We start from the raw sequence: 115,343 nt of genomic DNA, 5'->3' as shown, positions 1-115,343 counted from the left end.
GATTTCTTACAGCCAAGAAAAAAGCCACCTGATAAAAGGTGGCTTTTTATATTTGAATTGCTCCCCAGAGGGCCGACCTGTCGGTGTAGCCCTTGAACCGTAGGTTCAAGGCGGGTAAACGATTAAATCCTAAGGCTTCTCGGTTCAAGCCGAGCTTGCACAATGTCAATAAAGCATTCACCCTGAGTTTGTAAATATCGGCACAGGGACATAACCAACTGACGCACACCCCAGGGAGCAAAGACGTTTCATCGATACCTTTTTGGGTACCTCGCCAGCCATGCTGACTACTGTATTGCTACAGTTTAATCTGCTTTTGAAGAGCGCTCAACCAGTGCATCTTCAAGAGTCGATTGTAACAGACCGATTTTATCATCCATCTGCTTGATATAATCTTGGTTTTTCTGCTGTTCTTCTAAAAGCTCATAGCCAATATTTAATGCGGCCATGATAGCTATTTCTTCACGGCTCAAATTATTGGTACGTGATTTAAGCGAACTTAGCTGTTTTTCAAGCTTGTCTGCCACCTGCCGCAATGCACTCTCTTGTCCGGTTGGACAAGCGATGGAGTAGGTTCGGCCTAATAAGCTAATCTCAATAGCATGGCTACTCATTGCAAAAAGGGCATCCGTTAATGTGGCTCTTGTGCGGACTATATCGGTCTGCTAGGTAAAGTGCAATAAGCAGGCCCTGCTAATAAGATATAGTTAGATTAAATGTTGTTTAGATAACCAAAATGACGTTTTTCTGGGTATATGTCGGGCTATTTATCAGCAAATTTAACCCGGAGAGTGACACTGTGGTTGACCAACATGTTAGCAATTGGGACGAGCATTGGGCTGGGGACAGTTCACAGAGTTATATAAAACCCTTGAGCTTGCAGGTTATTTGCCCAGTTTTACACCGATGCGACCTCGGCTTTTCCTTGGTGGCGCACAGCAGATCTGCTAGCATGGCGCAAGAATATTTAGATTTGGACAATGGTTATGGCAACTCCCCCTTCACTTGGTATCGACAGTTTACTTGCAGAACTCAATGCCGCTGAAATTGGTCAGCATCCCGTTGAAGTGCATGGCGCGTTAGTTGGATTAATTTGTGGCGGAGTCAAACCGGCTAAACATGCTTGGGTCAAACCGTTACTCGAATTGATTAATGACGGTCAGTTATTACCAGAAAAGCTACAGCAACTGATTGATGAACTGTTTCAAGACACCTTAGCGCGCATTAGCGACCCTGATTTTGGTTTTAGTCCTATGCTACCCGAAGAGGAAGAGCCGCTAAGTCAGCGTGTGGAGGCCTTGTCATTGTGGGTACAAAGCTTCCTGACCGGGATTGCTATGGTGCAACCTAAACTCAATAAAGCCTCTGCCGATGTACGTGAAGTGATTGGCGACTTAGCCGAAATCGCACAAGTCGAATTTGATGTAGCAGAAGATGATGAGTCTGAAGCAGCCTATATCGAACTGATGGAGTTTGCCCGTATGGCGGCGCTGCTTTGTTATTCAGAGTTTGGTCCAGAGCCAAGTGATGAAGCCCAAGGCGACGAGCCTGTTATCCATTAATCGCAATACTTTTGCAGAGAAACACTATGAGTCATGACACGCCCGAAGCCGCTGTCAGCGAGCAAGCCGTGGCACAGGTCGATATTGCCATTGTGGGTGGCGCAATGGCTGGCAGCACCTTAGCGCTGGGGTTGCAACAACTGAGTCAATCGCTAGGCAAACCGTTAAAGGTGGCACTGGTTGAAGCCAGCGCTCCTAATCAGCACCATCCTGGGTTTGATGCCCGCTCAATTGCTATCTCTCACGGGTCTATTTTTGAACTTAAGCGATTAGGTGTATGGCCGCATATTGCACATTTGGGCACCGGAATTGAGCATATCCATGTTTCCGATCGTGGCCACTTTGGCATGACAAGCCTTGATGTTGAAGACTTTCATGTGGATTGCTTTGGTGAAGTGGTTGAGCTAGCCCCGGTGGGGTCAGCCTTGTTTGAGCAGATTAGTAAAGCCGAAATTGAACTGCATTGTCCGGCAAAGTTAAGCCAGTTAGACACCCACAGCGATAAACAGGTCCTCACTTTAGATAATGGCAGCGTCATCCATGCCAAATTAGTGGTTGCAGCCGATGGGGTCCAATCCCAAGTGCGCCAAAGCGTACAGCAGCCCATCACTAAAGTGGAATTTGACCAAGTAGCGATAGTGGCCAATGTCTGTGTAGACACGCCCCACCATGGCCGCGCTTATGAGCGCTTTACCGAGTCTGGCCCTATTGCTGTATTGCCGATGAGCAACAGCGAAGGCCGATGGCGTATTTCACTGGTATGGGCTTTAAAAAGCGCAGAGGCAGAGCGGGTACTGTCCCTTGACGACAGCGGGTTTTTAGCCGAGTTACAGCAAGCCTTTGGTCATCGTGCAGGCCGGTTTACCGCCGTGGGTAAACGCGTGAGCTACCCGCTAGCACTGTCTTATATGCCTAGGCCGATATACCACCGTACTGTGTTTGTCGGCAATGCTGCTCAAACCCTACACCCGATTGCAGGGCAAGGATTTAATCTAGGGCTGCGCGATATCGCCACCTTACTGGCCGAAATGCAGGATTATTTGCAGCAAGACAATGACGATGTTGGCTGCACTGAACTGCTGCATCGTTACTTGAGCGCGCGCGAGTCAGATCGCAACAGTACCATCAACAATGTCGAGTTTTTGGTGCGCGGGTTCTCCAATAATCATTGGCCATTAGTGGCTGGGCGCAGCTTAGGTTTACGCCTATTGTCCTGGTTACCGCCGTTAAAAACACCGGTAGCAAGAAAGGCGATGGGCTGGAAAGCGCCACGTAAGTTAACCGTAAATTAATTGCTAGGGCAGGGCCCAAATAGTAACTCAATTGGCTAGAGGAATGTTTCATGTTTAGTGCACAAACCTATGATGTCGCCATTGTTGGCGGTGGTATGGTGGGCTTAGCCACCGCAATCGGCTTGGCGATGGCAGATTTGCGAGTGGTCGTGATTGATGCCGGTGAAACACAAACGCTATCGGGTGAGGCACGCTTGCGCGTCAGCGCCATTAACAAAGCCAGTGAGCGTTTGCTCAACTACCTGGGCGCTTGGCAGTATTTAGATGAAAGCCGTGCGGCGCCGTATTCAAAAATGGCGGTGTGGGATAAAGACAGCTTAGGCAAAATTGGCTTTGATGCTGATTCTATGAGTGAAAGCCACTTAGGCAGCATTATTGAAAATGACAACATTTGCCAAGCACTGGCCAAACGTGCCGGTGAGTTTAGCAATATCAATCATATTGAGAACCAACGCTTAGCCAATATCGCCTTTGGTGAACGTGAATCATGGTTGAGTTTAGAAAACGGTGACAATCTTAGCGCCGCATTAGTCATCGGCGCCGACGGCGCGAACTCTTGGGTTCGTAGCCAGTGCAATATTCCACTGACTTTCTGGGATTATGGCCACCATGCGGTGGTTGCGACTATTCGCACCGAGATCCCCCATGGCGATACCGCCCGTCAGGTGTTTTTAAATTCTGGGCCATTAGCCTTTTTACCTTTATTTGAAACTAATCTATGTTCGATAGTGTGGTCACTCCCACCCGAGCAAGCTAAAGCGCTACAAAATGGCGAAACTCAAGCATTTGAACGTCAATTAACCGCGGCTTTTGATGGTCGATTGGGTTATTGCCACTTAGCCAGTGAGCTGCAGGCCTTCCCGTTAAAAATGCGTTATGCACGTCACTTTGCTCGCCACCGTTTAGTGCTCTCTGGCGATGCGGCGCACACTATTCATCCATTAGCTGGGCAAGGGGTAAACTTAGGCTTTTTAGATGCTGGCGCCATTATTGAAACCATTACCGAGTTACACGCTAAAGGTAAAGATATTGGGGATTATGCACATTTACGCAGCCTAGAGCGCTGGCGTAAAGCGGATGCTTTAGAGATGATTGCGGCAATGGAAGGCTTTAAACGCCTATTCGATGGCAGTAATCCGATTAAGAAAGCGGTGCGAGATATCGGCCTCAATTTGGTTGATAACCTTTCTCCTGTGAAAACACTGTTCATGCAACAAGCCATGGGCAATAAAGGTAAGTTACCCACCCCCTGCCAACCTCAGTAGAGTTTTGCGATAAAAACGCAGAATAAGCTAAATAAAACAGTGAGTTGTTTTAGTTTATTCTGCTTTACTTTTTTTCATGTAAAAAAACTACAAAAGTAACATGAGAAAAAGTAATGACAAAACCGTTCGGATTAGAAAATTCTCTTGTATACAAAACTGTGACGCGAGGTATAATTTCGCCGCATTTTGATACCATTGATGGATCTATACCATAAACGTATTACAGATTATCGATGCATCTTTATTTCACCTAAATCGATAGCAAGGCTATCGTTAGGCTCACACCTTGACCTGCGTACCCTACAGTAGGCGAGGCCCCGAAAGGGCATAAAGAAGAGATAATAATGGCTAATAAAACTGTACTCTTTAACAAGCACTTAGAAGCTGGCGCCAAAATGGTTGATTTCCACGGTTGGGATATGCCAATTAACTATGGCTCTCAAATCGAAGAACACCATGCAGTGCGCCAAGACGCCGGTATGTTTGACGTGTCACACATGACAGTAGTAGACGTAACGGGTGCACAAGCTTGTGATTTCCTTCGCAAGCTGCTTGCTAACGACGTTGCCAAACTGAAAGTACCGGGTAAGGCGCTTTACGGTGGCATGTTAGACCACAATGCAGGCGTCATTGACGACCTCATCACCTATTATCTTAGCGACACCCATTACCGTATCGTAGTTAACTCTGCTACCCGCGAAAAAGACTTAGCTTGGATTGCCGAGCAAGTTAAAGGCTTTGATGTCACCATCACTGAGCGTCCTGAGCTGGCAATGATTGCTGTTCAAGGCCCAAATGCCAAAGCAAAAGCGGCTAGCGTATTTAACGATGCACAAAACCAAGCGGTTGAAGGCATGAAGCCATTCTTTGGTGTACAAGCTGACTCATTGTTTATTGCAACCACAGGTTATACCGGTGAAGCAGGTTACGAAATTATCGTACCCGATGCAGAAGCCGAAGCACTATGGCAAGCACTGTTAGACAATGGCGTGCGTCCATGTGGTCTTGGTGCGCGTGACACGCTACGTTTAGAAGCAGGCATGAACCTTTATGGTCTAGACATGGACGAAAGCGTTAACCCGCTAGCGGCCAACATGGGCTGGACTGTTGCGTGGGAACCGACTGACCGTGACTTTATTGGTCGTGAAGCGTTAACGGCTATTAAAGCGGCGGGTACCGATAAACTCGTTGGTTTAGTGATGGAAGCCAAAGGCGTGATTCGCCCAGGTATGGCGGTATTTTTCACCGACAGCGACGGTGTTGAACAGCAAGGCGCGATCACCAGTGGTACTTTCTCGCCAACCTTAGGCTATTCTATTGCCATGGCACGCGTACCTAATTCTGTTGGCGAAGTCGCAGAAGTAGAGATGCGAAAGAAGCGCGTCCCTGTTAAAGTTATCGCACCATCGTTTGTACGCAATGGTAAACAAGCATTCTAGTTTTTGCTGGTTGAGTGGAGACGCTCAACCAATCAAGAACAGCATTATGTGATGAGCGGCTTTGTTAGCCAAATGGCTAATTGAGTTAATCGCGTTCAACAAGTAAACCTTTGGCTAACTTGTTGCGTATAAGCCACAAGCTCATCAACCTAGATACAGTTTTGCCTAATAGACTTTATAAAAAGCATTAGAACATCAGATAAAGGATCGAAAAAATGAGCAATATCCCTGCTGAACTTAAATATGCCTCTTCACACGAATGGATCCGTAAAGAAGAAGACGGTTCTTACACTGTGGGTATCAGTGAGCACGCCCAAGAGCTATTGGGTGACATGGTATTCGTTGAACTACCAGAAGTGGGCGACACAGTAAGCGCTGGTGAAGATTGTGCTGTTGCAGAGTCTGTTAAAGCGGCTTCTGACATCTACTCACCACTGTCTGGTGAAGTACTTGCTATCAACGAATCTTTAGAAGATTCGCCAGAGCTAGTGAACAGCGATGCATACGGTGACGGTTGGTTCTTCCGCGTTATGCCATCAGATGTGGCTGAAATTGAAAACTTGCTTGATGCTGAAGGCTATCAAGCAGTGGTCGACGACGAGTAAAACGTTGTTGATGGCAAAGCCCCAACGCGACAAGCTTGGGGCTTTGTTCGTTATACTCGCTTTTAATCCTATAGCTAAGTGACTTTATCACGGCAAGGTTAATTAAGGCCCAAGCAAAATGGGTTTGCTGAAGTTATTTAGCTATTGCGTACAAGGGTTTGTATTTGGTTTATACCAAGCAAACGCGACTTAACAACGAGACCGGTAACTCTGCACCCTACAGGCAAGATACTGGCAAATATGGAACTAGGTTAATCATGACCAAAGAAACACTCACTCAGTTAGAGCAGCATGATCGCTTTATCGGTCGTCACATTGGCCCAGATAGCGAGCAACAACAAGAGATGTTGAACTTTGTTGGTGCTGAATCTTTAGAAGATTTAACCGCTCAGATCGTCCCAGAAGCGATCCGCTTAAACCGTGACCTTTTGGTTGGTGATAGCGTTGGCGAAGCTGAAGGCTTAGCTTATCTGCGCACCGTTGCCGATAAGAACAAGGTCAACAAAAGCTATATTGGTATGGGCTATTATGGTACTGAAGTGCCATCGGTTATCCTACGTAACGTATTTGAAAACCCAGGTTGGTACACGGCTTACACGCCATACCAGCCAGAGATTGCCCAAGGCCGTCTTGAAGCTATTTTGAACTTCCAGCAACTGTCTATGGACCTAACCGGCCTAGACCTAGCATCAGCTTCACTGCTTGATGAAGCCACCGCTGCTGCCGAAGCCATGGCCTTAGCTAAGCGTGTATCAAAAGCCAAAAAAGCCAATATCTTCTTTGTGGCAGACGATGTGTTCCCACAAACCCTTGATGTTATTCAAACCCGCGCAGAATGCTTTGGTTTTGAAGTCGTGGTTGGCCCAGCAAGCGAAGCGGTTAACTACGAGCTATTTGGTGCGTTATTCCAGTACACCAACAAGCACGGTCAAATCACCGATTTCACTGAGCTATTCGCCGAGCTAAAAGCGAAAAAAGCCGTCGTAACAGTAGCTGCTGACATCATGTCGCTAGTGATGTTGAAATCACCGGGTTCTATGGGCGCTGACGTAGTCTTTGGTAGCGCGCAACGCTTTGGTGTGCCAATGGGCTTTGGTGGTCCACACGCCGCGTTCTTCGTCTCGCGTGATGCCCACAAGCGTTCACTGCCTGGCCGTATTATCGGTGTATCACAAGATACCCGTGGTAATCGTGCACTGCGTATGGCAATGCAAACCCGTGAGCAACATATCCGCCGCGAAAAAGCGAACTCAAACATCTGTACCGCACAGGTACTACTTGCCAACATGGCGTCGTTCTATGCGGTTTTCCATGGTCCACAAGGCCTGAAAACCATTGCCGAGCGTATCCACCGCCTAACTGACATTCTAGCCACTGGCCTAAGCCAAAAAGGCGTGCAGCTAGTTAACGATACTTGGTTTGATACCGTATCGTTTAGCGGCCTAGAGGTTGCAGCCGTTAAGCAACGCGCTGAAGCTGCTGGTGTTAACCTGCGTATAGATGCCGACGGCATTGTTGGCGTCAGCTTGGCCGAAACCACACTGCGCAGCGATATTGCTGAGTTGTTCGATGTGATTTTAGGTGCAGGTCATGGCCTAGATGTTGATGCACTAGATGCAGAGGTAATGGCGAATAGCGCATCAGTCCCGGCAGAACTGGTACGTAATGATGCTATCTTGACTCACCCAACCTTTAACCGTTATCACAGTGAAACTGAGATGATGCGTTACATCAAGCGTCTAGAGAACAAAGATTTAGCCCTTAACCACTCAATGATCTCACTTGGCTCGTGCACCATGAAGCTAAATGCGGCCACTGAAATGCTACCGGTGAGCTGGCCTGAATTTGCCAACATGCACCCGTTTGCACCGCTAGATCAAACCGAAGGTTATGCGCAGCTAGTTCAAGAGCTATCTGATTGGTTAGTGGATATCACCGGTTATGATGCGGTTTGCATGCAACCTAACTCAGGTGCACAAGGTGAGTACGCAGGTCTACTCGCTATTCAAAAATACCACGAGTCTCGTGGCGATGCGCACCGTAACATCTGCTTGATCCCACAGTCTGCCCACGGTACTAACCCAGCATCAGCTCAGCTTGCGGGTATGAAAGTGGTAGTGACTGCTTGTGATAAAGACGGTAACGTCGACATGGAAGACTTGAAAGCTAAAGCTGCAGAAGTGGCTGAGAACTTGTCTTGCATCATGATCACTTACCCTTCAACTCACGGTGTATATGAAGAAACCGTGCGTGAGATTTGCGAAGTGATCCACAGCCATGGCGGTCAAGTTTACCTTGATGGTGCCAACATGAACGCACAGGTAGGCCTAACATCACCTGGCTTTATCGGCGCCGACGTATCACACCTTAACCTGCATAAAACCTTTGCAATCCCACACGGTGGCGGTGGACCAGGTATGGGCCCAATTGGTGTTAAATCTCACCTAGCGCCATTTGTTGCTGGTCACGCAGTCGTCAAGCACGGTCGTGATTCTGACAACAATGGTGCGGTATCAGCAGCGCCATACGGAAGTGCAGGTATCCTACCTATCACTTGGATGTACATTAAGCTGTTAGGCAAGCAAGGCCTTAAGCAGTCAACGCAGATGGCACTATTAAATGCCAACTACATGACTAAGCGCCTAAGCGAGCATTACCCAGTACTTTATACCGGTCGTAACGGACGTATCGCTCACGAGTGCATTATCGACCTACGCCCGCTTAAAGAAGCCTCTGGTGTAACCGAAATGGATATCGCTAAGCGTCTTAACGACTATGGCTTCCACGCGCCAACCATGAGCTTCCCTGTTGCAGGTACGCTAATGATTGAGCCAACTGAGTCTGAGTCGAAAGTTGAGCTAGACCGTTTTGTTGACGCAATGATTGCCATCCGTGGTGAGATTGCCCGTGTTGAAGCAGGTGAGTGGCCAGCGGACAACAACCCGCTACATAACGCACCACACACCATGGCCGACATCATGGAGCCAGCGTTTGATTCACGCCCTTACACCCGTGAAGAAGCCGTGTTCCCAACCGAAGCGGTTAAGAGCAACAAGTTCTGGCCAACGGTTAATCGTATTGATGATGTGTATGGGGATCGGAATCTTTTCTGTGCCTGTGTGCCAATGTCTGACTACGAGTAAATAGCTACTTAACCTCAGTAATACGGCATCAGCCGCTACTTTTTGCTACTCATTGACAACAGTCAACTCCGTGGCAAAAAGCAGCGGCTTTTTTGTCTTACTATCGGCAGTAACGCTATTTGGTGGCGATTGGTGGGCTAGCATCGTTTGAGTGCTCATTGATATTATTCAACTCCGCGCGAAAGCTTTCAACCCGCCTATCGCGTAGCGTCTTTAGGTATAGAGCGGCGTCGGCAGTTACGTCATTTGTTACTGCTTAGGCTTGCCAGCGACGCAATGATGGTGGTAGTTGGCTTCGTTGAAGTTAGTTACTTATAAAGAGAAAAAGCGACCTTAGGGTCGCTTTTTTGTTGGTGACTTAACCTCAGTAGCGGCTTTTTTGTCTTACTATCGGCAGTAACGCTATTTGGTGTTCGAATGGCGTTGTTAAAATTGTTTGAGTGCTCATTGAGACTGGGTAACTGAGCCTCGAGAAGACCAAACTTCATTGTCTTAGCATCGCTAGTGACATAATGATGGCTGTTAGATTGGAGATAAAAAAAGCGACCTTTTGGTCGCCTTTTTGTTGATTAAAATTCTCATAAATTACTACTGTGAATCTATTAAAGCTGAATTTTTTCTTAGTACATATGTTATCGAATGCTCTTTAACTTCTTGTATTTCTACGGTCACCCCTTCTAACTGTAATATTTTATCATTTGGATTAAAGAGAAAGTCTAATGTGTTGGTTGGCAGCCTATTGATTGTTGCCTTAGGTTTTTCATAGTGTGTAATGGTGGCGTTGGTATTTGCTGAGCTATGGACGTTGCCACCGTGCGCGGATGACATTCCTGTAGTACTGGAGTTTACTACAGTGGTACTTGTTCCATATCTCGTAAATACCGATTCGTTAGACTGAACATCATTATCAGTTAAACGAAATATGATTTTTCCGCTAGGGTCCAATCCCATAAACCTTAGCTCAGAATACCCTTCGTCTATTTTTCCTCCCCAAACGTCAGCTCTGCCAAACGCATTAGGCAGATCTCTAGTTTTTTTAATTCGATATAGTTCACTACCTAAAGTGGCTTTTTGAGGTACTTCTAACGTCCTAGATATAGTCTCATATTGTTCGATTTGAGCACATCCAGAAATAAGTAGAGTGAATAGTGCAATAAGTGTTTTTTTCATGTGGATTCTGCTTTCTATTTAGTTTGTTAAAAAATTTGTGGATGTTAGCTATCTCTGAAATTTTTATAGCTGTTCGTCTGTTATATTTCTGAAAGATATTTCAAACAGATGACGGTTGCAAAATAGGTTCTATTCGATTTTTTAAAGCATCCTCATTATATTTCAATTAATTTGCACACTAATTAAGTGTGAATGAGCTTTCTGCTGACTTATGCCAGACATCGTCAGTTGAGCTGAAATGATAAATTTTATGTTTTTCAATGTGTTGTGGTGATGTTTGGCGGTAATGTAGTGCTGAGCTGCGAACAGTGTTAATGAGTTAAACGTAAGTGGAGTATTAGAAATAAATATTGAAGGATTGGCAGTTGAGAAGTTGAAAAGTTGAAAAGTTGAAAAGTTGAAAAGTTGAAAAGTTGAAAAGTTGAAAAGTTGAAAAGTTGAAAAGTTGAAAAGTTGAAAAGAGTTTACCTGTCATCAAAGGCGGGAAACAAAATACTAGGCAGCCATTGTTAATAGCGATTGTTAATAGCGTGGATGACTACCTCCTTCTATGCTTGATTTGCGCATATAACAAGGAGGTTGCATGCCAAGACCTAGACGATCCCTCATTAGTCTCGAACTCTTACAATAAGCTGATCCTACTATCACTGTAGTAGTCGTGTTGTACGGCGTGCCATCTTTTAAAATAAAGAGTATGTGGTGATGATAAATACACCGGCAAAAATTATGACCACCGCCGTGGTTGGGTAGAAACTCAAATCTTGAAGCTCACCGAAGTGTTTGCTATCGATGTTGCTGCATACGCACTTTTAGTAATAGAGAGGGAGCAGCCACCTTCATGTCGTTCTACATATTGATGTTGAACAAGTTAATGCCTGGTCAGACAGGGATGTGGTTTTGCAATAGCACAATTTGTTTAGTGATTAAAAAAGGCTGGCTATAGATTCGGGCTATAAATTCGCTTCATTCCCTATTTATGATGTCTAAACCTTAGCTACTCCTTCGAAATAGTGCTTCCCTGAATTCCTGTGGGTTTCTATGCAGCGCTTCAAAATAGGCTACATAAGCCGCATATTTTTGTGTTTGCATAAGTACCCTAGCTAAAACAGGTAGTGATATGAGCATCATGAAGAACCACTTGTACTCATGTTCAAGCACCATGGCGATAAATAAGTAGCTAACTAGATTAAAGAAAATGCTAGCCTTGTTAACTATTACCGCATTGGCTTTTCCCCTGATAACGAGTAAGTTAGCGATGATGAGTGGCAAAGCTATCACTAACTCTATAGACAACAAAAGAATTCCAAAAGTTTGGTTAGAAAACTCACCAACTATGGATTGCAGCGATAGCAATAATAATGGTGCGATAACGCCAGTGCTAATGATTAGCAGCATGATTACTGTTATACCAACCGCAAAAATCCACAGCGAGAAGTCGTATTCTTCGAAGAAATTATCGGTCATTTTCACTCAGATCCTCATAGATGCCGATGGCAATAGTTTTTATCGTGCCATCGAATGTGCTTCCTGTAACACTTAAGCTTGCACTGACAGCATTTTTTAGATTTAAAGATACCGCGTTAATGATTGCTTGACTGCCGTAACGCTTTGTTAGCTTTCCTGAGTTTGTTAAAGCTTTGAATGTTTGAGTACTAATTCCAGGATGATTTAGTCTTTGAATCTCAAGCGTTAGCCTACGCATTTTTGGTCGAGTAAGGCCTTTTAGTATTGTTGGTAGGGGTTTAGAAGTCGTGACTCTAAGTGTTTGTACTATCTTTTTGGCTGAAAAAGATTCTACGACGAAACCTTTCTATTTTATAGCCGCTAGCTGTTCGAAAACCGATAGTTTCTATTATTTAATACTTACAGTTTATTTAGCATGTATAAAGGAGGGGCATACTAGATTGTTGTCAGACAAGGTAGTCGGGGAAGTGGGTAAAAGCAAACATGTTGCCGATTGCTTATTTCTCCCACGATGACACCCATAGAAATATTTAGGTTGCTTTGTGAACACCTATCTTTAGCAATCTAAGTATGGTTTTTGCAAAGTCGGTGTTAGCTTACTCATAAAATAATCCGTGAAATTACTTTAGTAAACATACCGTTTTGATCAAGAAGGGTAACACTGGAAATTCAATATTTTCAAATTCATAGACTTGTTCTTCGTTGGTTAACTCAGCATCTAGGCTCTTCATTAGTTCGATAAATGTATCGTGTGTGTCAGTGACTCTTTGGTATGCGAGCCAAATAAATAACTCTTGAGATTGAAATTCAGTGAATAAAATTTGTCTTATGGAAATCTCATGAAATATGTTACTCGGCAATCTAGATTTAATTGATTTTCTTGGAAATTGAAACGTGCCATCTAGATCCGTTATACACTTGTCAACAATTTCGTTGTCATTGTATGTAAGGCTTCTAACAACGGTTTGATTTGGAAGTGGTAGACCGTTGTGCGTCAATCTTCCATTAACCTCTGGACATAACTCGACGGTATATTTCTTAAGCATTCCTAGCATGATGATTGCTCCTTGCAATTTAGTTATTAATAAATAAGGATATTTTGTTTTGATAGTGCTTCTAGGTGTCAGGAAGGTGCTAATCTTCAACTGAGAAAATATCAATATCAGTGGATCTGTACCCAAGTTAAAGTACGTTTTTGCCGTCGTTGAAAGTGCTGATGAACAATGGCTGGCAGGTTTAACAGGCCTGGTTTATTTAAGCTTTTTTAACAGCTGTTTCCGAAAAGCCTCTGGGTTTTTATGCATTTCCTCAAAGTAAACAAGGCATGCCGCATATTTATTAGATTTCATTAGGCTATTGGTTAAAACGGGGAGTGATATTAAACAAACGGTTAGCCATTTGTGGGTGTGTTCAAAAGTCACGATTACGACGAGATATATTAACAACTGAAGCCAGATATTGTATTGATTGACCTTTGCTGCCTTTGGTTTTCCCCGCGTGATCATTATATTAGGGATGATGGTGATAACGGCTAAAAATGTGGCCGCGGCAGTTAAAAAGGTTAGGTAGTTATCATCTGAGAATTGGCTGAAGTTCTGTTTTATTGAAAGCCCTAATAAAGATAATGCTGCACTCCCACTGATGATCAGTAGCATGATGACAGCAATACCTGTAGCAAAAGTCCCTATACCAAATTTGTACCTATCGAAAATGCTATCTTTCATAAGAAGAAATTTCCTCATAAATACCCACTGCAATATTTTTAAAACTACAATTAAATGAACTGCCTGTGACGCTTAGGCTCGCGCTAATAGCATTTTTCAAGTTTAGTGAAATGGCATTGACTAATGCTTGGCTACTGTAACGACCTGTTAGTTTACTTTTACGAGAGTATGTTTTTAGAACACCAGCATAGCCCTCCGGTGAGAGCTGTTTTGTCGGTTCTCTTAAAATCAGCAGTATCAGATCTTTGTGGCATAACGTCTTCATAATCATATCCAAGTGTTACCAATTGCAAATTGAATATATCTTATAGCTTTTACCGTCTATTGTTTGGCTAGGGATCCTAAATTCCTTTTCTGGGGTAGTTAGTTCAGCAACTATTCTCTCTAGCATTTGCTCAAACTCTACAGCAGGCTCCGTACCATCTTGATAGGCATGCCATAGTAAATAGTTGTCATCTTTATAGTCGACGTAAATGGCTTGGCGAACTATGGGTTCATGCAAGATGTTCCCGGGAAAGTGAGACTGTAGCTGCTTATTATTAAAAGAGAAATGACCATTGCTATCGGTAATGGCGCTATCTGTGTACTCTTCATCACCATAGGTTAAACTTCTTTCGACAACTTGGTTTTTGACCGGTAATCCATTAATCGTTAATTGACCTTTTACCTCTGGGCATAACTCGACCGTATATTTCTTTCGTAGCATTCCTAGCATGATGATTGCTCCTTGCAATGTAGTTAATGGCTACAGGCTTCTCTATGATTTTATTACCATCTGCAAATAGAGTGAATTTGATAGGACTTATCCGATGCTCTATCATCACTTGTCCAAAAGCTTTGCTCATTTTCCACGATATCGCCATTGAGGCTATTAAGGTAAGCGGAGTACTGTTCGTTCAGTAACGTACCATCTTGATTAGAAAACCAAATTAAGTAAACGTTCTCGTCGAACTTAGTTGTTATATATAACTGAACATTAGGTTCATGAAATATGCTATTGGGTAGGCTTGATTTAATTGCTCGTTCAGTAAAAGAGAAATAACCATTCACATCGGTCAATGCTTCATCTACATACTTCTCACCACCATAAATAGCACATCGCATTATTTTGCGGCTTGAAATTGGCACTTTGTTATTGAATAGGCGTCCTTGAACTGTCGGGCTTAAGTCGACAACTTTTTGGCTTCGTAGCATTCCTAGCATGGTGATTGCTCCTTTAATTATAAAAGTAGTGCCGAACTAACTTTAAGATCGCTAATTTAGACGCTTTTAGAAACGCTTCATAGGACTATATCGTATCGTTTCTGTAACTGCTGTTGTTGTGAGGCAGCTTGGCTTGGTGTCGGACTAACTCCTGTTTGGTATTGAGTTTCAAACCACTCCAGAAGTTCTGTTCTTACTTGGTAGCCGTCAGGTATGCATAGTTGAGTATTGTTAACCATGATAGTCGCGGCTCCAAATGAAGTGCCGGAATACCAATGACATTGCGTATATCCCTTTGTTGTCAGCCAACCCGTGATCTGCAAATTATAAATAGTGGCTGTGAGTATATAGAGTGGTAGGCAGAGGCCTATTAACAGTATTTGGCGTTTTTGTTTGCACGCAGAGTGCGTGTTGTTGATTCGCTGAATCAATCCCCATATTAGGATGATTAACGCGGGCATCATGGAAAATAGTGGCGGCAACAACGGCCTAATTCTCAGCAGAGCTGCTTGTTCTTTGGCTCTAGCTAGCATAGCAATTTCATCATTTAGTGCATAACAGTAACCAAAGATGAACAGTGTCAGCAGGAGTATCGCGAATAATGCGTGAGCTTTTTTGTTGTTCAATAGTTTCATAATTCATAGTTCTCTTGTGCTCACAAGTAAGCGTTATTCGTTAAAGTCGTTGTTGATTGACGCATCAGTATTTGTACGATCAGCTTTGTGTTAGTACTTCGGTATTGTTGATTGACCTGCTCTGCTAACTCCAATGCATTAAGCTCAGTTGATTTTGCTCTAAGTGATATATCTGCGCCATGTGCTATTAGAAATTTCACTGAAGAAAAATCCTGATTTAAGATTGCCGCATGCAGTGGTGTTAGACCTAGTCCATCAATATGGTTAATACCGTCGATATTTAGGCCTTTGTTTATAAAATGCTCAGCTAAGGCGAGTTTTTTGTGCTGATTATTACCTGTCAATATGAAGCTAAGTCCCGTTGTTTTCGATAACTCATCAGCATAGGTTTCGCCCCCTAGCTTGGTAAGTTGAAACTCACATATGAAGGGTGGCAAGTAATATCCGCTGGTCTCATCACTACAGACGATAAGCTCTTCTACTGACATATTGTATAGATTGTAAGAGGTTGCTATAGCTGTAGAACACAATATGAGCGACATTAAAACTGCTATTTTTTTCATGTGCGTATTTGCCCTAAGCCGAGTTGTTTTTCGATAGCCGGCATTAATACGATAGCAATTTGCTGGTTTTGCTTGTCATTGATGTTACTGAGACCTGTCGCTAAAAGTTGAAATTTGGTTTTAAATCGCCTTGCGAGTTCATTACAAACAGCTACGTAGACCTTCACATTCTTTAGATCGTTTATCGTGGCATATTTAAACCAATGTTTAGCAGCATTTTTGGTGAAATCTTGAATTACTTTTTGTGTCGATGTGGTTGGGTTGGCAGTAGCTCTAAACAGTGATTCTACGTAACCTATTGAGTAGCTTGCATCAATAGCACTGACCAGCAATGCTTGGGTAAACTCTTTGATTGTTAGGTTGTCTATCAGATTGACTGGCATGCGATTAAAGATGAATTTAAGTACTAATTTAGTTTCTTCGTTAGTTAAAGTGAGCTCTTCTTGTGTAAAGGTTCTTAAGTAGATAGGTCTAGTCATGGTTCATTCTTGATATGACTCTAATAAACAGAGCGACCTAACTCTAAATTGTGAGGCTGAAAACTCCTTGTTTTCAAACTCGTAAACTTGCTCTTCAGCAGTCAATTCAGCGTTTAACTTACTCATTAATCGAATAAATACTTTGGGGGTATCAATTTCTCGCTGATTGGCAAACCAAATTAGGGGTTCTTGCTCTTGAAACTCAACAAATATGATCTGCCTTATGACAGGCTCATGGAAAATGTTGCCTGGAAGCTTAGATTTTATGGATTTAGCGGGGAAGTAAAATACGCCATCTGAATCAGTAACACATTCATCAACCTCTTCTTCATCATTATAAGTAAGACTTCTAGTAACGGTTTGATTTTGAATAGGCAGATTGTTGTGGGTCAATCGCCCTTGAACTTCTGGGCATAACTCGACAGTATATGTCTTTCGTAGCAGTCCTAGCATGATGATTGCTCCTTGCCGTTAATTTAATACACAGAGAGCTCTAACAATTAGTGGATAGGCTGGCGCTTCAATATTGGCTAATTCATACACTTGTTCTTCATTCGATATATCTGAAACGAGATTACTTAAGTGCAGTTTGCAAACTTCTGGGCAAGAAATATCATGTTGGTTTGTTGCCCAAATATAAGTTTCTTCTTTGTGATTAGTTAGAGTAAATTCAATCACCTGCCTCACTATCGGTTCATGGCATATATTTCCTGGAAGGCGAGATTTGATAGACTTTTTTTCAAAACGAAACTCGCCATTGGCATTAGTTAAGCAATCATCTGAATACTCTTCGCCAGCGTAGGTTAAGCTGCGTTCTATAAGGAGGTTTTCTATTGGGGTGCCATTACTAGAGATTCTTCCATTAACCTCTGGGCATAACTCGACGGTATATTTCTTAAGCATTCCTAGCATGATGATTGCTCCTTGCAATTTAGTTGATGATTATATGTACCGCGTATTACCATGTAAACTTATTTCTTAAATATGCGTAAACCCTGTTTAGTCACTAATAAATAAAGATAATTTTATGATTAAAGTAATACTAGTAGGCGTAAAGCAAAGGTCCTATTGATGAACATTGAAGACATCAGCGTCAGTGAATTTGTCCCCAAGTTAAAGTATGTATTTACTGTCGTTAGCGGCATTATGGCAGCGATTTTTTGCTATACTGCTTTGGCTATTCTGCTGAGTTTTGTTTTATTCCCATACGAGAATATTGAAGAGATTGGCCCACGGTACGTTGCAATAATGTCAGGAGTATTACCCATTATTGGTATTGGAGTGGGGTTATCTTTTGGACGACTTTGGGCAAGAACAGTTATACGTGGATTGGCCATTGTGGCGTTGTTAGTGAGCTTAGCGAGTGTTGTCGTGGTAGTTCAATCATCCACTAATAGTACTAGTCATTCTCAATGGTTGTTTATTACTGTTTGCGGTTTTTTCGCGCTAATGGCTTTGATACTTAGTTTCTCAAAGCTATTTTCAACTAGCCTGCATGTAATGCGCAGGCACAGGAGGCGACGCAAAAAAGCGGCGGCTTATTTAAAAAACGCTCACAGCTAATATCATGTGTTGGTCGCCTGATTTTCTCAGGGGAAAGTGGGGCGGATCTGCTTTACTTCCGTTGTTAAACTGTGCCATTTTCTGTATCCCCTGCTTGGGACACTTTAAAGTAGCCCGCATTTACTAAGAGTAATTAATCGCCAATTTATATTTTGGTTATTCGCTACTTATAGTCATGACATACTGCTGCAGGTTCTGAACTTAGCAGTTTTATACATTTCGCCTGTTCTGTCTGTCACTCTAGTAAATACTTTTCTATCATTCCCCAGTTCTGAGCGGACGATCGCTCAGCCGTCTTTGTCCTTAAACTCACCTTGCCAACAAGAGCTGTCGAAATTATGGGTTATAAATATTACTTGAAGATTGGGTTACTGCTGTCTATTCCACTCGGGGTGCTGCTGTTTCTTTTTCTAGAAGCGGATTCTTGGCAAACATTTGTGCTCTACTTTGTTATTGGTCTTGTGATGATGGGGGTTGGCCGCGCCTTTGGTATGATTTGCGATGGCATCAGCTGGTTATTTAAAAAGGTTCAAAGCTTATTTGCTAAAGAGGCAAAGTAAGCCTTTAGTTAGGGCGAAAACTCGTTTGTGTGCAAAGCTAAACGGCAGCGCATTAGCCCGAATAGATAGTCGAGTGACTCTTATTACACAGAGGAGTCGCTCCGCCTGCTAGCCACAATTTCTTATTGCTATTTCAAGCTGTTAAGTTGATCAATTATTGCATTTCTGCTCGTAAATCATTGTTTATCTACGACTAATGTCTGAGTCCAATTCCGCTTTTATTGTTCGCTATGGCTGCGCCCTTCAGTTAAGGTGCCCCTAATCTATTTTGTAGTCCACTCGGTTGCGGGTGAGTAATAGGGTTGATATGAGCAGTAATTCAAAGTCAGTGCATGCGTCAGCAGATGCAGAGCACGGGGCGGGTGACGGTCAAAGTTATCAGCAGCAACACCGAGCCAGTTCAACGTTTGAGTCACGCGAAGCGTATCTAGAACATGAACTGACCATCATGAACCCCAAGCGTTGGCGGGCCAATTTACCGGGGCGAGATTATCGCTTTGAGGCAGAAGATTCGATTGCCGCAATGGCCGCTACCATCGGTAAGGTAGTGATGGTGGGTGCCATTGCCACAACCTTTGCCACCTCTCTTGGCTTGCAAGAAAGCTTTATTCTAGAAAATGTTCGTTACGAGCTGATCATTGCCGCGTTTTTCATTGTGGTCTTTTCCGGTTTTCTTCTACCTACAGCTAATTTGGCGGGTACCCATGGTCCGTTGATTCCTATCATTCCCATTGTGGTAGCAGCGGGTGGCCACCCGATGGCATTTGGCTTACTAATTGGTGCGCTAGGCTTAATATTGGCCATCAGCAAAGGTGGCAGTATGTTGGCCAACCTGACCAGTAAAGGTGTGTGCGGCGGGTTACTGCTGTACCTCGGCTTTGTTGGCACCGCCTCGCAGGTGAAAAAACTGTATGCGTGGGCTGAAGGCATTGGCATGGCGCATATCGCGTTTGTGGTGATATTTTGTACCATTATCTTATACGCGTTGCTTGAGCATTGGCGCAAGCGTTGGCTGGCTGTGCCCTTAAGTTGTTTACTTGGTGGTACGTTAGCGTTTGCTATGGGCGCGCCTTTTGAGTTTCAAACCGCGCCTGGTTTGCCAAACATGAACCCCATGTATTGGTGGGGGGATGATTCTGGCTGGATGTTAGGTTTGCCCACTATTGAAAGCTTTATGGTGGTGCTACCGTTTGCCATTTTAGCGGTTGCTATGTGGTCGCCTGACTTTTTAGGTCATCAAGTTTTTCAAAAGATTAACTACCCACCACGTACTGAAAAAGTGCATATGAACATTGACGACACCATGACCAGCGCATCGATTCGTCAAACTGTAGGCTCTTTGCTTGGTGGGGCCAACTTTACCTCATCTTGGGGCACGTACATTGTACCGGCGGCAATTGCCAAGCGGCCTATTCCCGCTGGTGCACTGCTTACAGCGCTGTTTTGTGTGGTTGCTGCGTTATGGGGTTACCCAATGGATCTGGCCATCTGGGAGCCAGTTCTGTGTGTGGCATTAGTTGTTGGGGTGTTTATTCCGCTGCTTGAAGCGGGCATGGAGATGACCCGTGAGGGTAAAACCACTCAATCTGCGGCTATCGTGGTGTTCTCGTCAGTATTGGTTAACCCGGCCTTTGGCTGGTCATTGACCATGTTGCTGGATAACTTAGGTTTAATTGGCTGCAAAGACAGAAGCGCTAAACTCACCAAAATGAATCGCTGGATAGCACCGAGTATTATGTTTGTTATCCTTACCGGGGTGATGGCGATGGTTGGTTTGCTACCTGGTATTCCACCGCTAATTTCGGGGCTTAAATAACCTAAGTCTATAGGTTAGGGAGCACAGGTTCGGGAGCACAGCTCAGGGCTGAAATGCTCGTACTCCCAATGCAAAACAGGGCATTGGGAGGCAACGGGTTGTTTCTCCCGTTGCACCAGCATGCAATATCAGCGCGCTTTGATTAGTTTGCTGCGATTTATTGCCGCAGCGGGCTAATAGTAACGTATCTATCTAGCCGTTATTTTTCGGCACAGGCTTGTTTACGGCAAAGGCCAAGGTTTCGCCAATGTGCCAGTGCAATAATGATTGCACCAATCATGGTGGCTGCTTTTTCTCCTGTCTCACCCAGAAAATCATGGCCAAAAATGGCTGAGCCTGCGAGTGTCAGTAAGCCGATAACTGCCAACACCAATACTCGCATGTCTTTGTGCTTATTACAGCCGAGCAATACCGCTAACATACTGGTCGGTAAGACAATCAATACCATCATTTCATGATATAGGTGATCGGCTAATCCTAAGGCGGATAACGACGGCATAAGGGCCAATAAGACTGGGGTGAGGGCACAATGGATTGCACACAGCGCCGAAATGCTAATGGCGAATTTATCGAGTACAGCTTGCGTTGTATAGTTCATAAGGTTTGGCGTAAACATCCTGTTGTTCAGTGTTAGCGCTATTAGACATTAAAATAAATTGAAATGCTATAACATATCATTATCACTTGTAATCGATGTGTTCAGTTGTCTTTTGCTGCGTTTACTCGTCGCAGGCAAGCATGGTGCCGCAGCGTAGGCATTAGGGCTCACGTTCAATTAAAGGTGTCAGCTACATAGCCATATAGGGATTAATAGGGAATGGCTTTTGTCTATTGAACATTCAACACTGGATGATTAAAGGCCAGCTTGAATAATTGTTAACTGACTTGGTGTACTAGCAAGGCGTAGCAGCGACTTTGATAATTTGTCACATATCTGTCTTTGACGGTTAAAATGTTATGTTATAACATTGCGCTTTTATTTTGTCGTCCATTTAGAGCAGAGCACGTGAACAAGTATTTTCTATATTCAGCCATTATCGTATCCAATGGCGCGTTAGCCCAAGATAGTAACCAAACCATAGAAACTTCAGATGATATAGAACGTATTGAGGTGAAGCGCTTATGGCAGCCTTATCGAGGCAATGTCCCGCTGATACAAACACCGCAAGCAGTAGACAGAATTACCGGCGACACGTTGGACAAAGAGGGGATAACCCGCTTCATGGATGCCTTGGACTTTTCTCCAAGCGTGGTAAGACAAAATAACTCTGGCGGTATGTTTGACAGCTTTGCAATTCGTGGATTTTCAGGGGACGAGAATAATCCAACGGGCTACTTAGTTAACGGCTTTAACTCTCGCGGCTATAACGGCAACCGAAATACCGCCAACATTGAAACTATTGAGGTGATGAAAGGGCCAGGTTCAGCGCTGTACGGTCAAGGTGAACCCGGTGGCACCGTTAATATCATCACCAAAAAACCACAATTTTACGAGCAAGGTTACATCAAGGGAACGTTAGGTAACTTTAATCAAAAGCAGGTCGAATTTGATCATACTAAAGGTTTGACAGATGATGTGGCCTACCGCATCAATGGCTTCTATGAGGATTCTGAAACACACCGTGATCATGTTGATGTTCAAAGCTTTAATTTGAGCCCATCATTGCTTTGGAATATCTCAGATGCCACCAGTATTAGCTATGAAATGGAGATTCTTGATCAGCGCAAACCATTAGAGCGTGGTGTCTATGTGCTTGATAATGATTTCGACTCTGTTGATAAATCTGCTTTCTATGGTGATACTCGCGATGGTGATCATACAGTAAAGGCATTAGGTCATCAGTTAGTGTTAAATCATCAACTTAGCAATAGTTGGCATATCCTTACTGGTTTAGCGTATCGTGATTCATCTTTTAAAGGTCAATCGTCAGATACAGAGCTCTCTGATGGTCGACAACTGGTGTACGAAGACCCGAATACGCTTTCAAGACAAAGACGTGAACGTGACTATCAAGCGCAAGATTTCTCAGCGCGTTTTGAAGTTAGTGGCGATGTTGAACTCGCTGGCTTTACAAATAACCTATTGATTGGTTTAGACTATTATAACTTTCAATTAGATACTGATTATCGAGTGTGGCGTACCGCTTGGGGCTCTGGCGATCCGACTTATTCAATCGATCCCAATAACCCAGACTACACGATGGATCGACCTGAAACCACACCGACAACTTTGACAGAGGAAGAGCAAAATGGCGTAGGCTTTTACGCTCAAGATCTGATTGAACTGACCGACAAGGCCAAGTTATTGCTCGGCTTTAGGGTCGATAAGTTCAACCAAGAAATTCTCAATAAATTAGATGATGAGTTTCAAGAGCAAGACCAAACAGAGGTTTCGTCGCGCTTCGGTTTTGTTTATGAACTGACTGACAGCATCAATGCATACACCAGTTATGCAGAAGGCTTTAGACCCAACCCTGGACTAGATTCCGACAGAAATCCGTTTGAGCCAGAGCAAACTAAATCGTTTGAAATCGGCCTCAAATGGCAAAATGTAGCCAACCGCTTCTCGGGTAGTCTAGCGCTGTATGATGCCAGCAAGACCAACATGTTGACCGCAGAGCCGGATACTGGCCTGTCAGCGACCTTAGGTGAAGTAGAGAGTCAGGGGGTTGAGTTTCAAATGACCACCTATCTGACATCTCATACCAGTATTGATGTGGCTTATGCTTATACAGATGCAAGAACAGCCAAAGATCTTATTGATAATGACTGGGGCGTGCCTATCCCTAAAGGTTCACGTCTTATCAACGTAGCCAAGCATGCAGGTCATGTTTCACTGAGGCATTTCACTGACATTATGGGCAAAGAAACCTACTTTGGTGCCACAGTGAACTATGTTGGTGATCGTCTAGGTGAAACAACCGATCCTGACTACATCCTGCCCGCTTATACCTTAGTCAACTTGTCAGCGACAATGGACTTAACCAGTAGATTTAGCGTGATGCTGGACGTAAATAACCTGTTTAATGAGAAGTACTTTGAAAGCTCATACCATAAGCTTTGGACTATGCCGGGTGAGCCTTTGAATTTTACGGCGAGTGTTAAGTATCAATTCTAACTTTTAGGTTAATAGCTACTTAGCCTCAGTAATACTGCATCAGCCGCAGTTTTTCACTTCTCGAAATAAGGAGATTGACAACAGTCAACTCCGTGTCGAAAAACAGCGGCTTTTTTGTCTTACTTTCGGCAGTAACGCTATTTAGGAGGTTAGGCTCGCTACCTTGTTGTTGAAACTCGGTTTGCCTAGCAGCATCGCCAGCGACGCAATGAGCTTTGTTAATTAGAAAGCGACCATTGAGTCGCTTTTTTTATTAGCTAACATTGTCTTAGCGCTTGATGAGGTTTGGGTCTCGGTGATCGCTTTAGCGAGTATCTTGCTGACACAGTGGGATGCTAATGGTGACGGCTAAGCCGCCGAGCTCACTTTGTGATGCGAAGATATTGCCATCGTGGGCTTGGATAATATTCTGGCTAATAGATAGCCCTAGGCCTGAGCCGCCAGTGCGTCTATTGCGAGACTTTTCGACACGGTAGAGTCGTTCAAATATCTTTTCCAATTCTTGCTCTGGTACCCCGGGTGAGCTGTCTTCTAAAACCAGTACCAAATTGTTTGCATGAATTGCTAGGCGCCATGAAATTTGCCCTGGGGCATCGGTGTATTTAATGCTGTTAGTGAGCAGGTTTGAGAGTACTTGCTTGATGCGGTCGCTGTCGATATTCACCAGTGCGCTGTTGGCATTGATTGTTAGCTGCCACTCAAACCCTTTGGCGCGCGCATAGTGCTCAAATTCTTCGCCCCAATTTATTAAGATAGGGACAAAGTCAACTTGGCTCGCTTCAAACGATAAGCCATTGACGTCTGACAGGGCTAGCTCGTATATGTCGCTAATGAGATGGTTTAGGTCATCAATTTTAGTGCCGAGCTTTTGGTAACTTAAATCAACATCATCAACCAGCTGATACTTAAGCGCATCGACTTGCAATTTAAGTGCGGTCAGCGGAGTACGCAGTTCGTGAGAAACGTCTGCCAAAATCTGGTTTTTTTGGTTGAGTGCATCCTGATAAAGATTGGCTTTTAAGATTGCAAGTTTACGGCGTTGATAGAAAAAATAGATGAGAATACTAAACAAAAAAAGTAATACTAAGCCGACCATTATGATCCCTTGAGAGATCGTTTTATGGGTTTGTGCCTCTGCTTCTACTGCTTTATTTTCTTCCTGCAATTTGGCGACTTGGATCTGTTGTTCAAGGAGGTCAATATCCCGCTTATGCTTTTCAATTTCACGCACTCTTTGCTCTGAGTATAGTTGCAGCTTTATCTCAAATGCGGCTTCTAAATGCTGGTGGGCATCATCGTATTCGCCCAATTCATGGTGGGCCTTGCTGAGCATTTCGTTATCACTTAGTTGATGGTCTAGCAGGCCCAATTTGTTGGAGATGATGAGTGACTTTTCTAAATAGCGTTTCGCGCTGGAGTAATCTGAGGTATCTAAATAGTAGGCGCCTAAATCATGCCAAACTTGGCGAAACTGATGTTCTGTCGGTGCCAATTTAGCGGTCTCAACAGCTAAGGACAACTGCTTAAAGCGCAAAGAATCATCATTCAGTGCTTCGTAGATTTTAGCCATTTGTAGATGAGAGCGAGACAGCAACTGGTTAGCCGATTCGCGCTTAAATATATCTATGGCTTTATTGGTGTAGTCGATGGCTTTGTCAAAGTCGTTAGTTTTTAGGTGGATACTGCCGATTCGGTGGTAATCAAAGCCCATATCTTGAATGCTGTTTAACTGCTTATCGTAGTCGAGCGCTTTAAGGTAGAAGCGCAATGACTTGCTATAGTCGTGGGCGCGGTAATACAGCTCGCCAAGGTTAAAGTAGTTGCCGGCTAATTCTTCAATATCATTGGTTGTCTCAAAAAAACGCATGGCTTTAATTTGATACTCTGCGGCCAATATTAAATCGCCTTGGGATTCGTATAGTACGCCTAGCTGGCTAAATATTTGTGCTTCGCCATCGTAATTTTCGTTTTTCTGATAAATTTCTAGTGCAGATAAGTAGTAATCTTTGGCTTCACTAAGCTTCATTTGTAGACGAAGAAACACGCCGGCTAATTGATATAAACGCCCCAATTCAATGGCCTCAGGTAAGGCGATAGGTATCGCCTCATTAACGATGATATCAACCGCTTTGGCATAGTTATTTTGACGCCTTTCTAAAAACGCAGCACTGATCAGTATTTTGATTTTTAGCTCATCTGAATAGCTGGGTAGCGCTGTCATTAACTCATTAAGTAGTTGTTCTGATTGCGCTTGCTGGCCACTCTTACGGTAAATAGAAACGAGCTTTAATTTGGCGAGTACCCGATCGTCACCCGTCGCCGCTTTGATGATTTGCTTAACTTGTAGTTCGGGGTCTTTAGATGACGACACGATGTCATTGAGTTGTGCTTCAATATCGGAGATAGGCATAGGCTGGCCTTGAGCGCGCGCATCGCCGATATTGTAGAGGCAGCCAAATAGCATAAGTACTTTAAGCATCAAACCCAACGTGCTGTCTCTAGGCTGCATATGGCTGACTTTAGCGAAGATAGAAACGATAACCTGCTCCATAGACCGATTCAATCGGGTTTTCGGTAATGCCAGCTTCTTTGAACTTATTACGAATTTTTTTCACGTGGCTGTCGATGGTTCTATCTGTGATATGACGATCTTGGGGGTAAGCCAGGTTTAATATTTCATCGCGCGAGTAGATTCGTTCTGGTTTGTTGTGCAGCAATGAAAACAAGCTTGCCTCAAGGGTGGATAATTCGACTTTTTTATCTTGATAGATCACTTTGCCTTTTTCTGGAACGACCGTGAGCTTTGAAAAGCTTACCGTGCCTTGGCTACGGGCCAGAATAGATTTAGAGCGAAGGATAAGTTCCATGGTGTCAAAAGGTTTGCAAAGGTAGTCATCGGCGCCTGTGCTTAGGCCGATGTTTTTATCAGACTGATTCACCTTGGCGGTTAGCATGATAATGGGCACATTGCTAAATTGTCTTATTTCTTCGCAGCATTCAATGCCTGTTTTGTTTGGCAGCATGACATCTAAAACAATAAGGTTTGGCTGGTATGTCGAAACGGCTTGAATGACATGGGCACCATCATCAACGTGCAGCGTCTCAAAATCATGGTGGCGATAAAACAATGCCAAACTTTCAGCAATATCAATATCATCTTCAACAATGAGAATTTTTTGTTTTTCTTGGGTGTCGTTCATCTGGTATACCGCAGCTGGTCGTTCCTTCTCCCAGCACTACCCCTTTTAGTTATACAAAACAGCTAAGTGTTGTAAAACGTCCGTGGCTATTACAAGTTTAGATTTTATTCTCCCACAGTGAATGACTTATTGCTATCTGGTTAAGATGCATAGTTAAAAACTCCCGCTCACCTATCAGTGTCGCCAGCTTCATTTGCGGTAGTGAAGATGGCGACGTTAGGTGAGGGGGAGTCACAATATTTTAGGTGGTGGCTGGTTATCTACGCCTATTGCAGCTCCGATAACCTAGGCGAATTAACATCATTAGCATCAACCAAATACTAAAGGCGCCGCCACTACTTGAGTTTGTTTCTCCCGGCGCCGGCTCCTCTGTATCGGTAGTATTGTTATTAGTGATGGTTAAGCTTGTTGTCACTGAATAACTTAGTTCGCCGTCTGATACCGTAACTTGAATTTCAATCACCGCATCATTGCTGACTTCGGGTGTTGTCAGTGTTAATTGATTGCTGGTTTGATTTTCAAGTACTACAGCTGGACCTGATAGCTGCTGCCACTGATATGTTAGTGTGTCATCATTTTCATCACTACCAACCGCGGTCAGGGTCATGCTGCTATTTTCTTCGACGTTGCTATTATGATTTTCAAGCACTAACGTTGGTGCGATATTTTCAGGAGGTGTGCCTGTTTGCACCGTCACCACTCCGGGATCTTCAATCGCGCCATTGGCTATGCCGTCAATATCGTTAGGGCCACCGTCTTCAATGAGCAGTCGAATACAGTGATTTCCTGCAATTAACCCTTGCGAAGAGTGTTGGCTATAAACGTCATCATTAACCAGAGGGCAGTTACCGTTTTCATCAACTAATGCCGAACTTATGCCGTTACTTGCATCAACAACAAAGCTGTACCAGCCTAGTGATGGGTTGTACTTACGATATACCGCATCCGCTGGCAATGTTTGACCTGCAGCCAATGGAATGACTACCGCTACTGAATCACCTTGCTGACTTAGTCCGTTGATGATGAAGTTATAAACAGGTGTAATACTGTCAAAGTGGTCATCTGTTGGGTCTGCATCACCGGCTTGTAGTAACGCGGCTAAGTCTTCAATTGCAAAACCGGCAGAAGCGGCGGTAATGCCAAGCCTTGATACAAACAAACCAAGCGTCATTGATAGGCCATCTTCAGTGTGAGCTGGTGCGGCATCACGCTGTGTCGGTAGGCGGGTGATGTTGGCATCGTTATCTAGATAATCGGCAATGCCGTCACCGTCACTATCGCCGTATCCTTCTTCACTATCGAAGATACCGTCACCATCAGAATCAGTATCACTGCTTAGTGGTGGTAAGTTAGCGATGACTAACTGCGCACTGCGAGTGACAGTGAATACGTCAGTTGTATTGGTTTCTGTGGCGATAGCATTAACTCGATAAATCCCCGGTTGCAGTACGCTTGGGTCTATCTCAAACGTCATCGGGTTATCGTCAATGTCTGTATCAATGAGTCCATCACTGCTTGACCATGTCAGGTTGTGCGTATCGTTTTGATTTACATCACGCACGTTAGCAGTGAGTGTGACAATGCCATTGCTAGCATCAACCACACTGATTGGCTGATCATTTTGATGCATTACTAGGTTCATTCTAGGAGCTAGATTGCGGTCAATCAGTATTAACTCCGTTGTGTTGGCTTCACCGACAAAAGCGTTTACACCGAAGTCCAACTGCAGCTGTAACTGATCGTCGCTACTGACGTCTTCTGGGATCACCACGCTAAGTTGCCCCGTTTGCTCTGCTTCAATAGCCGCTTGCAGTTGGCTGTTTATAGCACCATTCACGAGTAAGCTATAGGATACTTGCACAGGGTAACTAGCAGCTTCACCGCTTAAGCTCAGGTTTACATGGTAACTGCCGCCAGCTTCAACTGGACGTCGAGAGGGGAGGGATAGCTTAGGTAAAATGTCGAGATTGAACGACGATACCGCCAAGTTACCACTGCCATCTGTTGCTGCTATCTCAACACTATGGCGTCCTGAAGTCAGCAAGGTGTCGCTGGTGATGTTGCCTGCGACTTCACCATCGACCAAGTCCGTTGCCAATATTGACACTAAATTAGCAATATTGGTTAAACGCCCCTGTGCATTGATAGACATATCGATTAGATCGTCAAAGCTTGGTGCAGTTGTATCGACGATAGTGATAACTTGTTCTGCACTAGATTGATTACCTGATATATCAGTCGCAGTCCAAGTGATAGTATGCTCACCTAAGCTAAAGGATAAGTCATCAGTATCCACTGTTAGGACAGGTGAAGCATCATTATCATCTGTAACCGTTGGCTGTGGTAGTTGTACTTGAGTTACCTCACCCGTTGCTTCAAATGTCATGTTTTCAACGTTACTCACCACAGGTGCCTGAGTGTCTGACTCATTAGGATCGAGTGGGTTAGGGTCATTAATATCAATAACACCGTCACCGTCATCATCATTATCGGCGTTATTACCAATGCCATCGTTATCCGTATCTAACGTTTCCGTTGGATCGTTCGGGAAGGCATCGGCGTTATCACCCACGCCATCGTTATCCGTATCTAACGTTTCCGTTGGATCGCTTGGGAAGGCATCGGCGTTATCACCCACACCGTCGTTATCGGTATCTAACGTTTCTGTTGGATCGCTTGGGAAGGCATCCGCGTTATCACCCACGCCGTCGTTATCGGTATCGAGTGTTTCCGTTGGATCGCTTGGGAAGGCATCGGCATTATCACCCACACCATCGTTATCGGTATCTAACGTTTCCGTTGGATCATTCGGGAAGGCATCTGCGTTGTTACCCACGCCATCGTTATCGGTATCGAGTGTTTCCGTTGGATCGCTTGGGAAGGCATCGGCGTTATCACCCACACCGTCGTTATCGGTATCCAATGTTTCCGTTGGATCGCTTGGGAAAGCATCTGCGTTATCACCCACGCCGTCGCTATCCGTATCTAATGTTTCCGTTGGATCGCTTGGGAAGGCATCGGCGTTGTTACCCACACCGTCGTTATCGGTATCTAACGTTTCTGTTGGATCGCTTGGGAAGGCATCGGCGTTATCACCCACGCCATCGTTATCGGTATCTAGTGTTTCCGTTGGATCATTCGGGAAGGCATCGGCGTTATCACCCACACCGTCGTTATCGGTATCTAACGTTTCCGTTGGATCATTCGGGAAGGCATCCGCGTTATCACCCACGCCGTCGTTATCGGTATCGAGTGTTTCCGTTGGATCGCTTGGGAAGGCATCTGCGTTGTTACCCACGCCGTCGTTATCGGTATCGAATGTTTCAGTGGGATCTGTTGGGAAAGCGTCTGCATTGTCACCCACGCCGTCATTATCTGAATCGAGTGTTTCAGTTGCATCGAGAGGGAAAACATCACTGGCATCTTCTACACCATCACCGTCATCATCAAGATCATTGGAATTGGTTAGGCCATCTCCATCTAGGTCATAATCGTTAAGCATATTGACTAGGTGTATACCGAAACCATTCCAGTCAGACCCTGCGATCAACAAGTTACCATCTTCTTGAACGATTAATTTGATTGGGTCGTAATCTTGTACATCTAAGCGAACATAGCCGACAGTATTGAACTGACTATCTAACTCACCTGTTTCAGTAAAACGAACAACATGGGCGTAATCAGGAGTCAGTCCTGTTAATACCAGTATACGGCCGTCACTTTGTATCTGGATATCTTGAACATTCCAGATGCTAATATCTTCATCAAAATCGTTTGCTGAATAACCATTGTCTGCAAATGTGCCATCAAGTTGACCATCAACAACCTTCAATACACTGAGCCGTTTGGCAACGTTTGATGTTGTACCCGCAGCGTAAACATTGCCGTCAGCGTCTTTAGCCAATTTAATGGAGCGGGCAAACATATCGCTATCAAGTGCTAGCTCGCCATCCGTACCAAAGCTAGTATCAATGTTGCCATCAACGTCGATTTTGGCCAGATAGAAAGTGCCGTCTTGCTTTTTCATCGCAAGCACTTGGCTATCATCATTAAGTACTAACGCATCTATGAAATAGATGGAACTACCAAGTTCAGTAGCACCAATAGATAAACTACCCGCATCACCAAAGCTGGTATCAAATGTACCGCCACTGCTTAATTTATGTGCGAAGTTTTGATAAGTGTACTTGCCGTAAATGACTGTACTGCCATTAGTTAAAGTTGAGGCAACGTCTGTCCCACGAATGATTAAACCGTCTTCATTATCGTAAACACCAGTCTCGTTAAAGCGAGTATCTAAAGCACCAGTTGCATCATACTGAGCGATAAATACTTGATTATCTTTTTCACCGGCCACTTTAATGCCGCTATCACTTGTCAGTGCTAGTTTAAAGTGAGTTTCAACATCGTAAAGCGCATAAAGAATACCGTTGTCAGCAAAATCGGTATTGATTGCTCCTGTGCTATCAACGTCAATGATGACACCGCTCTCTTCATTAAGCGTGTTGTGATATGAACTACCCACCAGGTAAAGACCATTGTCGTGAGCAATGGCGTCAGTAATATAAATTTCTCTATCGCCGTTATGCACATAAGCTGAAGAAATACCGTTTAAGCCATAAGTAGTGACTAAGTCACCGGCATCATCGTCATCGGCATTGTTACCAACTCCATCACCATCGGTATCGTATTGTTCATTAATATCATCCGGGAAGGCGTCTGCGTTATCACCCACGCTATCGTTATCAGAATCTAGGTATTCACTGGCATCGTCATCAAAGGCATCTTCAAATGCCCAGTAACCATCGCTATCGGCATCACGGTATAAGTTACCGCTCAATAATAATGCTGGGTACTGCTCTGACGTGCCAAAGTCCCAGTTAGTTGAAGACCAGTCATTTGTATAAGCGCTGCTGTTACAATTAACATCCGCAGGTGTTGTAGGGCATTTCAGTTGTTCAGATGTGTAACCTGCGCCTGCACTGTTAAATGTGCTCGATATGCCTGTTGCTTCGGTATCCCACAGGGCATACACAACAGATAATGTATTTGATGAGCTGTAACCTAAAAGGCCACCTGTATCAGTATTTTGACCATCATTGGTGTTAATCGCACCATACGCCAAGACACGCTCAAATGTTGAGTCTGCATTTAAGTCACCTGCGATTCCACCAATAACAGAATCACCCAACAGCGAAACATCAGCGTATGAGTCGACAATCTCTGTTGCACCATCAATATCACCAATTAAACCACCTAAAATGATTGGCGCTGTAATGCTGCCTTGGGCAAACACTCGGGTTAAAACACTTGTGCCTTCAACTTTACCGATAAGGCCGCCTGCGACTTCAATATCAGTCTCAATGCCAGCTTCATCAATCAGGGTAATATCTACAATCGCGTAGCTATCGTTAATCGTGACACTTTCTGCATCACCAATTAACCCGCCTGCAGAAGTTACGGCCTGAATATTGCCTTCAAAGCTCACATTATCTAAGGTGTTAGACCCTGATAATTGACCAAATAACCCGCCGGTATCAGAACCTGCATCATCGGTAATAGAAATCGAGGTTATGCGACCTTGTGCATGAACATAATCAGCATCTAAATCATAAAGTCGTCCCGCAACTAAACCACTGTCATCATTACCAAGGACAGTACCTTGGACGTTAATATTGCTCAGTACCGCTGAATCAGTGCTGCTGTTTCGGGCAATTAAGAGTGCTGAGTTATTCAAGCCTGTGACGCTAGTTAAATCCCCATCGATATTAATATTGGTGACACTAACCGTGGCTACATAACCCAATAGCGCTTGGTAGTCTTCATCAGGGCGACTAATGAATAGATTACTGATGGTGTGACCATTACCGTTAAAGTTTGCAGCGAAGCGATCATCATAGCTACCAATCGGCTGCCAACCTTCACCTGTGTTGTAATAGTCTTCATCTGACAGGTCGCCGTCGGCATCGGTATCGAAATCTAAGTCAGTGATTAACTCGTAACCCATACAGCCTGTGCCGTCAGTTAAGCCTGCACAACCAGCGGTAACACCACTTAAGCTATTACCGGCTAAGTCATCACGCATGGCGTGTAACTGGGCTAAGGTTGATATTTCAATTAAGCCATCGTCATCAATATCAACGTCGTGCGCAGCAGTTGAGCCTGTCGCATCAAATGGGTACAGATCTGATTCATTGACAACATTGTCACCATCAATATCAGGATCTGAATTATCACCAATTAAATCGCCGTCAGTATCTGACCATTCAGTTGGATCATTAGGAAAAGCATCAGCATTGTCACCGACATTATCGTTATCAGCATCTGACCATTCTGTGGAGTCATCAGGGAAAGCGTCTAATGAATCTGGCACGCCATCATTATCTCTATCGTGGAAAGCCACACCGTTGATAATAGGTGAAGGGTACTGGCTAGACGTACCAAAATCCCAATATGTTTGGTCCCAATTTGCATAGATACCAACGTTAGCAACCGGAGCTTGTAATTCAGCGGTTGTATAACCGGTACCTGAGCCGCTTGTTGTAAGGCCGCTGGCTTGGGTATCCCAGTATGAATCTGTCACTGTCCCAAGTGCAGAGCCTGTTAGCCCGCCTTTATTAAATGCCTGCTTAGCAGACCCTGTTGAGAAGCTATTTGTGATGGTTGACGATGAAGAAGCAACGCTGCCAATTAAGCCGCCCACTGCATTATTCGCCTCGGCTTTAGCATGAGAGGCGACATTAGTGACACCTGATCCTGAAAGGTTACCAATAAAACCGCCGCCGACAGTGCCAGAGGTAATGACTGAGCCATTGACTAGACAGTTTTCAACGCTACCATTTACTAGCTCTCCTGCAAATGCACCTGCATCACCTTGGCCAGTTACATCAACAGTGGCTAAACATTGCTTAATCGTTGCTTGACTCGCACGTCCGGCAATACCGCCGGTATAAGCCCCACCTTGATTACTGGTTACCGTGCCCTTAAACGAGATATTGGTCATGACACTCGGGTTACTGCCATAGAGATAACCAACAAGGCCGGCTACGTAATAACCGCTAGCCGCTATCTGACCATCAAGGTGAAGGTTTTCTATTGTGGCATTTTCAGCATGACCGAATAAGCCAAGACTGTCGTCATCACCCGATAAAGAGGTGTTATTGATATAAAGGTTTGAAATCGTGAAATTATTACCGTCAAATGTACCTGTAAACGGTGCAGCGAGGGTACCAATGGGGGTCCAACCCTCGCCAGTATTGTAGGTGTCGTTCTCGACACCATCATCATTTTCATCAAAACTTAAGTTAGCGGTTAACTCATAACCAAAACAGGCAGTGATGTCATCGTTGTTACCACAACCTGTCGTATCTTCACTATTACCGTCGTCATAAGCCGTACCGGCTAGGTTATTACGAATATTGTTGAGCTGTTCCAAGCTATTAATTTCGATTAAGCCATTGCCATCAATATCCACATCTATAGCGTCGGCAACACCGTCATCGTCAGAATCTATACCACTCGCTTTCACTGGTAAGGCTATCGTAATAACCCCCAAAAAGGTGGTTAACAGAAGGGGGAATTTGAACTGCATAATTGATACCAAGGTTATAATTAGTTTGCGAAAATGCTGGTTTATTTAGATTGTATTTAACAAATGAGGAAGAAATAAGGAAACAATATGCAAGTTCAGCTTGATGTAGCTTTTTTTGAGTTGGTTAATGCTTAGTGGGGCGTGTTAAGCCATTGTTTAATGGCTTGTTAAGCTGGTGACTTAGTGTGGCTAGTTCGATTGAGGAGCCACAACCTCACTGTTAGCTGGTTTATATTCTGCAAGTGGCGTAGACCTTGTTATGGGCTAACCAGTGTCTCAGCAGTAGGCTAAATTTAGATTGATGCGGTGGTGATTCAATGGCCTATGAGTCAGGCTTGGCGCTATTGAAGAGTTATCTGCAATCATCACAGCAGGGGGAAACAGGACGAGCCGCTGAAGCTAGCTACACCTTAGTTTGTCATCGCTCTCACATGCTTTGCTAGATTTTACTGTGCAGTATTTTGCGAGGGCGTTGCCTAAATCAGGCGTTTTCGTTTGGGTTAGCGCACTCATTACATAAGCACTGCAGTTCAATCTGCGAGTTAAGCAGTTGAAAGTCGGCTTGTTCGATGCTCTCTTTAAGGGCCTCGATTACGCTAGTTTGTATGCCTTTTTCTGCCACCTTACCGCAGCTTTTACAGATTAAAAATTGCGGGACTTGATGGGCATGGCTGCAAGTAATATGAGAGCAAGCCAAGTACTTGTTCTCAGATGACAGCTTATGCACTAAAGGGAGTGCGCTTAAGATATCAAGCATACGGTACACCGACATGGGCGCGAGTGATTCATTATGGGTATCGCGGTAGATGTCGGCAATTTCATAGGCTGACAAAGGTTTGCTGGAATCAAGCAATACACCTAACACATTGCGTCTTTTGGCTGTTAGCTTTACGCCATTGTCGCGACATATCTGTTCGGCTTTAACAAAAATAGCAGTGTTATCAGGGGTAGGCATAGTCCAATCTAGCAGCAAATCGATGTTGGCATTATTATTTCTTGTCGCGGCGCCATTGTAAATGATTAACAGTAAAACAAGCTGGTATCCTCTAATAATCCCGCTATTTTGCGGTGTTTAACGGCGATTAAGTTGAGTGACGAGCTGAAGCGTAGCGTTAATGCGTATTGCTTGGGGTCATAAGGTTTTGATGAAACGGCTCGCTAAGTCGATGATTTGTGACTTAGCGAGCCGAGTAGTTAATGCTGAAAAGCGGTGCTCAACTGGGCCTATTTAACAAAACCAATGAACAGGTAGGCCGCAAGAATTACAGCGACCCACAGCACCATATTGCCAGATGGGTAAGCACTAGAGATAAAGCTACCGCCGCCTTTCAGTTGGCGGGCAAAAAATTGTTGGCATTGGTCTAGTTTGCCCAGTACGGCTTGGCGTACGCTACCATCAACTTTCCAGATAACCGCAAACATCCGCTGCAAGGCATTAGGCACTAGACGGCGGTACACCCAGTCCACATCGAGGTGAGTTGAGCGCAATTCCGGTGGGTACATCCCTTTAAGGTTTAGCCATACAAATGCCAGTGCTGAGAACAACAATAATTGCGTTTGAGCCAGTACATGGGTCGCATCATATGGGTTGTAACCTGTGTCATATGGCAATAGCGAATACAGGGCTGCCGGATAGATACCAATACCTATACATAAACAGGCTGCAATGAACATTGCCAAGACCATGTTATTGGGTGGATCGTTGGCTCTGATCCCCGAGTCATGGGCAAAGAATGCAAAATAAGGGATCTTGATACCTGCATGGTGGAACACACCCGCAGAGGCAAATAGCAGCATCAACCAAACCCAATCATGGCCATTTTCAATCGCGGCAGACATCACCATCGATTTACTCACAAAGCCACTAAACAGAGGGAAGGCCGAGATGGAGGCGGCGCCGACAATACATAAAATGGTGGTTTTAGGCATGGTTTTATACAGGCCACCCAGATCTGAACCATTGATGCGCCCAGTCATATGTAACACCGCGCCCATACTCATAAACAACAAGCCTTTAAAGATCACGTCATTAAAGGCATGAGATACCGCGCCATTTAACGCTAGCGCTGTACCGATACCAATACCGACCACCATAAAGCCTACTTGGTTTATCAAACTATAAGCCAGTACTCGGCGTAAATCGTTTTCTATCACGGCAAAGAAGATAGGGAAGCAGGTCATGGCGGCACCAATGTACACCAGCAAATCTGTTCCCGGATAGCCACGGGCTAAGGCATAAACCGCTACCTTAGTGGTAAAGGCGCTGAGTATTACTGTGCCGGTTGGTGTGGCTTCTGGGTAGGCATCGGTAAGCCAAGTATGGGCGAATGGAAAGGCGCACTTGATACCAAATGCGATAAAGATGAGCCAGCCAGCAATGCCCTCTAGGCCGATAAAGTCAAACGCGACGCTGCCCGTTTCGGCAATATAAAATAGCGCCCCGACCAACAGAATCACCCCTGAGAGTACCTGCATGATCAGGTAGCGCATCCCGGCACTGTATGCTGCGGGGGTGCGGCGGGCCCAAATCAAAAATACTGAGGTAAAGGCGAGTAGTTCCCAGAATACAAACAGGGTAAGCAGATCACCCGCAAACACTGCACCAATAGCGCTACCTGCGTAAAGCATGGCTGCGACTTGTTGCACGGTATCTTTAACATGCAATGAATACACAATGGCAATAAAGGCGGCGATATGGAAAATGTAGCCAAACATCAGGCTCAATTTATCGGCGCGATAGGGAACCAATTGATAGTCTAAAAACATCAACTGTAGATGGACGCCTTCAGGGACGGTCCACAAATGCAACCCACTGATCACCGGAATCGCTACCATTAACGCACCACGCAGCTTTCCGCGTGTTGTAGCAGCAATTAGTCCGCCAATTAAAAACAGTACAAACGGCGGTAACTCAAGCATCCACATTGCGATCACCTATATTGTTGTTAGCTTCTTTGGCGTGGTCATGGCTGACGTCGACTATTTTAATCTTACTGTTATCAGGCTCTTCAACGGGGCCATAGTAATCTTCAGGGCGCATCAAAAAGGTGCGCATCCAGCTGGCAATTAATACCAAAATCACGCAGCCAATAAAGCCATAGATTGGGTAGAAAATAGGTAGATTTTCCCAGCTATGGTAGACGTGGCGGTGAATAACGAAATCCAGTACCACAAGCAATGCACAGCAGGTGTATAGAAGATATAAGATACGCTGGATATTCTTTGGTTTATCAAACAAGTACTGTTTCTCATTGTCCATGGCTGACTCCAGATACAGTCAAGATAGCTTTCGCCAATTCATAAAAGGGCTGTGGGTAGATGAACATAGTCAAGCAGCCTAGAGTGGTAATGGTTATTGCAATTAGTGACGGCAGGGGCGCTTCTTTAATGCCGCCGCTAGCCTTTTGATACCCTTTCCCTGGGAAGAAGGCATGGTATGGAATTGGCAACAGATAGGCGATATTGAGTAATGAGCTCAACATTAACGTCGCCATAATGACCCAATAACCAGTTTCGACGGTGCCCATTAGTAAGAACCATTTACTCCAGGTGCCGCCGGCTGGTGGCACGCCGATAATACTGAGGCTGGCGATGAAAAATGCCGCCATAGTGATTGGCATAGTAAAGCCTAAACCGCGTAATTCACTGACTTTAGATTTATGTGCAGCAACCAAAATAGCGCCAGCACAGAAGAATAGGGTGATTTTACCGAATGCGTGTGAAGCGATATGCATTGAGCTGCCAATGACACCCGACGATGTGGCCAGCAGCGCACCTATGGTGATGTAGCCTAATTGACTGACGGTTGAGTAGGCTAATCTGGCTTTAAGATTGTCTTGTTTCATTGCCACAATCGATGCCATCAGTACCGAAAATGCGGCTAAATAAAGCAAAAATTCGGTAGTTGGCAATTGAGGCAGTAAATCTAATCCGAAAATAAAGATACAGACTTTAAGTACAGTAAATACCCCAGCTTTCACTACCGCAACGGCGTGTAGTAGTGCACTGACCGGTGTCGGCGCCACCATTGCCGCAGGTAACCAGCGATGAAATGGCATCATGGCTGCCTTACCAATACCAAAGATAAACAGTACCAAAATGGCCCCAGCCACAGTCGTGTCGACATTGGCATCAAATACGCCGCCCGGCGTGAAGTCTAAGCTGCCACCGACAAACCAAGTGAGAATAATAGCCAGTAAGAAAAAGGCAATGGAGGTACTTAATAAGATACCCAGATAGACCCGACCGCCCTGTTTCGCTTTGTCGGTGCCCGCGTGAGTCACCAATGGATAGGTTGAAAGGGTAAGCACTTCGTAGAAGATAAATAGGGTGAATAGGTTGGCCGAAAATGCCAGTGCCATTACCGCACTAATGGCTAACGCGAAGCAGATATAGAAACGGGTTTGATTTTGCTCGTTATGGCCACGCATATAGCCAATGGCATAAATGGTAGTGATTAACCAAAGGAAGCTGGCTATCAGTGCAAAAAGCATCCCTAGTGGCTCAATGACAAAGCTTATTTCTAAGCCGGGCATCAATGTCCACCACGACACAGCAATCGTCACGCCCGCATTCAAGGCTTGGTAGAGGTTAACTACGCAGTAAAGCACCACCAAGCTGATACTGATAGTAACGGCTTCACGAAGGTTAGGTTTGTTTCCCGTTACCGCTATTGCCAAGGTTGCCACTAGCGGCAACAAAATAGTGAGCTGTAACATCAGCGTCAAAGAAAGATTCATGGGTTAATTCCAAACAAGCTTTGAGAAGCCGCCTGTGCGACCTGCACACTCAGACGAGTATCGATACCAAAATAGATATTGGCGATGACAAGTGCCCAAATAGGACCAAGGAATGTCCAAGGCGCCTCTTTCACCGCTTCACGCCCTGGCAGTGGCGGCTTAAAGTAGGCCGTTTCCACAATGCGCCAGATATAAACTATTGCTAGCAACGAGCCGAGTAGAATCAACACCGCTACTGGCCACATACCCGCTTCAACGCTAGCAATGAGTAGGTACCATTTACTGACAAAACCAACGGTTAATGGCACGCCAATTAGGCTCAACCCGCCAATCACAATGGCTGACATGGTTAAGGGCATTTGTCTGCCCAAGCCTTGGAATTGACTAAGCTGCACACTACCAATGCGGTACATCACCGCCCCTAATGCTAAAAATAGCGCGCCTTTCATCAAGGCGTGATTAAACAAGTGCAGCAAGCTCGCCATAACACCGGTACTGGTATTAATGGAGTAACCAATAATCATATAGCCCACTTGCGCGATACTTGAGTAGGCCAAAATATGTTTCACATTTTGCTGATAAATTGCGGTGATGGAGGCTGCAAATACCCCCACAAGCCCAAGCACCATCAGAATGCTTTGCAGTGGCAAGGTGGTGAACGAAAATGAAATGCCGAATACGGTAAAGGTGAAGCGTATGAGTAAGTACACCGCGACTTTGGTGGCGGTGGCCGCTAAAAACGCAGTCACGATTGAAGGCGCATAGGCATAAGCATTGGGCAGCCACAGGTGCAGTGGGAACAATGCCAGCTTTAAGCAGATACCAACAATCAGGAACGCAAATGCAGCAAACACAGTGCGAGTATGACCCACATCAACGAGCCGGGTTGCCAAGTCATTCATGTTGAGCGTACCGGTCATCTGATAGAGCATGCCGATGCCAATGAGGATAAATGTGGCACCAATGGTTCCCATGATCAGGTATTGGTATGCGGCCCACAGTGCCCGTCGGTCTCGTCCGAGTGCAATCAAGGCATAAGCTGATAAGGAAGATATTTCTAAGAATACAAATACGTTGAACGCATCGCCGGTGGCCACAATACCGAACATACCGGTTAACGACAGTAGGTAGAGGCTATAAAACAGGGTGTGGCGATCTTCGTCTAACTCTTTTTGTATGCTGGTGTTGGCAGCAAACAGCACCACAGTGCCTATCGTGGAGATGATAAGCAGCAAAAAGGCATTCAGCTTATCGATGCGATATTCAATTCCCCATGGTGCTTCCCAGCCACCAAGTTCATAGATAATCGTGCCAGACTTCATCACCTCTATCAGCAGCAAGATGCTGTTGACGCAGGTTGCTGCACTAACTATTAAGGCAAATATCCACACGAGTTTAGAGCGGTTTAAGAACCAGCATAACGGCGCTGCCATCAGTGGCAGCACAACTTGTAAAACAGGCAGGTGAGCTAACACTATGATTTGTCCTCGTTAAGCTGATCTTGTCTTTGGATCTCATCCTCTTCTACGCAGCCATAGGCTTCTTTGATTCTGATCGCCAGAGCCAGCCCTAATGCTGTGGTCGCTATGCCAACCACAATGGCGGTAAGAATTAGCACATGGGGTAGCGGGTTTGAGTAATCGCTAATTCCTTCTGCTAAAATCGGCGCACTGCCGCGCTCGACCATGCCTACACTGATATAGAAAATAAAAACTGAGGTTTGAAAAATAGTGAGTCCAACCAGCTTCTTAATTAAATTGCCGTGGGCGATAACGATATAAAAACCGATCATCATCAACAGCACCACAATCCAATAGTTATAGAGTCCGAGAAACATCTTGCTCCCCTTTTTGTTTAGCGTTGTGTAGCTGTGCTTGTCTGCGACCTTCAAAGTTGAAAAAGATGCTTAACATGACTGCGGCAACGGTAATACCTACGCCTAATTCAATCAGCAAAATCCCCAAGTGCTGTCCGGCAACTGCATCTTCAGCAAGCGCGTTGTAATCTAGGAAGTTAGCGCCATTGAGCATCGACACAACCCCCACGCAGGCGTACAGCAATAGTCCCACCGCTGCAAGGATTTGGATCAGTGCTGGGTTAAATACCCGCTTAGCAGTATCTAAGCCAAATAGCATGGTGTAGAGAATAATGGCTGCCGCAAAGATGACACCTGCTTGGAAGCCGCCGCCTGGGCCAAAGTCGCCATGAAATTGCACATACAGGGCAAACAAAAGGATAAATGGGATCAGCGCTTTACTGACAATACGCAGTACCATGTGGCGCTCATGCATTTGCTCCTCTGTGGCTTCATCTGTTTGGTATTTCTTGCGGCGTCTAGGAAGAGACAGCAATGAGAGCACACCAATACCAGCGGTAAAGATAACTGCAACTTCGCCTAAAGTATCGAAGGCACGGTAGCTGCCTAATACTGCGGTCACAATGTTAGGCACGCCCACTTCTTGCATCGACTCATGAATATAACGCGGTGCTACATGCTGATGAACTGGCGCATCAACTGCACCAAAATACGGCATATCCATGGTGCCGTAGATCAGCATGCCGCCGGTAACCAGTACAACAAACAATGCGAGGAAAGGTTTATGGCGTCTTGGTGCTTCTTTACGGCCGGTCATTGTGATGGCTGACAACATGAGTAGGCCTGAAATACCAGCACCTACTGATGCTTCGGTGAACGCGACATCCACGGCATCAAGTACCACAAAGAAACTGGCAGAGAGTAAACCATAAATGCCGGTTAACATGACCACCGCTAACAAATCTCTACTGCGTACAATCGCAATGGCGATCACGACCAGAAAGGTGAGCAGTACAATATCAACTAGAGCTTCGATGACGTGTTTCCTCCCTTATCTGCGCGGCGGCCTTCTTTAGGCGATAAGCCGTTATGCAGCGCAGCTTTTGCTAACGCATGACTGGCTGAAGGATTGATAAACAAGGTGAAGATTAAAATCAAAATCAACTTTATCAGCACTAAACCGTCAGGGGTTTGTAGCATTAATCCTAAAAGTACTAAGCCAGCCCCTAAAGTGTCGGTGACACTGACCGCATGCATGCGAGTATAAAAATCTGGGAAGCGCAAAATGCCCACGCCGCCTGACAGACAAAGAAAGCAACCGATGAGCAGGCATAAGCCGCTGCTTATATCGAGCAAGAGACTCATTTTTCACTCTCCTTGTTTGAGTGACTGTCGTAAGGGGTAACCTTAAACTCGGCCGAGTCGGAAAAGCGTAGGACGCCGATGACACTGATAAAGTTAATCAGCGCATACACAAGGGCGATATCGAGAAACTCTGGTCGACCCATTAAAAAGCCCAACACTGAGATCAAGAGTACCGTTTTGGTACCAAACATATTGAAAGCCAGTATCCGGTCGTAAAGTGTAGGGCCTACAATGCAGCGAATGATCGCGAGCAGCATAACGACAAGAATGGCAACGATGGCAGCAGCTAACATTAGTTTTCTAGCTCTCTTACCCGGCTGTCCATCTCGCCGGTTTTTAGTGTGTCGATATCAGCCTTATCTAAGGCATGAACAGTGAGTTGATCATCTATTAAATCAATGGCGACAGTGCCAGGGGTCAAAGTGATGGAGTTGGCGTAGATCACTTTGCTTATATCGGTGCACTGGCGGGTATCAATGGTTGTAAGGGTGGGGGAGATACCGCTATTACCTGACCAAATATGCTTAACAACACTGATATTAGATAGCACTACTTCTTTGGCTAACCAAACAATGTAGCTAGGCAGTTTGGCGGATAAGTGAATCGGCTGTGACTCTTGATCTATCACATCCATTTTTTGCGCGATATAGAGCACCAGCATGATGGATGCTGCACCTAATGAAAGTAACAGTGGATTACTGTAATTGGAGTTAATCCACCAGAATAGCGCCAGAGTTAACAGTAGGCTGAGCTTATGGCTTGGAACAAAGCTGCGGTTATTTTTTTCAGTCATGTTAGTTAGTACTTTGTCTCATTTTAGGTTGTCGTTAAACCTAGCGTAACTGCATAAAAAGGCACTTTGGGTGCCGACATGTTGAAGCTGTATTTATCCTAGTCTAGTTGCTTTTTGCGTTAGTTTTAACGCGACATTAGTCGGTTAATCATCTTGTTCACATGATGATTCAGCGGCCAATGCTTGATAAATTTGGTTATGTAAAAGCTGTAAAGAGTCAGTCGATGCTGGCATCTGTTCTAGTGTTCGATGGACGACATTTTCAACCAGTTGTTGTTGATCTTTATTTGTTGAAATACAAACATCTGCAGGTTGCTTTTTTGATGTTTGGTTACCGACACGGGTGCGGTAAGCCCTGTCTTGAAAGCCGCCAGAACTTTTTCTGACTTCATAATGGTGGCTGGTATTTAATGAGCCAGCGAGAAAGCCTTGAATATAATAGGCGCATGGACTTGCAGATATATCTGCAGTCGAGTTTTTGAGTGACATACAAGATGAAAGTAACAGTTGCTCTTCATCTTGTGCGTTATTTGCCGTGGTTGAGAATGAAACTGGTAGAGTCAATGTTACTAGCACTAAGAGTCGAATGATCCCCATATAAACCCCTTGGTTTAATATTTTCTTATTCATCGATAAGTAATTAGTAGAACTTAGATTCATCATTGCTCATTGCAGTAAGTCTTTTGGTTTACGGTAAATTTTTATTACCTTTATTACTTACTGGTATGTTTTGGCATTGCGCGCAGACTTTGCCTGTTTTAAGTGACGTTCCTTAGTGATAAGTGTAGTAAGGTATTGATATCCTTGCTACGTTTGTATCAGTAATACGCTTACTTAAATCAACATGAAATCAATGTGAAACCAACTTCTTTTGCTCCACTCATTTATTTATAACATAAATTATTTAAGTTTAAATACCAACCCAGAGTAAACTCGGATATTGTTTCGCTACATGACGGGAATTTCGAGTTGTACTATCAAACCCTTGTTAACCCACGTGCTGTAAGGCATTTTGATGTTTGTTTAAGTACCAAAGCGGCTGCGGGTTAAGTTTTCATTTATGTTAGGTTAAGCCTGTTTTAATTTAAGCTTAAGTTGTTTTTAAGGTTATTTTAAGCTTCTCGGTCGGGTTATTATCAAAATCAACTCGTTAGCGACTGCCTATTTTGACGCTAAAATAGATGTGAATTTAGCGGGTAAGCTTAGCTTAGATTGATAGTTTGCAATGCACAGTATTGCTAATCTATTCGGTTAAAATTGTCATGGTTATAATCGTGTAAAACGCCGTTTATTATCACTTTTTAGCAGCAAAAATAGTTTGTGTTTTGTGCGCTTTTTAGAGCGCGTCTATCAATTGTTGCGGACATTGCGACTACTGCCAAACGCTAAAATGAATGGCCAGCGAGCCAGCGGCTGTTTAAGCTATTTTCACTGATAGCAGCTTGGCTGACCACGCGGTTACCTTTTGTCGGCCTACGCCATCATGTTGGGTATCGCAATGCATTTCAGCGGGCTTATAGGCCAAGGGGGTTGGCTGATAAAAACAATTAACTTTATGCGATATTGCTGCATGGCTATTTTACCCCGCGTTTACTCATCACTATGACGACTTCGTACAGTGGTAAAAAAGTGCAATTGATACTGGTTTAATGGGTTACGCCCATCACCTAGGGTTTAACGGTGTTAGCGGTATCTGTTTGTAATAGATTGAGTATACTGAGTTGTTATTCGCTACTAGGTTAGTTTCACTGGCAACATTATGTCTCAAAATCCAAATATCTACCTTAACGACCCCGACCCGCTTAGCGAGTTGTTGACCCGTTTAGACTTAAAAGCGGAAGTTTATGTCAACGGTGACTTCTGTGGATCTTGGGCGGTTGATACTGCGGGTAGTAAACGTATTCCATTTCATCTCATTGGATCCGGCAGCGCCTGGCTACATTTCGAAGGTAAAACCCCAAAGCAGTTAACGACTCATGATTTGGTGGTATTTCCACATGATGCACACCATGTGATATCAAGCTCGGCTACGCGGCCAGATCCAGCACTAGTTAATGCGCCAATAGAGCACGAGGGCGAAGCTACAAATATGGTGTGTGGCTTTTTCGAATTTGGCAATCCTGCCTTATTTCCGGTGCTGGCGGCATTGCCATCAGTGATAGTGCTTAAATCAGATAGTGAGCAAGCAGGGCAGCGAGTTGCAGGTTTGATTAGCCAAATGCTCAATGAATTGCAGCAGCGCCAGCCTGGATTTTATAGTGTCATCGACCAAATTGCGTTTTTGCTGTTTATTGAACTGCTGCGTCAGCAAATGGCCAGCGGTGAATTAGAAACAGGGTTACTTGGGGCATTATTTGATGCGCGTTTGGGCAAGGCGTTAAATGCGATTCACCAGGGGCCGGAAAAACCATGGACACTGTCGACCCTAGCGGAACAAGCGTTTATGAGTCGCTCGACGTTTGCTGAGATGTTTAGCAAAACTGTTGGTTTGTCACCAATGAAGTATTTAACGCTATGGCGTATGACTCAAGCTAGGCATATGCTGCAAACGACCCAGTTGTCGGTATCGCAGATCGCGCAGCAAAGTGGTTATGAATCAGAAGCGGCGTTTCGTAAAGCTTATCGAAATACTTTGGGCGAGCCTCCGGGAGTTGTTCGGGCTCACAAAGCATAATATGGCGAGATTTAAGCTGTAAATATACAAACAACAGCCAGTATAATACAGGCCGCTGTTTGATAATAAAGGATAGCAATCGTTATAGCTTGCTGGCAGCCACGTTTTTCACCTTAGGCCATTGCGCTTGTGCTTGGTTGATATGGGTTGGTACATCTTTCTTCCAAGCTTCATATACACTGAGGTTTTTGTTGACAAATAGTTTGCCGTCGACGATTTCAAAGGCTTTACCATCGATTTCGAACTTCTTACCAAAGGTCATGCCATAGGCGCAAAACCCACCATATTGCGGTGCGTATTTATCGGGATTTGCCACAAAGGTATCGCGGTATTCGGCACTACTAAAACGATAAATGGCGTCATTATAACTTGCAGTAAAATGCGGTAATCCTTCTACGGGCTTATTCTCAGTAAAATAGGCGACCACATCATGGCCAGCCAGAATAACCCCATTAGCATCAGTTTCAGTATCGACACCAGCATGGGAAAAAGTACTGATAGTGAGTGCGATAGCAGCAATCAGTGTTGTGGCTGATTTAGTCATCAATTTAGCGAAAGACATAATAAATTCTCTTGGTTTGGTTTAAGTGTTATTTAGTTTAGATAAGCGTATTAGTGGACGATATGGCCAAAAGTCAGCTTGTTATGTCTAAAAGTCCGGATGGTGATAAGCCAAGCTTTATCGGCTACTAGGAGGCAAATGTCTAAGCTCAACGAGGTGTATTGTTTTTAAGCATTAGTTGCATCAAGGTGGATAAGGTCGCAAGCTAGCTCAATGAGTATCGATGCCGGCTTTGCAGTGGGCGGCGGTCTGACTTAAGTGAAATAAAGGGATCAATACATGCAGCAAGAGTTTCCTATGACCGTCATCGCCGATGGCAACTTTTCAAAATCGCTTAACCCCCTATTGGCGCAATTGGAGATGTGGCTGAATTTTCAAGCGCTAAAAACCGACTGGTATGCCAATGAAGCGTGTGTTTTGACCTTTAGTTTTACCTTAGTCAATACGCTCGCAAGTAAAGCTGAACAGATAGCGGCGCCGAGTTGGGTACAGCAAGCGGGCGTCGCCTACCATCATGACAGCGACAAATTGGCGACGGTCGCGTTTATCGCTGTGGCGGATATAGTCCAGGCTGGGGCTGGGATTGAGCAAGCAATTAAAGATAGGTTGTTAACGGTAGCCAACGAGGTTGGGCGGCAACATGGGTTACAGAGCTTGTCTTAACCGCTGTATATTTTGGCTGAGATAGCAAGGTACCAACCTAGTTAGCCGCTAAAACCTAGACAAGAAAAAGGGGGATAGAAATGACGGCCTGCAGGGTAGCCATTTTCCATCCCCCATATACTACTCGCGATGCTGCAAAGCAGTAATTGTAGCGGGCTTCCTGCTATTGCTCAGGTCGCCCAGGTTCTCGCCTTTAAGCGATGTTGGTACTAACGTTCAAAGTTATGGAACATATCGATACCGAACGACTTACCAGTATCATGACAGGTTGCACAAGATTCCATTGTATCTTGCTTGTACCACTCACCCGTTACCGCTGGAACATTGTATTCACCACCATTTTGTTCCATATGGTTCTGAGCAGAAGCACTGTCGTGACAAGCAATACAGTTGGCCGTCACTGGGCTAGTCATTACACCAGCAACCCCTTCATTAAACGCTTTAGAAAGGATGTATTGGTTAGGGATATCAGCTAGGCTGACACCGTCAGCATGACAAGATACACAGTTATCACCATTTAAGCTTGCTGCTGAGTTCGCTTCAGGAGCTTTGTCACCTAACATGTTACCGCGACCCCAGTGCATGCTGTGAACCATTGGTCCATAACCTGGCGCTGAGTATGCTCCGCGACGATCTTGACCATTGTTATGACAAGCTACACAGTCCATACCGCCATTATTGTAAGCACCATTTTTGTGGAAGTTTGTCTCATTTGTGTGACAAGTCGTACAACTGTCACTAGTCACAGATAAGCGACGCTCATAAGCCATAGCTGGCTCAAGTGTGTCGTAATCTACGGCATCAGAATATGCGGTAAATGAGATGCTATATTCACTGTCACTATCTACCCAGCCATCATAACTTAAGCCAATACGGGCAGAAGCCATAATTGCAGAGCTTTCAAAACCAGCATTCGTTACAGGGTAACAATGTGTACGACTACCATCGGCATTGTCAGTTTTGTACTCGCCATCAGTATGACCACCAAAACGACCTACGATTGATTCATCATAATAACCGTGTAGATAGGCGCCTGCATATACAATGGGTTGTCCTGGGATATGAGCACCGCCATCTGGGTTATAAGAATCACCGATGTTAACCATTGTTTCGGTCTCACCAGCGACTTCATACAGCGACATAGTCGTACACCACTCACCTAAGTCGTTTTTAAATGGGTCAGTAGTTTCAGCTCTATAACCAACACGCATTGCTTGAAGTGTATCAAGACCTGATTTTTCAGCATGGAATGCACGCGCATCGAAACCATCAGAAGGAACAATTACCGCTGATTGACCTGTTCCGTGACAATCTGAACAGCCATTGCCCGCAATACTTGTATTGATTACAGGTTCAGCGTGACAGGTATAGCAGTTAGTTGGAGCAAAATCTTTTTCAAATTTTTGGTGATTAATATGACCCAGCTTTTGCATGGTGTTTTTAGCGTAGCCACCAGTGTCTAAAGAAGAACCATCTTCTGCAATATCGCGTGGTACGTTGTTGTGACACACCATACAACCGCCAACAAAATCAACTTCGCCGCTAGTGTTTAGTGCAACATATTTGGCATGTTTAATATCAGAAGTCGCATAGTCAACGTGACATGAATAGCAGGTTTCAGTCGTTGTGGTATGAATGCCTTCTGGTTTGTTAACAATAATGTAAGGTGAGTCAGCAATGGTTTCGCCGTCACCCACTTGTAAACGAGTTAACACTTCTGAATCAGCCTGAACCGAAGCGATGGGTGCAACAAGCTGATAATGGCCATCATCTAGCATAGTTAATGTAGCGCCTTCAGTAGGTGCATCACCTCCTACTGTTACGCTGCCACCGACTTCGCCGTCACGAGAGCGCTGAATACCGCTGTCTGTCTTAAGGGCTAAATAGACTGCTGCGTCTGTTAAGCCATTAATTAGATTGCCTTCTTCGTTAGTGATTTCAAACTCAAGAGTGACTTTACCTTCTTCTACTAGGTGAGAGATAAACTCAACATTAGTGACTTCGGAAGTTTCTACAACCGGCGAACCACCAGGTTCACCTGGCGCTCCTGGTTCACCTGGAGCACCGTCTTTACCATCTTCACCGTCACTACACCCCGCCATACCGATGGCGGCCACTAACGCCATCGCAAGTACTGATTTGTTATATGTTCTCATCATTTTTATCCCTTTATAGGTATTTTTCTGCAAATGCAGTAAATACAATATAGAAGAATTCAACAAAATCTGAACATATGTGTATAAAGTCTGTGACTGAAAATTAAAGATTCTGCCACCGAAATTTCGATAATTGAAAGTAATAATTGCAATTACTGAAATTTAGTTGCCTAAATTAGTGATTAGTTATGATGATTGGAGTAAATTGGTAACGATTTCGAATAGTATTTGTCTTCTTTCTTCATTGTATCTTCTGTTTTTTTCTTGTTTTTCAATTATATAGTATTGTGGTGCGGTTAAGCCTTGATGCAACTTACTAAACTGTTCTTCAGCGAGAATCTCTGTTCTGAGTGTGGGAATATTGGTATAAAACTGCGCATCTAAAGCGGGGGTGAAGGCGACGCTACCCATTGTTAATAAATGGCTAATTAACTCTTCTCTGTTATTAACCTTGTCTACTTCAAGCAGATCGACACGCGCATTTTTACAATACATTTCCAGCGGGTCGACCCTATCGTTAAACCCCTTACTTTCGAGGTATGTGAATGGGTGGTTCGCAATTGCTTCTAAGGTAATCGTGGTGTCATTATCCCATATTGGGTGATCTTTTTTGGCGGCCAAATAGAGCTTAGTATGGGTACCGATATACTCACAACTGAGCTCGGAAGATTGGCAGCTTTCTAATGCGATGCCAAAGTCGACCTCGCCATTGTGAATCCACTCTTGAGAGTTGTGCACCCATTGCTGTAGGCGTATTTTTCCCAGTACTTCATTTTTAGGGTGTTGTTCAATGGCGATGGCTAGGCTAGTCATAATATTTTTGGCCACAGCAATATTGATAACGGGCACGGTATCGGAGGCAGGTTCATATTGAGCGACTTGCTCTAATTGACTAATGGTTTGATATACATCGCAAATAGGTTTGTAGAGCATCTCTGCTAGCGGTGTTGGTTTTAGGCCTTGTTGTCGACGGTAAAATAACTCGTCGTCAAATGTGGCTCGAAGCGACGCTAAACAGCGGCTGACCTTAGGTGCGGAGACTTGCAGCTCATTGGCGGTGTTATTGGCATAGCCATTCTCGTAAAGCACTTTGAATACAATTAGGCTAAAAACATCAAGGTCGGATATTTTCTTTAAAGACTTGCTCAGCATAATGAAAACTCAAAGTTAATTAGGAAAGCCATGGATTATGTATAACACATAGATATCTAATATAGAGCGGTTAACGGTGTGAATTGTAAATTTTGCTGAAAATGTTGGCAGTAGATCACATCATATGCTGCGATGTTGATCTAGGCAATTTGGCCTTAGATAAGTTCAGTGATTCAGTGTTAAAAGTACTTACATTTGTATCGTCAGTCTTGCTGATTAGCGCACTTTTATTTGCTTAGATTGATATCACCAGCCTTCAACGCCAGCCATATCAGGTAGTTGGTGTGCTATGCCTTTGTGACAATCAATACAGGTTTTTTCTCCTGATGCTAAGTGAGTTGAGTGCATTGCGGCAGCGCGTTCAGATTGGGCGGTGAAGTCCATGTAGTCAAACTCATGGCAGTTTCTACATTCTAACGAGTTATTCGCTTTTAAGCGGTTCCATTCGTGTTGCGCCAGTTGCCGACGTTTAGCCTCAAATTTCTCTGGTGTGTTAATCGAGCCGACTAAATGCGCCCAAATCTCTTTTGATGCCTGCATTTTTCGGGCAATTTTGTCGGTCCATTTATGGGGGACATGGCAATCATGACAGGTTGCTCTAACGCCACTGCGGTTTGAGTAGTGAATCGTCGGCTGCATCTCTTGATAGACGTTTTGGTGGCAGCTACTGCAAAACTCTTCGGTACTGGACATCTCTAGCGCAGTGTTAAATGCCCCCCAGAAAATGATCCCCGCAATAAAACCGCCTATAACCAAAAAACCTAAGCTGTAGTGAACACTTGGTTTGTTTATGACCTGCCATATTGTGTTAAGCAGCGCTTTGAGTTTTTGCATAACAGTCGATCCGCCTTCAATAGCATTGTGATTATCTTGTCAGCCTGAGAATGCATTCATTTCCATCGCCGCCGAAAGCACCAGTTTTGACGATTGGTACAGCTATACAATAGCGATTAAAAATCGATTTGGATCACTTTTATTAGTATTTGATGAATTAATTGCTCGTTGACGGGATTTGAGTGAAGGCTAATTGTCTTACAAAGTCATATTTTTTCAGCGCTGCAATTGCTGGTTGTACTGCGCGTCAATGGATAGGTATTCTGGGTTGTAGAAGCTATTTCATCGCTGCGCTGATTAATATTTAATTGCTGAGCAATGATGGACCTATGTATCTTTTAGCTTGAGCGATGAGCTCAGGTTGATGAAGAGGCTATCCCAAGTTGATTGCTGATATGATCAAGGCACTGCTGCGGTTGCTGACACCATAAGCCATAGCTTATAGGGACGAGTTTGATTCCTGCGCGTTGTAATAGTTTGTATAGGCTTATCTCAAAAAAATCTTCCCATGGCCCTGGGTAACCTATTAAATCTATGGCCAGGTATTGCTCTTCGTAGCGGCATAAAATATCAAGTTCAAGCCCTGCCAACTTGTAACCACGCCAAACAGTGATGCCTTTGGCTGTGAGTGTGTCAGCAAGAGCCTGGCCAAATTCGTCGAGACTGTCGATATAGTGATGTTGTGATTCAAATTTACCTGCAGACATCAAATATTTAGCAAGAAGGTTATTTTTAGGTAGTGCTGTTTCATTGACTGAGACAAATAACCACTGTGCTTGTTTTGCTCGAGTGATGGCAACGTTAAACATGTCGCTACGATTTAAATAAGTCGCTGCACGACTGTCTTTGGCGGTTACACTAAAGGAAAGCAGCATGATATCTCGCTCTTCACCTTGAAACCCAAACGGAGTGGCAATTCGAATTTGGTGGCGTTCAATCTGATCTAATGAGAAACGATTCGATATTTGTTTAGACAGATATTCCGTTTGATTGCGAAAACAAGACAATACGCCAATGCTTGAAGGAACGGGAGCGTCAACCTCTTCTGTAATCAACTGTGTTAGCTTATCTATTAGGACTTCCGCTTCGGCGGAGTTAACCCCTTTGCTGTCTCGATGACCCTGTACATTAACTCTATGAAGGTGACCAGCACTGGTGCAGGGTCTGTGCTGCATTATTTTGAGCATATTTTGGTAGAACTGCTGATTACTAAATTGGATCAGTTCAGGTTTACTACGAAAATGCTCATCCAAGAAAGCCACCTGAGATTGGCTGGTGATGGATTGTGATATTAAATCGAGCACACTGCTATCTCGATAACTCATTAGACCGTAATTGGCTGTGGTTAAGGCAAGTTTTGTTTGTATTTGGGCTTGCTTGTCACGTGATAGAAAAGAGAAATGCCTTAATTGTTTACTATCGCCAACTATTAGTGCTGCTTTAGCTCGCTGCAGCGCGGGTATGCATGCAGCAATATTCGCTTGGCTTGCTTCGTCAATAATCACTAAATCGAACATCTGTTGCAGAGGTAACACTCTATGCAAGTTAGATAAATTTGATAACCAGATTGGAAATGTCTGCTTGAGGGCATCAAAGTCAGTATTGGCAAATTTTTCAAGTTGTTTAGACGAGTGACGAGCTCTTATTGCTTTTGAAAAACTTGCCAACGATTGCCGCTTGTGTTGCAACAATTGGTTAAGTCGGTGACTTTTTGCTAGTTGAAGATAATTGAGACTGAGGCGCTCTTTCTGTTCGATGAGTTGAGTCAGATTATCTAGTTCTGTCCATTGCTGCGCGAAGCGGCTGATACCTGAACGATAAAACCAATTAAAATAGGGTAAACGCCAGCGAGATTGTTGTTTTTGTAGCTTTGCCAGCTTTTGTCCTCTTCGGATGGCTCGGCGGCAATGGCGGGTAAAACTTAATTCAAGCTGTTCTTGCTCTTGAGTGACTTTTTGCAATTGTCTGCGAGCTTGCTGTAATTGTGCCTGGGTTACAATCTTGTTGGCAATGGGATGAATACCATTAAGCATATCCTCAACTTGTTGTTTCAATTGTCGAATAAACTGAGGCGAGCCGGCTCGAATAAGACTATCACCTAATTCAAATTGTTGTTGTAATTTTTCTGCGATGACATCAACTGCGACATCAGTATGGGCAGCAATAAGTACTGATTTACCTCTTAAAACTTGCTCTGCCGCTATTGTGGCAATAGTGTAACTTTTACCTGTGCCAGGCGGGCCGGATATTTGACCGAGTGTATGATTCGCCGCGATTTCTAGCGCTTGTGTTTGTGCGGAGCTTAACAGGCCCGGTAAACAGTCTTGTTGAGTTTCAATTGCCGCTAAGCGTTTATTATGACTATTTGGTTGGTTAAATAGGTAAGTTAATGGCGGTGAGTAGTTGTTACTTTCAAGCAATTGTTCAAGCTCATGCATTATGCCACGGCTGGCCTTTGAACGTTCTGCGAGTATGATTAGGCTTCGGCTCACTAAGACAGACTGGCGCTTACGTTGTAGGCCGTTAAATTGTTTGTCATCGATGAGTTTAGGGAACTGCAATATGTGACTGGTCTCAACATTAGCTTGTCCATCGCGAAGCCAGGCTATCCAGCCGCTCACATCGGTAGGGTTTTCACGTAACTCAGATGTAATCAGATGGTCTTCGACAACAAGCTTTTCCAACAAGGCTTCGTTGATAGTGAACCTTGTTTGGTGAGTTAGAGATTCCTTGGGGTGAAGAAAAATTTCATTGCCATCATGTTGTAATTGGCATTCTTGATACAAAAGTGGTGTAACAACCTTACGCTGCTCGCCATTTAACTCGATCGTACCGCTAAAAAATAAGCAGCAATGCAGTAGCACTCGTTCGCGTTGTAGGCGCTCACAATGAGACTTTAATACTGATGCTTGCTGCTGTTCTAAGGGTAAGCGGGGCAGGAAACCCGTTGCAAGTTCGTCATCAACATCAATGAGAAGTTGATATTGCGCTGAAAGCTTATGGCATGACCATAGATTAATCTCGGCACTATCATGCTGAAAGCACTGTTTGTAGTAATTTAAAATTCCTTGCAAACGCCTAGCCATCCTCTGCTCATTGTTGTGCTTGCAAGCGTATATTAACTAAATAATTTCAACAAGCTATTACGATGCGTAGCCCCCCCAAACCTCTAGGCACAAACAGCAGCTTTGGTCTGCCTAGCGACTAACATCAACATTCTGTTTTCAGCTTGTATAGATATTTGAATTTAGGGTTATGTTTATGTTTACGTTTATCGTGGATATTTGATCTGTGTCGCTAATATCAAGATTCGCTAAAGTTTGCGCTTGTTTAGGTCGCTTTGAGTGCATAGGCTGGCGGGCACAAACTGAAGTGGCATGTCAGCTTTATGTCCTGCTTCAAGTCAACAACAGTTCTAGATGTTACCTGACAACATGACCGAGAAAACGAGTACCGATGAATGATTTTATAGCCAGTGACAATGTCTCATCGTACACAGTGGCGGCTTTATTGCACCAGTGGGGCATAGCCCCAAGAGTTAAAGACGCTGTGCAAGTTGATTTCTCATTTGAACGTTATCAATTTAGCTGCGTAGTGAAAGAGCGGATGTTGATATTGCACTTTGGCGATGTGATTTTTAAGCAGCAAGAGCCAATTGTGTTAGACGTTATTCAGGCTGAACTGGGCTTTATCAACAAACGTTTGGATAATAGCTTTGTTTGTTTGAGTGCTTTTCAGACCAAAAAGCATGAGGTGGGCGTTGAGTTTAGCTATGGTTTGCCCATAGTTAACTGTTTAGTGGTTGATCACTTGCACTTTAGCTTGAAGTACTTTCTCAATGGTTGTGTCGATGTGCTTAAGGCGCTTAGTGTGCAAGGCTATAGCACGCTGGTTAACTACCTGCTTGATGATAGCGAGTTAACCCAGTCCAAGCCATCAATGGCTGAGTCACTCACTTCTGTCGCTGAATTCTCTGGCAGTGAAACTACAGGTACTGAAATTACAGGCTCTGCTTCAGTTAGCCCAACCCATAGTAATACGTCAGCTTCTCAGTCAGTTGCGGCGCCGCCTAGCGTTGTTAAGCGGGGGCGCTGTTTTAGCTGTGATGGCCTAGGAGCCTATGCCAACGGCTGTTGCTGCTCAATATGCCATGGCTCTGGGGTAAGTCCTGAGTATGCCGCGAGAACAGGAGCAAGAACGCAAACTGAGCAGCAAAGCATCGAGCTGTCAAAGGGCAAGCCTGTTCCACCACACAAGTCTGCTATGAGTCATGCTTCTGCCAAGGGGCAATTGAGTGCTTACGCTGCTTGTTACACTGGTAGCCATGTCGCAGCTGAGCATGCTGGTAATACAGAGAGTTGGTATGAAGAGAGCGCCATGCAGGACAGTAATTTGAGTGACTTTAGCGCTGAAATGGGCCATGACGGTGATGATTTTTAAGTCTGCACGGCGGGGAAAATAGGCAACCGTGTTAATTACGAACTTAAAAGGCTGTTGGTTAAGGTATAATAACGGCTAGATAGTTACTGCTAATTACGAGCGTTTATGATCACTTTTACCACCAACTATGGCGATATTGAGATAGAACTCGATATGCAAACGGCGCCGGTAAGCTGTAAGAACTTTTTGCGTTATTGCCGCGAAGGCTTTTATGAAGGCACGATTTTTCATCGAGTCATTAAAGGGTTTATGGTGCAAGGCGGTGGGTTCGATGCTGACATGCAAGAATTACCTACCCATGCTGCCATTGTTAACGAGGCCAATCGCGGTTTAAAGAATATTAAAGGCACCATTGCCATGGCTCGCACCGACGCGCCACATTCCGCAACGGCACAGTTTTTTATCAACCTTGAAAGTAATGACTTTTTGGATCATCGGGCAACCACTAATGCCGGTTGGGGTTACGCTGTATTTGGCGCTGTGACCGCCGGAATGGATGTGGTGAAGAAGATAGAACGGGTTCGAACCACATCAATACTAGGTCATGATGATGTGCCCCGAGAGCCTATCATTATTGAGAAAGTTAGCGTAAATATGGATTAAATGTGGTGATGGTTAGTGCTGCTGATCTAAATCGGCAGCACTGCTGCTTGCGAGGTGACTAAGACTTGTTAACCTGCAACCAATCGACACTGACCCCAGCTTGGTCAAACATATCTTGGCTTATCTTAATTTTATCTCCCCAGCGTGATAGAAAATCTTCACTAGGTTGCGGGCTGTGTACCGCCGTTAGTCCTGTTTGGATAATCTTCGCCGCACAATTGGGGCAGGGGAAATGGGTGACCCAAATTTCACAGCCACTCAGGTCTCGCTTAGCATATAAAATGGCATTCTCTTCAGCATGTAGGGTTTTAAGCAGCTTCATTTCACGGTTGTCGGTCTCAGCGCTATCAGATATGCCGTGAGGGTAACCGTTAAAACCGAGTGCAACAATGCGGTTATCTTCGGTGATCACCGCGCCAACTTGTGTGGAGGGATCCTTGCTCCAAGATGCAACGAGCTCGGCCATCTGTAAAAAACGTGTCGCCCATTTAGTCATCATTTGTTTGAAACTCCTAAATTTATGCTTTTCAAATCAATTAACTTACCTAAGCGCTATTTTGAGCTGTTTACTATCGGGGAGTAAAGCTTAATTTGTTAAAAACAGCGTTTAATGTTCTGCCTAAGCCAAGTAATAGGTCAAACCGTGTAGAGCTATAGGAGCGTGTTGCTAATTGCATGTTGTTATAGAGCTAGTGTGATCGAGATCACTATTGTGCTTTGGTCTACTTTGATTGCTATTCCATTTGAGGTAGTTGTAATGGGTTAGATTCATAATAATAAAGTAGGAAGCAATATGTTGAGAACCACGTTAGCTATAGGGATTTGTGTCGCCCTATCAGGTTGTGCTGGCGGTGCGATGACAAGCACGCAAAATGATAATTCAGCGGTACAAACACAAGCTGTTACGGCAAATCCATTGATGACAGCGAGCACGCTGCAATATCAAACTCCTGATTTTACAAAAATTGAGTTTGCCCATTTCCGCCCCGCAATCATGGCGGGCATTGCGGAACAAAAACAACAAATAACAGCCATTGCAAATAACCGTGCAGCGCCAAGCTTTGACAATACTATTGTCGCGATGGAAAAAAGTGGCGCATTATTAAAGCGTGCTTCGGGCGTGTTTTACAATCTTGCCGGTACAGACTCTAACGAGCAGATGCGAGCGCTACAAACTGAGTTGGCGCCAATGCTGTCCAGTCACCGGGACGATATCTATCTCAATGCGCAATTATTTTCCAAGGTAAAAAACCTTGTTAACCAACAGGCATCGCTTAATCTAGACGGTGAGTCTGCACGTTTACTGCAAATTACCTATGAGCGCTTTATTAGTGCCGGTGCAGCCTTAGACGATGAAGGCAAAGCCAAAGTGCGCGAGCTGAATAAAGAATTGGCGAGCTTGCAAAATGAGTTTGGTCAAAAGCAATTGGCAATTTTATCTGAGCAGTTTGTGTATTTTGATAACAAAGCCGCACTAGCTGGACTATCAGATGGCGCACTTTCCAATGCAGCCGCTTTAGCCGTTAAACAGGGGAAAGAGGGCCAGTATGCGCTGAAACTTTCCAATACCACGCGTCAGTCTGTACTTGCTTCTTTAGATAACCGCGATAGCCGTGAAAAGGTGTTTAAAGCGTCGTTTAACCGTGCTAACCAAGGTGATAACGATACCCGTCAAATTGTCGCTAAGCTCGCCAAAAAACGCGCTCAAAAAGCCCACGTGCTTGGGTTTGAAAATTGGGCTGAATATCGATTACAAAACACCTTAGCGCAAACTCCTGATGCGGTGATTGATATGTTCTCGGCGATGGTGCCAAACGTGGTAGCTAACACTGAAAAAGAAGCCGCGGCCATTAAGCAAATGATCGAGCGCCAAGGCGGTGATTTTGACGTTAAACCCTGGGATTGGGCGTATTACGCCGAAAAGGTGCGTCAAGATAAATACGCGATCGATTCAGCCCAATTACAGCAGTATTTCCAGTTTGATAATGTGCTAGAAAAAGGCGTGTTTTATACCATGAACCAGCTATTTGGTATTACATTCAAGCCTCGCCCTGATTTGCCGGTATATCACCCTGATGTGAAAGCCTATGAGATTTTCGATGACAATGGCGACTCGTTAGCTATTTTCTTTGCTGATTATTTTGCAAGAGAAGGCAAGCGTGGCGGAGCTTGGATGAGTTCGTTTGTTGGCCAAAGTCGCTTGCTTGAGCAAAAACCTGTAGTCGTGAATGTGATGAACATTCCTAAAGCGGCGCAAGGGCAACCACAACTGGTAAGCTTTGATAATGTCAGCACTATGTTCCATGAAATGGGCCACGGTTTGCACGGTGCATTGTCTAACGTTAACTATCCTTCGCTAGCGGGGACCGCCGTATCGCGCGACATGGTGGAGTTTCCATCTACGTTCCAAGAAGACTGGTCGATTGATCCCCAAGTGCTAAGCAATTACGCCAAGCACCATCAGACAGGTGAGGCGATTCCAAAGCCTTTGTTGGACAAAGCGATCGCCGCAGCGCAGTTTAATCAAGGCTTTGATACGTTAGAGTATATGGCGGCATCACTGTTAGATCAGCAATGGCATAGCATTAGCCATGAGTTGCCGCTGCAAGATGTTGAAGCTTTTGAAGCACAAGCGTTGGCCAATACTGGGGTGGATATTGACTTAGTACCGCCACGTTATCGCTCAACCTTCTTCTCACACACATTTGCTGGTGGCTATTCTGCAAGCTATTACGCTTACATGTGGAGTGAAATTATGGCGGCGGATGCATTTGAGTATGTGCAGCAAAATGGTGGATTGAACCGTGAAAACGGTGACAAGTTCCGTCGCACCATATTAGAGGTGGGTAACAGCGTTGATGGTATGGAGGCTTACCAGAACTTTAAAGGTAGTGCGCCAACCACTGAAGCATTACTTAAGCGTCGCGGTATCAACTAGCGCTTTAAGATCTCTGTGATTAAAGCTTTAGGTGGCAATCCGAGTTCATTTTAACAATGAACTCGGATTTTTGTTTCTAGGCCCAGATATAGAGTCTTGAGCAAAGGTCAGTGATTGCCTACAATAGCCGTCGATTCTTTTTACTATTTGAGCATGATCATGAACGACACCAGTGCACAACCGGCTTTACCCGATCGTCTTTCTGTTAATCCACGAAGCAAATTCCACGTTGCGGCTATTTTTGAACACGATATTGGTATTACCGTGAACGGTAAAGAACGTTTTGACGTTGAAGAGTATTGCATTAGTGAAGGTTGGGTAAAAGTCCCAGCTGGCAAAGCGTTGGACCGTCGTGGTCAACCTTTGCTGATGACTATCAAAGGTACTGTGGAAGCTTTTTACAAGTAAAAGGCGATAGCTAACAGTTGCTTTGTTGTTTAGACGCTTAGACACACCACCGAGAATGACCGACAAAAACGCCGCTAATCAAAGCGGCGTTTTTTATTGGACGAATGACGGCTGGCTTATTTGTGCATTTGCTTAATTAAGGCTGCACGTTCGTCGTAGTCTTGGTGGCAGCTACCACAGCTATCCTTGGCCACATTCCATGGCTGCACGTACTTACCATCTTTAGAGAAGTTCTCTGGGCTGTCTGAGGCAAATTCCAAGTTGATTCTAAAGAAGTGTTGGCTCTTGGGCATATGACAGCTGGTACATTTAGCTTCGTATTGATGGACCTCTAGCCCTTGGCTAAACTCTTTCTCGCCATGGCAATCAAGGCAGGTTTTAATCAACGCATCTTCATGACCTGGCTGATCTTCATTCGCTTTGGATCTGTGCGGGTTATGACATGTATGGCAGGCCATTGCATGTTTTTTACCGGTTCTCTCACCCGTGTTGGCATCGAGCCCTAACATGGCATCGCCAGCAACACGACCACCATCAAAGTAAGGGATGGTGCGGCCGCCGATGCTGTCGCCACCAAAATCTTGGTTGTGCTCGCTGACAAAGTCGGGGTAGTGACGATTAGTTTTCTTACTGTGGCATTCTGAGCATGAAATTGCCAAACCAAAGCCCATGTCGTCTTTGACAAAATCAGCAGTCAGTCTGCCCATTGCAACCCGAGAGATATCGTCAGCCGATTGAGTTTGAATATGTTTACTACCCGCACCATGACAAGCTTCACATTGAATGCCTGGTTGATTGTAGGTACCACCAAAGCCTTTTAGATCATCTTGTCGGTGAGGGTTAAGATCTGAATCTGGGGTAAAATCTTTCCACCCAGTCGAGTGACAAATACCACAGTCAAACTCTTGAGAGTCCGGTGCTGCGTCCGGAAGATAGCCTTGCATATGGTTAATTGAGATGTCTTCACCATTTTGCGGCATTGACACGGCAATACCGGTGCCGGTGTAGATATAACCATCTTTATCTAAGAAGTTAGCCCAAGTGTCGTAGCCGCCGATAACATAGCTAATATCACTCCAGTCGGTGGGGGTGCCACTGCTGTTATTGGCGCCATACATTAACTCAACGGCACCTTCAAGCGAGCTAAATGGATACTCAGGTGCTTTGCCGTCAACCACTTTGTTCAGCTTAAAGTTATGCCCAGTTTCAAAGAAGGTCTGTTTGTCGCTATGGCACGATACACAGGTTTGCGAACCCACATATTCAGCCACACCTTCATCAGGGGCATTAATAGTGACGGTAACGGTAGTAGAATCGCTCGCCCCTAGAGGGTCTGTGATGGTGTAGTTAATGATTGTGGTGCCGGCAGCGTCAGCGGTGTAAAGCAAAAGATCGCCTTGTTGGTCTATCTCGCCAGTGCCTTCAGTAATGCTGTATTCACTGATGCTGATTGGCAGGCCTTGGGGGTGATAGTCATTGGCAAGTACATCTATACGTACCTCAGTTCCGACCCATGCGGTTGCTGTATCGGCAACGGCCACAGGCGCTTTGTTGTCATTGTCTGATGAGTCATCACTGCCACATGCTGTCACAGTGAGTCCTATCAGCATGGCTAATGATGCTGTTTTATATAATCCCATTTCATCACTCTCTTTGTTAAATATGCCGTTCTTTGACGGCATTGATTAAGCCAGTTGGTGTCCATTTAGCGGTGACCAACTGGCGGGTCTACGTTGCTGCAAAATTAGGCCTGCGAGGGCCTAATGCGTTATCTGTTTTAAGCAGCAATGTGTATCGCTAGACCCAGAGAGTGCATAGCATTCCATGGTTTGTTTGCTGGTATGGAGGCGATTGACCAGCATCATTACCGTCTGCAATTACCGACCTTGTCCAATGACAATCGGTGCTGCTTAATGGGCCCAGTTGTGACCCGGCACTCACTTTTGCCGATCCACTGGCGCAGTTCTCGGCATGTTATTGTTCGGTTTACTCGTGCTATTAACCATTAGAAAATTGTGGTTAATGGCGGTTAATTTTGTTTGCCGTAGAAGATGTTTAATACATTTCAATCAGCAAAATATTCAATAAATATAAAATGTTATACGCAATATTTGCGGCGGTTTTACCACCTGCTAGCGCTACTCAATCGTCGTCATTTTCGATTGCCGTGTTGGCGTAGCGAATAAATTCTTAATTAGTATCTTTCTGGAAAGCTTCTTTCCGGAAAGATACTAGATGGCATTCATCTTTCTAGCAAGATATAATCTGGAGCAGAGATTAAAAGTGAGAGGTAGAGCAAGTGGAAAAGTGCATGGAAGACATTTTGCAGTTAAATGAAGCGAATTGGCCCGAGTGCGCGCAAACTTCATACCCTGCTTTGTTGCGATTGACCCAAGTGAATAATATTTTTATTCAAATTATCAAAGAGTGTGTTGAATCATACGGTATTCAAAGCTCCGATTTTAATCTACTGTCCTGTTTACGTCGTAATCCAGCCCCGCACACACTGTCACCGACAGATCTATATCAAAGCATGTTATTTAGTTCCGGGGGGTTAACTAAGGTGCTCACTAGGCTGCAAAAACAGGGCTATATTGATAGATTGGATAACCCTGAGGATAAGCGCAGTAAACTGGTGACCCTCACTGCGGCTGGTAAGTCTTTGGTGGAAACCATAATGCCGGTGCTGCATCAGCGCGAAAAGCAGATGGTTGAAGCACTGTCTGCTGCCGATTTGCAGCAACTCGATAATATGATGCAGCGCATTATGAAAACCATGAACAGCGGTGAGCTAGTGTATCCACACCGCGTACAGTTTATGGGAGCGAGCCGCAGTTAGCGAATCTATTATTCAATATTAAGCCGCCTGTTGAGGCGGCTTTTTTGTTTGCATATTGATACTGAGTGTTTGGCTTAATTGCTTATGGTTAGCGGGTGCTTGGTACCACTAAAATATTACTGCGCATACGACCGAGAATCGCCTCTGAAGTGTTACCAATAATATGGCCAAAAATGCCTTGTTTTTTATGAATCCCCATCACTAAGTACTGGGCTTTCAAACGGCAGCTGAGTTCAAACAAACACATATCCGCGTTGCCAGCCAAAATATGCACTTGGTCGCGCGCTAGGCCCGTTTCTGCAATTGCCTGTTGGTATTTTTCGTATGCGTCTTTTATCAAGGTGCGGGTATTGACGATGTCCATATCGCGCAAAATTTTAGGCACTCGTACTACAAAGCCTAAATGAAGTTGGCAACCACTGGCTGCTTCGAGGCGTTTAGCCTGTGCGATGATGGCTTGGTTAAGTCGTTGTTTATCAGGCTTATTGGTGCCTAAGTCTACCGCCATCAATATTGATTCTGGCTTATTCAGTGGCTTGTTACTCATTAGCATTAGCGGGACTTGAGTATTGCGGATTAGTTGCCAGTCAGCGGGTAAGAATTGTTCTGACTCGTGAATGGATTTGAGCATCATGGCATAGTTCTCAGGCCTAACATGTTGGCAGGCATGTTCTGCAAGGTGTTTACACCAATTTTGAGTGATGGGAGTTTGGCAGGCATCAAGCCGATGTAGCAGATCATCTATGGCGGCTTTGTCGGCAGCCATAACCTGAGCCTGCGCCGAGTCTGCAACATCGTGATCATAGGCATCACCACTTAAAGACTCATAGCTATAGGCACCAATTTCAGGACGTAAATTTAGCTGTTGAGCTAATGCAATTCCTGAACTAACAGCATCGGTTTGCTGCTGGTCTTTTTGTGCAATGATATAGAGCTTATCCATGCATACCTCCTTCTTTTGCCTCAGTTTAAACATAACTAAATTCGCCAAGATACAGCTTGATCTTTATCACTAAATCGCACGATAATTAGGCAATACCCCTGTGCGGGCGAGGCAAAAATGGCTGTAGAACAGTTTATAATCTCGTTGTGCTTAATCCTGCTCCTCGGCAAATTACTTGCCAGCTTATTTGAAAAGTTAGGCCTACCCGCCGTCGTTGGTGAAATCACAGCTGGCTTGTTGCTGGGTCCAACTGTACTCAATTGGATATCCCCAGACCCAACCTTAGCGGTATTGGCTGAGCTTGGTGTCATCTTGTTGTTGTTCGCCATTGGCTGCGAAACATCGATTAAGCATTTAGCCCTAGCAGGAAGGCCTGCGGTCGCAATTGCCTGTGTTGGAATTGTGGCGCCTTTTATTGTGGTCGCACTCAGCAGTGTGTTGTGGTTAACCGACTCAGTTTTCACTGCTATCTATTTGGGCTGCGCCTTAACTGCCACAAGTATCGGCATTTCTTTGCGTGTACTGGCCAGTGCCGGACAGTCACAAACCCCAGTGGGACACACCATTTTGGGCGCGGCAGTCATTGATGATGTCGCGGGGGTGATCTTACTGAGCTTGCTATTTAACTTTGCCAGCCAAGGTCAATTCGATGCGATTAGTGCATTGTGGCTAATGGCTAAGTTGTTGCTATTTTTGGCCATCGCGCCGCCTTTAGCTAGAGGGCTACTTTATTTGGCCAGAGGGCTGAAACCACTGGCTGACAAAGCGGGCTACGAGGTGATCATTACCTTATCGCTCATCTGTCTATTTGCTTGGCTTGCACATCTGTTTGGCGCGCCAGCATTGTTGGGCGGGTTTGCTGTTGGCCTTGCCTTGAGCCGTCAGTTTGTGTCGCCAGTGAACCGCTATTTAGTCAATCCGTTTAAGTTTACCCAAAGCATGGAGCGTTCCAGCCAATCGCTGGTGCAGGTGTTTGGTCCGATATTTTTTGTTTATGTTGGTATCCGTCTCGATTTGAGTCAATTGGATCTCAGTGCGGCAGGGGTACTTTTACTCTTGTGGCTTTCGGTGTTGGCAATAGCAAGCAAACTGGTCAGCGGCTGGTTTGCGGGTAAAGCATGGCAAGCGAAAGCGGTTGCGGGTAGTGCGATGGTACCGCGTGGTGAAGTTGGCTTAGTGTTCGCCGAATTGGGATTACAAACTGGCATTATAGATACCAAGCTATTTACTGAATTGGTGGTGATTATTGCCATCACTACCTTAGTTGGGCCCATATTGCTTAAGTGGAGTTTAACCCAGTTGCATCGTCACCCAATACTCCCTGCAGGAGACAAAAAAAGTTAACTGAGTGAGGCTGCATGGCCGAGACGAACCCTCGCATGGTAGGTAAGTATCATTGAGCTTGAGCAGTCAGCCCAGCAGATGCTGGGCTGATAGGTAGCTCGAGCTGATAGCAGTGTCAGTGCAAAGTTACTCGAAACATACCTGAGTATATTGACCAAATTTAGGGTTATCGCCCGACACATAGGCACAACCGGCTTTAGTATCAAATACCATGGACTCAACCGTAACGAAGTCAGAATCATACTTAGTAATGTTGATTGGCTTTTGCTCCAAGATATACTGCATGCCCGCTACGTCGCGCTCTTTGGCGAAGTTAATGAAGTTATTGGCGCTATCTTCACGCGCAAAGGTATCGGCAAATACTTGGTTTGCTTCAAGCAGAGTCTTGTCCGCTAAAAAGGCTGTACGCATTTCACGGGTGTGGTTTGCATGGCCGATACCGGATTCTCCTCTGACGAGCCTTGTACCTTGTGTGGTCATCTCTATTGCACCGTGATCACCACTGTCATCGGCGACGGTAAAGTTAATCGCAACTGGGGTGGTATAGCCTTTCAGCTTGCTGTAAGCCTCCTCAACGCTTTTTGAGCTGGTGATAGCAGCAAATACCGCATCGGGTGTGACAACATTAGGTGTATCGGCAGTGGCTGATGGCGCACTCGGCTCGCCCATGAAGTTTAATACTGCGCCGACATGCTTACCCATGCCTTGAAAGTGGCCGCCGTCTGTAGCAATAAAAATCCTATCATCAGTTTTTATGACTGTGGTTTCTGCAGCCATGAGGTTATCAATGTTCATATCGTTGTTCTGGCCAACGATTCCAGAGTCGGCGAAAGCCAGTGTGGTGCAACCATTCATGGACTCTGCCGCCGATTGCAGCAATGCCAAATCATCATCCGCGGCGATAAAAGGCTTGTTGATGTTCCAGTCAGCCTGGGCAATTGCTGCGTAAAGCTCGTGAACTGGGACACCCTTTATTTGTGCTTGTTGCTCCATTAATTCTGCATACTTTGGTGCGATTGCACGGTTGTTATTAACCGCATTTTGAGCAATCTCAATCACGATGGGTTCAGGGGTTAAGCGGTGTAATGTTGCTAAGTAGCCAGCCAGCTGTGGCTGTTTGTCACCTGAGTAGTCGACAACGTTGGCGCCTAGTTGGTGGGCTGCACGTTGGGGGTTATAGTAGTCCAGTTTATCGCCTGGTACAGATTGCGCCATAGCAGCTGAAGAAAGTAGTGCCATTGTGGTGAGAGCTAGGATAGTTTTTTTCATGGTGTGACCTCAAATCAATTGGTAGTTGTTGTGTTCGAGTTCATTATCTATAATTTTTTAGATATCATTTAATAGGTTTGCTATGGTTTTTTCATAGGGTTGCCTAAAGGAGATGAACTAAAATGATCAAGCCTGACTTACTGCAATGTTTTATTGCCGCGGCAGATACCGGATCGTTTACGGCGGCGGGTAAACGAGTAGGCAAGCATCTCGCGACCGTTAGCGGTAACATCGCCCGTCTAGAGGATGAGTTGGGGGTGTTGTTGTTCGACCGAGATGGCAAATACCCGCAATTGACAGAGGCGGGTTTAAATTTATATGACGGTGCGAAAGTGGTGGTCGATAGTGTTGAGCGCTTTAGCCGAAACGCCAGTCAGCTGTCGCTGGGTTTACCTGCAAGTTTCACGATTGCCATCGATGAGAATATGGCGTTTGAGCCCATTGCCAAATTAGTAAGTAAAGCGCAGCAGCAATGGCCTTTTATTCGTTTTTCTGTTTTCAGTAAGGGGGTGGATGATATTTTTGCAGCGGTGAGGCAAGGCAAAGTGGATCTTGCTCTGACACCGACAGTTGAGGGCAACAGTCAGTTTTATGAATTCCAAGCTATCGGTCATTTGAACATACTGCTGGTGTGCGCAAAAAGCCACCCTTTAGCACGTAAGCGCCAGGTAAGTAATGATGAACTTATGGCGCATACTCAGATCCTTAGTCAATCATTGACGGACCAACAAGCCTTATATCAAGTGATCAAAATGTCACCCACAGTCTGTTTTGCCAATGGTTATAGCAATATGATGCAGCTTGTTGAATCTGGTGTGGGTTGGGCGATGTTGGGGTCTGTAGGTGGGCAGATGCCTTCGACGATAACCGTATTGCAGCCGGAGTTTCTCAAGACCAAAATGCAGCTACAATATGACTTGATATGGCCGAAAACCCAGCCTGAAAATGAGGTGCACCGATTTTTCCAGCAGGGTATTGAACAGTGGTTCTAAGCTGACAATGGCACAATCGCTAAACACGCTTTCCCCTAGTTGGTTGCTGATGGTTAACTATTTGTTTATTATTTGTAATCTAGGCGGTTGTCTGATTCTTTGGGGATACAATGAATAAACTTTTTCAGTTGCTCACGAGCTGCGCAGCACTGCTATTAACTGCTTGCAGTACTAGTGTTCCCATTGACCAAAGAGATGCAGTCACTCGTTCAATCGATCAGCAATCCCAGCAGCTAATTGATAACCTCGGCCGCACTTATCCCAACCTTAGCGAAAAAGTGACTCACTCCTACGGATATGCAACCGTTTTCATGTCTCGGCTAAAGGTGCCTTTAATTGGCGGCGGAAGCGGGATAGGCGCCATTTACAATAATCAGGATGGTTCGGTTATTTACATTGATGTAAATCGATATGATTTGGGTGCAGGCCTAGCTTATGGCAACTATCAAACGGTAACGCTATTTGAGTCAAAAGCGAGCTTAGAGCAGTTTGCTAATGGTGGCTACCGTGGTGCTTTCGCCAAAGAATCTAATTGGAGCGATGGTAGCAGTGATGTATTGAATCACTACTTTATCGGTGAAAACAGCGATTATCCTACCTATGTGTATTATGAGTCCGATACTAACCTTGTTGGTAGCCTGCAATTACAAACCATATCAGTAAATCATTCTTTGACCGACACTGGCCTTGGCGATGCACGGGTTGCCAATAAAGAGCAAGAAATTGAAAGAACTGCGCCAGCTAAATGGAATCGAGCGTTGCCATTTTTCGCCCAAGATGTGATTGATAAAGGATATACCTTGCCCAAACCATATGGGGTGAGCTTGATATATGCTGAGACTAAGCAAGCTATGACCATAGATGAGCTGGAAGCTGGTTTTAGTTTTTGGGATAAAGGCCGCGTGCCGATGAAGTTTGTCACTTTCGATAATAATTACTCCCACTCTGAGTCGCCGCAGTTAAAGCTTGATGCGTGGTTATTTCCCTTTATGAACGTGTTTGCCAGTATAGGTAAAGTCAATGGTATGGCGCATATTGAGTTTGAACTCGACGGCAACGACTTGATAGACCAAATCGGGCTAGACTGTTCAGGCTTTCCACCTAAGCCTGTCTGTCAAAAAGTCTACGATGCGCTCAAAGATAATTCACTCTATGTACCATTAGATGTTGATCTTGATGGATATAATTACACGGTAGGGACGATTTTAGCTGCCGGTTGGCGCGACTACTTTGTGACTGTTCCCATTTCATTTAGCTACATTGATATGAAAAATGCTAAGGCGGAAGAGCTGGTGGTGAATATCTCACCGCGGGTGGGTAAGCAGATAGCAACCTATTTAGACCAAAGTGTCGATGTTTATGTTGGTGCCAGTTATTTAGACAGTGACCTGACTATTATTGGCCAGCACGAAATTCCGCTGCCTGGTGATGGGGCCGCAGAGTACATTGATTACAAAATTCGCCAGGAAAATATCGATAAGTGGTCATTCATCGCTGGTGCCAACTATAATTTCAATCGCACTTGGTCATTGTCGATGGAGTATGGACAAAAAGGCAGTGACAAACGCCAGTTTGTATCAGCGCTAAATTATCGTTTTTAGGGATGTTGTTTAGCCCCTTTGTGCTTGAAAAGTATTCACTCATGGTTATTTTTTAAGTAATAAATCATATTCAGCCCTTATGATGTTGTCAGCAGGTAAAAAAGTGTGTGCCACCGCAGCATTTTTGTCAGATTTTATCGTTATCATCTGCACCAGGCTACATATGGTTAACTTATCACAAGGAGTATCTATGTCCCTTAGCCATCAGCAAAAAGTGTACATACCCAAGGACGTTCGCAGCAATCAGTACATTACTGCAGAAATTAAAGTAACGGATGCTTTATTAGCGCACTATCCTGATTACAAAACGTGTTACCAAACACTGAGCCAAGCTATTTTTGCGCTAGCAGATCAAGAAGAAATTCGTAATTTGCATGTCATCACCAATGACAAACTTCCGGTGGTGCGTTTTCACACTGAAGCCTACTGTTTCCCAACGGCCGAGCAGATCATCTTTTTCTACAACCCTGAATATCATGAGTCGCAAACACTGCATAGCCAAGATGATTACCGTGCCCGTAAAATTCGTATTGTGTTCTTAGCTACCGGTAATGACATTCGCAGTAACTCGGCCACTTTCCATGCCAAAGTACAAGATTTTGTAGCCAAACTTATGCCGCAATTACCCGAGCAGAATTTGGTTTTGAAAGTGCGTGATCATCAGCATCTTTCCTACGATTTGTTTGCTAAAGCCAAAGGTAATAAAGAAACCCACGCCTACAAGCTTCGCGCTATCGATCGTCGCTATAAAGCACGTAACTGTCCGTTACCTGAAGGTCATGGTTCAATTTGCTATGTAACCGTTAAACTGCCGCTGAGCCGTATGCTAAAGCAGGCTATTTTGCCTGCCAATACTGAAGATTTTGCACCGCTATACCAAAAGCTGGAACAGAGTTTTGTCGACGCGGCAGCATCGAAGCAACTTAAGCGTATTGCTATGGTGGCCAATGGATTAACCCCATTAGTGCGTAACAGTAAGTACGACCAAGTTGATGGTACCGATGAAGTGCAGATGTTAGGTTTCGATCCTAACATTGAAGAGCAGCAGTTCATTCGCCACTGGGATGCTGACAGATTAGTTGAAATGGTGAGCTTTACCATAGTCGCAGGCGAAAAAGACAGTAAAGATGCGGGGTACGGCCGCTTTATGAACAATGTCGAAGAAGCGTTAAAGCGCTTTACTGCGCAATTGGAATTGGACAAGTCTCGTCAAGATTTGATTGTGCGCTTCCATCAGCATATTAGCTACAATCAGGCTAGCTAGTACGCTACAAGCCTCAATTAAAGCCCTTTTACTGCATTTCAGTGAAAGGGCTTTTTATTTCCTTACTTACAAGTCCCCCAAGTGACCTGTGTTTCGCCTGCGTTAGCTTGTTCAAGCGTATTGGCGCAGCGTGTTTCGGTAAATGACAAGGTGTCATTAAAGTTATAGCCAATTTGCATCCGAGTATCATAATCGGTCAGCAAAAAGTCACCATTTTGATGGTTGTAAACAAACTGAGTCCAAGTGGCATACGTTTCGCCATTGACTGGGTCAATCAGGTCTTGCGGTACTAAGTTACCGGCATTGTAGGTGCTTAGCAGCTTGCCGCGAGTTTGCGCCCAACTTTTGTTGTCATCAAATTTAACGTGACTGGTATTGAATAGGCCGCGTAAGTTTCTGTCTAGCGATGAGATTGACGAAGGTACTGACTTGGCTTCTAAATTGTTCAAGTCGACCTGATTAACATATTCGCGATGGTGTTGTTGCAAAGGCGCATTAGCCATCACACGCATATCTGATTGTACATCGCCACGATGCACGACGACTTTGCCACCTTCATTTAGCTGGAACAGTGCAATATCGCCAGACTTGTCATGTACAGAGAAATGCAAACCATGTTGTACGCCGTGTAAGCCGTCGGCCCAGGCCACTTGGAACTCGTTGGCCTCAAAGGCGTTGACGACTTCGTCGACATTGGCATAGGTTTCATTGATGTATGAGACTAAGTCAAGGAAGCTGACGGCCGGGGCGCCAGTGTCTTTATAGTCCTTAATGTAGGGGGCTGAGTCAGCCATGTACAGTAATGAAGTGCCTAAGCCCTGTGAGTTAATCGCATCAGATGCGACGCCGTGAAATACATCCCATTCCATTTGAGCAATGGAATGGTATTTGGTGGTCCACTGCATCGCGCGCTTATAGCTAGGTGCCTGCGTGCTGCGTTCGATACCGACAGGATTCACCTGACTGATATTCCCTAGCTGTGTCCCCCAGTCTAGTGAACGCACTGTAGAAACCCCGTGCGGAGTATCTAAGGTGATACGAGAACATGCTTGAGCCTGTGATAGTCCAGCGACTGAAGCGAGGGCAATAACTAGTGCGGAGATTTTCTTCAAGTTAGCGTTTTTCATAATAAGACCTCGTCGATAATGATATGAATTAAGCAAAATAGCTGAGTTGTTGGTTTTGCTTTGTTGGTTGCATTATGACGCTAAAACACTATTCTCAAAGTGGCTGAGACTAGGTAAAGCCCCTCTTAACGTGTATGCTAGCAATCCATATACGAGTGCGTGAATCTATTGGCGTCTTGTTATGGGTACCCGGTTATTTCTAAAGAAATGGAGCAAGGAAGTGGCTGTATCATTAGAGCAATTACATGCCTTTGTGGCCGTTGTTGAACAAGGCGGCGTGGCTCAGGCTGCGCGCAGCATTGGCAAGCATGTATCGACATTGCGTGAGCAAATTAACACATTAGAGATCGATACCGGCTTAACCTTATTTACTCGGCTGCCGCGTTCTTTACAGGTGACAGAGCAGGGGCTGCAACTCTACACCTATGCGCAAGCGATGTTGAAGGAATCGAGTTTATTCGATGCTAAAGTTGATAGCTTACTGCAAGGCGTACCAGATAAATTAACCATTGCGATTGATATGAGTTTAGTGGAACCGGCACTGGATGAGTTACTGGCTGAGCTACTGCTGGCTTTTCCCTTCCTGTCTTTGAAAGTGCTCAATGGCGATACACTGCAAGTTAAAGGTTGGGTGTTATCGGGTAAAGCTGACATAGGCTTGTTGTTTTCTACGCTGTCGACTGGTGCAGATTTGATGACCAGCAATGGTTATTCTTTTGAAGTGGTGCGAGTTATTCCAGTTAGCTGGCAGATTGAGTCACAGCATTTGCCTCGGGCATTGCTAGATAAACTGCAGTTATCCCTAACGTTTTTAGAAGACGTGGGTATGCGAGACAGTGATATTATCAGCCATCGCGTGCTGCAATGTAACAATGCGCCCCAGTTACTGAATTTGATTAAGGCTGGCACTGGGTGGGGCCATTTACCGCGCTTTGTTTGCCAAAGCGCGGCTGATGCGGGGGAGGTCAAGTATCTGATGGCCACGAATGAAGTCTTTGCGCGCTGGAATAGCGATCTTATCTGGCAATCTAATCGCATTATTAATCCCGCGATGCAATTTGTCATCGACGGTGTACAGGCATTACCCGCTAAATAACTTAGTCTGTGTTGATCAACAATTAACTGAAACGAGATACATGAGTACCGACACTAACATTGTTGTGGCTTTACCCTCATTAATCCACCGCTTGGGGGGCGAACGAGTCAAGCAGGTAAAAAGCCTGGTTGTGAACTATGGTTGCAATCTGAAACGAGTGCGCCGTTCGCGCAATTGGCAGCTGGTGGGGCAAGCCGAGCATGTTCAATCATTTATGCTGCACCTGAAGACTTTGCCAATTGATGAGTGGCGTTATTTGATTGCTAAGATTGAGGCTGAGCTGCAGCTTAACCTTGATAAGTTAGAGTCACTCGAAGATAAGCTTGCACGGGTGATAGCGGCAAGTCCGAATATTACCCTCGCAGAGCTCATGCACGCGACTAACTGTACACTTATAGAGGCCAGAACCGCGAGATTTAAAGCCGAGTTCTAGTATAAGTTCTAGTTGGGACAGGCATGGGTTAGTCGGCCTGATTGTGATTTTCTTGCCATAATGCCACCTTGGTTGCAACAGCAAAGTGGCTCAGGATTGTTTATAAATGTATCTGTTCTAAACTTGTTTAATGTCAGTGTATTGTGTAAATTCTTTATGCAGATTACTTGCGTATTTCATCGGATGAATTAAGGGGCTGAGGCCATGTCTACAGTTAGGATTAAGGCTGGCTTTAGCGGCAAAGTAATTAGTCGTTATCTATCGTTTTTTTTATTGTTGTTGACGACAATGTCGTTCACCAGTCATGCGCAAGTCCCCACTGCCCCGCAAGCCTACCAACAGCAGTTAAGTGTGGCTGAAGTTAATCAGCTCACCACTGAACTGAAGTACTTAGACGAAATCCTTACCTCTTCAGTGCTAAGTTATGCGTTTTCAGGTGATGAGAAATGGTTAAATCGCTACAACGAATATGAACCTAAACTGGCCGAGTTAATAAACCGACTGTTGGCTAGGCAACACGCAAATGACAATCAGCTGATAGCTTTGCTTGAGCTAACCAACCAGCGCTTAGTCGAACTAGAGCTAAAAACCCTTGCTGCCACAGATAGTGGCGAGCGTAAGCTTGCCATGGAAATCATAAACAGCGATGAATATCATCAGCTTAAGAGCGATTATTTAACCCAGTTGATGAGTTATGCAGACAACCTAAAGTTACGCGCCACAGTTCAGCCTGACAGCTCAATGGCAATCGATACACTGATCTCACTGACACCCGAAGAGCATCAATGGATCAGTGACAACCGCATTCGTGTCGGTATTGATCATTGGCCGCCAATGTTATTTATGCATGAAGATGGCACAATTGGTGGGTTAGCTGGTGCTATTGTCAATAAAATTGTCTTAGCAACGGGATTACAAATAGAGATTGTTGAAGGTGATTGGGATGACAATCTCGCGGCATTCAAGCAAGGAAAAATTGATTTACTTCCAGATGCCTATATGGAAGAAGAGCGCAAAGCTTACGGCAAGTTTACTACGCCCTATTTTTTGGTGCGCGAGTTGTTCCATGTCAGCAATACCAATAATCAGCTTAATAGTCATGCTGATATGGCTAAGGCCAAGATAGCCGTTCCGCAAGGCTATACCTCTATCGATAAATTACGGGTGTTATATCCCGATATTACTATTGTTGAAACCACTGGAATGGACGATTCAATAGATAGAGTTCTGGCTGGCGAAGTAGATGGTTTACTTGATTCGCAGTTAGCGATACAGCACACCATGAATCAACGGAATCAACCCAACAAGCTGCGCGCAATTAACCAAGATGTGTTTCCCCCGACTTCTGTCCACCTGCTGAGCCACAATCAACACCCTTTACTCCACTCTATTGTTCAAAAAGCGCTAGATTCGTTAAAACTCAGAGACTTGATGCTTACCCGTAATGATTGGCTAGAGTCTAATCAAGCAGAGATTAACAGCAGCGAGCCCAAGTTAATTGATTCTCTATATACCATTATTTTGGCGGTGGTTGGCCTATTAATCTTAGCCACTTTGGTCAGTTCCAGAATTCTCAAAGCATCTGACAAAGAGTTGGCAAATAAGTTTGGTTCGGCCAGCTTTAAGCGCACCATATTTATCGGCTTGACCTTTTTATCAGTGGTTTTACTCAGTGTTATTGCGATGATCATCGATGGGGCAGAGCAAAAACATCGCAGCGAAGTGGAGTACAATTTGCAAACTCTGCTTAACTCGACGCACCAGCGCCTGCTGTATTGGGTAGAGTATGAATTGAACCACCTGCAACAGGTGGGTAAGAACAAACAACTTGCCGGTTTAGTTGAGCAGCTATTGGTTGTTCCACGAAATACGGCGTCGTTAAAAGAAGCGCCGATCCAATCGCAAGTGCGTAAGTTCTTTCGAGACCGTGAAGGGGAGTCCGGCTCGTTTGGTTTTTTTGTTATCGCCCCAGATAGCATCAGTTTATCGTCGCGCCGAGATTCCAATATTGGCAGTCTCAACCTGATAGCGCAGCAAAGGCCAGAATTACTTGCACAAGTGTTGCGTGGCGAGAGTGTGTTTATTCCGCCTATCCGCTCAGATGTGATGTTCTCTGCAAGCGGCAGCAGTGTTGATGATATGCCGTCTACGATGTTTTTTGCCGCCCCAGTGGTTAATGCAGACAATCAAGTGATCGCAATCCTCACTAAGCGAGTCAACTTTAACGGTGTGTTTTCATCAATACTTTCGGCTGGTTTCATCGGCCATAGTGGTGAAACTTATGCCGTCGATGAAACCGGTTTATTACTTTCAAATATTCGGTTTGAGTCGCAACTCAAAGACATAGGCTTGCTGGATGAAAATCAGCAGGCATCGCTTAATGTGCGTATTGCTAACCCAGGTATTAACCTGATTGAAAATGAGGTCGTTAGCCCAGCCGATGCGAGCTGGCCATTGACGCAAATGGCGGCAAATATTGCTAACAAACAGTCGGGCCAAAACCTCGAGGGTTACAATGATTATCGTGGCGTCAAAGTGGTAGGAAGCTGGCTTTGGGATGGAAAGCTCAATATGGGACTTGCAGCAGAGGTCGATGTTGAGGAGTCATTTGCGCTAATCACAGTGTTTAAAAAGACCGTATGGGCAACACTACTAATTTCGTTGGCGTTACTGCTAGGCAGTACCTTATTCACCTTGCGTGTGGGCACCCGCGCGACCCGTGCATTAACGCGTTCACAGTTAAAACTTGAAGAGCTAGTCGCAGCGCGCACCAACGAGCTGAAAATGACCATGCAACGCTCACAAACGATTATCGATAAGGCTTCTGACGGAATCGTAGTTGTTGATCGCCAAGGTCACATAGAAGTATTTAGTCCCGCTGCTGAAGTGATTTTTGGTTACAGTGCCAATGAGGTCATTCAAAGTGATATCAGTAAGCTCATTTCGCCCGCGTTTCATTTGCATTATCTCGAAAACAAAGCGTCAGAGAATGATGAGCATTCAACCTATGAACTCACTGGGATAAGAAAAGATGGCAGTGAAATCATCATTGAGGTTGCTATCGGTGAAGCCATAATTGACCAAGAGCAGATGTTTACCGGCATTGTGCGAGACACCACCGAACGTAAAGAAGCGGAGCAAGCTTTAAAGGATGCGATGGCGAAAGCCGAAGAAGCGACGCGCTCTCTGGCCGAGCAGATGAAGCTACAACAGCTGTTGATTGATACTGTCCCTATTCCGCTGTTTTACAAAAATGCTGAAGGGCGATACTTAGGCTTTAACAAAGCCTATGAGCAGACATTTAACGTGAAAGCTGAAGATCTGATTGGCCTGAAAGTCACTGACTTGACCTACCTAAGTGAGCAGGACCGCGAGTTATATCAGGCTGAAGACACCGAGGTTATTGCTAATCAAACTACAATTAAGAAAGAGATGCAGATTCCGTTTGCTGACGGAAAAATGCATGACACTTTATATTGGGTAACGGGCTTTAAAGACAGCCAAGACAATCCAGCAGGTTTAGTGGGTAACTTTATCGACATTACCAGTGAGAAAGAAAACGCCCGTCAGTTAGAAGAAGCCGTTAGAACCGCGGATGAAGCCACTAAAGCCAAGAGTGATTTTCTGGCCAATATGAGCCATGAAATCCGCACACCAATGAACGCCATTATAGGCATGAGTTACTTAACCCAGCAGACTGATCTTAATCGTAAACAAGCAGATTATATTAGCAAAATTCAGAACTCGGCTGAGTCACTACTAGGTATTATCAACGATATTCTCGACTTTTCTAAAATCGAGGCGGGTAAGTTGTCGTTAGAGGTGACCCAGTTTAATCTCAATGAAAGCTTCGATAGTTTGGTCGAGCTCATCTCGCATAAGAGCCAGCAAAAAGGCTTGGAATTACTGATTGATATTGACCCGCAACTGCCGACAAATTTAGAGGGCGATCCGTTACGCCTTGGCCAAGTGCTCATTAACCTGACCAATAACTCTATCAAGTTTACCGAGCAGGGCGAAATTATTGTACGCGCCAAGTTGCTTGAGCAAGATAGCGATTTAGTTGTAGTCGAGTTTTGTGTTGAGGATAGCGGCATCGGCATGACTCCTGAGCAACAAAAGCGCTTGTTCCAGTCATTCAGTCAGGCGGATGCATCAACCACACGTAAGTATGGCGGTACCGGGTTGGGGTTGACCATCTGTAAAACCCTCACTGAAATGATGTCCGGGAAGATCTGGGTTGAAAGTGAAGCGGGTGTGGGGAGTCGTTTCTACTTTACCGCTAAGTTTGCGCTATCGGGCAAAGCACAAACTAGGCGCCCAGCATCTGCTGCGAGTTTGCTCAACTTGCCGATATTGATTGTTGATGACAGCGTCGCCGCCAGAGAAATTTTACATACTTTATCGCAAAGCTTAGGTTTTAAAGCTGATGTGGCGGAGTCTGGCCAGGCAGCGATAGCCAAGCTACAACAAGCTGACGAGCAGGGCACGCCCTATCAGCTACTATTAGCTGACTGGAAAATGCCGCAGATGGATGGCGTTGAGCTGTGCCGTACTGTTCAGCAATCCTTGTCGCTATCAGTGTTACCCAAATTGGTTATAGTCACCGCGTATGATCGTGATGATATGCTTAAAAGAGCGGGTGATGTCCAGCTAGATAGTGCACTCACCAAGCCGGTGAGCGCGTCGACATTATTTGATACGGTAATGGCGGTGATGGGCCGCAGCAGTGTTATTCAGCCTAAGAATGCGCAAGGTAAGTTAAATGTTTCCGCCGCTCAAGAGATTGTTGGCGCGCATATCCTGCTGGTGGAAGATAATGATATTAACCAAGAGATTGCCATGGAGCTGCTTAATATGGCCGGATTGCAGGTTTCTGTTGCATCCAATGGGCAGCAAGCAGTCGATTGGGTCGCTAGTAATGAATGTGATGCCATATTAATGGACATTCAAATGCCGGTGATGGATGGCTATGAAGCGACACGGCAGATCCGCAAGCTTAGTGATAAACAGGCGCTGCCGATTATTGCTATGACGGCTAATGCGATGAGCGGCGATAGGGAAAAGTGCATTGAAGCTGGCATGAACGATCACATCCCTAAACCGATTAACCCGCAAGAAGTGTATAAGACGCTTGCCCGATGGGTGGAGCCGACTGGTCAAGTACTGACGGTAGAGCCAGCCGATGAGCAGCTTGAGGCAGCGTTGCTATTACCGGAATTTGATACCGAAGCGGCGTTGGCTCGTATGGGAGGCAATCAAAAAGCTTATCGACGCACGTTGGCCAAAGTTGCCGCATCTGAAGCCGATGTCATTGACAGAGTTTCTCGGGCTATTGAGCAAGACGATTTAGCTACGGCGATCATTGCAATCCATACCGTGAAAGGGGTTGCCGCCAATGTCGGTGCAATGTTTGTTGTTGAGAGTGCAGAGCAGATAGAACTGCAATTGACTGAATACAAGCAGCAACAACAAGCGGTTGATATTGAGCTGTTGTCGCCCATGCTAGAGCACTGCCGTGGCAAAATTGCGCAGATGGTGACAACCATTGACACTGCTTTAACGCAGGCTGATAACCCGCAAGGGACTGTGAATATTAGCTTGGCTGATTTTCTAAAGCACTGTGAGCAGATTAGTGAGCAAATTGCCATGCTCGATAGTACTACGGTCGATCAACTTGAGATTGTGTTAGAACAGCTCTCTGGGGTTGCCGATTTAAGCGCGGGGCAAGCTTTATTAGCCGCGCTGGCAGAGTACGATTTCGATCGTGCAGAAACCTTGGTTGCGCCATTTGTTGAGCAGATCAGTCATCAACTCTCAACGGAGCAATCACGCTCTTCATCGACACCACAAGCTATGCTGAGTCATACTGAATTACTCTCTCAGCTCAATTTGATCGCGCAGCAGATTGATAACTTTGACTCAACCGTGTCAGATTCTGTGGAGTTGCTGCTAGAGCAGCCATTGAGCGATGAGGTGGAGCAAGCATTAACTAAGCTACTGGCTAAGGTTAGCGAGTTTGATTTTGATGCTGGTGAGCAGCTGCTCAACAGTTTAATAGGGACATTAGATGAATAAGTATCATAGTGCGATGAGTATCCGTTTTAACTTGAGGAATAGGTCATGATAGATACCAATAAAGCCACAGTGTTGACGGTTGATGATACCGCAACAAACATTGAAGTCGTCAAAGGGGTATTGGCTGACGACTACCTTATTCAGGCTGCACTCAGTGGCAAAATGGCACTTAAGATCATCGACAAAAGAAAGCCGGACCTGATTCTCCTGGATGTGATGATGCCGGAAATGGATGGCTATGAGGTTTGCCGCATCCTTAAATCACAGCCAGAGACCAAAGATATACCGGTTATTTTCCTTACCGCCAAAGTCCAAGAGGAAGATGAAACCAAGGGGCTTGCATTAGGTGCCGTCGATTATATTACTAAGCCCATTAGCCCAGCGATACTAAAAGAGCGGGTGAAGAATCATTTGTTACTCAAGGCTTCTCGGGACTTGATGGAACGCCAAAACGAGTTGCTAGAAGAGCGAGTGATAGAGCGAACAAAGCAGCTAGCGGAACTACAAGATGTGGCTATGGTGGCCATGGGAGCATTGGCAGAGTCTCGCGATCCGGAAACCGGCAACCATATTCGCCGAACCCAGCATTATGTTAAGGCACTCGCAAAAAAACTCGCCGAACAGAGTGAATTCGCCACAGTGTTAACTCCTGAGGTGATCACTGCGCTTTATAAATCTGCGCCATTGCATGATATTGGTAAAGTGGGTATTGCCGACAGTATTTTACTGAAACCGGGCAAACTGACAGAGGAAGAGTTTGAGATAATGAAAAAGCACACGACCTATGGTCGCGATGCGATTATTGCCGCTGAAAAAACCATGGACGCCGCTGATAACTTTCTCGTTTTTGCCAAAGAAATCGCCTATTCTCACCAAGAGAAATGGGATGGCTCTGGTTATCCAGAGGGGCTTGTTGCAGAGCAAATCCCTTTGTCGGCGCGGTTAATGGCGATTGCCGATGTTTATGATGCCTTGATTAGTAAACGGGTTTATAAACCGGCATTCACCCATGAAAAAGCGGTGCAAATTATCTTAGAGGGCAAAGGCAGCCATTTCGACCCTAAGATGGTGGATGCCTTTAGTGAAATAACAGACGAGTTTAATGCTATTGCCCAACAGTTTGTTGATCAGTAACTATTAAGCCCGCTGTAACGTTACGCTGAGAGTGGTGCCGTTGTCACCACTGACAAACTCAATATCCCCGCCTTGCGCCTTAGCCGATAGTTTAGCTGAGTAGGTGCCTATGCCGGTGCCCTTAGCTTTGCCTGCAGTGACAAATTTATCAAAAAATACCGGACGAATATCAGCGGGTACGGCACCATCGTTATGGATGTGAATGGTGATTGACTCAGCCGACGCTGTGGTGGCAATCTGCACTTTACTGTTTGTTGGCGCTGCCTCAATGGCATTGATCAATAAGTTATAAAGCATATTGCGGTTTAATACCGGATTGCCATGAAATGCTAAGTCTGCCGGTACTTTCGACGACAAAAACACCTGACGCTCTTTGCTCTTTTGCTTAAGTCCATACAGCACTTCATTAACGGCTTTAAATGCATTTAATATTGATAGATCCGTTTGATAACTGTCATTTTCTAACTTGTAGAGCAGCATGTGATTATCAATCATTTGCTGCATAGCGGCACTGGAACTATGCAAAATATCAATCTCATTTTCACAATCTAGCTGTTTAGTTTCTAGCATTTCAGTGGCGGCCATAATGGTAGATAACGGGCCTTTTAAATCATGGTGTATGATGCGCTCAATATCGGCTTTGAGCCGGGCATTTTCAACTAATGTATCAAGCTGCTGACTCATTGCTTTTCGCTGCTCAACTAAGCGGATATGTGTCGCAATTCGCGCTTTGGTGATCTCGGGTGATATCGGCTTGGTAATGTAATCCACAGCCCCTAAAGAGAGTCCTTTAATCACATCTTGGTCCTGGGATAAAGCCGAGATAAATATGATTGGAATATGCTCAGTGAGTGGATCAGATTTTAGCTGACTACATACTGCTAATCCGTCCATATCTGGCATCATGATATCCAGTAAGATCAAATCTGGCTTGGGCTCTTGCTGGCAAATATCAAGTGCTTTTTGTCCTGATAAACTGGCTTTTAGTCGGTAATCATTTTTCAATAATTCAGTTAATACAGTGACATTGTTGGGGTTGTCATCAACAATCAGCAGAGTCGATTTTGAGATTTGCTTGGCGGGTGTGGGTTCACTTGCCGTCGACGCAATGCTGCTGACTTGGGTTCTTACTGGTGTAATCAGGGCAGTGGCAATTTTGTCTTTTAAGGTATTTTGATTGAAGGGCTTTATTAGGTATTCAGACACGCCCAAATCAATTGCTTGTCTCACATCGTCTTGATTGACGTTGGCAGTGAGCATCATAAAAGGAATGTGTTGGTAGCCCAAGTCACTCATTCTTACTGCCTTGAGCAACTCCACACCATTCATTTTTGGCATGTTCCAGTCTGAAACGATGAGGTCAACTTGCTCTTCAGCCAATATCAATAGTGCTTCTTTACCATTAGCCGCTTTATAGACATGTTTAAAGCCGATAGCAGTCAGCATGCTGCCAACGGTTTTTAGCATAGCTGGAAAGTCATCGACAACCAGCGCAGTCAGATCAGAATACTTATTGGAAAGGTTGAAATGCGGCATCGATACACTCCTTGAGATTGCAGCATCAACCATACTAGCTTGCTTACTGAAATAAATCACCTGAGTGACATTTGATTGCTAATTAACAAATCAATCAGATTTGAAAATAAGATGCGCTAACACTCTAGGCTGTAATGCCTAGTAAATCAGGGAGTCATTGCTAAAAATGACTCCCTGCTAAAGATGACAACTTACTGCTTTGATTGACCTAGTGCAGTGCAATACAAACGGCCACCGTATTGATCGAAACTAATACGGTGTTGCACGGTAGTGACATCAGAGTATTGTGCGCGCAACTGGTTTTCAGCATTGGCACAGAGCTGATTGTGATCGGCAGGTACACTTTGCGATAAGGTCACCGACACTGTGCGCCACCAGTCGCCGGCAGAGGCTAACCCTGCAAACAACATTGAAGCGCTAAGTATACAGGTGGCGACCATTGAAGATTTTTTCATTCTATATTCCTTTATTTATTATGATTTTCAAGCTTAGGCTTGAGTAGCCTAGTATTTTCGGTAGTACTCCTTTATCTACCGACTAGTTAACCTACAGCTAATATGACAGCGCTGTCAATGCTGCGCAGGGTTATCTTGGTTTTCACTTGGGGCGGATTAGAAAGTAACTCAATTGAGTGTTGCTGTACTTAGTTTATGCGCTAAGGCCCTAGGGTATTAGCTATTACCGACAGCGAGATATCAGTGCTGTTAGATTCTTTTTTGCTATCAGTTTTGTAGACCAAATGGCTGATTTTCCCTGTTATAAACTAGCCAAATGGACGGATTGTACTAGCTTTATGCGCATGCCAATGACCTTTAGTTAATCGTTGGTACTCAACAGGAGCTTAGCGTTTGCCTGCAATGGATGACGCAATAAAAACAATTTGGAAATTAGGGAAGATAGAGATGCAGTATAAAATATTAACGTCGCTGGGTCTGATAGCGGCTTTCACCACCCCCAACACAATGGCTGAATCAGCCCAAATTAAATACGCAAAATATCAGCAAAACAGTCAAGTACTGTCAGTTCGAGGCAGTATAGAACGAGAACCCGGCATGCCTAACTCTCGTCGTGAAAATAAACTTGTTGAAATCGTTGATGCGGCTAATCCGACTACCGTGCTTGCGAGTACCTATGCAAAACGTGCTTTTCGCGCACGGATAAAGCAAGCAGATCTCGCCTACATACCCTGTGAGGTTGGTGTCGTTATCGAAGGAGAGTTAAACGACATTGTGTATGAGTCTGTCACTAATGCCCCAGAGTTATGTGGCGGCTATACGACAACATTGACCGGGCTAATTACCGATGAACCTATTCCTTACGCAAGCGTGAGTGTCACTATTGGTGGACAAACTTACACCACTACCGCTGACGTAAATGGGGCATACAGCTTAGATATCGTTAGCGCAAATTTGCAAGAGCTATTGGTGATTGAATCGTCAGCGATCAACGAAGCAACTGGTGATGAAATTAACTTTGTTAATATGGTGGGGAGCTTCTCCCGGGTATTATCAGACCCCGATCCGGTAAACGTCACCAATGTCACAACAGCCAGTTATGCGCTTGTTGTTGAGGCAAATGGCGGTGCTGCGCCGACCACAGCAGAAGAATTGGCAACCGCTGAGACTGCCGTAGATGCCACAGAGCTATTTGAGCTCGCGGCTGTGATTAAACTCATTGTCGATAACCCTGAATATAGCTTGCCTGATGGTTACGATAGTGTGTTGGACTTAGTCAGTGATGAAGCAGCCGTTGATGCTTATATTGCCGCAACCCCAGCAGAGGACCTCAATGCCGCAGTTGAAGATATTTTATCTGATAGCGATCTTGTTGCCGGCTTTGATGCTGAAGACATACCTTCTCTCTATTATGCCATTGCAGTGACAACGCCGGGGTATATCGCTCGGTCAGGTTCAGCGCTAGAATTTGATAGTGTTAATGGCAGTGGCAGTGCTCTTAGCTTCAATGTGCCGTCAGGCCAACCGTTAAACCAGGCATTTAACTGGCAGTTGAATAATGGCCGAATTGAAGTGATTTACAGTGCACCTGATACTATCGAAGAACTGGTTGCAGAAATTGAATATGTGACAGATGACCCGCAAGAAATTGCCGCTTTTTATGCCGGTGGAGGGGTAAATGATAATTTCTTCACCCAGCGCACCACTACCCAACGGGCATATACACGCGTTGTAGATGGCAACTTGGTTGATGTTGTTTCAGTGGAGGTTCGCAGCACGTTAGTGACGGCACCGATCACTTTGGCCGACGGTAGCGTACTTACTATTGCTGCTCCAAAGTTAATCATCGGCAATGAAAATGAGACATTTCGTTCTAGCTTAGATATCACGCCGATAGCGTTTGATGCCCAGTGCAGCGATGGTTCGACTTGTGTACAGGGTGATTGGGGAGGGGTATATCATTACTCTGAAGGTCCACGTACTTATGATGATTTTATTTTTCCTGAATCGGCCTATGCTGAATTAATTACTTTTGCAGCTGACAATGTCACAGAGGGGGAGATATCTGGTGTGAGTGCGACCTGGTCGGTTGATAGTGATGGTCGGTTAGTGATCGCTTATGCAAACGGGATGGTACAGACTAGTCAGATACTCGATCAAAATGCGTTGGAGTTTGGGGTATTTTCAAGTTTCGAGAACGGAGATGAGCGATTTGCAAGTTATGACATTTGGGTTAGAGCTGATAACAGTTTTAGTTTAGACACAAATTACTTATTACCTAGCGAATCGACAAGATTTTGGGCTGGCGAGGTCAATACTTGGATACCCGGTTCGATAGAATCTAGCGGCCTAGTGATCCCATCAAGGCTATGGGGCTGGGCATTTTCTAGTATCGATGTTAGCAATACCTTTGCAACACAATGGAGCGAGCCTGATAGCAACGGTGAAAGTAGTTTAGCGTTTGTATCACAACCGCCAGTGAGCTTTATTGAGAATGCCAATTCTGTGGTCATCAATCGCTTTGATTTTGCAAAGCGTTATTGGTACCCGATTACCGATACCGTCATCGACGGCGAACGGGTGTTTTATGTGATTGAACGTGAAGAGCGGGATGCAGAGCTTTGGTATGGCGGTGAGCCAGGGTTTAAGACTTACATTCCTGCACGCATGAATATAGAGCGTGAGCGAGATAAAGCAGACTACCAAGGTGTTGTTCGTGACTAACACATCACTGTGTAGGCAATAGTATTTCAGTCTACAGATTATCATCAAACCCTCAAATTCGTTTGGGGGTTTTTTATTGGTTTTGACTTAATTTGGTTATGGTTAATTTTATATTCTTTATTCTGCTCACCATTAGTTTTTATGGTTTTGTTTTCTGTGATTTATTTATTTGATTGTACCCCGGTAATTTAATTTGTTAATTTATTAAGCAACTCTTAATTTTGATTTAAGGTTGGTTTAATATTTGTATTTTTTCTAAATTCAACAATAAAGTTTTTGTTTTTTTAGATGTTTGAAGGATGTGATTTACTTCAAATAAATACGTTTAGTATTTAAACGATTTTTAATTGATTACTGAATTAGCGGGCTGTAAATTAGCCTTGGTTCCTATTTGGGCAATCTAATTTAAGTTACTTATTTTTAAGGTTTTATATGTATTATTTTAATACCTGCTAAATTTGGTAATACTATATCGACAAGTTAATATTCCCTATGGTTATATGAGAGGTTGATAAACTAATCGTTAAAAAACCAACAAATTACCTCTAAGGGGGTAGGTGTTTATTTTACTTTTATGATCGGCAGCAAACTTGCTTGTTGCGGTTAGGGGTGGATCACACTGGTTAGGTATTTTTCTGAGTTGGGTTAGTGGCTGTGATATTAATTTAATTACTTTAAAGCGGCTTTTTAAAGTTTTAGTGATCAAATTGAATAGTTGCTAAATATAAAAACAAATCCCATCGAGGAGTGATGTATGAAGTTAAATAAACTTACCGCTGCAATCATTGTATCCACTATATTTACCGGCAATGCGGTTGCTAAAGATAAAGAAGTAGATCTTTATAATAGTGACAACTGGAAATCTAGTTACCCATCGCAATATGAAACTTGGGCAGAAACAGAGCAAAGTAACCCTGCATCAGGCAAACCTGACGATCTACTTGAAGCCAATCCTAACTTAGTATCAGCATGGGCTGGTTATGGCTTTGCTAAGGATTACAACCGTGCCCGTGGCCATCACTTCGCATTGACAGATATCATTAAAACACTGAGAACGGGTCATCCAACCGTTGCCCATGGCGAGGTAGTGGGCGAAGCAATGCCGGCAAGTTGCTGGTCTTGTAAAACCCCAGACGTTGCGCGCATGTACGACAAAGTCGGCGAAGCTAATTTCTCTGACAACAGTTGGTCTACTTGGGGCCATGAGATGTCTAACACCATAGGTTGTGCTGATTGCCATGAGCTTGGCAGTGAAGAACTGCGCTTAAGCCGTCCTTATACAGAGCGAGCCATGAAAGCCATTGGTCTAGACTTCGATAAGCAGGATGCTGACATGCAAGCCAGCCAAACCTGTGCTCAGTGTCACGTCGAGTATTACTTTGACGGTAAAGACAGCAAGAAAGTTCGCTTCCCATGGGATCATTGGGTTCCAGGTGTTAATACAGACTACAAACAGATTGTCGGTTACAAAGGTAATGACGGGCTTTATCAAGGTTTCGCAGCCGAAGCGCAGTTAGCCTATTACGACTTAATTAAGTTTAATGACTGGACCAACGCTATTTCAGGTGCACCGATGTTGAAAGCACAGCATCCTGAATTTGAGAACATGTTAGATCGTACTTCCCACGAAATGGACAGCCACATGAAATTTAGCTGTACCACTTGTCATATGCCAAAGGCAAAGAATGACAAAGGGGCGAAGTATTCGAATCACAAAGTCACATTTGAAGCTGAGCAACTACCGAAAACCTGTATTGGTTGCCATGATGCCGGCGATTTCAAAGAGATTTTGAGCGAGCGTAAAGCTGAGATCAATAAACTAAGATTCGAGCCAAATGGTACCGATCCTCGTCTTACTGAAGTTCACTTTAAAGCCCAAGCTATTTGGTCTGCTAACGGTGTTAAAGGTTTAGACGCTGGTAAGAATATTGCTCAAGCAAAAGCAAACTATGAAGCTGCGCTTAAAGCGAAAACACCATTGGCAAATGAGATGAATAGCCTACTGGTTAAAGTGCGTAATGCGCAGTGGTTCTGGGACAGTGCAACCGCTTCACATGGTATTCACGCTCATAACCCAGCTGAAGCGATTCGCTTGCTAGAGAAATCTAACACTATCCTTGATGCGGCGTTAAAAGAAGCCGACGCATTACTGGCGAAATACGCACCTAACTATAAGTATGATGCGAGTAAATACGATACCAAAGCTAAACTGCAACCGTTAGCTGGTCTTAACCTAGAAGGTATGGAAAAGTCTAAGCAAAACTTCATCGAGCAACGCGTAGAGAAGGAGTGGCCTGCCGACCTGAAATAGTCACTCTATAGCATTACCCAACATCCCACCTCCATGTAAAAGTGCCAGCCAACTCAGTTGACTGGCACTTTTTATGTTGCTGCCCAAATCAATCGAACAATCTTATTTGAATTGATATTAGGCTCATTTATGAGTCTGTGGTTTGTCAGAAATGTCCGTTTGGCTGCTTTATCCTGTACTCAATCGCTTAGCTAATAAGCTCACTTTTAGATTGACACATTGAGGATATCACCATGAAAAACATGACTCTTATCGCTACCATTATCGCGACTAGTTTGTTTGTTCAACCTGTAATCGCCCACGAGCTAGGCGACCACCTACCAAAGAAAGGTCAACCAACTGCTGTACAGTTACAGTTTGGTGGAGACATTGCGGTCACTAAAGACAATTTCATTGCTGCTGAGTCAGATAAGTACTTCTTTGAGCAGCAACAAAAATCAGGCATAAACCACTTCACTCACGATCGCGTTTTGCTCACTATGGATACACAAACTGTGGTAAGGCAGAACCGTGATACCTTGTACTCAAAGTCAATTTGGGATACTCAAGGTGGATTGACATTTACCTTACCTGTCCTAGACAGCTATCAGTCGCTGCAAGTGATTGATGAGAATCACCGCACAGTGGCGGTTTTGTATGCCCAGCAGGGCAAGAACCAAATCACTGTCACGCCAGATATGCTTAGCCATGGTCAACATGTGTGGGTTGTGGCTAGAACGCAGGTGGCTTCAGATACGGCGGCAGCCATTGCTGAAGGTAACCGCAAACAGGACTTGATAAAGGCTGATGCCAGCTCGGCGACCCTGTATCAAGCAAAAGGGTTCAATCAATACCAACGTGAGCAGGTACGTTTAAGCTTAGAAAACGACGTATTGTCATTGGACTTCACCAAAGCGATGGGCGCCCCAGAAGGTAAACCTATTGTCGCGGCACAAAACGTCGAACCACGCCAAATTACCCAGTTTCATGCCCGTGGACTTACGGCAATGGGCTTTGGTGGCTTGCCCAGTGAGCATGCTTACTACAAGGTGTTGCTAGCAGAAAACCGAGATGGCCAGTGCCAAAAAATGAACTTTGATGCACCACCATTGCAAGATAATGGTTTCTTCTCAATTACCACCTACGGGGAAGATGCCTACGTGCATACAGATAACTTTGCGCTATCTAGCCGCCAGGGCGAACTTGAAGCCAATACAGATGGCAGTTATACGGTGCACTTCAACTGCGGTGACAATGCGATAAACAACATTGATGTTGAACCGAATTGGACAGGGATTTTACGCATGTATAAGCCCGTTAGCGAAGCGGAAATTGTTGATTACGCTAAAGGGGTTGCACTACCTCACTAGCATTCTTTGCTAACGGCGAGTAAGGCTAAGCCTTACTCGCTTTTTTGTAAGCTTTGAATGATGACTTTCTCTATCGTTTTAATTAGTGGGTGTTGATACACCAAGCGGTGATGATGAATGCCAACATCATATGTAAGAGGGTTAGCATTGGCGTAAAGCGGTTTAGCGGTAATACCCGCAGGGATATCCTGGTCGGCAATTTTGGTGCAAACAAACAAATATTGATGGGCTAGCACACAGGCTAATGCTGAGTTAATCGTCGATACGGTGAGCTTTTGTTGCAGATCACATCCAGTTTGTTTACGCACTTGCTCGAAGTAAGCACTGCCGTCATGCGCACCAAGCGAAATTCGCACCATTTGATAGTCGACCATGTCAAAAATATTGATATGGCTTGCCACGTTAAGTTGGTGAGTTTCAGGTAGGTACACATACAGTGGTACGGTGGTGATTTTTCTTTCAACTAAATGTTCACTGAACTGGTTGGGGTATCCGGCGATGCCTATTGCCAACGCGCCCACTTCTGGCTGCTCGACACCGTTAAGCGACCAATCGACAAAAGTTAAACGGCAATGCTGATCTTGGGTTGATAACTCGCTGACCAGTGGCAGGGTAAGTGCACTGCTTAATGGGCTAATGATATTGATGGTGCATTCAATATCACGGTGCTCATTGGTAAACAGTTTGGCAGCATGATGGCTTTGTTCTAGTACAGATAAAGGCTCATCAATGTGCTGTGCAAGTTGCGTCATCAACAAGGTTGACGTATAGCTGCCGTTGGTGACGACAAATAGTTCGTTATTAAATAGCTCACGGCAACTGGCTAGGTGGCGATTAAACGTTGCGCGGCTGATATCGAGTTCATGACAAGTTTTACTTAAGGTTTTCAGCTTAACCAGACAAATCATAAATCGATATAAATTTAGATCGACACGGTTTTTCAATCGCACCTCAGATAATTTCGCTATTAATCAGATACGTTACTAAAAAATGCGCTTGATGACTACTGGCTTGTGAGCCAGCACTCATTCTGCTTGGCCTAGGTGAGTGAACTTAAATGCACTTTGGTGCGTAATGACTTGGTAGTTGTCAACATGACCCATGATAGCCATTTTGAGGCCAGCTTATGAACAAGTCATCACTACCTTGGAAACTCTGCCCAGTCTGCGTGCGACCATTCACTTGGCGCAAGAAGTGGCGTAAAGACTGGGAGCAAGTGAAGTATTGTTCAAAACGCTGTGCTGGGCACAGACAGGTTGCCAGTGAAATGAATGTACACAATCAACACTGTGGTGATGTGGCGGGATAAATAATTAACGATGAAATCAATATGAACAAACATTTTACCCAAGCTGATTTCGAGGCAATGGATCAGCGTTATCGTGCTCGCTTTATCAATAGCCTATCTGGGTTTAAAAGTGCCAATTTGGTTGGCAGCATTGATAATAGCGGCAATAGCAACTTGGCGATCGTCAGCTCCGTGTTCCATATCGGTGCAGATCCTGCGCTGATGGGGATGATCATTCGTCCTGATAGTGTGCCAAGGGATACCCTTACAAATATCAAAGCGACACAGTGCTATACGTTAAATCAGGTTAACTCGGCCAATTTTAGGCGAGCACATCAGACTTCTGCTCGCTATCCTTCATCGGTATCAGAGTTCACCCAGGTTGGACTCACTGAGCAGTTTATTGCCGGATTTACTGCGCCATTTGTTGCCGAAAGCGAGCTTAAAGTGGCATTAGCGGTTCGAGAAATATCACCACTGTCTTTGAATGACACGCTTTTAGTGATTGGAGAAGTGCAGCATGTGATAGTGCCCGATTGCGCCCTTAAGCAAGATGGCTACATAGACATTGAAGCACTAGAGGCGGTAGCGGTCACAGGGCTAGACAGCTATCACAGCGGCCAACGCATAGCGAGACTAAGCTACGCTAAGCCTGACACATTACCCATTCATTTGTCAGTGGCTGGAGAGTCAGAGTTTGAGTCGGATTAAAAATCCCTAAATCAACAGCGCAGAGACAAACATATTAGCTTGATCTGAATCAACGCGTGCTGGCTAATATTTAGTCATGATTGATGCAGGTTTAATACAACTCAATATTGGACATCATGTCAGATGCAAAACTTATCCGGCTACTGAAATCATGCATAGTCTTGGGAATTTGCCTGATTTTAACCGGTATCTACTTTCATAACTTTAGCCCCAGTGTTGAGGCCATGGGGGTCAAAGGTATCATTCTCAGTGCGGTGTGTGTGGCCGTGGGGATGGCGCTGTCACTGCCAACCAAGATGTATCTGACATTTATTTTGGTCAAGCGTGAAGCCGAGCAGCAAGATAGTCAGCACTAACTTATTGCTCAAACTATTCAGTGTATTTTTACTTAAGTTCTGCCGTGACAAGCGAGCAGAATAGCGCCGCTCCCACTGGGATGATGTCATCATTAAAATCATAATGTGGGTTATGTACACACACGCCACCCTTCTCGCCGCTCAAGCCATTACCTAACAGCAAATAACAGCCTGCCACTTTATTGAGCATAAAGGAGAAGTCTTCACTGCCTGATAGCGGGTCACAGTGAGTATTTACCCGCTCTTTGCCAAGCAATTGCTCGGCGATGTTTGCGGCAAACTCATAGGAGTGTTGCTCATTGACTGTTGCAGGGTAACTGCCAGGTTGTATTGTTAAACTCGCCTTTGCACCATATAGTTTTGCTGTTTGCTCAACCACTTGTTGTAAGCGCTCAAGGGCTTGTTGTCGTACTTGCGGATTAAAAGTACGCAAGCAACCCTTTAATTGAGCACTATCGGGCACCACGTTGTATGTCCCTTCACCACTGTGGATATCGGTAAATGAGATGACACAGGTATCGAGCGGTGAGGTATTACGACTAACAATCGTTTGCGCGCTAAGAATGATATTGCTCATCACTAAAGAGGGGTCAATCAGGTGCTGCGGCATTGCTGCATGGCCTCCTTTAGCCTCAATGGCAATATCAAAGCGATCAGCACTCGCCATCAGTGGGCCAGGCTTGAGCCAGATATGCGACTGCGCAATACCCGGCATATTGTGTAGCGCATAAATCCTGTCACATTTAAAGCGTTCGAATAGCCCGTCATCAATCATAGCCTGCGCGCCACCAAGCCCCTCTTCAGCAGGTTGGAAAATAAAATAAACCGTACCGTTGAAGTTACGATTTTGCGCTAAATACCAGGCGCTTGCTAATAAAATGGCGGTATGGCCATCGTGGCCACAGGCATGCATTTTGCCGGCAATATGCGATGCATGACTAAAATCGTTAGCTTCATCTAATGCTAGCGCATCCATATCAGCCCGCAGCCCAATAGCGCGGCTATTGGGAGATTGGCCTCTTAACACCCCCACGACTCCTGTAGTCGCTATGCCAGTATGCACTTCATCTAGGCCCCATTGGCGTAACTTGTTGGCGACAAAGTCAGCGGTTTGCTGTTCTTCAAAACCTAATTCAGGGTGTTGATGAATGGCTTTGCGCCATTGAGAGAACATTTCATTGTGCTGTTTAAGTTCGTTGATCATCTATCGTCTCGGTATCGGCTAATGGAGTATTGCTAGAGGCAAAGTGGTTTTCATGGCGTTGGTTACAGGCTATCGAATGGCGAGTTTGTGGGCAAGTAAGCTGTGGTGATGATTTGTATCTCCCACTCCAATCGTGATACCTGCATGACAAAAACCTTAACTTAGCTCCTGGCTTGATATCTGTTTGTCACACACTGGGCTAGGTTACGTCCATTAATCATCGGCTCGGTTGGTGAAAAGCGGATATTTCTGCTTTACTTATAGCGATGGCCATTGCCATCACTTTTAAATCGATTCTTTGCAAAGGATGGCGCCCATGTCGATGTTATTTGACAAGAAATGGCAGTATTTACCGCTGGTGATGTTGCTGATTTCTATCTTAGGCGGCTTATTTTTTCTTAATTCAAGTTTAGATAAGTGGGTGACAAAAACGATAAAAAGTCACCTTTCTGGGCTAACTAAAGATGTTGTCGTCCATATCACCAATGATCAGCAATACCTCGCGACTCTCTCTTCAGCAGCACGACATAATTATTTTAGTAACCTTTCTCAAGCGACTAAAGACAAGCGAATTACACTGATTGACGCAGAAGGCGTGGTATTAGCAGATACTTCGTTGAGCTACCTAGAGGTGATAGCAATGGATAATCATCTGTTACGGGAGGAAATTGCCAGTGCGTTCAAGGTTGGCGTTGGCGAAAATATTCATTTTAGCAGTGCACTTAAAGTAGACATGCTCTACGTTGCCCAAAGAGTGATGTTGGACAATGAGCCTTATGTTGTCAGGATGGCAATGCCAATGGATGAGTTGAAAACCATGTCTGATGAATTAATGTGGATTTTCATTGTATTGTTATCAATTTCTGCAGCGGCAATGGCAGGAAGTAGCATGCTTAGTGCTTATCAGGTGAATCACCGGGTAGCTAAAGAACGTGAGCAGCAAGAAGAGCGTATCATGCATCGAACTAAAGAGATTGAGTTGTTGCATCGATTGGCGAATATGCTAGCGGCGTGTACTTCGATAGCTGAAACGCAAAAGGTCGTCGAGGATATTGTTCCGCGTATTTTGGGGGAGATCAACGGCAGCGTAGCCATGATGCGCGCATCGCGTAATCAACTCGAAGTCAAACTGGATTGGGGCAAGCCTTGGCCTGCGACTCAGGTCTATTCGCCAAATGATTGTTGGGCGTTACGTAAAGGAAAATATCATCTCTCCAATGACGACTATCACTGTCTTCCATGCTCGCATATGGCTGAACTTGGCAGTGACCAAACCCTTTGTATCCCGCTAACCGCTCATGGCAATACAATCGGTATGTTGCATTTGTATTTTGGGGCATCATCTGTAGCCGTTGACCCGGCAACTTTGCGGTTGGCTTTTACCGTGGCTGAGCACTTGGGTCTGGCGTTGGCTAATTTAAGCTTACAGGACAAACTGCGCTCGCAGGCGCTAAGTGATCCGCTGACGGGGCTGTACAACCGCCGTCATTTTGAGCAGTCGTTTGACACATTGCTACTAGAAGCCAAAAACAGCCAACAAAGCATGACGTTAATGATGCTAGATTTAGATCATTTCAAACGTTTCAATGATAATTTTGGACATGATGCAGGAGACTATGTGCTTAAAGAGGTCAGTACCTTAATCGTTCAGATGATCAGCGCTGACGACGTTGCTTGTCGATTAGGGGGAGAGGAGTTAGCGGTTATCGTGCCAAATCGATCAGTGGAAAGTGCATTTGAGTTGGCCAATCGTATCCGTAAACAAATTGCCGAATTGCACCTTGAGCTCAAAGGATTGTCTCTAGGAAAAGTCACCGTTTCTATCGGTGTGGTTAATTACCCTAAGGTGCAAGGCGATAGAGACCAATTAGTTAAGTTTGCTGATATGGCGCTGTACCGCGCTAAGGAGCAAGGACGGGATCAAGTTCTGGCCTATCAAGCCAGTACAGCCGAATATAGTTGTGAGGAAGCTAAGGACAAAAAGGGGCTGGAAAATAAGGTAGTGACGCCACTATTGAAATAGCGCCTCTCTTTTCATTTTATACCGGCTCGTTGCCTGTGTTTATCAATATGGGCCGTTTAAAGCCACAGTCAATTGGCTTTGCTTTGCGCTTTTAGCGTATATAAAGCGGCTATTATCCCAGCGCTTTTTATTAACCATTTTTTTAGCTTGCTTAGCAAAATCGCTAAAACTCCTCTGTGTTATCCATTCATGTTAGTCACTACATCTATAAATAATATTTATCAAATTAAGAAAAATTGATAATTAGTTTGTTATTTGTATTGTCCGTATGATGTCGGTATTCGCTACAACGAGTATTGCTCGTTGGGCCATCACATTGCACAAAGCTTGAGGTCTATATGAAATTCTTACATACCATGTTACGCGTTGCTGACTTAGAGAAATCAATCGCGTTTTATACCCAAGTGCTGGGCATGAAGGAGTTGCAAAGAGCCGATAACCAACAGTATCGCTATACATTGGTGTTTGTTGGCTATGACAATGGTCCAGACAGCGCCACGATTGAACTGACTCACAACTGGGATACCCATGAGTACGAAATGGGCAATGCGTTTGGGCATGTTGCGCTCGGTGTTGAAGATATCTACCTTGCGTGCGAAAAAATTGCCCAGTTAGGAGGCAATGTGACCCGTGCACCAGGGCCTGTAAAAGGTGGCGAGACGCATATCGCTTTCATTACCGATCCCGATGGATATCAAATCGAATTGATTCAGCTGGACTAAAACCGACAGATTATCGCGCAGCTGCCAAGATGCGGCTCTATTGCATGAGGATGATATTATGACAAACCCATTACTTAACCCAGTTCAGCTGGGTGAGCACAGCCTTAAAAACCGCATTGTTATGCCACCAATGACGCGCTCGCGTGCCAGCCAGCCAGGCAATAGCGCCAATGCCATTATGGCGCAATATTATGCTCAGCGTGCACAAGCAGGCCTGATTGTGGCTGAAGGTACTCAGATATCAGCCATGGGGCAAGGTTACGCTTGGACCCCAGGTATTTATACCACTGAGCAAATCGCTGGCTGGAAATCAACGACTGATGCCGTACACCAAAAAGGCGGGGTTATTTTTGCGCAATTGTGGCATGTCGGCCGAGTGACTCACCCTGACAATATTGGCGGACAGCAGCCGATTTCATCTTCTGCGATTAAAGCCGAAAACGTTAAAGTATTTATTGATAACGGCACGGATGAGCCCGGGTTTGTTGATGTGGTTGAGCCTCGTGCTATGACCAAAGACGACATTAAGCTCGTTATTGAGCAATATCGCCAAGCCGCACTCAATGCCATTGAAGCCGGCTTTGATGGTGTTGAGCTACATGCGGCTAATGGTTACTTAATTAACCAGTTCATTGATTCAGAAGCGAATAGTCGCACTGATGAATACGGTGGAAGTGTGGAGAATCGGCTACGCTTTTTAAGTGAAGTTGTGGCGGCAATGGTTGAAGCCATTGGTGCAGAACGTGTAGGCGTACGTCTAGCGCCTTTCACATCGCTAAATGGTACGGTTGACGCTAACCCAGAGGAAACTTATACCGCAGCAGCAGCCATGTTGAATCAGCATAAAATTGTCTATCTGCATATCGCTGAAGTTGACTGGGATGATGCGCCAGATACGCCAGCCTCATTCAAGCAAGCTGTTCGTGAAGCGTACGAGGGTGTGCTAATTTATGCTGGAAAATACGATGCGCAAAAAGCGGCGACGGTACTGGAAGCCGGTTTAGCCGATATGGTTGGCTTTGGTCGCCCGTTTGTGGCTAACCCAGATTTACCTAACCGGATTAAACACGGTTATCCATTAGCCAGTCATGATCCTGCCACATTGTTTGGTGGTGCAGAAAAAGGTTTAACCGATTATTGTGAGTACGGCCAGTAGTTTGCTTCATCACTAATAGGTTAAAATCGGCTTTGTTCCTGTCAATAGCAACTCAAATGAGTTGCTATTTGTTTTTCTAACCTTGTAGCTTTGCTGCAAGCAAAGCGGCTTAGAGTGGTATTAATGCGCGGTATCATTTACTTATTGATTGCAACCTTACTTGCTGCGATGGGCTGGGTGGCGTCAAAGTTTGTTGTTAGCCATATGCCTGGCGACCTGTTTTTGGGGGTACGCTTTGTTTTGGCCAGTCTGATCCTGCTGCCTTTTTGCTATCAGCGTCTAGCTAAGCTGGATCTCAAGCAAATTCTAACTGTCCTTGGGGTTGGCGTATTTCTAGGGCTCGCACTGCAAGTATGGGTGCATGCGGTCACCATTAGCGATAGTTTATCTGAAGGGGCGTTTATTATGAGCCTCGCGATGATTATCGCCCCACTTGTCTCTTGGTCATTGTTTCAGATTAAGCCCAATCGTTCATTTTGGCTGGCCTTGCCGGTCAGCATGATGGGCATGGCGCTGCTGACACTCGGCAGTGGTTGGCATCTTGAAAGTAGCCAGTTGTATTTTTTAATGGCGTCGGTGCTGCTGTCGATTCATTTTGTGCTTAACAAAAACATAGGTAGTCGTTTACCCCCCTTGTTATCAATCTGCTTGCAGCTTTTTGCCGTCGGTGTCGTTGGGCTTATTACCGCGTCATTGAGTGAACCGGCTGTGATTGACTACTCGTGGAATTTGCTGTGGTGGTTTGTTATCTCCACCGTATTTGCAACGTCGGTGCGCTATTTACTGCAAACTATGGGGCAATATAAAGTTAAATTAGAAACGGCGGCTTTGATTATGATTTTGGAGCCCGTCTGGACCATGTTACTTAGCATTACGCTATTGCAAGAGCAGCTAGCTTGGCAAAAATTAGTCGGCGCCGGTTTGATTATGTTATCACTGATAGCTTACATTAAACTGTCTCGTCGAGAAGCGAAATTGAAACAATTGCAGCAAGCCAGTACCGGTAATTAACCAGTACTGGTCGGCGCTGATTAGCTCAGTAATCGTTCAATATAAGGCCTGACTGACTCAACACTATCACAGTGGTTAGGGATTGAGATACTGCGATAACCGTCACCGACAAAGGCTCGGTCAATTTCGATGAGTACCCCAGTTTCTGCGCCATTATCGACAAATGTTACTTCAAGTTCTCGCGCGCCAAAGAATGAGCGAGATTGAGGTTTAAATTCGTATTCTTGGTAACAGGGCTGGTGAGAGCTAAATTCGCGTGTTCTTATGCCACCGGCTTCAATATCGGTTTTGTATAACCGATAACCGCTGTTTTCAATCATCTCTAGGACTGCCAATTGTGTATTAGAAGGTTCGATTACGAGTGGATCTTTATCACTCCCATCAATACCGTTTTTAATGTCTAGCCCAGTTTGTAGCCACACCTTGGCTATTTGCTGCCCAAATAGACGTGTTGCAGGGGCTTCTGGGTGCAAATTGAGTTTAAATTGGCGGCTGAGAGTCTCGTTAGCCCCAATCGTTTGATTGAGCATCGGCTTCCAACTTTGAAGCACGACACTCTTATTGTATTTGACCTCTTCATCGCCCAGTTTTTGTTCGGCTTTGGCCTGCGCCATAATGGCAAACTCTAATCCATTAAGCTGTTGTTCTACGTCGCCACCTTTAATAATAACTTCGACGCTGAAATCTTCTCCGGCTTTGAGCTGAGGGGTTAACAGTAGGGTATCGACTGTTGCTTTGCCGATGCCAACACTAGCAAGAATTTTCTTCAACATTATGCTTTCCTTAGTCTTATGTGTTTCTTTGACTAGACCCTAGCATTGACGTTAAAACGATTCAATTGTCAGTTTGTAAGCGAATGCGAGGCTCGCTGGCCAGGCGACTTCATCTGCGCCAGCTTGCTGATTTTGGCCAATACTTTCCTATATAACCGCCCATACCTATACTTATCAATAGCATCGTTTGCCGAACGGAAAATGAGGACTGCATATGCGATTGAGCTGGTTAGGTCTGATAGCGTGTTTATGTTTTGCAGCGCCTGCATTTGCCAAAACATGGCGTCTTGCTATGGTTCCCAAAGAAACCGATAACCCATTCTTTATGGCGACCGCAGAAGGATGCCGTGTTGCCGCCGCTGAACTGGGCAATGTTGAGTGTATTTTTAAAGGCAACAAACATATTGATGTCAGGCTGCAAGATAAAATTATATCTGAGCTGCTTGATCAAGGTGTCGATGGCATTGCCATTGCCGTGACACAGTCAGAATTTTTGGCAGCTCACAGTGTCGCTAAAGCTGCGCGTTTAGGCATTCCACTTATTACCTATGATGCAGATTTTAGCGCAGCAACCCTACAAACCAACCCCAATATTCGCAAAGCCTACGTTGGCTCAGACAACCTTGCAATAGGCCAAGGCTTAGGCATTCAGCTGCAGCGCCTTAGACCTGATGGTGGGGTATTGATAATACAAAGTGGCCGCCCAGATTCGCCTAACCTCAATTTACGGGTGATGGGGATTCGTATGGCACTATCAGGAAAAACCTACACTAAGCCCCCAGGTGAAAGGCTGCAAGGAGAGAACGGTTGGCGAGAGTTTCGGCCACCAATGCACAACTTTGGCCACAATGAAGATGCACTCCAAGATTTGCAATCCGTTTTTAAACTCTACAATGACGATCTGGTTGATGCTTTTGTTGCGGTAGGGGGATGGGTGCAATTTTCAGACAGTTTTCGTATCACCGTTGAACCTTACCGGGAGGCACTACAATCACAGCAAATGGTACTGGTTATTGGCGATACCGCCCGGCAGCAGATGACATACTTGGCAGAGAGGGTGGTAGCAGCAAATGTGGGTCAAAACCCATTTGAAATGGGTAAGCAGGCCATTAAAACCTTGTATCAAATCGTCAATCAGCAGTCGTATCAACATACCGTAGAGATCCCGCTACGCTTTTGCGATCAGATCAACTACAAGACCTGTTTGGATTGAGGGACAAGGTCGCGTTTAGGTGGCATTAAGCGATGGCTAAGATGATAAGTGGTATGTTTTATTGTGGATATTTTTATCCATAATGATTGGCTTTAATTCCCATTTATTGGGTAGGTTTATGGACGTAATATGGCGCCATTAACATTACTTAGTAAGGAAATCCGCCATGTCTCATCCTATTATCCGTGACCTAAATCGCCGCTACACCGTTAAAAAGTATGATGCCAGCAAACGTGTTGCTGCTGATGATATGGCGGTATTGACAGAAGCTATGCGTTTATCAGCCTCTTCAATAAACTCTCAACCCTGGAAGTTTATCGTGCTAGAAACGGCCGAGGCTAAGCAACGCTTTCACAATACTTTTGCCAATATGCATCAGTTCAATCAGCCTCACGCTAAAGAAGCATCACACATTATCTTATTTGCTCACAACCCATATTTCAGCAAAGATGATTATCGCAAACGTGTTGATGTCGAAGTGAGTTCAGGACATTTACCTGCTGAAATGTACGACAACATGTTAAATGGTGGCTTTACCTTTGCCGAGTCGAACACCGACGAGTCAGGGTTTAACGGTCACTGGACCAAGGCGCAGACTTATATCGCACTGGGCAATACTCTGCATGTGTTAGCCCGTTTAGGGATTGACTCCACGCCAATGGAAGGGGTTGATGCTACGTTAATTGGTGAAGCTTTTGATGCAGAACTAGAGGGTTATGTGTGTGAGTTTGCGCTGGCTATTGGCTATCATCTTGATGGCGATGACTATAACCATGGTTTGCCTAAAGCGCGTCTAGCTGCAAAAGATGTGATTGCAGTGCTATAAACTTAAGTAGGCTTAATTGCATTATACAGGCTAGTCATCGACTAGCCTGTTTGGCTAGTTAACCGGCAAAACGACTGGTGCGCGCAAACTCGATGGCTTGGTCACAAATTTGAAAGCGTTGCTCTTTACTGGATGCTTTGAAATTGTCCATGTAAGCCTCAAGCTTTTCGCTGGTCTGTTCACTGACTATCATTTGATCTATTCCCGCCTTCATATGGGCAGTGGCGGCTGAGCCGACAATTGTCCCCTCAACTTGCATATTATTTTCACTGTAGAAAGTACTACAAACCATTAGACCTGCCATCCCAACCGCGATATCAGGATCGAGGTTTTCTGCCACTGCAGAGGTTGATAAAACGCAAGTTAACAAACTTAAGTAGAGTGTTTTTTTCATATGGATAAACCTATTTATCATGAAAGCCTATGATGCAAACAAAGAGTTAAAACGGCCACACAAATACACAGAGTGCATCTGCTAGCGGGCATGAACACACCTTACCATGTGGTTCTGATGGCAAAATGTTAACTGCAACCACTTGGTTTACGTAGGCAAACTAATTGTGCAGTAGGTCACTTTTTCTATTTGATTTTATGTGGTTTTTTATTGTTTTTTATATCTAAAAAAACCAAACCCACTCAAAGTCCAACGATTTCAAGTGGCTAATTGCTGGTAAAGTGAGCCCCGCTCTTGCAAGCCGCCGTTGACAGCATGGACGTTAGTTGAAAAAATCGGCCCATCAAACTTAACCTTCGTCAGCCAAGACCGCGGCGCCTCCCATAAAGGTATTTGCTGAACTGTCTTTGGCAACCAAACCATCAAGAGTGCTTATGAACAATGAACAAGATGTAATCGATAATCTCGCCGACCTAGAAAGCTTTTTATTAGCGGTTGAGAGTGGTGGCTTAGGGTTAGAGAATGTCGCTGGTGTGGGGATGGCGACCAATAATGCAGATGGTCGCCATTTTGTCGCGGTGTTTGATAATAACCACAAGCTATTGCATGCCCGCTGGATAACCGATGAAGTTTTTAACAGCGGTAAATCGCTGGTACAAAATGGCGTCAAAAATAAACATTAACATAGTTTAGTTGATTGCTATGAGTCACCACTTTGACCTAGTATTGAAGACCAATTAATAAGTCGTCGCCTCTCGCATTCTAACGACAACAATAAGAGCTTAAGCATGACAACACCGAATCAGCATTGGAGCAATTACTGGCAACAAGGGCATATCACGTCATTTGGTCAGAGTTTTTCAGGTAACTATACCGGCGTATTAAAAGAGGTATGGCAAGATATAATCGTTAATTTACCAGATAACTTTGCTGTGCTGGATTTAGCAACGGGTAATGGCGCTATTCCGCAGCTGATTGCAGACCACTTCGCTGAAGATAAAAAGTATGGTCAGGTAATAGGAGTGGACCTTGCCACTGTTAATGATTACCGCCCTAAGAATTCGGAGTACCTAGCCGTCGAACTAATCGGTGGCGTGGATTGCGCGAAACTGAGTTTTCCTGATGATCATTTTGATATTGTTACTTCTCAATTTGGAATTGAATACTCTGATTTAAATAAATCGCTTGTTGAAGCAATAAGAGTCCTGAAGCCAGGTGGCAAATTAGTCATTATTGGGCACCATGAAGATTCACTAATTATCAATCGCAATCGTGACATTTTGCAGGTCATTAGTCATCCAAAAGCCGCTCAAGTCATCGACTGCTTGGCAGGTCTAGCGAATGCCATGATTCAAGTACGTACGCAACAAGACCTTGAAGTGATTAAAACCAGTAAGGAGTGCGAATCCTTGCGTATTTCGCTCAATGAGGCACTGTCGATATTGGCACAAATTAGCCAGCAAGGGCTTGAAGATAGCGAGTTGCTTACATATGTATCCCAGTATTTTAAGCAGGGTTTAGGCTGGCCATTAGATAAGCGCCAGAGCTTTATTAATCATTGCTCGGAACAGCAACTTGCATTAAAAACACGCTTGGGTGAATTAATTGCCGCTGCTCAATCTCAAGAGACGTTGTTAGCGACACTGCAGCCTTGTTTGACAAATAAAGTAACCCTAGCCAGCCTAGATAGTTTAGTGAGTGACGACAAACAAATACTTGCCTGGCGACTACAGGTTAACAAAAGCAGTTAATTAGCTGTTTTTGTTAACCTTAGCAGTCATCGGTGTACAGTGTGGTTTTAGCCGGATAGACGTTGCCTAGCACGTCAGTCCATTGATGACTGTATTGTACAAAGCAGTTCCCCGCACCAGTACCGATAGTAGCGTGTCCAGCAGGATGGATGCGCATATTAACGGTGCCATTTGGCTCGAGTGTCCAAGCTTCGGTATCATCTAGCCCCTCAACAAATAGGGTTAAAGTGGTCTCATCCGCTTGCATCTTGCCGTAGACTAATGTCCCGCCAGCATATTCATCACCGATGCTAGATGCATCAATGGATTCGACGTTTTCAACACCGTTGATGGCGGCTTTCGAATACACTAAATTATTGGCACTGAGCAAAGCACCCGACATGCCTTGTAAGGTTGACTCATAAGCGTCACTTTGTAAATTAATGAATTTAGGTGCTGCGGTGACCGCTAGAATACCGAGCACAATAATCACTACAACCAATTCGATTAGGGTAAAACCTTGATTACCTTTCATAGATAATGCCTCCTCAATAATTGTTGGGCATTATCTAGGAGTTGAAGGCGGATTAGTTATCTTTTGGCGCCATGCCAGTATAGAAATGATAGTAAGTTGGCTGAGGTGGTGTAACAGAGTGCAGAGGCCTATCGTTAGGTATGTCAGCGTGCTGTATCGCTTAAGGTATTAATGTTATGTCCAGTAATTTCAATACCATTGATGGTTAGAACTGAGCTTATTGTGGTTCTTTTTTAGCGGCATGCTCAATAAAAAAACGCCAGTCAATGACTGGCGTTTTGTTTTAGTGATAAATCAGCTAATGATTACCAAATACGAACACGTTCTTCTTCAGAAAGGTACAGTTTATCACCTGGCTTAACATCAAAGGCTTTGTACCATGCATCGTGGTTACGCGGTGCTAGGGCACGGTAGCGACCTGGCGCGTGGGTACCAGCGCGCAGCTGATTAAGCATGCTTTGTTCAGTACGCTTTTCTTTCCAAACTTGTGCCCAAGCAAGGAAGAAGCGTTGATCACCTGTTACCCCATCAATGACAGGGGCTTCTTTGCCGTTGAGGCTAAGCTTGTATGCGTGGTAAGCCATCGCGAGTCCGCCAACATCACCAATGTTCTCGCCAAGGCTGTTACGGCCATTAACAAAGTTGTCTGGAATTGGCTCGTACTGACTGTATTGCGCGGCAAGCTGATCAGCTTTGGCTTCAAAAGCTGCGCGGTCAGCATCTGTCCACCAGTTACGCTGAATACCGTTGGCATCCGATTTAGAACCTTGGTCATCAAACCCGTGTCCCATTTCGTGGCCAATAACGGCACCAATCCCGCCATAGTTGACTGCAGGGTCGGCATTAGGATCGAAAAACGGTGGTTGCAGAATAGCCGCTGGGAAGACAATCTCATTGAACGAACTATTGTAGTAGGCGTTCACGCGCTGTGGTGTCATGCCCCAGCGGTTGCGATCGGTTTTCTTGAGCTCTTTTGCGACACTGTCTTCGCGGAAGAATTGGCGCAGGTTCTGTACATTAGTCAGTAGGTTGTCATTGGTTAACGCTAGGCCATCAAACTCTTGCCATACATCTGGATAACCAATCTTAGGGTTGAATGCGGCGAGTTTAGCGTGCGCATTGACTTTAGTTTCTGCCCCCATCCAATCTAAGCCATCGATACGTTGGCCCATAGCGGTGCGCAGGTTTTCAACCAGCTCTGCCATCTGCTTCTTAGAAGATTCTGGGAAGTAGCGGGCAACGTAGACTTTACCGATGGCAAAACCTAGCGACTGAGTGCCAGACATTTCTGACACGGCACGTTTCCAACGTGGACGAGGCTCTTCTTGACCGCGCAGTATTTTGCCGTAAAACGCAAAACTGGTGTTGTAGATATCTTCAGCCAGTAAGTCTGCATTGTTGCTGATGGTATGGAAGGTCAAGTAGTCTTGCCATACATTAAGAGGCTGTTCATTCACCAAGGTAATCATGGCGTTGACAGGATCAGGCTGTGAAATATTCAGCTCAGGTACTTGGTAGCCGGTTTGCTTGAAGTAGAGATCCCAGTCAAAGCCGGGGTAACTCTTAGCAAGATCAGCACGGGCGATTTGATTCAGGGTTAGGTCACGATTACGGCGTTTTTCACGAGGCCACTGGCCTTCTGCCATTTTTGTTTCCAGCGCTAAGATCGCTTCCGCACGTGCTTGTCCATCTTCAATGCCTGCAAACGCGAGCATTTCAGCAATGTGGGCGACATAAGCGCTGCGAATATTGGCGAAGCGCTCGCTGTCTTCAAGATAGTAAGAACGATCCGGTAAGCCAAGACCGCTGGCACCAATCGACATTTGATACTGGTTGGGGTCTAACCGGTTAAACCACATACCACCAGCAATAGGAGATGCTGCGCCAGTGAGCCACGCTTGACCAAAAACTTTGGTCAAATCATCAGTATTTTGGATAGCGCTGATTTGCTCAAGAGTGGGTTTAATTGGTGCAATGCCTTGCTTGTTTATGGTGTCGGTATCCATATAAGCGTTGTAGAAGTCAGCGATTAACTGCTCTTCGGCATTAAGGTCTTTACGACTGGCGATGTCATCGATGATCTCTTTTACCTGCTTTTCGCTGCGCTCAGCAAGACCGGTAAATGCACCAAAGCGAGTTTTGTCTGCAGGCATGACGTAGTTGTCATACCAAGTACCACTGGCGTACATAAAGAAATCATCACCCGGTTTAACCGCTTCATTTCGTGCGGTTAAATCAACCCCAAAGCTACCTAGCTCTGCTTTGGCAGCGGGAGCGGTGGCACTAGTATTATTGGTGTTTACCTCTGAGGTACCACAAGCGGTCAACAAGCTTGTGGCTAATGCGATTGCGACTAAGGACTTTTTCATTGTTTTCTTAATTCCTTCAAGAGTGCGGTAGTGCTGTCAATTTTATTTTTTATTAAACCGCTCTATCTTGTAAGAATCGCGTCAGAAGTCAATCGAATAAATGTTAGCAAAATTTATTGGCTCCATTTAGTCGGTGCAAACGGAATCAAACTGACTGAGAAAATGTGATCGCTATGGAAGTATTTTACAAGGGAGGGGGTCCAGTTGTTCGTGTGACTATGCACCTGTGTAGTTTGCCGTTAAGCTAGCGGCCAAATAGGGCTAGCAAATCTTGCCCTATTTGACTGAGATAGTGTTTGGCATTCCTGTTGAGAGCAAGGGATACCAGCACATTTGAGTATGCTTTACCGCTAGGTAGTTTATTAACCTTGTTATGTTATGGATAACAGTCGCTAACGAACAGTGGCTTTAATTAGCACTTTCATTTTATGGCGAGTTAATTTCAAGCTGCCACCTACTTGGTGGCAGTACATCGATAAGGTCATGGATGACCGCTTTTTTTGTTCAACAAAGCAGTGCTAGCGTTGAGTAATCACTTCTTGTAATAAGCTGTCAATCGCCGCAACCACCCGCTCACTGGCATCTTCCATATTGTTGATCTGTGCGATGATGTCCTGATAATTTTGGTTGAGCCCAGCTGCCAACGCCTGTTTGCCCGATTCGTGCACGCTCTTGTGCGGTGGATCGATAAGATTAAAACTCGGCAAATGACGGTAAAGTTGCGCCCCTTGACCTTCAAAGTACCATTTTCCCAGTCGGCACTCTGTGTGGGTGTTAACCGGTGTAGAGAATTGGTTTTGCTCTATCTGTTGATAGATATTATTTTTCCAGACTGCATGATCCAATTTCACCGTATCTAAAAACGTTTGTGCTGTCGCGATGCGGATAACCTCCTGCATGTGTGCTGATTTGTTGAGGACGCTGCGCACTACTGCATCGATTTGCTCAGATGAGGCAGACACTTCCATGGCACATTGTTGATTATCGCTGATGGTGGTTTTGATGCTTTGAGTTTGCTTCATCACTTGATTGACCAGAGTTTCAATTTTGCCACTGGCCTGATGTGCCTTGGCTGCCAAATTACGCACTTCGTCAGCAACGACTGCAAAACCTCGACCAGCACTCCCTGCTCGTGCTGCTTCAATCGCTGCATTGAGTGCCAACAGGTTTGTTTGATCGGATATTTCCTGTATCGATTGAACTAAACCGCCAATTGAGCTGGCAGTTCGATTCAGCTCTTCAGTTGCATGCATGCTCTTGTCGGCTTGGCCAACAATATTAGTTGCTCTAGAAGACAAGCGATTCAATGCTGTATGGGTTTGATTGAACATCTCATCGAGCACCTTTAGCTCATCATTTTCATGGACCAAGTTGTCTGCGCTGTGGGCCAATCCGGAACGAATGGCTGTGAGCATTTCGCCGCCTCGTAAATGGCTCAGCATTAATGCAGCATCCAGCTCTTGGCTGGCGGTGAGGTTAGCCAAGAGTTGGTCTTTTTCCAGCAATTGTTGTTTTAATGATTCAACCTGTTGCTGATACTCAGCGGTCAGTGTTTCGAGTTGCTGCTGTAAAGCTTGATTTTGTTGTTTTAGCTTAGTACTAAATAGCATCGAACGCTCCTTGGTGTAACTGTGAACCCCGCTATAGCCTTGCCTAGTGAAGGAAAGACCGATGGTTTAACTTATCAAATAGCGGCCTTAGATTGGTGGGGAAAACGTCATACTGTGACGTTAGACATGAGGACAAATCTCATTGCTTTGAAATGTTACTAAACAGGTGGGAGAGGGGATACATCTGTGGTTTTTTCTAGGTTTTACTAGTCCGAACTGCCATTTTTATTATCAATCAATGCTGTCGAAACTCGGCATGCCGTTACCATTTGCTAGCAAAAAAGTTACTATACAACACAGAGAGAATTGAGCTGCGTGGTAACCCTATATTGTTGTAGGCAGCTCCTTTGTTGAGCGATCAATAAATGGCAGTGAAAATAGAGCTTAATCAACAGCAACGCCAAGCCGTTGAGTTTGGAATATCCGATGCTGGCATCGATGCATCATGCCCGCTGCTAGTGATTGCAGGCGCGGGCACCGGCAAAACTAATACCTTGGCCCATCGTGCAGCTGAGCTAATGCTTAATGGTGCTCAGCCAGAGCGGATTTTGTTGATGACCTTCGCGCGCCGAGCCGCCGCAGAGCTGGCCTCTAGAGCCTCGCGTATTGTTGAGCAGCAATGGCTGCAGGCCAATGACTCAGGGCTCACCGCAAACTCCGCTAAAAGCGCAACCGATATGGCTGTGTCACTGCCTTGGATGGGAACATTTCATTCTATTGCTGTCCGTTTATTGCGTGAATATGCGTTGAGCATAGGTTTAGAGCGCGACTTTACTGTGATGGATCGCAATGATGCCGCCGATATGCTCGATATTATTCGTCATGAGCTCGGCTTTAGCCATACCGATAAACGCTTTCCGAAAAAGAAAACCTGTTTAGAAATATACTCGCGTTGTGTCAACGCGCAGCAACCGCTCGATGAAGTGGTGGATAGCCATTTTCCCCATTGCAGTGACTGGCATGACGAGCTAAAACAGCTTTTTGGCGCATATGCGCACGCTAAAGCAGAGCAGTTTTGCTTAGACTATGATGATCTGTTGCTGTACTGCTATCACATGGCTGCTGTTGAGGAGATTGCAGCACTGATCCGAGCCCAGTTTGACTATATTTTAGTGGATGAATACCAAGACACGAATGTGCTGCAAGCTGGCATATTGACGCGGTTGTTTCCGACGGGAAAGGGAGTCACGGTCGTTGGCGATGATGCCCAATCTATTTACGGTTTTCGCTGTGCAACAGTAGACAACATTCTTAACTTTTCCCAGCAGTTTAGTTCACCAGCTACCATCATTTCTCTCAAGCAAAATTATCGCTCGCACCAAGCTATTCTTGACCTGTCTAATACGTTATTAAGTGAAGGCAGTGAAGGGTATAAAGTCGAACTATTTAGCGATAAAAAGCAGGGGACTGCACCTAAGTTAGTGTCGGTAGACGATGATGTTAAACAGGCTGAATATATTGTTGAGCAGGTGCTCGCAGCACGAGAAGCTGGTACGGAACTAAAACAGCAGGCGGTATTATTTCGCTCCAGTTACCACAGCGATCGTCTTGAGCTTGAGCTAACCCGTCGCAATATACCTTATGTGAAGTATGGGGGGCTTAAGTTCTTAGAAGCATCTCATGTCAAAGATCTGCTGGCATTGATGCGCTGGGCCGATAACCCCAAACATAAAATGTCTGCATTTAGGGTGTTAAAGCTACTGCCGGGTGTCGGTCCTAAAATTGCCGAAAAAGCGATTTTACATGTGCTTGAGAATCAGCTCGATATTGGCAGTTTAGCAAGTTTCAGTTTCCCGAGTGCGGCGCAAGATGAAGCGCAATTGTTAGTCAGTGCACTGGTAGGCATCAACAGCAACACTGTGGCTTGGCCTGGACAAACTCAGTTGGCAGCCAATGCCTATCAAGGTTTGCTTGAGAGAAATTACGAAGATGGTTTTGTTCGTTGGGGTGATATAGAGCAACTCATCCAGCTGGCTGGGCAATATTCGTCACGGCAGCGATTTTTAACCGAGTTAACTTTAGATCCGCCACAGTCAAGCGGCGACCTGGCCGGCGATCCACACATTGATGACGATTTTTTGATCTTATCGACGGTACATAGCGCGAAAGGCCAAGAGTGGCATAGTGTATTTTTACTGAATATGGCCGATGGTAATTTTCCCAATGAGTATGCCGCTGGTGATGCGCGGCAAATCGAGGAGGAGCGGCGTTTACTCAATGTGGCAATCACCCGGGCAAAAGAGGAGTTACACCTTATCCAACCGTTAAAGTACTGGGTGCCAGAACAGCAAAGTTGGGGGGATAAGCATGTTTATGGTGGTAAAAGCCGTTTCATTACTGACGCAGTCAGTAAGCTATTGGTTAAATCCCACTATCCAAAAACTCGTCCCGATGCACAAGAGCTAAAAGCGGGTCGCAGTGCCATTACTGATATACGTAAATCTGTATTGGGCATGTGGGATAAGTGAGCGGGCCAATCTTTACATTGTCTACAGCGGATAAAGATAGGCCTACAGGTGGGGATTGATTACACTGTGATGCTTCACTTTTAAGCAGATGAAGTCATGGATGCGACAAATATTTTAGTGATTGAGGATGATGTTATTCTCAATCAACACCTTGTAGAACTACTCACAGAAAACGGCTTTGCGGTTACCAGTTGCTTTGATGGTGAAAGCGGCTTACTGCAAGCAACATCGGCAAATTATCAACTTATTTTACTTGATGTAATGCTGCCCGAAAGGGACGGCTTCTCTCTGTTAAATATTCTGCGTAAGTCCTGCCTAACACCGGTGATAATGGTGACGGCTAAAGGGGCCGAGCAAGAACGCATTCAAGGTTTTAGTCAAGGTGCTGATGATTATGTCGCTAAACCCTTTAGCTCAGTTGAACTGCTATTGCGTATCGAAGCACTGCTTAGACGCAGCCAGCCTGCTAACACCGCGCTCAGTCAGCAAACTCTGCATCTTGATACACTGCGTGCCGATCATCAGTTACAGTCGGTTTGGGTCGCTGAACAACAATTAGATTTTACGCCGATTCAATTTAAATTACTGTGGGAGCTGATGGCGAACCAAGGCGAGGTGCTAAGTAAAGCGTACCTATACCAACGCGTACTCAATCGCACCATTGGCGCTTATGATCGTAGTTTAGATATGCATTTGAGCCGTGTTAGGCGTAAGCTTAACGATGCTCATTGGCGCGGTGATCGCTTGCAAACTTGCCATGGTAAAGGTTATTGCTTGCTATGAATCGAAAACTATTCTGGAAGCTATGCTTGCTGGTCGCCACAGGAGTGGTCGCCTTGTTTTACATGATAAGTATATTAACCTCACGCACTGAAGAGGGAATGAGCTTTCTTGCCAATGAACATCGCGCGCAACTCACTCATTGGGGCAAAGAGGCGGAGCGTTTATATCTCGCTGGAGATAAACAGGTATTGCAGCAGTGGTTACTTCAGTTGGGTGAACAAGAAAGTACCTGGTTAGCTGTGGCTAAGTTTGACGTGCAGCAACTGGCAGGCGATCCGCTTAAAGCTCGGTTTTTTAGCGGTTACAATTTAGGTCGCAGTGTCGATTGGAAAGTGCACCTGTATTTTGCTGATAATCCGGTGATGGAATTACCCTTTGATGAGCAGCAAGTGAGCTTTTTGATCCAATTGCCCGAGCGGATGCGACCGGGAGTTTATTGGCGTCATGTTGAGGTGATTTTTCAAATTGTGCTGCCAACCATTTTACTGGCATTGCTAGCGCTGGTGTTGTACCGGCACATAATGAAACCCTTATTGCAACTGCAGATGACCACGAGTCGTTTTAGTAGCGGCAATTATGATGTGCGTGCGCAAACGGTGATGGGCAACCGCAATGATGAGTTTTCAGAGCTTGCGCGCGTATTTGATCACATGGCCACCCGTATTAGTGGGCAGATCTATAATCAACGTCAGCTTATCGCGGACCTGTCCCATGAATTACGTACTCCATTGACCCGCCTTGATATTGCAGTACAGGCGCTGCAGCCTTGCCATTATGACCCTCATCCTGTGGAAAGAATTGAGCGTGAATCTAAGCAGATTCGCCAGTTAGTTGAAGATACGTTAACGCTAGCCTGGTTAGAGAATGAGCAGCCGCAGTTACAGCAGGAAGAGGTTGAGATTATCGACCTACTTGATGTGTTGATAGATGATGCAAGATTTGAGTTTCCAGACAGGCATATAGATTGCCAAATGCCCGATAACCTGGCTATTTATCACTCTAGCCATCGTGCAGCCGGTCAAGCGTTAGAAAACATTTTACGCAATGCTCTACGTCATACACCTGTTGGCGGCAAAGTGAGTATTGTTGTAATACTTACCGGAAAATGGGTACAGATCTCAATTGAAGATGAGGGCCCAGGTGTTCCCGTAGAGCACCTAGAAAATATATTTAAGCCTTTCTTTAGGTTAGATAAATCACGTGCTGCTCAAGGTAATAGCTTTGGCCTTGGCCTAGCGCTGGCACGTAGGCAATTGGCGACCATTCGCGCCAGAATAACAGCGAACAATCGCCCTCAAGGTGGGTTGCAAATGCAGGTAGATATTCCGCTCAACTAGCCCATTATTCATAGGGCTATCAAGTGTAAAGAATGTAACAATTGTAAAACTACTGTCAATTTCTGTCGTAATGATAATAATTCGCATTTATATTTTGTGAATTATTAAGGGCTTTAAATTGATGACTTCTCCAATCTCCAACAGGCTTTCTGCATTAGCAGTGGCGATTTCGCTGGCGATTTTTCCCGTTGCCGCACAAAGCGCAGAGGCAGATAAGACTCAGCTTGATACCGAGCTACCAACCATAGAGTCGATCGTGGTTGTGGGCCATACCACGAACACCGAGATTACGCCGGCAGAGTTGGAGAAGTATCAAGCCAATGACTTAGCTGACATTTTTCGCTTTGTACCATCTGTATCTGTGGGTGGGTCATTAGGCATAGCTCAAAAGGTATATATTCGGGGTCTTGAAGATACGTTGTTTAACGTCACGGTAGATGGTGCCCCGCAAACGGGAACACTATTTCATCATATTGGTCGTGTGGCAATTGACCCTGAATTGCTTAAACAAGTTGAGGTTCAAGCGGGCGCGGGTGAGGCAACAAGTGGTGCAGGGGCTATCGGCGGCGCGATTCGCTTTAAGACTAAAAATGTTGATGATTTGCTTGATAGTGACGAGCAGTTTGGTGGCACAGTCAAGGCTGGGTATTTTAGCAATGATGGTTACAAAGCCAGCGCTACTTTATATGGCAACCTGAGTGAAAATTGGGGTGTATTAGGTTCTTATATTTATGTCGACCGTGACAATATGCAAGATGGCGACGGCAATGAACTCTTTGGTACCGCGGCCGAACAGGCTTTAGGGTTTATTAAGATCAATGGCGAGCTAACAGCTAACCAAAACCTTAGCTTAAGTTATGAAAATCGCCAAGAGAAAGGGGATTTTGGTGCCCGTCCAAACTGGCCCACATTGGAGGGTGACACGCTGTTTCCTATGGATGGGAGTCGCGAAACGTTTGTCGCTAATCATCTTTGGAATGCCAATCAGTGGCTCAATTTAGAAACCACGCTTTACCATACGACATCGTCAGTTGAGCAGAATCGATTTGACCGCTGGGGTGCCTACGGTGCTGAAATGAAAAGCTATGGCTTTGATCTACGTAATATGAGTGTTTTTGGAAATCATACCCTCACTTACGGAGTTGAATATCGCAAAGACGAAGTTAGCAGTGAATACTTAGCGTCAGCAGATGTGTGGCAGCAATGGGCTTGGGATCCAACTGTGGGTAAGTTCAAAGAGACGGGCACGGTACAAGGGGTTTATGTTCAAGACCATTGGCAAGTGAATCGCGATTTACTGTTGAGTTTCGGTGTGCGCTACGACCAGTACGATGTCAAACAAGAGACTTATGGTCATAGCATAGACAGTGATGGTGTTAGCCCGAATGTGGGGCTTAAATATGATATTAACCAACACTGGCAAGTAACAGCGGGTTATGCTCAAGCTATGCGTGGTAAAGAAGTTGGTGATGCTTTCACGCTCGAACAGGCACCTGACTGGCAGTCTATCGACCCGAACTTGCAAGCCGAAGAGGTTGATAATACTGAGCTAGGACTCACTTACCAAGATGACAGTTGGCAGTTGACGGCTTCGGTTTATCGCTCTGATATTGATAATGTTATTTTAGACCAGCTCGGTAGAGGTGTGCTTTATGAAAACATTGGCACGCTTGAAACCAAGGGCTTTGAACTGCGTGGTGTCTATTGGTATGACGATTGGCGTGTAGCAGCAAGTTATGCCAATAACGATGCTGAATTAAACGGTAATACAGTTGAAGGCTATGAGCATATCGGTTTAGCAAATGCCCGCGGCGATACCTTGGGGCTAAATGTGAATTATATGCTGTCAGATGAGTTTGAACTGGGTTGGAATATGAACTACGTATTTGCCTTAGATGATATCGAAGTGCTTCAGCGTGGTGTCGAACTAGGCTGGATTGAACAGACGCAAACCATTGATAAACCGAGCTACCAAGTACACGATATCTATGTGCAATGGCAGCCATTGACCGATGGCTCATTGACGCTCAATTTGGCGGTGCAAAATTTATTTGATGAGCAATATCGTGATCATTCAAGTGTTGGCGATTACAACCATATTGCTGGTTGGGAAGGCGTCGCAGGTTTGTATGAAGCCGGACGAGATATCCGTTTATCCTTAGGTTATCAATTTTAGTCTCCCCCGGTTCTTCTAGTTTAAAGCGACCTCAACTACAGAGGTCGCTTTTTGCTATCTAGCAAATAAAGCCTTCAACACCATTGTTATCGACATCACTAAATGGATTTGGGCGGGTTGCGCCATGCCTGCAAGTAGATGATGCCACTGGCGCGAAATGATCAATTGTCTTTGCCATGCTTGGCTAATATTCCCCGTAAATCGACTTTGACCCTTGGTGGGCCTTGCCTATTTATCACGGAGTATCAGCATAGTGAGCAACAAACGCGTACAACTTGTTACTGAGCCAGAGCAAATTAACCATACTTTGGATTTGCTTAAGGCCGATAGCCATATTGATATAGAGTTTGCTTTCTTTAGTAATGAGCGCCTCAAAGGCCGGGTTGTTGGTTCGCAGAGCGGCAAGTACTTTTTGTTGGCATTGCCTAAAACCGCCTTTACTGCCCATGAAACCATGTTGGCTGAAGGCCAAAGTGTGGTTGTTAGAGCCATTATCGAGGGGGATACCGGAGCGTGTGTGGCTTTTAAAGTGCGTATTCAATCGGTAAGCAGAGCACCTTATTACTTATTATTTGTTGATTATCCCCGCAAGTTAGAGCTGTTCCATTTGCGTCAGCAGGCTAGATTAGTAACCCAGCTGCCTGCCAGCATAAGCCTGCAGAAAGCCAGTTCAGATCAATATACCCAGGTTCTGACCGGCACCCTTCATGATATTTCAGTCTCCGGTTGCCGATTTAAGGCCAATAGTCCGGCCAGGGTATTAAATCATCTGGACAGAATGATAACGCTAGATATTGGTTTAGATACTCAGGCGGCACCGCTGAAAATCAAAGCTAAGGTGACTAACAGTAATGCTGCACGTAATGGTGTGTTGTCGTTGGGCATAGAGTTCATTGCTGAGCAGATGAGCCAAGAGGACAAACACCTAATCGCTCAGTTTGTGCAATACCAGTTGCTACCGAAAGCTGGCTAATTTCTGCTTCTGTTTTGCTGGTATGTCAGCCACAGAGGCTCAAGGAGGGCTAAGCCCAAGAGCCTCTGTTTTTTTGCTTTTCTCCATTGTCTGTTTGTAGCCGAAATCCTTTTCGCTTGGTTGTCACCGCCTGCATCGATGTAGTGTTAACTGCTGCTCGATACTCTCTATACAGACTTGCACAGATAAAGGCAGGTACTGCGAATAGGGGTGGACGACATAAACGGCATTAGCTGGTAGTTGGTGCTGGGCAAACACAGCTTGTAGTGCAAAGGAGCTTAAGCTTGGATGAAACTCGGGTACCAGCCCAATGCCAGCACTGGCTTTGATCAGTGCTAAACAACTATGAAATGAATTGCTGCTGCAGTGTGCGGTAGCACGATACTCAAAGCCTTGCACACTATCATCACAGGGGAGAAATTGATGGCAGATCTGCTCGCCTTGCCAATCATTGGCGATGTAACGCGCCTGCTCGATTGGCGTGGTTGATAGGTAATCTTGTTGCCCGCAAAGAATGTCACGAAACTCACCAATGCGTCGCTGTTTGTCACTGCTATTTGCTGAGCGGCCGACACGAATCGCCAGATCTATATTGTGTTTGGCTAGGTCCAATTGCTGGTCACTGCTGATGAGTTGTGGCTGTAATCGAGGGTATTGGCGTAATAAATTAGCGATTACTGGGGTGACTAATGTTTCCATCAGCGCATTTGGCGCGGTGATACGCACTTTCCCGTGGGGCACGGCTTGTGCTGTTTGAGCGTGCTCCCAAGCGCCGTCTGCGACCTGGTTGATGGCCTTACATTGTCGATAAAAATTCTCACCGGCCGCTGTTAACCATTGCTTACGTGTTGTGCGCTTTAGTAGCGCCACACCTAAGTCAGATTCAAGAGATTTAAGGTGTTGGCTGACAACGGACTTAGATAGTTGCAGTTTGTCGGCGGCTTTAGTGATTGAACCACAATCAACAATATGGGCAAAGACGGACATGTAACGCAAACGGTGCATGTTAATTGTTCGGTTTAGCTAAACGGTTGGTTTTAATATAGCGGTTTTTCTAGTTAATAGGTAGGGGTAGTATCTTTATCAATCTTTACCCGTTAATAGGAAATTGTTATGTCACCTGAACAAGTTTTGGCTGCATGTCAGCAGGGAATTGCCGCTTGGCAGCAAGCGTTTAATAATCAAGACGCTGCGGGGTGCGCTGCTCAGTATCATGATGACTGCATCATGGAAGCTAAGCCATTTGGCCGCTTTGAAGGTCGTGCAGCCATTGAAGTGTTTTGGCAAGGAATCATTGAACAAGGCTTTTGCGATGTTGACTACACAGATGTCAGCTGGCGGGCTCATCCCGATGAAGGTTATATATTGACGTCAAAGTGGACTATGAATAAAGCCTATGGCGTGGTACACCGCGAACACTGGACGCTAGATAAAAATGGCCGTGCTCGTTTGATTAGCGATGAGTTTGAAGTGCTGGGCGAGCGATAATGCGCGCTATATACGGCGCTGCCTATGGCAGCGCCGAGTTTTGATAGCCGTATTATGCAGGCTGTGACTTAGCTTTAATTGTGGTCTTTGCAAAAGTGCGACGATAAAAGGTCAAGGCTGTGAAAAGGAGAATAATACAACCCACGGCTGACACAGAGGTGATGAAT

At 44.9% G+C, this 115,343-nt stretch carries 94 protein-coding genes, 1 other RNA gene and 2 pseudogenes (1 of these 97 cut by a window edge); 46 read left to right on the top strand and 51 right to left on the bottom strand.

The genetic code is table 11. The annotated features are described in order from the left end of the window. Positions 1-57: 57 nt before the first annotated feature. Together ssrS and FLM48_RS17045 are read right to left on the bottom strand one after the other, a co-directional pair. A non-coding RNA gene (ssrS, locus tag FLM48_RS17050) (6S RNA) lies at positions 58-240 on the bottom strand. A gap of 65 nt (positions 241-305) precedes the next feature. Next, the gene (locus FLM48_RS17045; RefSeq protein WP_179025469.1) at positions 306-614 is read right to left on the bottom strand and encodes a cell division protein ZapA; all 309 of its coding nucleotides are present in this window, start codon (positions 612-614) and stop codon (positions 306-308) included. Between the two features lie 372 nt (positions 615-986). Here FLM48_RS17045 and FLM48_RS17040 point away from each other — a divergent pair, with 372 nt between their 5' ends. The 6 genes from FLM48_RS17040 (at position 987) to gcvP (ending at position 9,306) form a co-directional block, all read left to right on the top strand. Beyond that, positions 987-1,562: a UPF0149 family protein gene (locus tag FLM48_RS17040; RefSeq protein WP_028771470.1), complete on the top strand. Its 576-nt coding sequence runs from the start codon at positions 987-989 to the stop codon at positions 1,560-1,562. 26 nt (positions 1,563-1,588) lie between these two features. Next, positions 1,589-2,854 (top strand): 2-octaprenyl-6-methoxyphenyl hydroxylase, encoded by a 1,266-nt coding sequence (gene ubiH / locus FLM48_RS17035; RefSeq protein ID WP_179025468.1) that lies wholly within the window; start codon positions 1,589-1,591, stop codon positions 2,852-2,854. 50 nt (positions 2,855-2,904) lie between these two features. Continuing rightward, positions 2,905-4,119, top strand: a complete 1,215-nt coding sequence (locus FLM48_RS17030; RefSeq protein ID WP_179025467.1) for an FAD-dependent monooxygenase — start codon at positions 2,905-2,907, stop codon at positions 4,117-4,119. A gap of 344 nt (positions 4,120-4,463) precedes the next feature. Beyond that, on the top strand, positions 4,464-5,558 hold the full coding sequence (gcvT, locus tag FLM48_RS17025) for a glycine cleavage system aminomethyltransferase GcvT (RefSeq protein ID WP_028771467.1): 1,095 nt from the start codon (positions 4,464-4,466) through the stop codon (positions 5,556-5,558). 215 nt (positions 5,559-5,773) lie between these two features. Then, positions 5,774-6,163 carry a glycine cleavage system protein GcvH gene (gene gcvH / locus FLM48_RS17020; RefSeq protein WP_028771466.1) on the top strand — a complete coding sequence of 130 codons (390 nt, stop codon included), beginning with the start codon at positions 5,774-5,776 and terminating at the stop codon, positions 6,161-6,163. A gap of 257 nt (positions 6,164-6,420) precedes the next feature. Beyond that, positions 6,421-9,306: an aminomethyl-transferring glycine dehydrogenase gene (gene gcvP, locus FLM48_RS17015; RefSeq protein ID WP_179025466.1), complete on the top strand. Its 2,886-nt coding sequence runs from the start codon at positions 6,421-6,423 to the stop codon at positions 9,304-9,306. A gap of 588 nt (positions 9,307-9,894) precedes the next feature. On the opposite strand, the gene FLM48_RS17010 is transcribed toward gcvP, so the two are convergent. Then, positions 9,895-10,476, bottom strand: coding sequence for a hypothetical protein (locus tag FLM48_RS17010; RefSeq protein ID WP_179025465.1), 582 nt, complete (start codon positions 10,474-10,476; stop codon positions 9,895-9,897). Positions 10,477-11,115: 639 nt separating this feature from the next. On the opposite strand from FLM48_RS17010, the pseudogene FLM48_RS22800 reads away from it, so the two are divergent. After that, a pseudogene (locus tag FLM48_RS22800) lies at positions 11,116-11,379 on the top strand (hypothetical protein); the annotation flags it as partial. 87 nt (positions 11,380-11,466) lie between these two features. Here FLM48_RS22800 and FLM48_RS17005 read toward each other — a convergent pair. The 11 genes from FLM48_RS17005 to FLM48_RS16955 form a co-directional block, all read right to left on the bottom strand. Continuing rightward, a complete protein-coding gene (locus FLM48_RS17005) occupies positions 11,467-11,946 on the bottom strand; it encodes a hypothetical protein (protein WP_179025464.1) in 480 nt (159 codons plus the stop codon). Between the two features lie 614 nt (positions 11,947-12,560). Then, entirely contained in the window at positions 12,561-12,995 is a 435-nt protein-coding gene (locus FLM48_RS17000) for a DUF6795 domain-containing protein (protein WP_179025463.1), read from the bottom strand. 195 nt (positions 12,996-13,190) lie between these two features. Further along, positions 13,191-13,664, bottom strand: a complete 474-nt coding sequence (locus FLM48_RS16995; RefSeq protein ID WP_179025462.1) for a hypothetical protein — start codon at positions 13,662-13,664, stop codon at positions 13,191-13,193. Next, a complete protein-coding gene (locus FLM48_RS16990) occupies positions 13,654-13,929 on the bottom strand; it encodes a hypothetical protein (RefSeq protein ID WP_179025461.1) in 276 nt (91 codons plus the stop codon). The genes FLM48_RS16995 and FLM48_RS16990 overlap by 11 nt, the downstream gene beginning before the upstream one ends. 15 nt (positions 13,930-13,944) lie before the next feature. Further along, positions 13,945-14,379 carry a DUF6795 domain-containing protein gene (locus FLM48_RS16985; RefSeq protein ID WP_179025460.1) on the bottom strand — a complete coding sequence of 145 codons (435 nt, stop codon included), beginning with the start codon at positions 14,377-14,379 and terminating at the stop codon, positions 13,945-13,947. A 53-nt stretch (positions 14,380-14,432) separates the two neighbouring features. Beyond that, positions 14,433-14,867 carry a DUF6795 domain-containing protein gene (locus FLM48_RS16980; RefSeq protein ID WP_179025459.1) on the bottom strand — a complete coding sequence of 145 codons (435 nt, stop codon included), beginning with the start codon at positions 14,865-14,867 and terminating at the stop codon, positions 14,433-14,435. A 77-nt stretch (positions 14,868-14,944) separates the two neighbouring features. Next, on the bottom strand, positions 14,945-15,502 hold the full coding sequence (locus FLM48_RS16975; protein WP_179025458.1) for a hypothetical protein: 558 nt from the start codon (positions 15,500-15,502) through the stop codon (positions 14,945-14,947). Positions 15,503-15,522: 20 nt separating this feature from the next. Then, a complete protein-coding gene (locus FLM48_RS16970) occupies positions 15,523-16,065 on the bottom strand; it encodes an ankyrin repeat domain-containing protein (RefSeq protein WP_179025457.1) in 543 nt (180 codons plus the stop codon). After that, complete coding sequence (locus tag FLM48_RS16965) at positions 16,062-16,544, bottom strand: hypothetical protein (protein WP_179025456.1); 483 nt, start codon at positions 16,542-16,544, stop codon at positions 16,062-16,064. Before FLM48_RS16965 ends, FLM48_RS16970 begins: the two co-directional genes overlap by 4 nt. 3 nt (positions 16,545-16,547) lie before the next feature. After that, positions 16,548-16,997: a DUF6795 domain-containing protein gene (locus tag FLM48_RS16960; RefSeq protein WP_179025455.1), complete on the bottom strand. Its 450-nt coding sequence runs from the start codon at positions 16,995-16,997 to the stop codon at positions 16,548-16,550. 18 nt (positions 16,998-17,015) lie between these two features. Then, a complete protein-coding gene (locus FLM48_RS16955; RefSeq protein WP_179025454.1) occupies positions 17,016-17,456 on the bottom strand; it encodes a DUF6795 domain-containing protein in 441 nt (146 codons plus the stop codon). A 159-nt stretch (positions 17,457-17,615) separates the two neighbouring features. On the opposite strand from FLM48_RS16955, the gene FLM48_RS16950 reads away from it, so the two are divergent. The 3 genes from FLM48_RS16950 to FLM48_RS16940 all read left to right on the top strand — a co-directional run bounded on the left by FLM48_RS16950 (position 17,616) and on the right by FLM48_RS16940 (position 20,483). Further along, on the top strand, positions 17,616-18,107 hold the full coding sequence (locus tag FLM48_RS16950) for a hypothetical protein (RefSeq protein WP_179025453.1): 492 nt from the start codon (positions 17,616-17,618) through the stop codon (positions 18,105-18,107). Between the two features lie 338 nt (positions 18,108-18,445). Then, positions 18,446-18,667 (top strand): hypothetical protein, encoded by a 222-nt coding sequence (locus FLM48_RS16945; RefSeq protein WP_179025452.1) that lies wholly within the window; start codon positions 18,446-18,448, stop codon positions 18,665-18,667. A 307-nt stretch (positions 18,668-18,974) separates the two neighbouring features. After that, on the top strand, positions 18,975-20,483 hold the full coding sequence (locus FLM48_RS16940) for a DUF3360 family protein (RefSeq protein ID WP_179025451.1): 1,509 nt from the start codon (positions 18,975-18,977) through the stop codon (positions 20,481-20,483). A gap of 199 nt (positions 20,484-20,682) precedes the next feature. Here FLM48_RS16940 and FLM48_RS16935 read toward each other — a convergent pair whose 3' ends face one another. Then, on the bottom strand, positions 20,683-21,081 hold the full coding sequence (locus tag FLM48_RS16935) for a MerC domain-containing protein (protein WP_179025450.1): 399 nt from the start codon (positions 21,079-21,081) through the stop codon (positions 20,683-20,685). Positions 21,082-21,489: 408 nt separating this feature from the next. On the opposite strand from FLM48_RS16935, the gene FLM48_RS16930 reads away from it, so the two are divergent. Then, positions 21,490-23,601, top strand: coding sequence for a TonB-dependent siderophore receptor (locus FLM48_RS16930; RefSeq protein ID WP_179025449.1), 2,112 nt, complete (start codon positions 21,490-21,492; stop codon positions 23,599-23,601). 304 nt (positions 23,602-23,905) lie between these two features. On the opposite strand, the gene FLM48_RS16925 is transcribed toward FLM48_RS16930, so the two are convergent. The 14 genes from FLM48_RS16925 to FLM48_RS16860 all read right to left on the bottom strand — a co-directional run bounded on the left by FLM48_RS16925 (position 23,906) and on the right by FLM48_RS16860 (position 43,735). After that, positions 23,906-26,152, bottom strand: a complete 2,247-nt coding sequence (locus FLM48_RS16925) for a tetratricopeptide repeat protein (protein WP_179025448.1) — start codon at positions 26,150-26,152, stop codon at positions 23,906-23,908. Then, positions 26,121-26,801, bottom strand: a complete 681-nt coding sequence (locus tag FLM48_RS16920) for a response regulator transcription factor (protein ID WP_179025447.1) — start codon at positions 26,799-26,801, stop codon at positions 26,121-26,123. The genes FLM48_RS16925 and FLM48_RS16920 overlap by 32 nt, the downstream gene beginning before the upstream one ends. A 256-nt stretch (positions 26,802-27,057) precedes the next feature. Then, positions 27,058-34,392, bottom strand: a complete 7,335-nt coding sequence (locus FLM48_RS16915; RefSeq protein ID WP_179025446.1) for a choice-of-anchor U domain-containing protein — start codon at positions 34,390-34,392, stop codon at positions 27,058-27,060. Between the two features lie 481 nt (positions 34,393-34,873). Beyond that, positions 34,874-35,347 carry a Fur family transcriptional regulator gene (locus FLM48_RS16910; RefSeq protein WP_179025445.1) on the bottom strand — a complete coding sequence of 158 codons (474 nt, stop codon included), beginning with the start codon at positions 35,345-35,347 and terminating at the stop codon, positions 34,874-34,876. A gap of 269 nt (positions 35,348-35,616) precedes the next feature. Next, positions 35,617-37,317 carry a Na(+)/H(+) antiporter subunit D gene (locus tag FLM48_RS16905; RefSeq protein WP_179025444.1) on the bottom strand — a complete coding sequence of 567 codons (1,701 nt, stop codon included), beginning with the start codon at positions 37,315-37,317 and terminating at the stop codon, positions 35,617-35,619. Beyond that, positions 37,304-37,651: a hypothetical protein gene (locus FLM48_RS16900; protein WP_179025443.1), complete on the bottom strand. Its 348-nt coding sequence runs from the start codon at positions 37,649-37,651 to the stop codon at positions 37,304-37,306. The genes FLM48_RS16905 and FLM48_RS16900 overlap by 14 nt, the downstream gene beginning before the upstream one ends. Next, entirely contained in the window at positions 37,641-39,131 is a 1,491-nt protein-coding gene (locus FLM48_RS16895) for a monovalent cation/H+ antiporter subunit D family protein (RefSeq protein WP_179025442.1), read from the bottom strand. Before FLM48_RS16895 ends, FLM48_RS16900 begins: the two co-directional genes overlap by 11 nt. After that, complete coding sequence (locus FLM48_RS16890) at positions 39,128-40,606, bottom strand: monovalent cation/H+ antiporter subunit D family protein (protein WP_179025441.1); 1,479 nt, start codon at positions 40,604-40,606, stop codon at positions 39,128-39,130. Before FLM48_RS16890 ends, FLM48_RS16895 begins: the two co-directional genes overlap by 4 nt. Continuing rightward, positions 40,606-40,968 (bottom strand): cation:proton antiporter subunit C, encoded by a 363-nt coding sequence (locus FLM48_RS16885; protein ID WP_028771447.1) that lies wholly within the window; start codon positions 40,966-40,968, stop codon positions 40,606-40,608. Before FLM48_RS16885 ends, FLM48_RS16890 begins: the two co-directional genes overlap by 1 nt. Beyond that, positions 40,949-41,941: a Na(+)/H(+) antiporter subunit B gene (locus FLM48_RS16880; RefSeq protein ID WP_372847088.1), complete on the bottom strand. Its 993-nt coding sequence runs from the start codon at positions 41,939-41,941 to the stop codon at positions 40,949-40,951. Before FLM48_RS16880 ends, FLM48_RS16885 begins: the two co-directional genes overlap by 20 nt. Before the next feature lie 29 nt (positions 41,942-41,970). Continuing rightward, on the bottom strand, positions 41,971-42,312 hold the full coding sequence (gene mnhG, locus FLM48_RS16875; RefSeq protein ID WP_179025440.1) for a monovalent cation/H(+) antiporter subunit G: 342 nt from the start codon (positions 42,310-42,312) through the stop codon (positions 41,971-41,973). Continuing rightward, the gene (locus FLM48_RS16870; RefSeq protein ID WP_372847485.1) at positions 42,309-42,569 is read right to left on the bottom strand and encodes a monovalent cation/H+ antiporter complex subunit F; all 261 of its coding nucleotides are present in this window, start codon (positions 42,567-42,569) and stop codon (positions 42,309-42,311) included. The genes mnhG and FLM48_RS16870 overlap by 4 nt, the downstream gene beginning before the upstream one ends. 35 nt (positions 42,570-42,604) lie before the next feature. Beyond that, positions 42,605-43,105 carry a Na+/H+ antiporter subunit E gene (locus tag FLM48_RS16865; RefSeq protein ID WP_028771444.1) on the bottom strand — a complete coding sequence of 167 codons (501 nt, stop codon included), beginning with the start codon at positions 43,103-43,105 and terminating at the stop codon, positions 42,605-42,607. Positions 43,106-43,249: 144 nt separating this feature from the next. Continuing rightward, a complete protein-coding gene (locus FLM48_RS16860) occupies positions 43,250-43,735 on the bottom strand; it encodes a hypothetical protein (protein WP_256870961.1) in 486 nt (161 codons plus the stop codon). A gap of 1,129 nt (positions 43,736-44,864) precedes the next feature. Between FLM48_RS16860 and FLM48_RS16855 the strand changes: the two genes are divergently transcribed. Next, positions 44,865-45,779, top strand: a complete 915-nt coding sequence (locus FLM48_RS16855; RefSeq protein WP_179025438.1) for an AraC family transcriptional regulator — start codon at positions 44,865-44,867, stop codon at positions 45,777-45,779. Between the two features lie 82 nt (positions 45,780-45,861). On the opposite strand, the gene FLM48_RS16850 is transcribed toward FLM48_RS16855, so the two are convergent. Next, entirely contained in the window at positions 45,862-46,341 is a 480-nt protein-coding gene (locus FLM48_RS16850; RefSeq protein ID WP_256870960.1) for a YHS domain-containing (seleno)protein, read from the bottom strand. Positions 46,342-46,620: 279 nt separating this feature from the next. Here FLM48_RS16850 and FLM48_RS16845 point away from each other — a divergent pair, with 279 nt between their 5' ends. After that, entirely contained in the window at positions 46,621-47,004 is a 384-nt protein-coding gene (locus FLM48_RS16845; RefSeq protein ID WP_179025437.1) for a hypothetical protein, read from the top strand. A 209-nt stretch (positions 47,005-47,213) separates the two neighbouring features. Here FLM48_RS16845 and FLM48_RS16840 read toward each other — a convergent pair whose 3' ends face one another. The 4 genes from FLM48_RS16840 to FLM48_RS16825 all read right to left on the bottom strand — a co-directional run bounded on the left by FLM48_RS16840 (position 47,214) and on the right by FLM48_RS16825 (position 54,220). Next, positions 47,214-49,163 (bottom strand): cytochrome c3 family protein, encoded by a 1,950-nt coding sequence (locus FLM48_RS16840; protein WP_306294391.1) that lies wholly within the window; start codon positions 49,161-49,163, stop codon positions 47,214-47,216. Positions 49,164-49,346: 183 nt separating this feature from the next. Then, positions 49,347-50,312, bottom strand: a complete 966-nt coding sequence (locus FLM48_RS16835; protein ID WP_179025436.1) for a LysR substrate-binding domain-containing protein — start codon at positions 50,310-50,312, stop codon at positions 49,347-49,349. Between the two features lie 246 nt (positions 50,313-50,558). Continuing rightward, a complete protein-coding gene (locus FLM48_RS16830) occupies positions 50,559-51,146 on the bottom strand; it encodes a NapC/NirT family cytochrome c (RefSeq protein WP_028771437.1) in 588 nt (195 codons plus the stop codon). A gap of 356 nt (positions 51,147-51,502) precedes the next feature. Next, positions 51,503-54,220: a DEAD/DEAH box helicase gene (locus FLM48_RS16825; protein ID WP_179025435.1), complete on the bottom strand. Its 2,718-nt coding sequence runs from the start codon at positions 54,218-54,220 to the stop codon at positions 51,503-51,505. A 382-nt stretch (positions 54,221-54,602) separates the two neighbouring features. Here FLM48_RS16825 and FLM48_RS16820 point away from each other — a divergent pair, with 382 nt between their 5' ends. Together FLM48_RS16820 and FLM48_RS16815 are read left to right on the top strand one after the other, a co-directional pair. Next, complete coding sequence (locus tag FLM48_RS16820; protein WP_179025434.1) at positions 54,603-55,586, top strand: hypothetical protein; 984 nt, start codon at positions 54,603-54,605, stop codon at positions 55,584-55,586. Between the two features lie 105 nt (positions 55,587-55,691). Then, positions 55,692-56,189: a peptidylprolyl isomerase gene (locus tag FLM48_RS16815; RefSeq protein ID WP_179025433.1), complete on the top strand. Its 498-nt coding sequence runs from the start codon at positions 55,692-55,694 to the stop codon at positions 56,187-56,189. A 58-nt stretch (positions 56,190-56,247) separates the two neighbouring features. Here the strand turns inward: FLM48_RS16815 and FLM48_RS16810 are convergent, their stop codons facing one another. Then, on the bottom strand, positions 56,248-56,688 hold the full coding sequence (locus tag FLM48_RS16810; RefSeq protein WP_179025432.1) for a dCMP deaminase family protein: 441 nt from the start codon (positions 56,686-56,688) through the stop codon (positions 56,248-56,250). Between the two features lie 294 nt (positions 56,689-56,982). Here FLM48_RS16810 and FLM48_RS16805 point away from each other — a divergent pair, with 294 nt between their 5' ends. Then, entirely contained in the window at positions 56,983-59,127 is a 2,145-nt protein-coding gene (locus tag FLM48_RS16805; RefSeq protein WP_179025431.1) for a M3 family metallopeptidase, read from the top strand. 159 nt (positions 59,128-59,286) lie between these two features. Further along, the gene (locus FLM48_RS16800; RefSeq protein WP_028771432.1) at positions 59,287-59,535 is read left to right on the top strand and encodes a DUF3297 family protein; all 249 of its coding nucleotides are present in this window, start codon (positions 59,287-59,289) and stop codon (positions 59,533-59,535) included. A gap of 116 nt (positions 59,536-59,651) precedes the next feature. Here the strand turns inward: FLM48_RS16800 and FLM48_RS16795 are convergent, their stop codons facing one another. Then, positions 59,652-61,175: an Ig-like domain-containing protein gene (locus FLM48_RS16795; protein ID WP_179025430.1), complete on the bottom strand. Its 1,524-nt coding sequence runs from the start codon at positions 61,173-61,175 to the stop codon at positions 59,652-59,654. A gap of 671 nt (positions 61,176-61,846) precedes the next feature. On the opposite strand from FLM48_RS16795, the gene FLM48_RS16790 reads away from it, so the two are divergent. Further along, positions 61,847-62,374, top strand: a complete 528-nt coding sequence (locus tag FLM48_RS16790; RefSeq protein ID WP_256870959.1) for a MarR family winged helix-turn-helix transcriptional regulator — start codon at positions 61,847-61,849, stop codon at positions 62,372-62,374. Positions 62,375-62,462: 88 nt separating this feature from the next. On the opposite strand, the gene FLM48_RS16785 is transcribed toward FLM48_RS16790, so the two are convergent. Next, on the bottom strand, positions 62,463-63,317 hold the full coding sequence (locus tag FLM48_RS16785; RefSeq protein WP_179025428.1) for a universal stress protein: 855 nt from the start codon (positions 63,315-63,317) through the stop codon (positions 62,463-62,465). 117 nt (positions 63,318-63,434) lie between these two features. Between FLM48_RS16785 and FLM48_RS16780 the strand changes: the two genes are divergently transcribed. Further along, positions 63,435-64,661 carry a cation:proton antiporter gene (locus FLM48_RS16780; protein WP_179025427.1) on the top strand — a complete coding sequence of 409 codons (1,227 nt, stop codon included), beginning with the start codon at positions 63,435-63,437 and terminating at the stop codon, positions 64,659-64,661. A 126-nt stretch (positions 64,662-64,787) separates the two neighbouring features. Here FLM48_RS16780 and FLM48_RS16775 read toward each other — a convergent pair whose 3' ends face one another. Beyond that, positions 64,788-65,930 (bottom strand): carcinine hydrolase/isopenicillin-N N-acyltransferase family protein, encoded by a 1,143-nt coding sequence (locus FLM48_RS16775; protein ID WP_179025426.1) that lies wholly within the window; start codon positions 65,928-65,930, stop codon positions 64,788-64,790. 122 nt (positions 65,931-66,052) lie between these two features. Here FLM48_RS16775 and FLM48_RS16770 point away from each other — a divergent pair, with 122 nt between their 5' ends. The 3 genes from FLM48_RS16770 to FLM48_RS16760 all read left to right on the top strand — a co-directional run bounded on the left by FLM48_RS16770 (position 66,053) and on the right by FLM48_RS16760 (position 69,787). Beyond that, positions 66,053-66,922, top strand: a complete 870-nt coding sequence (locus tag FLM48_RS16770) for a LysR family transcriptional regulator (protein WP_179025425.1) — start codon at positions 66,053-66,055, stop codon at positions 66,920-66,922. Between the two features lie 110 nt (positions 66,923-67,032). Further along, positions 67,033-68,523 (top strand): hypothetical protein, encoded by a 1,491-nt coding sequence (locus FLM48_RS16765; RefSeq protein ID WP_179025424.1) that lies wholly within the window; start codon positions 67,033-67,035, stop codon positions 68,521-68,523. 190 nt (positions 68,524-68,713) lie between these two features. Continuing rightward, the gene (locus FLM48_RS16760) at positions 68,714-69,787 is read left to right on the top strand and encodes a DUF3083 family protein (RefSeq protein WP_179025423.1); all 1,074 of its coding nucleotides are present in this window, start codon (positions 68,714-68,716) and stop codon (positions 69,785-69,787) included. Between the two features lie 62 nt (positions 69,788-69,849). Here the strand turns inward: FLM48_RS16760 and FLM48_RS16755 are convergent, their stop codons facing one another. After that, the gene (locus FLM48_RS16755) at positions 69,850-70,914 is read right to left on the bottom strand and encodes a linear amide C-N hydrolase (protein ID WP_179025422.1); all 1,065 of its coding nucleotides are present in this window, start codon (positions 70,912-70,914) and stop codon (positions 69,850-69,852) included. A 220-nt stretch (positions 70,915-71,134) separates the two neighbouring features. Here FLM48_RS16755 and FLM48_RS16750 point away from each other — a divergent pair, with 220 nt between their 5' ends. The 4 genes from FLM48_RS16750 (at position 71,135) to FLM48_RS16735 (ending at position 79,655) form a co-directional block, all read left to right on the top strand. Further along, entirely contained in the window at positions 71,135-72,010 is an 876-nt protein-coding gene (locus FLM48_RS16750; protein ID WP_028771423.1) for a LysR family transcriptional regulator, read from the top strand. 40 nt (positions 72,011-72,050) lie between these two features. Next, positions 72,051-72,443, top strand: a complete 393-nt coding sequence (locus tag FLM48_RS16745; protein ID WP_028771422.1) for a ribosome recycling factor family protein — start codon at positions 72,051-72,053, stop codon at positions 72,441-72,443. Between the two features lie 204 nt (positions 72,444-72,647). Next, positions 72,648-78,521, top strand: a complete 5,874-nt coding sequence (locus FLM48_RS16740) for a response regulator (RefSeq protein ID WP_179025421.1) — start codon at positions 72,648-72,650, stop codon at positions 78,519-78,521. A 45-nt stretch (positions 78,522-78,566) separates the two neighbouring features. After that, the gene (locus tag FLM48_RS16735) at positions 78,567-79,655 is read left to right on the top strand and encodes a two-component system response regulator (protein ID WP_028771421.1); all 1,089 of its coding nucleotides are present in this window, start codon (positions 78,567-78,569) and stop codon (positions 79,653-79,655) included. 3 nt (positions 79,656-79,658) lie between these two features. Here the strand turns inward: FLM48_RS16735 and FLM48_RS16730 are convergent, their stop codons facing one another. Beyond that, a complete protein-coding gene (locus FLM48_RS16730; RefSeq protein WP_179025420.1) occupies positions 79,659-81,191 on the bottom strand; it encodes a response regulator in 1,533 nt (510 codons plus the stop codon). 191 nt (positions 81,192-81,382) lie between these two features. After that, the gene (locus FLM48_RS16725) at positions 81,383-81,646 is read right to left on the bottom strand and encodes a hypothetical protein (protein ID WP_179025419.1); all 264 of its coding nucleotides are present in this window, start codon (positions 81,644-81,646) and stop codon (positions 81,383-81,385) included. A 447-nt stretch (positions 81,647-82,093) separates the two neighbouring features. On the opposite strand from FLM48_RS16725, the gene FLM48_RS16720 reads away from it, so the two are divergent. The 3 genes from FLM48_RS16720 (at position 82,094) to FLM48_RS16710 (ending at position 88,030) form a co-directional block, all read left to right on the top strand. After that, the gene (locus FLM48_RS16720) at positions 82,094-84,370 is read left to right on the top strand and encodes a carboxypeptidase-like regulatory domain-containing protein (protein ID WP_179025418.1); all 2,277 of its coding nucleotides are present in this window, start codon (positions 82,094-82,096) and stop codon (positions 84,368-84,370) included. A 754-nt stretch (positions 84,371-85,124) separates the two neighbouring features. Beyond that, positions 85,125-86,681 carry an ammonia-forming cytochrome c nitrite reductase subunit c552 gene (locus tag FLM48_RS16715; protein ID WP_179025417.1) on the top strand — a complete coding sequence of 519 codons (1,557 nt, stop codon included), beginning with the start codon at positions 85,125-85,127 and terminating at the stop codon, positions 86,679-86,681. Positions 86,682-86,914: 233 nt separating this feature from the next. Then, a complete protein-coding gene (locus tag FLM48_RS16710; RefSeq protein ID WP_179025416.1) occupies positions 86,915-88,030 on the top strand; it encodes a DUF1254 domain-containing protein in 1,116 nt (371 codons plus the stop codon). 32 nt (positions 88,031-88,062) lie between these two features. On the opposite strand, the gene FLM48_RS16705 is transcribed toward FLM48_RS16710, so the two are convergent. Next, positions 88,063-88,974, bottom strand: coding sequence for a LysR substrate-binding domain-containing protein (locus FLM48_RS16705; RefSeq protein ID WP_179025415.1), 912 nt, complete (start codon positions 88,972-88,974; stop codon positions 88,063-88,065). 182 nt (positions 88,975-89,156) lie between these two features. Here FLM48_RS16705 and FLM48_RS16700 point away from each other — a divergent pair, with 182 nt between their 5' ends. The 3 genes from FLM48_RS16700 to FLM48_RS16690 all read left to right on the top strand — a co-directional run bounded on the left by FLM48_RS16700 (position 89,157) and on the right by FLM48_RS16690 (position 90,385). Beyond that, complete coding sequence (locus FLM48_RS16700; RefSeq protein WP_179025414.1) at positions 89,157-89,339, top strand: DUF2256 domain-containing protein; 183 nt, start codon at positions 89,157-89,159, stop codon at positions 89,337-89,339. A gap of 21 nt (positions 89,340-89,360) precedes the next feature. Beyond that, positions 89,361-90,029 (top strand): flavin reductase family protein, encoded by a 669-nt coding sequence (locus tag FLM48_RS16695; RefSeq protein ID WP_179025413.1) that lies wholly within the window; start codon positions 89,361-89,363, stop codon positions 90,027-90,029. 116 nt (positions 90,030-90,145) lie between these two features. Beyond that, positions 90,146-90,385: a hypothetical protein gene (locus FLM48_RS16690; protein ID WP_028771415.1), complete on the top strand. Its 240-nt coding sequence runs from the start codon at positions 90,146-90,148 to the stop codon at positions 90,383-90,385. A gap of 28 nt (positions 90,386-90,413) precedes the next feature. Here the strand turns inward: FLM48_RS16690 and FLM48_RS16685 are convergent, their stop codons facing one another. After that, positions 90,414-91,589 carry a M20 aminoacylase family protein gene (locus FLM48_RS16685; RefSeq protein ID WP_179025412.1) on the bottom strand — a complete coding sequence of 392 codons (1,176 nt, stop codon included), beginning with the start codon at positions 91,587-91,589 and terminating at the stop codon, positions 90,414-90,416. Between the two features lie 316 nt (positions 91,590-91,905). Between FLM48_RS16685 and FLM48_RS16680 the strand changes: the two genes are divergently transcribed. From FLM48_RS16680 to FLM48_RS16665, 4 genes are all read left to right on the top strand, one after another. After that, on the top strand, positions 91,906-93,612 hold the full coding sequence (locus FLM48_RS16680) for a sensor domain-containing diguanylate cyclase (protein WP_179025411.1): 1,707 nt from the start codon (positions 91,906-91,908) through the stop codon (positions 93,610-93,612). Positions 93,613-93,950: 338 nt separating this feature from the next. Beyond that, on the top strand, positions 93,951-94,334 hold the full coding sequence (gene gloA, locus FLM48_RS16675; RefSeq protein ID WP_028771413.1) for a lactoylglutathione lyase: 384 nt from the start codon (positions 93,951-93,953) through the stop codon (positions 94,332-94,334). A 58-nt stretch (positions 94,335-94,392) separates the two neighbouring features. Next, on the top strand, positions 94,393-95,490 hold the full coding sequence (locus tag FLM48_RS16670; protein ID WP_179025410.1) for an alkene reductase: 1,098 nt from the start codon (positions 94,393-94,395) through the stop codon (positions 95,488-95,490). 123 nt (positions 95,491-95,613) lie between these two features. Next, positions 95,614-96,501, top strand: coding sequence for a DMT family transporter (locus FLM48_RS16665; protein WP_179025409.1), 888 nt, complete (start codon positions 95,614-95,616; stop codon positions 96,499-96,501). Positions 96,502-96,521: 20 nt separating this feature from the next. Here FLM48_RS16665 and FLM48_RS16660 read toward each other — a convergent pair whose 3' ends face one another. Further along, entirely contained in the window at positions 96,522-97,274 is a 753-nt protein-coding gene (locus FLM48_RS16660; RefSeq protein ID WP_179025408.1) for a sporulation protein, read from the bottom strand. A 214-nt stretch (positions 97,275-97,488) separates the two neighbouring features. Here FLM48_RS16660 and FLM48_RS16655 point away from each other — a divergent pair, with 214 nt between their 5' ends. Both FLM48_RS16655 and FLM48_RS16650 read left to right on the top strand, forming a co-directional pair. Continuing rightward, complete coding sequence (locus FLM48_RS16655) at positions 97,489-98,487, top strand: substrate-binding domain-containing protein (protein ID WP_179025407.1); 999 nt, start codon at positions 97,489-97,491, stop codon at positions 98,485-98,487. 166 nt (positions 98,488-98,653) lie between these two features. Beyond that, on the top strand, positions 98,654-99,313 hold the full coding sequence (locus FLM48_RS16650) for a nitroreductase family protein (RefSeq protein WP_179025406.1): 660 nt from the start codon (positions 98,654-98,656) through the stop codon (positions 99,311-99,313). A gap of 58 nt (positions 99,314-99,371) precedes the next feature. On the opposite strand, the gene FLM48_RS16645 is transcribed toward FLM48_RS16650, so the two are convergent. After that, on the bottom strand, positions 99,372-99,707 hold the full coding sequence (locus FLM48_RS16645; RefSeq protein ID WP_028771408.1) for a hypothetical protein: 336 nt from the start codon (positions 99,705-99,707) through the stop codon (positions 99,372-99,374). Positions 99,708-100,141: 434 nt separating this feature from the next. Here FLM48_RS16645 and FLM48_RS16640 point away from each other — a divergent pair, with 434 nt between their 5' ends. Beyond that, positions 100,142-100,390 (top strand): hypothetical protein, encoded by a 249-nt coding sequence (locus FLM48_RS16640; protein ID WP_028771407.1) that lies wholly within the window; start codon positions 100,142-100,144, stop codon positions 100,388-100,390. Between the two features lie 105 nt (positions 100,391-100,495). Continuing rightward, positions 100,496-101,458: a class I SAM-dependent methyltransferase gene (locus FLM48_RS16635; RefSeq protein ID WP_028771406.1), complete on the top strand. Its 963-nt coding sequence runs from the start codon at positions 100,496-100,498 to the stop codon at positions 101,456-101,458. Between the two features lie 19 nt (positions 101,459-101,477). Here the strand turns inward: FLM48_RS16635 and FLM48_RS22860 are convergent, their stop codons facing one another. The 4 genes and pseudogenes from FLM48_RS22860 to FLM48_RS22895 all read right to left on the bottom strand — a co-directional run. Then, entirely contained in the window at positions 101,478-101,972 is a 495-nt protein-coding gene (locus tag FLM48_RS22860; RefSeq protein WP_179025405.1) for a type II secretion system protein, read from the bottom strand. A 305-nt stretch (positions 101,973-102,277) separates the two neighbouring features. Then, positions 102,278-104,341 carry a M13 family metallopeptidase gene (locus tag FLM48_RS16625; protein WP_179025404.1) on the bottom strand — a complete coding sequence of 688 codons (2,064 nt, stop codon included), beginning with the start codon at positions 104,339-104,341 and terminating at the stop codon, positions 102,278-102,280. A gap of 518 nt (positions 104,342-104,859) precedes the next feature. Then, the gene (locus FLM48_RS22900) at positions 104,860-105,240 is read right to left on the bottom strand and encodes a CZB domain-containing protein (protein ID WP_256871141.1); all 381 of its coding nucleotides are present in this window, start codon (positions 105,238-105,240) and stop codon (positions 104,860-104,862) included. Between the two features lie 30 nt (positions 105,241-105,270). Continuing rightward, a pseudogene (locus tag FLM48_RS22895) lies at positions 105,271-105,672 on the bottom strand (methyl-accepting chemotaxis protein); the annotation flags it as partial. Between the two features lie 644 nt (positions 105,673-106,316). On the opposite strand from FLM48_RS22895, the gene FLM48_RS16615 reads away from it, so the two are divergent. The 5 genes from FLM48_RS16615 to FLM48_RS16595 all read left to right on the top strand — a co-directional run bounded on the left by FLM48_RS16615 (position 106,317) and on the right by FLM48_RS16595 (position 113,688). Next, a complete protein-coding gene (locus FLM48_RS16615; protein WP_179025402.1) occupies positions 106,317-108,419 on the top strand; it encodes an ATP-dependent helicase in 2,103 nt (700 codons plus the stop codon). A gap of 96 nt (positions 108,420-108,515) precedes the next feature. Continuing rightward, positions 108,516-109,202 carry a response regulator transcription factor gene (locus tag FLM48_RS16610; protein ID WP_028771401.1) on the top strand — a complete coding sequence of 229 codons (687 nt, stop codon included), beginning with the start codon at positions 108,516-108,518 and terminating at the stop codon, positions 109,200-109,202. Further along, the gene (locus FLM48_RS16605; RefSeq protein ID WP_179025401.1) at positions 109,199-110,539 is read left to right on the top strand and encodes a sensor histidine kinase; all 1,341 of its coding nucleotides are present in this window, start codon (positions 109,199-109,201) and stop codon (positions 110,537-110,539) included. The genes FLM48_RS16610 and FLM48_RS16605 overlap by 4 nt, the downstream gene beginning before the upstream one ends. A 121-nt stretch (positions 110,540-110,660) precedes the next feature. Continuing rightward, a complete protein-coding gene (locus FLM48_RS16600) occupies positions 110,661-112,715 on the top strand; it encodes a TonB-dependent receptor (protein ID WP_179025400.1) in 2,055 nt (684 codons plus the stop codon). A gap of 253 nt (positions 112,716-112,968) precedes the next feature. Continuing rightward, positions 112,969-113,688, top strand: a complete 720-nt coding sequence (locus FLM48_RS16595) for a flagellar brake protein (RefSeq protein ID WP_179025399.1) — start codon at positions 112,969-112,971, stop codon at positions 113,686-113,688. 123 nt (positions 113,689-113,811) lie between these two features. Here FLM48_RS16595 and FLM48_RS16590 read toward each other — a convergent pair whose 3' ends face one another. After that, positions 113,812-114,675 (bottom strand): LysR family transcriptional regulator, encoded by an 864-nt coding sequence (locus FLM48_RS16590; RefSeq protein WP_256870958.1) that lies wholly within the window; start codon positions 114,673-114,675, stop codon positions 113,812-113,814. A 126-nt stretch (positions 114,676-114,801) separates the two neighbouring features. Between FLM48_RS16590 and FLM48_RS16585 the strand changes: the two genes are divergently transcribed. Then, positions 114,802-115,176 (top strand): nuclear transport factor 2 family protein, encoded by a 375-nt coding sequence (locus FLM48_RS16585; protein WP_179025397.1) that lies wholly within the window; start codon positions 114,802-114,804, stop codon positions 115,174-115,176. 52 nt (positions 115,177-115,228) lie between these two features. Here FLM48_RS16585 and FLM48_RS16580 read toward each other — a convergent pair whose 3' ends face one another. Continuing rightward, on the bottom strand, positions 115,229-115,343 hold the final stretch of the coding sequence (locus FLM48_RS16580; RefSeq protein ID WP_179025396.1) for a PepSY domain-containing protein. 965 nt of this gene lie beyond the right edge of the window; only the last 115 of its 1,080 coding nucleotides appear in the window; the start codon falls outside the window, past its right edge; it ends in the stop codon at positions 115,229-115,231.

The organism is Shewanella sp. Scap07 (assembly GCF_013394145.1).
Lineage (GTDB): Bacteria > Pseudomonadota > Gammaproteobacteria > Enterobacterales > Shewanellaceae > Shewanella > Shewanella waksmanii.
The sequence above is the reverse complement of the archived record's forward strand: the minus strand, read 5'-3'. Positions and strand labels throughout refer to the sequence as shown.

Excerpts from the sequence above, each read along its gene's own strand:
- FLM48_RS22860 (WP_179025405.1), bottom strand. The coding sequence starts at position 101,972 with ATGAAAGGTAATCAAGGTTTTACCCTAATCGAATTGGTTGTAGTGATT.
- FLM48_RS16730 (WP_179025420.1), bottom strand. The coding sequence starts at position 81,191 with ATGCCGCATTTCAACCTTTCCAATAAGTATTCTGATCTGACTGCGCTG.
- FLM48_RS16820 (WP_179025434.1), top strand. The coding sequence starts at position 54,603 with ATGAATGATTTTATAGCCAGTGACAATGTCTCATCGTACACAGTGGCG.
- FLM48_RS16715 (WP_179025417.1), top strand. The coding sequence starts at position 85,125 with ATGAAGTTAAATAAACTTACCGCTGCAATCATTGTATCCACTATATTT.
- FLM48_RS16850 (WP_256870960.1), bottom strand. The coding sequence starts at position 46,341 with ATGTCTTTCGCTAAATTGATGACTAAATCAGCCACAACACTGATTGCT.
- FLM48_RS16845 (WP_179025437.1), top strand. The coding sequence starts at position 46,621 with ATGCAGCAAGAGTTTCCTATGACCGTCATCGCCGATGGCAACTTTTCA.
- FLM48_RS16935 (WP_179025450.1), bottom strand. The coding sequence starts at position 21,081 with ATGAACTATACAACGCAAGCTGTACTCGATAAATTCGCCATTAGCATT.
- FLM48_RS16745 (WP_028771422.1), top strand. The coding sequence starts at position 72,051 with ATGAGTACCGACACTAACATTGTTGTGGCTTTACCCTCATTAATCCAC.
- ubiH (WP_179025468.1), top strand. The coding sequence starts at position 1,589 with ATGAGTCATGACACGCCCGAAGCCGCTGTCAGCGAGCAAGCCGTGGCA.
- FLM48_RS17045 (WP_179025469.1), bottom strand. The coding sequence starts at position 614 with ATGAGTAGCCATGCTATTGAGATTAGCTTATTAGGCCGAACCTACTCC.
- FLM48_RS16955 (WP_179025454.1), bottom strand. The coding sequence starts at position 17,456 with ATGCTAGGAATGCTTAAGAAATATACCGTCGAGTTATGCCCAGAGGTT.
- FLM48_RS16740 (WP_179025421.1), top strand. The coding sequence starts at position 72,648 with ATGTCTACAGTTAGGATTAAGGCTGGCTTTAGCGGCAAAGTAATTAGT.
- FLM48_RS16625 (WP_179025404.1), bottom strand. The coding sequence starts at position 104,341 with ATGAAAAAGTCCTTAGTCGCAATCGCATTAGCCACAAGCTTGTTGACC.
- FLM48_RS16915 (WP_179025446.1), bottom strand. The coding sequence starts at position 34,392 with ATGCAGTTCAAATTCCCCCTTCTGTTAACCACCTTTTTGGGGGTTATT.
- FLM48_RS16950 (WP_179025453.1), top strand. The coding sequence starts at position 17,616 with ATGAACATTGAAGACATCAGCGTCAGTGAATTTGTCCCCAAGTTAAAG.
- FLM48_RS16980 (WP_179025459.1), bottom strand. The coding sequence starts at position 14,867 with ATGCTAGGAATGCTACGAAGCCAAAAAGTTGTCGACTTAAGCCCGACA.
- FLM48_RS16965 (WP_179025456.1), bottom strand. The coding sequence starts at position 16,544 with ATGACTAGACCTATCTACTTAAGAACCTTTACACAAGAAGAGCTCACT.
- FLM48_RS16720 (WP_179025418.1), top strand. The coding sequence starts at position 82,094 with ATGCAGTATAAAATATTAACGTCGCTGGGTCTGATAGCGGCTTTCACC.
- FLM48_RS16645 (WP_028771408.1), bottom strand. The coding sequence starts at position 99,707 with ATGAAAAAAACACTCTACTTAAGTTTGTTAACTTGCGTTTTATCAACC.
- FLM48_RS16770 (WP_179025425.1), top strand. The coding sequence starts at position 66,053 with ATGATCAAGCCTGACTTACTGCAATGTTTTATTGCCGCGGCAGATACC.
- FLM48_RS16865 (WP_028771444.1), bottom strand. The coding sequence starts at position 43,105 with ATGACTGAAAAAAATAACCGCAGCTTTGTTCCAAGCCATAAGCTCAGC.
- FLM48_RS16835 (WP_179025436.1), bottom strand. The coding sequence starts at position 50,312 with ATGCTGAGCAAGTCTTTAAAGAAAATATCCGACCTTGATGTTTTTAGC.
- FLM48_RS16800 (WP_028771432.1), top strand. The coding sequence starts at position 59,287 with ATGAACGACACCAGTGCACAACCGGCTTTACCCGATCGTCTTTCTGTT.
- FLM48_RS16900 (WP_179025443.1), bottom strand. The coding sequence starts at position 37,651 with ATGGACAATGAGAAACAGTACTTGTTTGATAAACCAAAGAATATCCAG.
- FLM48_RS16760 (WP_179025423.1), top strand. The coding sequence starts at position 68,714 with ATGTCCCTTAGCCATCAGCAAAAAGTGTACATACCCAAGGACGTTCGC.
- gcvP (WP_179025466.1), top strand. The coding sequence starts at position 6,421 with ATGACCAAAGAAACACTCACTCAGTTAGAGCAGCATGATCGCTTTATC.
- FLM48_RS16640 (WP_028771407.1), top strand. The coding sequence starts at position 100,142 with ATGAACAATGAACAAGATGTAATCGATAATCTCGCCGACCTAGAAAGC.
- FLM48_RS16790 (WP_256870959.1), top strand. The coding sequence starts at position 61,847 with ATGGAAGACATTTTGCAGTTAAATGAAGCGAATTGGCCCGAGTGCGCG.
- FLM48_RS16870 (WP_372847485.1), bottom strand. The coding sequence starts at position 42,569 with ATGCTGCTCGCGATCATTCGCTGCATTGTAGGCCCTACACTTTACGAC.
- FLM48_RS17030 (WP_179025467.1), top strand. The coding sequence starts at position 2,905 with ATGTTTAGTGCACAAACCTATGATGTCGCCATTGTTGGCGGTGGTATG.
- FLM48_RS16635 (WP_028771406.1), top strand. The coding sequence starts at position 100,496 with ATGACAACACCGAATCAGCATTGGAGCAATTACTGGCAACAAGGGCAT.
- FLM48_RS16940 (WP_179025451.1), top strand. The coding sequence starts at position 18,975 with ATGAGCAGTAATTCAAAGTCAGTGCATGCGTCAGCAGATGCAGAGCAC.
- FLM48_RS16695 (WP_179025413.1), top strand. The coding sequence starts at position 89,361 with ATGAACAAACATTTTACCCAAGCTGATTTCGAGGCAATGGATCAGCGT.
- FLM48_RS16690 (WP_028771415.1), top strand. The coding sequence starts at position 90,146 with ATGTCAGATGCAAAACTTATCCGGCTACTGAAATCATGCATAGTCTTG.
- FLM48_RS16920 (WP_179025447.1), bottom strand. The coding sequence starts at position 26,801 with ATGAACGACACCCAAGAAAAACAAAAAATTCTCATTGTTGAAGATGAT.
- FLM48_RS16775 (WP_179025426.1), bottom strand. The coding sequence starts at position 65,930 with ATGAAAAAAACTATCCTAGCTCTCACCACAATGGCACTACTTTCTTCA.
- FLM48_RS16650 (WP_179025406.1), top strand. The coding sequence starts at position 98,654 with ATGTCTCATCCTATTATCCGTGACCTAAATCGCCGCTACACCGTTAAA.
- gcvT (WP_028771467.1), top strand. The coding sequence starts at position 4,464 with ATGGCTAATAAAACTGTACTCTTTAACAAGCACTTAGAAGCTGGCGCC.
- FLM48_RS16975 (WP_179025458.1), bottom strand. The coding sequence starts at position 15,502 with ATGAAACTATTGAACAACAAAAAAGCTCACGCATTATTCGCGATACTC.
- FLM48_RS16710 (WP_179025416.1), top strand. The coding sequence starts at position 86,915 with ATGAAAAACATGACTCTTATCGCTACCATTATCGCGACTAGTTTGTTT.
- FLM48_RS16795 (WP_179025430.1), bottom strand. The coding sequence starts at position 61,175 with ATGGGATTATATAAAACAGCATCATTAGCCATGCTGATAGGACTCACT.
- FLM48_RS16830 (WP_028771437.1), bottom strand. The coding sequence starts at position 51,146 with ATGCAAAAACTCAAAGCGCTGCTTAACACAATATGGCAGGTCATAAAC.
- FLM48_RS16725 (WP_179025419.1), bottom strand. The coding sequence starts at position 81,646 with ATGAAAAAATCTTCAATGGTCGCCACCTGTATACTTAGCGCTTCAATG.
- FLM48_RS16615 (WP_179025402.1), top strand. The coding sequence starts at position 106,317 with ATGGCAGTGAAAATAGAGCTTAATCAACAGCAACGCCAAGCCGTTGAG.
- FLM48_RS16885 (WP_028771447.1), bottom strand. The coding sequence starts at position 40,968 with ATGTTTCTCGGACTCTATAACTATTGGATTGTGGTGCTGTTGATGATG.
- FLM48_RS16970 (WP_179025457.1), bottom strand. The coding sequence starts at position 16,065 with ATGAAAAAAATAGCAGTTTTAATGTCGCTCATATTGTGTTCTACAGCT.
- FLM48_RS16610 (WP_028771401.1), top strand. The coding sequence starts at position 108,516 with ATGGATGCGACAAATATTTTAGTGATTGAGGATGATGTTATTCTCAAT.
- FLM48_RS16590 (WP_256870958.1), bottom strand. The coding sequence starts at position 114,675 with ATGTCCGTCTTTGCCCATATTGTTGATTGTGGTTCAATCACTAAAGCC.
- FLM48_RS16780 (WP_179025427.1), top strand. The coding sequence starts at position 63,435 with ATGGCTGTAGAACAGTTTATAATCTCGTTGTGCTTAATCCTGCTCCTC.
- FLM48_RS16895 (WP_179025442.1), bottom strand. The coding sequence starts at position 39,131 with ATGAATCTTTCTTTGACGCTGATGTTACAGCTCACTATTTTGTTGCCG.
- FLM48_RS16960 (WP_179025455.1), bottom strand. The coding sequence starts at position 16,997 with ATGCTAGGACTGCTACGAAAGACATATACTGTCGAGTTATGCCCAGAA.
- mnhG (WP_179025440.1), bottom strand. The coding sequence starts at position 42,312 with ATGAGTCTCTTGCTCGATATAAGCAGCGGCTTATGCCTGCTCATCGGT.
- FLM48_RS16990 (WP_179025461.1), bottom strand. The coding sequence starts at position 13,929 with ATGAAGACGTTATGCCACAAAGATCTGATACTGCTGATTTTAAGAGAA.
- FLM48_RS16660 (WP_179025408.1), bottom strand. The coding sequence starts at position 97,274 with ATGTTGAAGAAAATTCTTGCTAGTGTTGGCATCGGCAAAGCAACAGTC.
- FLM48_RS16805 (WP_179025431.1), top strand. The coding sequence starts at position 56,983 with ATGTTGAGAACCACGTTAGCTATAGGGATTTGTGTCGCCCTATCAGGT.
- gcvH (WP_028771466.1), top strand. The coding sequence starts at position 5,774 with ATGAGCAATATCCCTGCTGAACTTAAATATGCCTCTTCACACGAATGG.
- FLM48_RS16840 (WP_306294391.1), bottom strand. The coding sequence starts at position 49,163 with ATGATGAGAACATATAACAAATCAGTACTTGCGATGGCGTTAGTGGCC.
- FLM48_RS16585 (WP_179025397.1), top strand. The coding sequence starts at position 114,802 with ATGTCACCTGAACAAGTTTTGGCTGCATGTCAGCAGGGAATTGCCGCT.
- FLM48_RS22900 (WP_256871141.1), bottom strand. The coding sequence starts at position 105,240 with ATGCAGGAGGTTATCCGCATCGCGACAGCACAAACGTTTTTAGATACG.
- FLM48_RS16700 (WP_179025414.1), top strand. The coding sequence starts at position 89,157 with ATGAACAAGTCATCACTACCTTGGAAACTCTGCCCAGTCTGCGTGCGA.
- FLM48_RS16855 (WP_179025438.1), top strand. The coding sequence starts at position 44,865 with ATGTCTCAAAATCCAAATATCTACCTTAACGACCCCGACCCGCTTAGC.
- FLM48_RS16605 (WP_179025401.1), top strand. The coding sequence starts at position 109,199 with ATGAATCGAAAACTATTCTGGAAGCTATGCTTGCTGGTCGCCACAGGA.
- FLM48_RS16860 (WP_256870961.1), bottom strand. The coding sequence starts at position 43,735 with ATGAATAAGAAAATATTAAACCAAGGGGTTTATATGGGGATCATTCGA.
- FLM48_RS16910 (WP_179025445.1), bottom strand. The coding sequence starts at position 35,347 with ATGCCTACCCCTGATAACACTGCTATTTTTGTTAAAGCCGAACAGATA.
- FLM48_RS16945 (WP_179025452.1), top strand. The coding sequence starts at position 18,446 with ATGGGTTATAAATATTACTTGAAGATTGGGTTACTGCTGTCTATTCCA.
- FLM48_RS16680 (WP_179025411.1), top strand. The coding sequence starts at position 91,906 with ATGTCGATGTTATTTGACAAGAAATGGCAGTATTTACCGCTGGTGATG.
- FLM48_RS16810 (WP_179025432.1), bottom strand. The coding sequence starts at position 56,688 with ATGATGACTAAATGGGCGACACGTTTTTTACAGATGGCCGAGCTCGTT.
- FLM48_RS16685 (WP_179025412.1), bottom strand. The coding sequence starts at position 91,589 with ATGATCAACGAACTTAAACAGCACAATGAAATGTTCTCTCAATGGCGC.
- FLM48_RS16670 (WP_179025410.1), top strand. The coding sequence starts at position 94,393 with ATGACAAACCCATTACTTAACCCAGTTCAGCTGGGTGAGCACAGCCTT.
- FLM48_RS16925 (WP_179025448.1), bottom strand. The coding sequence starts at position 26,152 with ATGGAGCAGGTTATCGTTTCTATCTTCGCTAAAGTCAGCCATATGCAG.
- FLM48_RS16985 (WP_179025460.1), bottom strand. The coding sequence starts at position 14,379 with ATGCTAGGAATGCTACGAAAGAAATATACGGTCGAGTTATGCCCAGAG.
- FLM48_RS16765 (WP_179025424.1), top strand. The coding sequence starts at position 67,033 with ATGAATAAACTTTTTCAGTTGCTCACGAGCTGCGCAGCACTGCTATTA.
- FLM48_RS17000 (WP_179025463.1), bottom strand. The coding sequence starts at position 12,995 with ATGCTAGGAATGCTTAAGAAATATACCGTCGAGTTATGTCCAGAGGTT.
- FLM48_RS17010 (WP_179025465.1), bottom strand. The coding sequence starts at position 10,476 with ATGAAAAAAACACTTATTGCACTATTCACTCTACTTATTTCTGGATGT.
- gloA (WP_028771413.1), top strand. The coding sequence starts at position 93,951 with ATGAAATTCTTACATACCATGTTACGCGTTGCTGACTTAGAGAAATCA.
- FLM48_RS16735 (WP_028771421.1), top strand. The coding sequence starts at position 78,567 with ATGATAGATACCAATAAAGCCACAGTGTTGACGGTTGATGATACCGCA.
- FLM48_RS16785 (WP_179025428.1), bottom strand. The coding sequence starts at position 63,317 with ATGGATAAGCTCTATATCATTGCACAAAAAGACCAGCAGCAAACCGAT.
- FLM48_RS16665 (WP_179025409.1), top strand. The coding sequence starts at position 95,614 with ATGCGCGGTATCATTTACTTATTGATTGCAACCTTACTTGCTGCGATG.
- FLM48_RS16655 (WP_179025407.1), top strand. The coding sequence starts at position 97,489 with ATGCGATTGAGCTGGTTAGGTCTGATAGCGTGTTTATGTTTTGCAGCG.
- FLM48_RS17040 (WP_028771470.1), top strand. The coding sequence starts at position 987 with ATGGCAACTCCCCCTTCACTTGGTATCGACAGTTTACTTGCAGAACTC.
- FLM48_RS16600 (WP_179025400.1), top strand. The coding sequence starts at position 110,661 with ATGACTTCTCCAATCTCCAACAGGCTTTCTGCATTAGCAGTGGCGATT.
- FLM48_RS16815 (WP_179025433.1), top strand. The coding sequence starts at position 55,692 with ATGATCACTTTTACCACCAACTATGGCGATATTGAGATAGAACTCGAT.
- FLM48_RS16755 (WP_179025422.1), bottom strand. The coding sequence starts at position 70,914 with ATGAAAAACGCTAACTTGAAGAAAATCTCCGCACTAGTTATTGCCCTC.
- FLM48_RS16905 (WP_179025444.1), bottom strand. The coding sequence starts at position 37,317 with ATGTGGATGCTTGAGTTACCGCCGTTTGTACTGTTTTTAATTGGCGGA.
- FLM48_RS16995 (WP_179025462.1), bottom strand. The coding sequence starts at position 13,664 with ATGAAAGATAGCATTTTCGATAGGTACAAATTTGGTATAGGGACTTTT.